The organism is Collinsella sp. AF33-16 (assembly GCF_003475325.1).
In the GTDB taxonomy this organism is placed as follows: domain Bacteria; phylum Actinomycetota; class Coriobacteriia; order Coriobacteriales; family Coriobacteriaceae; genus Collinsella.
Genome location: NZ_QRQC01000004.1, coordinates 1 through 102,468, shown reverse-complemented (window position 1 = coordinate 102,468; position 102,468 = coordinate 1). Strand labels below are relative to the sequence as shown.

At 59.8% G+C, this 102,468-nt stretch carries 85 protein-coding genes, 1 tRNA gene and 1 riboswitch; of the genes, 49 read left to right on the top strand and 37 right to left on the bottom strand.

Annotated elements, in window-relative coordinates; all coding sequences use genetic code 11:
• The 4 genes from DWZ52_RS09920 to DWZ52_RS02710 form a co-directional block, all read left to right on the top strand.
• The coding region (locus tag DWZ52_RS09920; protein ID WP_158572400.1) for an FxLYD domain-containing protein at positions 1-1,011 on the top strand (1,011 nt) is incomplete at its 5' end.
• 144 nt (positions 1,012-1,155) lie between these two features.
• A complete protein-coding gene (locus DWZ52_RS02715; protein ID WP_117582855.1) occupies positions 1,156-1,800 on the top strand; it encodes a DUF4230 domain-containing protein in 645 nt (214 codons plus the stop codon).
• Positions 1,801-1,811: 11 nt separating this feature from the next.
• On the top strand, positions 1,812-1,943 hold the full coding sequence (locus DWZ52_RS10235) for a hypothetical protein (protein WP_255413187.1): 132 nt from the start codon (positions 1,812-1,814) through the stop codon (positions 1,941-1,943).
• 9 nt (positions 1,944-1,952) lie between these two features.
• Entirely contained in the window at positions 1,953-3,014 is a 1,062-nt protein-coding gene (locus DWZ52_RS02710; RefSeq protein ID WP_117582856.1) for a hypothetical protein, read from the top strand.
• A gap of 183 nt (positions 3,015-3,197) precedes the next feature.
• Here DWZ52_RS02710 and DWZ52_RS02705 read toward each other — a convergent pair whose 3' ends face one another.
• The 4 genes from DWZ52_RS02705 to DWZ52_RS02690 form a co-directional block, all read right to left on the bottom strand.
• Positions 3,198-3,797, bottom strand: a complete 600-nt coding sequence (locus tag DWZ52_RS02705; RefSeq protein ID WP_118384861.1) for a tRNA (cytidine(34)-2'-O)-methyltransferase — start codon at positions 3,795-3,797, stop codon at positions 3,198-3,200.
• 98 nt (positions 3,798-3,895) lie between these two features.
• Positions 3,896-5,026, bottom strand: coding sequence for a GTP-binding protein (locus DWZ52_RS02700; RefSeq protein WP_117640599.1), 1,131 nt, complete (start codon positions 5,024-5,026; stop codon positions 3,896-3,898).
• 86 nt (positions 5,027-5,112) lie between these two features.
• Entirely contained in the window at positions 5,113-5,376 is a 264-nt protein-coding gene (locus DWZ52_RS02695) for an arsenate reductase family protein (RefSeq protein ID WP_118384860.1), read from the bottom strand.
• A gap of 17 nt (positions 5,377-5,393) precedes the next feature.
• A complete protein-coding gene (locus DWZ52_RS02690; protein ID WP_117640601.1) occupies positions 5,394-6,017 on the bottom strand; it encodes a flavodoxin family protein in 624 nt (207 codons plus the stop codon).
• Between the two features lie 404 nt (positions 6,018-6,421).
• Between DWZ52_RS02690 and DWZ52_RS02685 the strand changes: the two genes are divergently transcribed.
• Complete coding sequence (locus tag DWZ52_RS02685; RefSeq protein WP_117635527.1) at positions 6,422-6,742, top strand: DUF3784 domain-containing protein; 321 nt, start codon at positions 6,422-6,424, stop codon at positions 6,740-6,742.
• A gap of 285 nt (positions 6,743-7,027) precedes the next feature.
• On the opposite strand, the gene DWZ52_RS02680 is transcribed toward DWZ52_RS02685, so the two are convergent.
• Both DWZ52_RS02680 and DWZ52_RS02675 read right to left on the bottom strand, forming a co-directional pair.
• A complete protein-coding gene (locus DWZ52_RS02680; protein WP_118384859.1) occupies positions 7,028-8,560 on the bottom strand; it encodes a diguanylate cyclase domain-containing protein in 1,533 nt (510 codons plus the stop codon).
• Between the two features lie 126 nt (positions 8,561-8,686).
• The gene (locus DWZ52_RS02675) at positions 8,687-11,404 is read right to left on the bottom strand and encodes an EAL domain-containing protein (RefSeq protein ID WP_118384858.1); all 2,718 of its coding nucleotides are present in this window, start codon (positions 11,402-11,404) and stop codon (positions 8,687-8,689) included.
• A gap of 319 nt (positions 11,405-11,723) precedes the next feature.
• Here DWZ52_RS02675 and DWZ52_RS02670 point away from each other — a divergent pair, with 319 nt between their 5' ends.
• Entirely contained in the window at positions 11,724-12,593 is an 870-nt protein-coding gene (locus DWZ52_RS02670) for a patatin family protein (RefSeq protein WP_199579089.1), read from the top strand.
• 223 nt (positions 12,594-12,816) lie between these two features.
• Here the strand turns inward: DWZ52_RS02670 and DWZ52_RS02665 are convergent, their stop codons facing one another.
• Genes DWZ52_RS02665 through thiM form a run of 3 tightly spaced genes read right to left on the bottom strand, consistent with a single transcriptional unit; the run spans position 12,817 to position 14,693 of the window.
• Entirely contained in the window at positions 12,817-13,512 is a 696-nt protein-coding gene (locus DWZ52_RS02665; RefSeq protein WP_118384857.1) for a thiamine phosphate synthase, read from the bottom strand.
• Complete coding sequence (locus DWZ52_RS02660; RefSeq protein WP_233540710.1) at positions 13,509-13,850, bottom strand: thiamine-binding protein; 342 nt, start codon at positions 13,848-13,850, stop codon at positions 13,509-13,511. Before DWZ52_RS02660 ends, DWZ52_RS02665 begins: the two co-directional genes overlap by 4 nt.
• Positions 13,851-13,853: 3 nt before the next feature.
• Positions 13,854-14,693: a hydroxyethylthiazole kinase gene (gene thiM / locus DWZ52_RS02655; RefSeq protein ID WP_118226477.1), complete on the bottom strand. Its 840-nt coding sequence runs from the start codon at positions 14,691-14,693 to the stop codon at positions 13,854-13,856.
• A gap of 51 nt (positions 14,694-14,744) precedes the next feature.
• Positions 14,745-14,855: riboswitch (TPP riboswitch) on the bottom strand.
• A 163-nt stretch (positions 14,856-15,018) separates the two neighbouring features.
• Here thiM and DWZ52_RS02650 point away from each other — a divergent pair.
• The 4 genes from DWZ52_RS02650 to DWZ52_RS02635 all read left to right on the top strand — a co-directional run bounded on the left by DWZ52_RS02650 (position 15,019) and on the right by DWZ52_RS02635 (position 19,580).
• Positions 15,019-15,927 carry an HAD-IIB family hydrolase gene (locus tag DWZ52_RS02650; RefSeq protein ID WP_118226475.1) on the top strand — a complete coding sequence of 303 codons (909 nt, stop codon included), beginning with the start codon at positions 15,019-15,021 and terminating at the stop codon, positions 15,925-15,927.
• Positions 15,928-15,937: 10 nt separating this feature from the next.
• The gene (locus DWZ52_RS02645) at positions 15,938-16,834 is read left to right on the top strand and encodes a LysR family transcriptional regulator (protein ID WP_118226473.1); all 897 of its coding nucleotides are present in this window, start codon (positions 15,938-15,940) and stop codon (positions 16,832-16,834) included.
• Positions 16,835-16,989: 155 nt separating this feature from the next.
• A complete protein-coding gene (locus tag DWZ52_RS02640; protein WP_233547246.1) occupies positions 16,990-18,123 on the top strand; it encodes a 5-methyltetrahydropteroyltriglutamate--homocysteine S-methyltransferase in 1,134 nt (377 codons plus the stop codon).
• 122 nt (positions 18,124-18,245) lie between these two features.
• The gene (locus DWZ52_RS02635; RefSeq protein WP_118384855.1) at positions 18,246-19,580 is read left to right on the top strand and encodes a uracil-xanthine permease family protein; all 1,335 of its coding nucleotides are present in this window, start codon (positions 18,246-18,248) and stop codon (positions 19,578-19,580) included.
• Between the two features lie 60 nt (positions 19,581-19,640).
• On the opposite strand, the gene DWZ52_RS02630 is transcribed toward DWZ52_RS02635, so the two are convergent.
• The 4 genes from DWZ52_RS02630 to DWZ52_RS02615 form a co-directional block, all read right to left on the bottom strand.
• The gene (locus DWZ52_RS02630) at positions 19,641-20,306 is read right to left on the bottom strand and encodes an alpha/beta hydrolase (protein ID WP_117776047.1); all 666 of its coding nucleotides are present in this window, start codon (positions 20,304-20,306) and stop codon (positions 19,641-19,643) included.
• 207 nt (positions 20,307-20,513) lie between these two features.
• On the bottom strand, positions 20,514-22,298 hold the full coding sequence (locus DWZ52_RS02625; protein WP_158572399.1) for a carbohydrate-binding domain-containing protein: 1,785 nt from the start codon (positions 22,296-22,298) through the stop codon (positions 20,514-20,516).
• Positions 22,299-22,606: 308 nt separating this feature from the next.
• Positions 22,607-24,394 (bottom strand): hypothetical protein, encoded by a 1,788-nt coding sequence (locus DWZ52_RS02620; RefSeq protein WP_117640609.1) that lies wholly within the window; start codon positions 24,392-24,394, stop codon positions 22,607-22,609.
• A gap of 207 nt (positions 24,395-24,601) precedes the next feature.
• Complete coding sequence (locus DWZ52_RS02615) at positions 24,602-25,915, bottom strand: NCS2 family permease (protein ID WP_117640610.1); 1,314 nt, start codon at positions 25,913-25,915, stop codon at positions 24,602-24,604.
• 193 nt (positions 25,916-26,108) lie between these two features.
• Between DWZ52_RS02615 and DWZ52_RS02610 the strand changes: the two genes are divergently transcribed.
• Positions 26,109-26,528, top strand: a complete 420-nt coding sequence (locus DWZ52_RS02610; RefSeq protein WP_117640611.1) for a peptide deformylase — start codon at positions 26,109-26,111, stop codon at positions 26,526-26,528.
• Between the two features lie 131 nt (positions 26,529-26,659).
• Positions 26,660-27,625, top strand: a complete 966-nt coding sequence (gene bsh, locus DWZ52_RS02605) for a choloylglycine hydrolase (protein WP_118384853.1) — start codon at positions 26,660-26,662, stop codon at positions 27,623-27,625.
• A 79-nt stretch (positions 27,626-27,704) separates the two neighbouring features.
• Here bsh and DWZ52_RS02600 read toward each other — a convergent pair whose 3' ends face one another.
• On the bottom strand, positions 27,705-29,954 hold the full coding sequence (locus tag DWZ52_RS02600; RefSeq protein WP_118384852.1) for a KUP/HAK/KT family potassium transporter: 2,250 nt from the start codon (positions 29,952-29,954) through the stop codon (positions 27,705-27,707).
• Positions 29,955-30,093: 139 nt separating this feature from the next.
• Positions 30,094-31,005: a DMT family transporter gene (locus DWZ52_RS02595; RefSeq protein WP_118384851.1), complete on the bottom strand. Its 912-nt coding sequence runs from the start codon at positions 31,003-31,005 to the stop codon at positions 30,094-30,096.
• Between the two features lie 118 nt (positions 31,006-31,123).
• Here DWZ52_RS02595 and DWZ52_RS02590 point away from each other — a divergent pair, with 118 nt between their 5' ends.
• Positions 31,124-31,981 carry a LysR family transcriptional regulator gene (locus tag DWZ52_RS02590; protein WP_233547245.1) on the top strand — a complete coding sequence of 286 codons (858 nt, stop codon included), beginning with the start codon at positions 31,124-31,126 and terminating at the stop codon, positions 31,979-31,981.
• A gap of 201 nt (positions 31,982-32,182) precedes the next feature.
• A complete protein-coding gene (locus DWZ52_RS02585) occupies positions 32,183-33,664 on the top strand; it encodes an aminotransferase class I/II-fold pyridoxal phosphate-dependent enzyme (RefSeq protein ID WP_118384866.1) in 1,482 nt (493 codons plus the stop codon).
• Positions 33,665-33,739: 75 nt separating this feature from the next.
• Here the strand turns inward: DWZ52_RS02585 and DWZ52_RS02580 are convergent, their stop codons facing one another.
• Positions 33,740-34,150, bottom strand: a complete 411-nt coding sequence (locus tag DWZ52_RS02580; RefSeq protein ID WP_118384849.1) for a peptide deformylase — start codon at positions 34,148-34,150, stop codon at positions 33,740-33,742.
• A 214-nt stretch (positions 34,151-34,364) separates the two neighbouring features.
• On the opposite strand from DWZ52_RS02580, the gene DWZ52_RS02575 reads away from it, so the two are divergent.
• Positions 34,365-35,276, top strand: coding sequence for a hypothetical protein (locus DWZ52_RS02575; RefSeq protein WP_118384848.1), 912 nt, complete (start codon positions 34,365-34,367; stop codon positions 35,274-35,276).
• Positions 35,277-35,623: 347 nt separating this feature from the next.
• On the opposite strand, the gene pdxT is transcribed toward DWZ52_RS02575, so the two are convergent.
• Positions 35,624-36,211 (bottom strand): pyridoxal 5'-phosphate synthase glutaminase subunit PdxT, encoded by a 588-nt coding sequence (gene pdxT, locus DWZ52_RS02570; protein ID WP_118384847.1) that lies wholly within the window; start codon positions 36,209-36,211, stop codon positions 35,624-35,626.
• A 20-nt stretch (positions 36,212-36,231) separates the two neighbouring features.
• Positions 36,232-37,122, bottom strand: coding sequence for a pyridoxal 5'-phosphate synthase lyase subunit PdxS (gene pdxS / locus DWZ52_RS02565; RefSeq protein ID WP_118384846.1), 891 nt, complete (start codon positions 37,120-37,122; stop codon positions 36,232-36,234).
• A gap of 145 nt (positions 37,123-37,267) precedes the next feature.
• Between pdxS and DWZ52_RS02560 the strand changes: the two genes are divergently transcribed.
• Both DWZ52_RS02560 and DWZ52_RS02555 read left to right on the top strand, forming a co-directional pair.
• Entirely contained in the window at positions 37,268-38,707 is a 1,440-nt protein-coding gene (locus DWZ52_RS02560; RefSeq protein WP_118384845.1) for a PLP-dependent aminotransferase family protein, read from the top strand.
• Positions 38,708-39,245: 538 nt separating this feature from the next.
• Positions 39,246-40,127, top strand: coding sequence for a hypothetical protein (locus DWZ52_RS02555; RefSeq protein ID WP_158572398.1), 882 nt, complete (start codon positions 39,246-39,248; stop codon positions 40,125-40,127).
• 242 nt (positions 40,128-40,369) lie between these two features.
• Here the strand turns inward: DWZ52_RS02555 and DWZ52_RS02550 are convergent, their stop codons facing one another.
• Positions 40,370-40,933 (bottom strand): ferritin family protein, encoded by a 564-nt coding sequence (locus DWZ52_RS02550; RefSeq protein WP_070097113.1) that lies wholly within the window; start codon positions 40,931-40,933, stop codon positions 40,370-40,372.
• 253 nt (positions 40,934-41,186) lie between these two features.
• Here DWZ52_RS02550 and DWZ52_RS02545 point away from each other — a divergent pair, with 253 nt between their 5' ends.
• The 6 genes from DWZ52_RS02545 to DWZ52_RS02520 all read left to right on the top strand — a co-directional run bounded on the left by DWZ52_RS02545 (position 41,187) and on the right by DWZ52_RS02520 (position 46,963).
• A complete protein-coding gene (locus DWZ52_RS02545) occupies positions 41,187-42,407 on the top strand; it encodes an iron-containing alcohol dehydrogenase (protein WP_117582882.1) in 1,221 nt (406 codons plus the stop codon).
• A gap of 8 nt (positions 42,408-42,415) precedes the next feature.
• Positions 42,416-43,795 carry an aldehyde dehydrogenase gene (locus tag DWZ52_RS02540; RefSeq protein WP_118384843.1) on the top strand — a complete coding sequence of 460 codons (1,380 nt, stop codon included), beginning with the start codon at positions 42,416-42,418 and terminating at the stop codon, positions 43,793-43,795.
• 123 nt (positions 43,796-43,918) lie between these two features.
• Entirely contained in the window at positions 43,919-44,245 is a 327-nt protein-coding gene (locus tag DWZ52_RS02535; RefSeq protein WP_118384842.1) for an HIRAN domain-containing protein, read from the top strand.
• An 18-nt stretch (positions 44,246-44,263) separates the two neighbouring features.
• On the top strand, positions 44,264-44,443 hold the full coding sequence (locus DWZ52_RS02530; protein ID WP_117817294.1) for a hypothetical protein: 180 nt from the start codon (positions 44,264-44,266) through the stop codon (positions 44,441-44,443).
• 66 nt (positions 44,444-44,509) lie between these two features.
• On the top strand, positions 44,510-45,055 hold the full coding sequence (locus tag DWZ52_RS02525) for a metallophosphoesterase (RefSeq protein WP_233539210.1): 546 nt from the start codon (positions 44,510-44,512) through the stop codon (positions 45,053-45,055).
• A gap of 150 nt (positions 45,056-45,205) precedes the next feature.
• A complete protein-coding gene (locus DWZ52_RS02520; RefSeq protein WP_117842924.1) occupies positions 45,206-46,963 on the top strand; it encodes a DUF2130 domain-containing protein in 1,758 nt (585 codons plus the stop codon).
• Positions 46,964-47,043: 80 nt separating this feature from the next.
• On the opposite strand, the gene DWZ52_RS02515 is transcribed toward DWZ52_RS02520, so the two are convergent.
• The 3 genes from DWZ52_RS02515 to DWZ52_RS02505 all read right to left on the bottom strand — a co-directional run bounded on the left by DWZ52_RS02515 (position 47,044) and on the right by DWZ52_RS02505 (position 51,913).
• Positions 47,044-49,725, bottom strand: coding sequence for an RNA helicase (locus DWZ52_RS02515; protein ID WP_118384841.1), 2,682 nt, complete (start codon positions 49,723-49,725; stop codon positions 47,044-47,046).
• Positions 49,726-50,034: 309 nt separating this feature from the next.
• Entirely contained in the window at positions 50,035-50,874 is an 840-nt protein-coding gene (locus tag DWZ52_RS02510) for a tRNA (guanosine(46)-N(7))-methyltransferase TrmB (protein ID WP_117647468.1), read from the bottom strand.
• A gap of 118 nt (positions 50,875-50,992) precedes the next feature.
• A complete protein-coding gene (locus DWZ52_RS02505; protein WP_199579087.1) occupies positions 50,993-51,913 on the bottom strand; it encodes a hypothetical protein in 921 nt (306 codons plus the stop codon).
• A 219-nt stretch (positions 51,914-52,132) separates the two neighbouring features.
• Between DWZ52_RS02505 and DWZ52_RS02500 the strand changes: the two genes are divergently transcribed.
• The 4 genes from DWZ52_RS02500 to DWZ52_RS02485 all read left to right on the top strand — a co-directional run bounded on the left by DWZ52_RS02500 (position 52,133) and on the right by DWZ52_RS02485 (position 56,635).
• Entirely contained in the window at positions 52,133-52,855 is a 723-nt protein-coding gene (locus DWZ52_RS02500; protein ID WP_117582890.1) for a helix-turn-helix domain-containing protein, read from the top strand.
• Positions 52,852-53,751, top strand: a complete 900-nt coding sequence (locus DWZ52_RS02495; protein ID WP_118384840.1) for a DUF4097 family beta strand repeat-containing protein — start codon at positions 52,852-52,854, stop codon at positions 53,749-53,751. Before DWZ52_RS02500 ends, DWZ52_RS02495 begins: the two co-directional genes overlap by 4 nt.
• Before the next feature lie 97 nt (positions 53,752-53,848).
• A complete protein-coding gene (locus DWZ52_RS02490; protein ID WP_118384839.1) occupies positions 53,849-55,756 on the top strand; it encodes an elongator complex protein 3 in 1,908 nt (635 codons plus the stop codon).
• Positions 55,757-56,635 (top strand): spermidine synthase, encoded by an 879-nt coding sequence (locus tag DWZ52_RS02485; protein ID WP_118384838.1) that lies wholly within the window; start codon positions 55,757-55,759, stop codon positions 56,633-56,635.
• Positions 56,636-56,662: 27 nt separating this feature from the next.
• On the opposite strand, the gene DWZ52_RS02480 is transcribed toward DWZ52_RS02485, so the two are convergent.
• The 9 genes from DWZ52_RS02480 to DWZ52_RS02440 all read right to left on the bottom strand — a co-directional run bounded on the left by DWZ52_RS02480 (position 56,663) and on the right by DWZ52_RS02440 (position 66,404).
• Positions 56,663-59,107 carry a DEAD/DEAH box helicase gene (locus DWZ52_RS02480; protein ID WP_118384837.1) on the bottom strand — a complete coding sequence of 815 codons (2,445 nt, stop codon included), beginning with the start codon at positions 59,105-59,107 and terminating at the stop codon, positions 56,663-56,665.
• A 116-nt stretch (positions 59,108-59,223) separates the two neighbouring features.
• Positions 59,224-60,528, bottom strand: coding sequence for an ATP-binding protein (locus DWZ52_RS02475; protein ID WP_118384836.1), 1,305 nt, complete (start codon positions 60,526-60,528; stop codon positions 59,224-59,226).
• Positions 60,521-62,275 (bottom strand): TerB N-terminal domain-containing protein, encoded by a 1,755-nt coding sequence (locus DWZ52_RS02470; protein WP_233547244.1) that lies wholly within the window; start codon positions 62,273-62,275, stop codon positions 60,521-60,523. The genes DWZ52_RS02475 and DWZ52_RS02470 overlap by 8 nt, the downstream gene beginning before the upstream one ends.
• A gap of 87 nt (positions 62,276-62,362) precedes the next feature.
• The gene (locus DWZ52_RS02465) at positions 62,363-63,079 is read right to left on the bottom strand and encodes a DUF554 domain-containing protein (protein ID WP_199579084.1); all 717 of its coding nucleotides are present in this window, start codon (positions 63,077-63,079) and stop codon (positions 62,363-62,365) included.
• 118 nt (positions 63,080-63,197) lie between these two features.
• Positions 63,198-64,628, bottom strand: coding sequence for a hypothetical protein (locus DWZ52_RS02460; protein ID WP_117563506.1), 1,431 nt, complete (start codon positions 64,626-64,628; stop codon positions 63,198-63,200).
• A gap of 18 nt (positions 64,629-64,646) precedes the next feature.
• Positions 64,647-64,928 carry a hypothetical protein gene (locus tag DWZ52_RS02455; RefSeq protein WP_118384834.1) on the bottom strand — a complete coding sequence of 94 codons (282 nt, stop codon included), beginning with the start codon at positions 64,926-64,928 and terminating at the stop codon, positions 64,647-64,649.
• Complete coding sequence (locus tag DWZ52_RS02450; protein WP_089573324.1) at positions 64,912-65,511, bottom strand: hypothetical protein; 600 nt, start codon at positions 65,509-65,511, stop codon at positions 64,912-64,914. Before DWZ52_RS02450 ends, DWZ52_RS02455 begins: the two co-directional genes overlap by 17 nt.
• Positions 65,512-65,601: 90 nt before the next feature.
• Entirely contained in the window at positions 65,602-66,111 is a 510-nt protein-coding gene (locus tag DWZ52_RS02445) for a hypothetical protein (RefSeq protein WP_118384833.1), read from the bottom strand.
• Positions 66,108-66,404 (bottom strand): hypothetical protein, encoded by a 297-nt coding sequence (locus DWZ52_RS02440; protein WP_089573322.1) that lies wholly within the window; start codon positions 66,402-66,404, stop codon positions 66,108-66,110. The genes DWZ52_RS02445 and DWZ52_RS02440 overlap by 4 nt, the downstream gene beginning before the upstream one ends.
• Positions 66,405-66,750: 346 nt before the next feature.
• Here DWZ52_RS02440 and DWZ52_RS02435 point away from each other — a divergent pair, with 346 nt between their 5' ends.
• The 3 genes from DWZ52_RS02435 to DWZ52_RS02425 are packed head-to-tail and all read left to right on the top strand — an operon-like array spanning position 66,751 to position 70,376.
• The gene (locus tag DWZ52_RS02435; RefSeq protein WP_118384832.1) at positions 66,751-68,352 is read left to right on the top strand and encodes an FAD-binding oxidoreductase; all 1,602 of its coding nucleotides are present in this window, start codon (positions 66,751-66,753) and stop codon (positions 68,350-68,352) included.
• 2 nt (positions 68,353-68,354) lie between these two features.
• Positions 68,355-69,170 carry an electron transfer flavoprotein subunit beta/FixA family protein gene (locus DWZ52_RS02430; RefSeq protein WP_118384863.1) on the top strand — a complete coding sequence of 272 codons (816 nt, stop codon included), beginning with the start codon at positions 68,355-68,357 and terminating at the stop codon, positions 69,168-69,170.
• Positions 69,171-70,376: an electron transfer flavoprotein subunit alpha gene (locus DWZ52_RS02425; RefSeq protein ID WP_118384831.1), complete on the top strand. Its 1,206-nt coding sequence runs from the start codon at positions 69,171-69,173 to the stop codon at positions 70,374-70,376.
• On the opposite strand, the gene DWZ52_RS02420 is transcribed toward DWZ52_RS02425, so the two are convergent.
• Entirely contained in the window at positions 70,373-71,185 is an 813-nt protein-coding gene (locus tag DWZ52_RS02420; protein WP_118384830.1) for an HD domain-containing protein, read from the bottom strand. The two genes, DWZ52_RS02425 and DWZ52_RS02420, sit on opposite strands and share 4 nt — an antisense overlap.
• A 102-nt stretch (positions 71,186-71,287) precedes the next feature.
• On the opposite strand from DWZ52_RS02420, the gene DWZ52_RS02415 reads away from it, so the two are divergent.
• The 4 genes from DWZ52_RS02415 (at position 71,288) to DWZ52_RS02400 (ending at position 74,151) form a co-directional block, all read left to right on the top strand.
• Complete coding sequence (locus DWZ52_RS02415) at positions 71,288-72,016, top strand: AzlC family ABC transporter permease (protein WP_118384829.1); 729 nt, start codon at positions 71,288-71,290, stop codon at positions 72,014-72,016.
• Positions 72,006-72,329, top strand: a complete 324-nt coding sequence (locus DWZ52_RS02410) for an AzlD domain-containing protein (RefSeq protein WP_118384828.1) — start codon at positions 72,006-72,008, stop codon at positions 72,327-72,329. The genes DWZ52_RS02415 and DWZ52_RS02410 overlap by 11 nt, the downstream gene beginning before the upstream one ends.
• Before the next feature lie 102 nt (positions 72,330-72,431).
• On the top strand, positions 72,432-72,830 hold the full coding sequence (locus tag DWZ52_RS02405) for a 2-keto-3-deoxygluconate permease (protein ID WP_233547243.1): 399 nt from the start codon (positions 72,432-72,434) through the stop codon (positions 72,828-72,830).
• Positions 72,831-73,017: 187 nt separating this feature from the next.
• On the top strand, positions 73,018-74,151 hold the full coding sequence (locus DWZ52_RS02400) for a GGDEF domain-containing protein (protein ID WP_118384827.1): 1,134 nt from the start codon (positions 73,018-73,020) through the stop codon (positions 74,149-74,151).
• A gap of 67 nt (positions 74,152-74,218) precedes the next feature.
• Here the strand turns inward: DWZ52_RS02400 and DWZ52_RS02395 are convergent, their stop codons facing one another.
• Both DWZ52_RS02395 and DWZ52_RS02390 read right to left on the bottom strand, forming a co-directional pair.
• Positions 74,219-75,154, bottom strand: a complete 936-nt coding sequence (locus tag DWZ52_RS02395; RefSeq protein WP_118384826.1) for a DMT family transporter — start codon at positions 75,152-75,154, stop codon at positions 74,219-74,221.
• Between the two features lie 99 nt (positions 75,155-75,253).
• Positions 75,254-79,000, bottom strand: a complete 3,747-nt coding sequence (locus DWZ52_RS02390; protein WP_118384825.1) for a phosphoribosylformylglycinamidine synthase — start codon at positions 78,998-79,000, stop codon at positions 75,254-75,256.
• Between the two features lie 184 nt (positions 79,001-79,184).
• Between DWZ52_RS02390 and DWZ52_RS02385 the strand changes: the two genes are divergently transcribed.
• Positions 79,185-80,747 carry a cation:proton antiporter gene (locus tag DWZ52_RS02385; RefSeq protein ID WP_118384824.1) on the top strand — a complete coding sequence of 521 codons (1,563 nt, stop codon included), beginning with the start codon at positions 79,185-79,187 and terminating at the stop codon, positions 80,745-80,747.
• 161 nt (positions 80,748-80,908) lie between these two features.
• On the opposite strand, the gene DWZ52_RS02380 is transcribed toward DWZ52_RS02385, so the two are convergent.
• Entirely contained in the window at positions 80,909-81,658 is a 750-nt protein-coding gene (locus DWZ52_RS02380; protein ID WP_118384823.1) for an SDR family NAD(P)-dependent oxidoreductase, read from the bottom strand.
• Between the two features lie 222 nt (positions 81,659-81,880).
• The gene (locus tag DWZ52_RS02375) at positions 81,881-83,224 is read right to left on the bottom strand and encodes a homoserine dehydrogenase (RefSeq protein WP_118376804.1); all 1,344 of its coding nucleotides are present in this window, start codon (positions 83,222-83,224) and stop codon (positions 81,881-81,883) included.
• 250 nt (positions 83,225-83,474) lie between these two features.
• On the opposite strand from DWZ52_RS02375, the gene DWZ52_RS02370 reads away from it, so the two are divergent.
• From DWZ52_RS02370 to DWZ52_RS02335, 8 genes are all read left to right on the top strand, one after another.
• Positions 83,475-84,641, top strand: coding sequence for an ABC transporter substrate-binding protein (locus DWZ52_RS02370; protein WP_118384822.1), 1,167 nt, complete (start codon positions 83,475-83,477; stop codon positions 84,639-84,641).
• A gap of 271 nt (positions 84,642-84,912) precedes the next feature.
• On the top strand, positions 84,913-86,100 hold the full coding sequence (locus DWZ52_RS02365) for an ABC transporter substrate-binding protein (RefSeq protein ID WP_117637819.1): 1,188 nt from the start codon (positions 84,913-84,915) through the stop codon (positions 86,098-86,100).
• Between the two features lie 139 nt (positions 86,101-86,239).
• On the top strand, positions 86,240-87,121 hold the full coding sequence (locus tag DWZ52_RS02360; RefSeq protein ID WP_099432746.1) for a branched-chain amino acid ABC transporter permease: 882 nt from the start codon (positions 86,240-86,242) through the stop codon (positions 87,119-87,121).
• 9 nt (positions 87,122-87,130) lie between these two features.
• A complete protein-coding gene (locus tag DWZ52_RS02355; RefSeq protein WP_117635469.1) occupies positions 87,131-88,210 on the top strand; it encodes a branched-chain amino acid ABC transporter permease in 1,080 nt (359 codons plus the stop codon).
• Entirely contained in the window at positions 88,200-89,060 is an 861-nt protein-coding gene (locus DWZ52_RS02350) for an ABC transporter ATP-binding protein (protein WP_006234439.1), read from the top strand. Before DWZ52_RS02355 ends, DWZ52_RS02350 begins: the two co-directional genes overlap by 11 nt.
• 12 nt (positions 89,061-89,072) lie before the next feature.
• A complete protein-coding gene (locus tag DWZ52_RS02345) occupies positions 89,073-89,774 on the top strand; it encodes an ABC transporter ATP-binding protein (protein ID WP_035137222.1) in 702 nt (233 codons plus the stop codon).
• 204 nt (positions 89,775-89,978) lie between these two features.
• The gene (locus DWZ52_RS02340) at positions 89,979-90,656 is read left to right on the top strand and encodes a copper homeostasis protein CutC (protein ID WP_118384821.1); all 678 of its coding nucleotides are present in this window, start codon (positions 89,979-89,981) and stop codon (positions 90,654-90,656) included.
• Between the two features lie 3 nt (positions 90,657-90,659).
• Entirely contained in the window at positions 90,660-91,457 is a 798-nt protein-coding gene (locus DWZ52_RS02335; protein WP_118384820.1) for a DUF4931 domain-containing protein, read from the top strand.
• A gap of 30 nt (positions 91,458-91,487) precedes the next feature.
• Here DWZ52_RS02335 and DWZ52_RS02330 read toward each other — a convergent pair whose 3' ends face one another.
• Positions 91,488-92,486, bottom strand: coding sequence for a bile acid:sodium symporter family protein (locus DWZ52_RS02330; RefSeq protein WP_118384819.1), 999 nt, complete (start codon positions 92,484-92,486; stop codon positions 91,488-91,490).
• Between the two features lie 276 nt (positions 92,487-92,762).
• On the opposite strand from DWZ52_RS02330, the gene recJ reads away from it, so the two are divergent.
• The 6 genes from recJ (at position 92,763) to DWZ52_RS02300 (ending at position 102,267) form a co-directional block, all read left to right on the top strand.
• On the top strand, positions 92,763-96,050 hold the full coding sequence (recJ, locus tag DWZ52_RS02325) for a single-stranded-DNA-specific exonuclease RecJ (RefSeq protein WP_118384818.1): 3,288 nt from the start codon (positions 92,763-92,765) through the stop codon (positions 96,048-96,050).
• Between the two features lie 15 nt (positions 96,051-96,065).
• A complete protein-coding gene (locus DWZ52_RS02320; protein ID WP_118377541.1) occupies positions 96,066-98,426 on the top strand; it encodes a bifunctional (p)ppGpp synthetase/guanosine-3',5'-bis(diphosphate) 3'-pyrophosphohydrolase in 2,361 nt (786 codons plus the stop codon).
• Between the two features lie 84 nt (positions 98,427-98,510).
• On the top strand, positions 98,511-99,194 hold the full coding sequence (locus DWZ52_RS02315) for an MBL fold metallo-hydrolase (protein WP_118377542.1): 684 nt from the start codon (positions 98,511-98,513) through the stop codon (positions 99,192-99,194).
• Between the two features lie 195 nt (positions 99,195-99,389).
• Positions 99,390-100,256, top strand: a complete 867-nt coding sequence (fba, locus tag DWZ52_RS02310; RefSeq protein ID WP_118377543.1) for a class II fructose-1,6-bisphosphate aldolase — start codon at positions 99,390-99,392, stop codon at positions 100,254-100,256.
• A gap of 451 nt (positions 100,257-100,707) precedes the next feature.
• A complete protein-coding gene (locus DWZ52_RS02305; RefSeq protein WP_118384862.1) occupies positions 100,708-102,141 on the top strand; it encodes a transglutaminase-like domain-containing protein in 1,434 nt (477 codons plus the stop codon).
• A 39-nt stretch (positions 102,142-102,180) separates the two neighbouring features.
• A tRNA-Leu gene (locus DWZ52_RS02300) sits at positions 102,181-102,267 on the top strand.
• The last annotated feature ends 201 nt before the right edge of the window (positions 102,268-102,468 follow it).

Sequence of the window (102,468 nt, the reverse complement as noted above, 5' to 3'; positions counted from 1 at the left end):
TTCGCAATATTCAGCGGTGCTCATGCGGGCAAATACTCAATTTTGACGAGGGGAGTTAATTACACAGAGCCCACTCCTTCCCTCGATGTTTATCCAGTTCACGCCCTTGAACCAAATAGTGCCACCGCGTTGCCAATTCGTCTGCTTTTTGACGAGGGCTATATATCGTGTTTTGTTTTGTATTTAAAGGAGGACGAAATGAAAAGGCGTTATGGAATGGCTCTGGTGACCGCGCTATTTGCGATGGTGTTTTGTGGGGCGCTTCTGCTGAGCGGCTGTTCGCAGTCTGAGAAGAAAAATGATGAACCTGATTATGCCGATGACCGTGCAATGGCTGTGATTGCTCAAGGTTATCAAAAGCGGTCGGATTATATCGAATCGCTTGGAGAAGATGCTGATCTAAGCTCGAATAAAGTGCGAAAAGAGATAATTAAAACCGAGATCGATAACGACAAAGAACTCAAAAAGGCGCCTTTTAAAGACGCTAAGATGCAGGAAGATGTCATCGCCTATCTCAACCTGCTTGACAATCAGCTTGATGTTACCAAGAAGTATGCGGAATCTGATCCTAAGTACTACGAGGAATGGGAAAAGGCCTACGACGCACGATCCGCACAGCTTAAGAAACTGGTCGATCGATATGACTTAACAGTCGATGACGAGTATCAAGATGAGTTTGACGAGCTAATTAAGAACGGTAGGACCGTAGAGGAGAAGACGCATAACGATGAGGTTATCAACGGTTTGCTCTCATCGGCGAATTTTGAGAAAAGTGATGATGGCTACGGTCTCTATACGTACACCGCAATCGTCGAAAATACCTCTGACATATCGTTCGAAAACGTTTATCTAAACGTTGCCCTTTACGATGCCGATGGTGTGAGGGCGGAAGAATGCTACGCAGATACATCTGCCTGGGCGCCTGGCGAGAAGGTGAAGTTTGAGGTAATGAGCGAGGTTGACGCCTCGAGGCTTGCGCCGACGGTGTCGGGTTACAGCGTCAAGGAATAGTTCGCGGGAATTGAAAAGAAAGCGCGGCCGTTTTCTTTGAACGGTCGCGCTTTGCATTGAGCCGTTGACGGAATGATTCGTGCCATCATGCTCGCGCTGGAAGATGATGGGAACGTCGGGGCAATAAAGGAAAGGTGAAACAGGATGGCAAAAACAAAATTTCTTACAACGATACCGCAAAAGGTTGCCTTTGGCGGGTTAGTCGTTGTTACGGTTCTAGCGGTTGCCTGGGGTATCTGGATGTCATTGACGCGTAATCCTACAACGATCAGCGATGATTCGATTCGCGAGGAGATCACGCCAGTCGTTAAGCTCGTGACGTACGAGTACAACTTCACCCAGCTGCTTTCAATTGATGAGGCGGGCAATCCGCTTGGGTGGGAAAACCCCTTTACGTCTAAGCGATATGTCGCAACGATTGACGGCAAAGCTGACATCGGGATCGATGCCGATAAGATGAAGGTTACAATCGTACGGGCTAATATGGCCGATAAGAATTCAGAGGTCAAGAGCGTAAAGGTTATACTGCCTCACTCGGAGATCACCTCGTTCTCGACAGACCCCAATACGCTTAAGAAATATGTTGAGGACAATGGCTTTCTTAACTGGAATCAAGTAAGCACGGATGATCTAAACACGTTATTGAAACAGGCAAAGAAAGAGCAGACCAAGAAGGTCAAGGAAAGCAATATGCTCCAAGAATCTGATGATAGAGCCTGCGCCCTTATCGAAAAACAGGTCAAAGCCTTATGCGGCGATGACGTCAATGTTGACGTTGCGTTTGAGTAGGGGTGAATAGCATGTTGGATAAACGGCAACAGATCGCTGGGGCCGGCTCGCTTCTGATCGGGCACTACACCACCTTTCTCGACACTACCTTCAACTCGGCATTTGGCGATGAATATACGGTTGATTTCGACTATCGGAAATAGGAGGTCACAATGGAGGATAAAGACGATCTGGCTGTTGTCGAAAGGGAGGAGCCGCCGCGACATAAGCAGAGTTTTGATATCCGTAAGGCCGCTGCCGGGTTGGTTGATGGCGCCGGAAGCGCGATGGCGGGCGCGGTTGCAACCGTACAGAAAGTTGCCGATGGTGCAATGCGTGCTGCAACTCCGCTGGTCGATGACGCCTTGGCAGCTATTGCTGATGCGGCCGATGGTGCGGCAGGTACTGCTGCGGATATCGGTGACGCGGTCAACGATTGGGCATACCAGCAGCAGCTTAATAGATACAGGCCGGTAACCAAGGAGACCTATCAGAGTCCTTCATTCCATTTGCCGAACATGATTCGAATTGTTGACGGAAATGAGCGCCGGGGCATCGACGCCTGTAGAGATGCTATTGGTTGGCTGGATACTGTTAAGGGCACGCAGATTTTCAATCTGTACCGCGAGGCAATCGGGGATAGCGAATTGTCTTTCTATCCTAAACCATCTCTTTACTCCACATATTACATAGATGCTTTTGATCGGTCTCGCTTTGTTGACCTTGACTCTTATTTTGCAACCATGCAACAAGACAAGATGGCCGAGTTGAGACGGATTGCGTTCATGCTTGGCGCGAAGCGCTGCAAGCTGGAGGTGACGGAGTACGAGGAAACTCGGCGAGGCCGCCAGGTTAAGGGAAATGCCAAGGCGGGAAAGAAGGGCTCGGTTCGAATCGACGGTTCCTTGAGCGATTCAACGAGAAGCGAGAAGAAAATTCTGTTTACACAGGAATTTGAGGGCGACATGGTTCCACAGCGCCCTGAGCTCCATTGGTATGCCCATGACTCAGATGTTCTCTTGTTAATTGAGACGAGATGTGGTGGAGAGGATAAAAACAAGGCGAAGAGCTATCGGGTCGAATTGAAAAGTGAAACGGCCATGACCATGTCTGTATCACTTGCTATGGCTATCGACGAGGCATGCAGCAAACTGAACATAAGGGCGAATTCGAGCCTGACAAGCCAAGCTAAGCGAGAACTCCGGCAATCGTTTGTATTTGAAGTTGAATTCTGATGTGTGGGGACCATTTGCTGCGGGGTTCCTGTCCTTTACGGGGTAGAAGCATAGAAACCCATACGGTGCAACTCAGTAAAAGTTAGTAATATACTGGCATCTTTTCTAGTTAAAAGCGTTTAAAACCGGTTAATTCCATTTAAATCAGTAGGTGCAATATGTGACAAAGGGACAGTCCCTTTGTCACATGCCGGGGAAGCCTGTCTGGCGGAGGGCCTCGTAGAGGACGATGGCGGCGCTGTTGGAGAGGTTGAGGGCGCTGATGCGGTAGTCGTCCGGGTCTACAAAGTTGCCGCAGATATCCTGCTGAAGGATGGCCTCGTGGCCGCTCTCGCTATGCCCGAGCGCCTCCTCGTGGGCTTCCCAGGCCTCGGCGTTATCGAGCGAGTCGCAGTCGCGCAGCATGGGGATGCGCTCGCAGCGCGCAGGCTCTGCGGCGAGCAGCTCTTCGGGAATCCCCGAGCTCTCGCTGCCAAAGACCAGATAGTCACCGTCGCGGTAGGTGCTTTGCGCATAGGTGCGGCGCGCCTTTTTGGTCAGCAGATGCAGGCGTTCATCGGCGGGGGAGAGGCCGTTGCACGTAAGGAAATCCTCCCAGCCGGCATAGGTCGTCACGTCCAAGTTTTGCCAGTAGCCCAGGCCGGCGCGACGCACCGTCTTGTCGTCGAGCGAAAAGCCCAGCGGCTCCACCAGGTGCAGGCGGGTACCGGTGACCACGCAGGTACGGCCGATATTGCCCGTATTGGCCGTAATCTCGGGCGCATACAGCACGATATTGAACATGAATCTCCTTGGCTCAGAACGAAAAACCACCACGAAGGGGACAGGCACCTTCGTGGTGGTTTGGCGGTTACGTGGCAGAAAATGCTCGCTTCGATAGCCTAGGCGCGGTGCCAGTCGGTCAGACAGGCATCGAGGGAGGCGATGAGCGCGTCCTTGTCCATGTGACGGCCGATGATGCACAGGCTCGTCATGCGGTCGCCCGTCTCGTCGTCCCAAATCTGCATGATCTCGGGGTTCTCGTCGATGATCTTCTGCTTCTCGCCCTCGGGCGCCGAATCGACAAACAGACCGTTCTCCATCAGGCGCATCTGGTGGCCGGCCTGCTCGAACATGTAGCACATGTCCGGATCGCCGGTCTGCCACAGCGGACCCTTGACGCGGATGACCTCGTCGGGCCACTCTTGCTCAACAAAATCGGTGAACTTCTGCAGGTCAAACGGCTTGCGGCGCGAGTACACAAAGGTCTCGATGTCGTACTCGAGCACCTCGGGGTCGTCGTGCTCCTCGGGATGCTCCATGGCCTCGATCCAGGCGGCGGAGTTGTAGGCGCGCATAAAGTCGAAGCGGCCGGTGTCGAGCAGCTCCTCCATGGGGACCTCGCCGTTTTGAGCCTCGACAATCACGGCGTCCTTCTGCAGGCTGCGCACGATGGCCTTAAGCTCTGCGATCTGCTCGGGGGTGACGGTGTCAGTCTTATTAAGAATCAGCGTGGAGCAAAACTCGATCTGCTGGATGAGCAGGCTCTCGATGTCGTCCTCGTCGATATCCTCGGCTAGCAGGTCGCGACCGCCGTTGAACTCGTCGTACATGCGGGCGCAGTCGACCACGGCCACGATGTTGTCGAGCGCGAGCTTGGGCTCGCCGCCCACCTTGGCCTCGTCGCAGAAGCTCGAGATGGTGTAGGCGATGGGGATGGGCTCGCAAATACCCGAGGCCTCGATGATGATGTAGTCGAACTTGCCCGAATCGGCGATGCCCTGCAGCTGGTTGGCCAGATCGTCCGAAAGCGTGCAGCAGATGCAGCCGTTGGTGAGCGGGATGAGGTCGTCGGTCTCGGAAAGGCCGCCGTCGGCGATAAGGCTGGCGTCGACGTTGATCTCGCCGATATCGTTGACGATCACGGCGGCGCGGATGCCGCCGTCGTTAGCGAGGATGTGGTTGAGCAGCGTGGTCTTGCCGGCACCGAGGTATCCGGTAAGCATGATGATCTTCACGGGTCTGTTGGGCATGTGCCCTCCTTTGTTAGACATGGCTTACAGTTAAATCTTATGCCAAACGCCTGCTCTTATACCCACGCGCCGGCAAATAACACAGGCTACTCCCAGGCTCCCCACACATCGGGGCAATAACCGACGGTGGCCTTCTTGCCGTTGCGCACGATGGGCTCGGCCAGAACCTGCTGGTTCTCGAGCAGCTTGTCGATGCCGCCGACCGCCTGCATCACGCTCGTGAGCTCGCCCTTGCTCATCTCCTTTTCCTTAAGGTCGATAAACTGCACCTTAATGCGTCGCTCCTTAAAATAGCGCTGGGCCTTCTTGGTATCGAAGGACTTCTTAGTCCCGAAAATTTGAATATTCATATCTATGTTCCGCCGTTCTACCTGATGAAGTTGGTCCTAGCGCGATCGGCCTGGGGGGCTTCGATGCCGGCGGCCTTTCCCGCCTCGATGCAACGTAGGAGCCAGGCCATGTTTTTGCCGATGTTTCGCATGGTGGCAAGGCCTTCGGCGTCCTGGGCGGCCTCGCCCGGCATGGCGCCAAAGACGTTGTTCCAGTAGGTGGATGCCACCACGGGCATCTGGTTGATGGTGAAGTATTTGTTGAGCACATCGAAGGTGGTCGACGTGCCACCGCGACGGGCAACGGCGACAGCGGCGCCCGGCTTGTGCGCAAAGGCCTTGCTGCCAGCATAGAATGCACGGTCGAGGGCAGAGAGGATGCGTCCGCTGGGATGCGCGTAGTAGACGGGCGAACCAAAGACAAAGCCGTCTGCCTGCTCGGCAGCGGCAATCAGCTCGTTGACCATATCGTCGTCAAAGGTGCAGCGGCAATCGAGCTTGCCGCACTGGCCGCACCCGATGCAATCGCGAATAGGCTTGGCGCCCAGCTGAAACACCTGCGTCTCAATGCCCTCTGCGTTGAGCTGCTCGGCAATCTCGGCGAGTGCGCGGTCGGTGTTGCCGTTTGCCTTGGGGCTGCCATTGACCAAAAGAACCTTCATCACAAACTCCCTCTGCTGTCGGTGACTTCTGCGGAGGATTATCGCACGAGCGGGCAGATGGCGTGGGGCGCGATTCCAGCGACCGCCCATCATGCGCCCCGTCTCGATCGGTAGCTTCATCCGAGTGTTTCTCGGGGCCGGGAAGCCGGCCCCGAGGGCCAACGGCGGGCTCGCTCACCAGGTACGAGAGGGACACGGTCCAGAGTATGTTGGAGCTCGGGGCCTCATGCAAGCCGATTGTGAGGAGTCTGGGCAGGTCGCCTTCGATGGCGAACTCTGAGGTCTTAGAAGGCGGGCTGCTGCGGCGGCTATGGTTTATACTAAGGCGGTTGCTATCGAGTAATTCATACTTGGTTTGATTCGATTGTGAATGCGTAACTAGGATGGAAAGCAAAGGAAACTCTATGGAAACAGAGGATGCTGTTTGCTTGATGACTTCGATTGCCTTGATTGTCCTTTCAATCCAATACCGAAGAGGAAGATGGCTCTGCTCAATTGCTGGATATGATGTCACAAAAAGGGAGAGCGAGATTGATATACGCCCCTACGCAAAGCTGATTTCTTCTGTGACGTTATGGATGGGGCTGCTGTTTTTCTTGTGGGCGGTAGAGGGCTGGGTACGCGATTGGAATACCAGCGTTTTTGAAGTTTTGGTTCTACTTCTGTTCAGCTTGGCCTCTTTGTCGTTCGTGCGGCTCGTTAGGTTTGTGTTTATGAGGCGATAGCCAGCGGAAGTGGCTGGACGACAAAATGGACCAATGCAGCCAATTGTCAATAGAATTTGATAGGCTTGGCTTAACAGATTTACTCGAGGGCATATCCGTGGCGGGGGATAGGTTCTATCTTGTTGAGCACTTATTTGCATCAGGCAAAGTAAACCAAGAGTATCGAAACGGTGCCCCCGGGCCCGCTAGGGACTGCGGGGGGGCGTTCGGCTAACTGCGGGTACGGCCTATTTGCCCAATGTGTTCGCCCGAGATCGGAAATTAACCATCATGCGCCCCATAACGCTAGTCCAGCTTGGTGCCCGGTACCTGTGGCGCCTCTTTAATCAGCGCATTAAGTTCGTTCAAAATGGAAACGGGCTGTCGGTCGACGGTGTCCAGATGAAGCGTGGCCACGCGAAGGGGCGGCTGATATTCAAATGAGCCCAAGAGCACGGGCGATCCCAAGAACCGTTCGATTTCGTCTGCAACCGCGTCGGTCTCTTCGGGATCAAGCTCGTCAAAGAGCGCCACGAACATCGGTCCGGTCGAGCGGAACAGACGACCCTTGCCGCGCGAGCAATCCATGAGGCAGGCGGCGCTTTCTGCCAAAACGCGGTCGCCTGCATCAAAGCCAAAGCGGGCATTGACCTGTGCGATTTCGTCGATTTTAATGGCGATCAAGCCCGCGTTTCGTGCCACGCGACGCATCTCGCCAATGGCGTTGACCAGGGCGTGGATATCGCCCAGGCCGGTCACGGAATCGGTCGTATCTGCCAAGCTTCGGTTGGTGACAATGCCCACATACATGTTGGGCTCGGTATCGGTGCCGTCCAGGCGGTAACCTGTGCAGTCGCAAAGCGCGTATTTTCCGGCGGTATTCATGACGCGATACTGCATGCAGTGGAAGTGCCACGTGCCGTTTACCACCATATCGAGCTCGGCACGTACGTTGTCGCGGTCCTCGGGGTGAACACGGGCAAGCCATATATCGAGCGAGTTGTAGGGATGCTGGGAGGGTAGGTCAAAATCGCGCACGGCATTAACCGACCATTGCGATTCGCCGGTGTCGAGGTTAATGATGAACGGATAGCGTGTCTCGGAGCTCATGGAGATCGCTTGAAACACTCGGTCGTTGCAGGGGGGGGGTTGTTCGGTGATCGGGCGTTGCAGCGCATCGCCTTCTTCCGGTTGTTGCACACGGTACATGAGCTTGTAGCGATACATTTTGCGGTCGGCGTCCTTTGTCATCTGGCGACGCGTATCGCCTGCAAGCGGGTCGACGCGCGAGCAGCCAAAGCTAAAGCTGGCGATCATGGGCGCCTTGCCGTCCGATGTTGCCTCGATAAGATTGGCACGCGTCCACTCCAGGCGCTGCTCGAGCTCGGCTTCGTTTGTCGTGGGGGATATAAGTACAAATTCGTCTCCACCGATACGGAACAGCAACTCATCGTGCTCCATTGTCTCGGTGAGTGCGCGGCAGATGCTCAGAATGTAGCGATTGCCCTCGGCGTGGCCAAACTTATCGTTGCAATGCTTGAGGCGATCGATGTCAATATAGGCACAGGTGAAGGGGGTGCCTTTGCGCCAGAGCTGATCGACATGGCGGTCGAGTCCGCCACGGTTGCCAAGATTGGTGAGCGAGTCGATATAGGCGCCGTGCTCAAGCAACTCACGTTCTTGTTGCAGGATGGCGAGCGTTTTCTGCAGTTGCTCACCGATGGCACGCAGCTCCGGGGGCAGCGCGGCAACATCGAGCTCGGTGGTTGAGGCCCCGTTCGCAAGTCGCTGAAGATGAGCGATGATTGATTGCTCGCCCAGGCGATACGACTCGTTCATGATGGATTGCCTCCTTGGATGGAACAATGGTTTGTATCTTACTCCCAATTCGGTTTAGATTGGAGTATTAGTTAGCTCATGGGAACAAACGCTCCCCTCGACGGTGGCGTTTTGCGTGCGAGCGTATTAGTTGTCGTTGCCACCATCGAGCAATGCCTCAAAATCCTCCGCCTGCATGGGGCGGTAGTAGAGGAATCCCTGAGCGTAGCGGGCGCCCATGTGGCGCAGCATGTTTGCCTGCTTGTCCGTCTCGACGCCTTCGATCACAACGGGCAGATGGAGTGACTGCGCCATCTCGAGCATTGATGAGATGATTTGCACGCTGCGGCCCTCATCGCCGTTATCGGGCACAAACGTGCGATCGAGCTTGATGACGTCGACGTTGACGTTCTTGAGCATCGCGAGCGTGGACTGGCCGGTGCCAAAATCGTCCATATAGGTCGAGAAGCCGCGGGTGTGCAGGTCGGCCGTTAGTTTATCCACGGCCTCGGACTCTCCCGTATAAGCTGTCTCGGTGATCTCGATGCGCATGAGCTCGGGCGGCAGGTTGTATTGGGCGGCGAGCGCTCCCATATGCTCGGCAACGTTGCAGGCGAGGATATCCACGCGCGACACATTAAGCGAGATCGGAACCACGCGAAGCCCCCGATTGATGCGCTCGCGCAGCCACAAGGCAACGCCCTGCCAAACGTATTTGTCGAGCGTCACCACAAAACCGCTTTCTTCGAGAGCGGGGATAAAGGTGGCGGGCGAAATGAGGGAGCCATCCTTGTCGATCCAGCGCGTGAGCGCTTCGGCGCCAATGATCTCGCCGGTTTCCATGTCGACCTGGGGCTGCAGGTAGTAGGTAATACGGCCGTTGGAGAGCGCGTACTGGAATTCGGTCAGCGTGCGGTGGAACGCGATTTCGCGCTCGTACTCCTCGGGGCGGAAAATGGCAATGCGCTCCTTAAAGTCGTTTTTTGCGCGCCGATTGGTAAACATGGCCTTGGCCTGCGCATCGATGGTGATTTTCTCGTTGGAGTCGATGGGGTAGACGCCCATGGACGGCCAGAATCCCACGCCGTCATCATACTTGGCCACGGCCTGGCGAACGCGGCTATAGATCTGATGGACGGTGTCGTGTTCAAAGGGGATGAGTATGCAAAAGTCGTCTTGGCCCCAGTACCCTGCGACGCCCATGGCGGCATTCTCGATGTCCTTGAGGACCGTGCCCACATCGGCGAGCATGCGGTCGCCCTCGGCCTGTCCGTGCCATTCGTTGAACAGTCGCATGTGTCCCATATCGACGGTGGCGATACACCAGGCGCCGTTGCGCCTTGTCTCGAGAAATTCGTTGGCGCGGCGCATAAACTCGCTGGGTCGATAGAGACCCGTGAGCGAATCGATGCGTTCGGCGATGGCGCTTTTGCGCTCCACCTCGGGTATGGGGAGGCTGTCGTTGGGAACAAGCCCGCCGGCCGTGCGAATGCGACGGTCGAGTTCGCCTAAAACGGCGGCCGTTTGATTGGTCAGGTGCTCGTAAAAGGCCGGAACGACAAGACAGACGGGGGTAATGGTGTCGTCCGCGATTCGAACGGGAGCGAAAACGGCCTCTTTGAGATGTTGGATCAGTTGCTCGAATGCTTCGTGATCCAAATTGTTGCTAAGCACGACGAACTGGGCGTTGCGTGAGCGGAAGACGCGACTCCTGCCGCGAGTAATCGACAGCATGCGGCCTGCGTATTCGGCGAGCATGTTGTCGACGGCCTCGGCCCCGTAGAGCTCGTTGAGCTTTGCCGTGCCGCGAACGCGCACTGCTATAAGCCCCGTCTTGCAATGGTCGCGACGGCAGGCATCGATAGCGTTGATCAGCGTGCGCTGCATTCCGAGGCCCGTGGCGGCGTCGACGGTCTCGGCAAGCGAGTGGTTGACGAGCTCGCCGACATAGAGCGAGGGGACATTTCCGTCGCCGTCGATACGAAACCCGCGAGCACGGCCGAGGATGTAGTCGCCGGCGGCATTGCGCACGCGGTACTGCATGACGTGGCGATGTTTGGAGCCGTCATAGATTTGGTCGATGTCGTTGGTATAGGCCTCAAGGTCATCGGGATGGACACGCGTTTTCCAGTAATCGTGGCAGTTGTCTATATGCTCCGAAGGAAGACCAAGATCGCGCAAGGCGCCTTGTGACCAAAGGGTTCGATGTTTGTCCAAGTTCTCGATAAAGAAATATCGGCCTTCGTTGAGCATCGAAAGGGCGTCGAAAATGCGATCGCTTATTTCGAAGTCGTCGGTGTGGGCTTGTGCGATATTGCGTCGATCAAGGTGCACGGCATGACGTAGCTTGTAGTCGTACATGCGATGGTCGGCATCGTTCGTCAAGCGATTGGGGGCTTCGCCCAGGGCGGGGTCGGCGTGTGCCACTCCGTAGCTAAACGAGTGAGGCATCTTGGAAGCGTTGTTTTCGAGCAGTACCGTTCGGCAGTGTTCCAGACGTTCGGCAAGGTCGTCCTCGGTCGCAATCGTAGATAGGATGGCGAACTCGTCGCCCCCCAGACGAAATGCCGCCTCGTCCACCTTCATATACAGTTTGAGATAGAGGCTCACCTGCAAGATATAGCGGTTGCCCTCGTCATGTCCAAAGATGTCGTTGCAGTGCTTAAGGTTATCGATGTCGATAAACGCCATGGTCACGGGCAGTTCCTGCTCCCAGAGTTCCTCTAAGGAACGGGTAAAGCCGCCGCGGTTGCCAAGTCCGGTGAGCTCGTCGGTAAAGGCGGTCCTGATCAGATCGTCCTGACGCTCCAGAAGGTCACGGATGGTCTTTTCGAGCGTTTCGGTATTATTGCTGGCGTTATCCATACTGTAAGCGGCTTTCTGAGGTCGGGGCGGATTGCGTCGGGCGAGCTCGTTGTGCACATGCGTTGCTGCTCAACGCCTTGCGTGTTTCCAAGCCCCCGCCTTGCTGCGTCGTTGGGTTTATTTGTCGGTTCGTGCTCTCGGCTGATAACTACTGAGTAGTATAAACAAGTGTATGGAATTATGTAGGGGTGCCCATGTTGCGGGCGGCCATTATTCGCCAAACGGTAACGCGACGATGTTCGATGAAAATGCGACTGAGACGATATTTGTTGATGGGTATACTTGTTCCGTTTTAAAACGCAGGAACGGAGATGGTCGCATGGCACAGTCAAATATGACGAGCACGGTGGGGCTGGCGCTCGAGGGAGGCGGCTACCGCGGTATGTATACGGCGGGCGTGCTCGACGTTTGGATGGAGCACGGTTTGACCTGCGACCATATGGTGGGCGTCTCGGCGGGCGCGGCATTTGGCTACAACTTTAAATCGCGCCAGATCGGCCGCGCCATTCGCTATAACAAGGTCTATTGCACCGACAAACGCTATGCGAGCGTGACCAGCTGGCTGCGAACCGGCGATATGTTCAATGCCGATTTTGCCTATCACGAGGTGCCCATCGAGCGCGATCCCATCGACCTGGAGGCGTATCGCGCCTGCCCCATGCGGTTTACGTGCGTGTGTACCGATATCGAGACGGGCAAGGCCGTCTACCACGACCTGCCCTATGGCGACGAGCGGGATATCGAGTGGATCCGGGCATCGTCGGCGATTCCCGTGGCGACGCGTCCCGTTGCTATTGACGGGCATAAGTATCTGGATGGTGGCGTGGCCGATTCCATTCCCAGTGCATGGCTGTTTGCGCAGGGGTATGACCGCAATATCGTGGTGCTCACGCAGCCGGCGGGCTTTGTAAAGCAGCCCAATAGCGTGATGCCTATGCTGCGTCGCGTGTATCGTCACTATCCGGAGTTTGTTGCGGCGCTTGAGCACCGGCACGAGGTATATAACGCCACGCTCGACGACCTGGCGCGTCGCGAGGCCGCTGGCGAGATCTTTGTGGTGCGGCCGAGCGAATCGGTGAAGGTGCCGTCGCTGTGCCGCGAGCCCGAGGAACTCGAACGCATCTATCAGATCGGCCGTCGCGATGCGGAGGCGACGTTGCCCGCGCTGGAAGCGTATCTGGCGGGGTAAGGGCTGCTACGGAAAGCGCATCCCGGAATATGCGCTCAGACTGGGATGCGGTTTCCGCGAGGGGGCGGTCGCGGAAACCGCATCCCAAAATTTGCGCTTGGAATGGGATGCGTTTTCCGCTGGCCCTCTATATGGAAAGCGCATCCCAGAATGGACGTCCAAACTGGGATGCGCTTTCCGCTGTCGAAGGTATGAGGCTGCGGAGCAGCTGCTCGGCATAGGCCTATGCCTGCTGCCAGGTGTCGACGAGTTCCTTGGCAGCGGCGTAGGGGTCGTCGGCGCTGCAGACGGCGCTCACCACAAAGAAGCCGTCGACGCCGGTGGACTTGAGTTGCGGCAGATCGGCCGTCTTGACGCCGCCGCCCACCACAATGGGGACGGGGCTTGCCGCATGGAGGGCGGCCAGGTCCTCAAAGCTCTTGGTGATGATGGAGCCGTCGGCCGCACGTCCGCAGTCGCGCTTGGTTTCGGTCTCGTGGAGCGGGCCGATGCCAAGGTAGTCGACCAAACTCATGTCGGCGGTCTTGACGTACTCGAGCATCTCCTCGCAGCGGGCCGAAAGACCCACGATGGCATCGGGGCCCAGCAGCTTGCGGCAGACCTCGACGGGAATATCGCTCTGGCCAACATGCACGCCGTCGACGGCAATACCCTGCTCGCGTGCGGCAAGTACGCAGTCAAGGCGGTCGTCGATCAGCAGCGCGACCTGCCCGGTTTTGCCGGCCTGAGCGATGGCCTGCGCGGTATCGCCCGTCAGTGCGATGATCTCGCGGGCGCTTGCCACCTTGGAACGCACCTGAATGCAGGTAAAGCCGGCGTCGAGCGCCTGGGCCACCACATCGCCCACGGGGCGTCCGAGGGTGTTTTCGGGGCCGAGTACCAGATAGGCCGAGATATCAAGGTTGTCGCGGATGCTCACTGTGCTTCCTCCTGCTTTTTGATCTGCGCTTCCATGCGCTCGAGCTTGCCAGTCATGGTGTCGGTAAATCCGGGTCGAATATCGGCCTTGAGCACGACTTCGGTGCGGATGCCCTTGCTCGCCAACACAAAGGTTGCGTCGCGCACGACCTGCATGACTTCGTCCCAGTCACCCTCGATCTCGGTGAACATCGAGGTGGTGCGGTTGGGAAGGCCGCTCTCGCGAATGACGCGTACGACCTCGGCGACCTCGGCGGACAGCTCGTCGCCGGTGCCGCACGGGGCGATGGCTACGGCGACGAGCGTGTTCATACCGGCATTGGTTGCGGGCTCGGACATGCCTTATGCCTCCTCGAGCTCGAGTTGGTTATCGGCGATGTCCTGGGCGGTTGCGCGATAGAGCTCGTCGATAAAGGCGACCTTAAAGCTTGCCGGGGCATCGGCGACAGCGGCGGCACGCGTGCCGGCAACGTTGTAGACGGCGGTGCCACAGATGGCTGCCGTAAACGGATCGGCAGCGCAGGCGTACACAGCCAGCACACCGCCCTGCGAGCAACCGCAGCCGGTGATTTTGGACATGAGTGGGCTGCCGCCGTGGGACTTGGCCACGGTCGTGCCGTCGGTAATCAGGTCGACTTCGCCCGAGACCACAACGGCGCCGCCGGTGTAGCGGGCGAGCGCCACGGCGGCGCCGCGGGCGGCGTCTACCGTGTCGGTGGTATCGACACCGCGCACGCGACTCAGATCGGCCGCTTCGCCCTCAAGGCCCCACAGGCCGGCGAGCGCGATAATCTCGGAGGCATTGCCGCGCACGATGGCGGGTTTGTACTGCTTGAGTTCGTTTACCAGTTGGGTGCGCAGGCTGCCGATGCCCAGGCCCACCGGATCGAGCACCCAGGGCTTGCCGGCGTCGTGTGCCGCCTTGGCCGCGCGGGGAATCGTCTGCTCGTAGATGGGGAAGAGTGTGCCCATATTGAGATAGATGGCGCCGCCGCCGGCAACGAGCGCCTCGCCCTCGTCGGGCAGATAGACCATGGCGGCCGATCCGCCCACGGCGAGCTGCGCGTTGGCGACAAAGTCAATCGTCACCGTGTTGGTGATGGAGCCCGCCATGGGATTGGTGGCGCGAATCTTCTCCACGGCCTTGACCACATTTTGCTTAAGCTGTTCCGAATCGATCACTGCACATGCCTCCTTGGCATAGAAAAGGGGCGCTGTGCATAGACAGCGCCCCTGTAAAGGCGGCATGCTCCCTACGCCAGCATTAACTGACAGGTTCAAAGGATTGGGCCCTATGCCCTCTCAGCCTTGTGGTTTGCACCGCCGGCACTCCCGCATCGAATCTGTTGTTCCCTATACTAGCGCACCTGCCAATAAGGGACAGGTTTATTTTGGCAGGTAACAACTGGGGCTTTGCGTTTTCCCAGATAAAACCTGCCAATATAAACCTGTCTCTTTTTGGCAGGTCGGTACAATAGACGGGATTAAGAATGACCGAGGGGGCCTTATGATTAAACTTGTGCTGACCGATATGGACGATACGCTGATTCCAGCCGGGCATGACGGCGCCAGCGACTACGCCATCGAGGGCATTCATGCCATGCAGGCGGCGGGTCTGCACTTTGGCCCGGTTTCGGGTCGCCAGCCCTCCGCGATGGGCTGGATGTTCCGCAATCGCGCCGAGTGCTTCTCGACCGGCGCGTTCTGCAACGGCCAGGTCATGTTTGTGGACGGCGAGGTGGTAGCCTCGCATGCGACCGATAGCGACGCACTCATGCGTTTGGCCGCCTATCTGGAAGAAGAAACCGACGATACCTATCTGAAGGTCTACAGCTTAGGCGATGACTTTTGGAATAACGATGCCTATTGTGTGACGAGCGACCCCGAGCGTGTGCGCCGCGCCATGGAGTCGGGCGGCAACGCATGGCTCAAGGGCGAAGAGGCCCCGTGCCGTCCTGTCGTCGATGACGCGTCGGTGTTCAAGGCGAATATCTGGAGTGCTCGTTCGCGTGAGGAGCTCGCGGAGCTCCGCGAGCGCGTTGCCGCTGAGGTGCCGGAACTCTCGCTTGTGTTTCCCAACAATCGTGTGCGCCTGTTCGACATTCTTCCAGCAGGTTGGGACAAGGGTTGCGCTGCGCTGGAGCTGGCGCGCGCTTTGGACCTGACGTCCGACGAGGTGGCCGTATTTGGCGATTCCGATAACGACCTGCCCATGATCGGTGCCGTCCCCAACTCCGTTGCAGTCGCCAATGCCAACGAGGCCGTCACGGCTGCCGCGCGCTGGCATATCGGCGCTGCGGCAGACGATGCGGTTGCCGGGGCTCTGCATCAGATTGCCGCCTGCGCCGCGACGGGGGAGATGCCGTCGTTTATGCGTCAGGCAGATGCGGCGGGTTCGGGTTTCGCGGACGTCTAGGGAGGCCATCATGAAGCTTCAACAGCTCAGGTATGTCGTCAAAGTTGCCGAATGCGGCAGCATCACCGAGGCCTCGCGCCGGCTCTTTGTGTCGCAGCCTTCGATTACCGCGTCGATCCGCGATCTCGAAAACGAGATGGGTGTGCACATCTTTGAGCGCACCAACAAGGGTGTCATTGTGTCCGAGGAGGGCGAGACCTTCTTGGGCTACGCGCGCCAGGTGCTCGATCAGGCGGATCTGCTCGAAGGCAAGTACAAGGGCGCGTCCGAGCAGGTGCCGCACTTTAGTGTGAGCTGCCAGCATTATTCCTTTGCCGTCAACGCGTTTGTCGATGTGATCCGTGAGTTCGATGCCGCGCGCTATGACTTTACCCTACGCGAGGAGCAGACCCACGAGATTATCGAGGATGTCGCGCACATGAAAAGCGAGCTGGGCATCCTGTATCTGTCCGAGCACAACCGCGAGGTTATCGAGCGCATGCTGGCGGCCAACGAGCTCGTGTTCGAAGGGCTCTTCTGTGCCACGCCGCATATCTTCGTCTGTGCCGACCATCCGCTGGCGGACCGCTCCAGCGTGACGCTCGAGGATCTGGAAGACTACCCGTTCCTGTCCTACGAGCAGGGCAGCTACAACTCGTTTTACTATTCCGAGGAGCTGACCTCGACGTTTGAGCGTCGCAAGAATATCCGCGTGCGCGACCGTGCGACGTTGTTCAATTTGGCCATGGGCCTCAACGGCTACACGGTGTGCTCGGGCGTGATTAGCCACGAACTCAACGGCCCCGGCATTATCTCGATTCCGCTCGATGTGGATGAGTACATGGAGATCGGCATCATCACGCGCAAGAACACGACGCTTACGCGCTACGGTCAAGCCTATATCGACGCGATCCGTCAGCATATCTAGACTGCTGCGTCCTGTACAGGTCAAATCTCTTCATGGCAGTCCCAACTGATATAGGAAGCATCTATATCAAACTGTTATAAACGTATATTTTACGATGGCTATATGAGCGCTCATACTCTGTCCCAGTAAAGCAACCAATGCAAAGGGAGATATCTATGAGCACTTCGATTCAACCGAACGCGCCGTTTCGTGCCGATATCGTCGGCAGTTTTCTTCGTCCGCAGGCCGTAAAGGATGCCCGCGCTGCCTATGCGGCAGGCACGCTTGATGCCGAGGGGCTTAAGGCCGTCGAGGATGAGGCTATTCGCGACCTGGTGGACAAGCAAAAGGCCGCTGGCCTGCAGGTGATTACCGATGGCGAGTTTCGTCGCAGTTACTGGCACCTCGACTTTATGTGGGGGCTCAACGGCATTGAACGCCGCACCTCGCGTACGGGCTATATGTTCCACGACGAGGAGACCACGGCTGACACCGCCGTGGTGACCGGCCCCATTGGCGGCAAGAATCATCCGTTCGTCGAGCATTTTAAGTTCGTCAAGGCGCTTGAGGGGGAGGGCCAGGTCGCGCGTCAGACCATTCCGGCGCCGATCCAGACGTTCTCGGAGGTTACGCTCGACCGCTGCGATGGCCAGCAGGAGAGTCTGCACGCCGTCTACAAGACCGACGAAGAGCTCGTCGATGCCATTGCCGCAGCATACCGCACCGTGATTGCTGACCTGTATGCCGCGGGCTGCCGCAACATCCAGTTTGATGACTGCACCTGGGGCATCTACTGCGATACCGATTTTGTTGCCAAAACCGGCATGAGCCCGGTCGACCTGCAAAAGGTAAGCGAGCTGGGCGTGGCGCTCAACAATGCCGCCATCGAGGGCAAGCCCGACGATCTGGTTATCAACACGCATGTATGCCGCGGCAACTACCACTCCACCTACGCTTTTGAGGGCGGCTACGACCCCATCGCGCCGTACCTGTTTGCGCATGAGGACGTTGACGCGTTCTATCTGGAGTTCGACACGCCCCGCGCCGGTGGTTTTGAGCCGCTCAAGTACGTTGCTCCCGGCAAGAAGGTCGTGCTGGGCTTGGTGACCACCAAGGCGGCAGAGCTCGAGAACGAGGATGCTATCGTCGAGCGCATCCGCGAGGCGGCAAAGTACGTGCCGCTCGAGAACCTGTATCTGTCTCCGCAGTGTGGCTTTGCCAGCTGCGAGATTGGCAATAAGCTGACCGAGGACGAGCAGTGGGCAAAGATTGCGCTGGTCAGGCGTATTGCCGAGCGCGTTTGGAAATAGCGCTAGCGTTTGCAGGTGGCGGCGCGTGCGAGGTACTGCATATCGCGTACAATGGTTCGGATCGTATCGTTCGGGCAGGTTATCCGATATGCCTGATCGCCCTTCCATTCGAAAGGACTTCCATGTCCCAGTCTTCGACGCCCGCCGTCACCGATGCCATCTACGATGCATCGTCGCTCGGCCGCCCGCGCATGTTTGTGTTGGGTTTGCAACACATGTTTGCGATGTTCGGAGCCACGGTGCTCGTGCCCGTGCTCACCGGCCTTTCCGTTTCGGCGACGCTTCTGTTCGCCGGCATCGGCACGCTGCTGTTTCATTTTCTATCGCGCGGTAAGGTGCCCGCGTTCCTGGGCTCCTCGTTTGCCTTTATCGCGGGTTATGCCGCCATTGCGCCCAACGGCGAGGCTGAGCTTTTGCCCTACGCTTGCCTGGGCGTAGCTTGTGCCGGCCTGCTCTATCCGGTGCTTGCGGCCCTGTTCCGCGCCTTTGGCGCCAAGCGTGTCATGCGTTTCTTCCCGCCGGTGGTGACTGGCCCCATCGTCATTTCCATCGGCTTGATCCTGGCAAGCTCTGCCATTGCTAACTGCCAGACCAGCTGGTTTGTTGCTGCTATTGCCGTTGCCGTGATCATCATCTGCAACATTTGGGGCCGCGGCATGGTCAAGATCGTGCCGATTCTGCTGGGCGTTGTGGTGAGCTATGCCGTTGCGGCCGCGCTGGGCGAGGTCGACTTCTCTGGCGTCGCAGCCGCCCCCTGGGTTGGCTTGCCCGTCGTGTGGGACAACACCGTGTTTGCGCTCTTTGGACCGCAGTTCGATAGCAGTCTTGCCACGACGGCCATTATCACCATCATGCCACTGGCCTTTGCGACCATGATCGAGCATATCGGTGATATCTCGGCTATCGGCTCCACCTGCGAGCGTAACTACATCGCCGATCCTGGCCTGCATCGCACGCTGCTTGGCGACGGCCTGGCGACCATTCTCGCATCGCTCTTTGGCGCTCCGGCTAACACCACCTATGGCGAGAACACCGGCGTGCTTGCCTTGACGCGTGTGTTCGACCCGCGTGTGATTCGCATTGCCGCCTGCTGCGCCATCGTGCTTTCGTTCTGCCCCAAGTTTGCTGCGGTGATTGCCGCCATGCCGGCATGCGTTATCGGCGGTGTGTCGCTCGTGCTCTACGGCATGATCAGCGCCGTTGGTGTACGTAACCTCATCGAGAACCAGGTTGATTTCCAGAACAACCGCAACGTGCTGGTGGCGGCTCTGGTGCTCGTGCTTTCGCTCGGCATTGCCTACAGTACCGCCGGTGCCATCGTGCTGGAGCTGGGCGGCGTGACGATTTCGCTTTCGGGCCTTGCCGTGGGCTCGCTGGTGGGCATTGTGCTCAACGCCATCCTGCCCGGTAACGACTTTGAGTTCGATACTTCCGAGCTTGAGGAGACTGCTGAATAGCAGCTGCGTTCAGCCAAATTAAAAATGGCGTCCATGCGTATGTACGCGTGGATGCCATTTTTAATGCGTCAGTATCCAGTGGATGCCGCGTGCCATGCGCAGGTCAGTTTGGGTAAAGTGATTGCCGGGGTTGAGCTCCAGCGTTGTTGGAATGTCACGCTCGATAAACAGCTCTTCCATCGCGCGCGTATCGTCGAGTACGTGCCGCATCATGCGGTTGGGCGTCTTGGTTTCCTTTTTGCCGAGTGACAGATAGACGGCGTCGGGCGTAGCTGTCATCGTGCGCTCGCGCGCGTAGTCGATAAAGCCGGGGAACCACAGCGACCCCGATGCACTCGCCGCGCGCTCAAAGACATCTGTTTGCCAAAGTGCCCACAGTGCAAAAAGACCCGCCAACGAGTAGCCGGCAACGCCGCGCCAGGTGGGCGGTTGCGGGAGCGATGATTCGGCCTCTGGGATTATCTGCTTCAACAACTCGTCAAGAAAACCAGCGGCCTGTCCACCAAAGGGCTCGGCATCGCGCACGGTACCGTCGCATACCCAGGGGCTCAGCTCGCGATTCCAGTTGAGGCTGCCAATGCCGACAAGCGTGAAGGGCGGGCAGTTGAGCTCTCGGCAGCGTTCATAAACCTCCGTGCCGTCGCCCATGACCACGGGAAGATAGATGACTGGTGCGCTTTCGGCATGCTGTGCATGAACGGTTATCTGCTTTTGATGCGCTTCCATGACGGGCTTCTCTCGGCGTTGTGATATCGACGGCCCCCATTGTCGCACGCCGGCTCATGCAGGTTGGGCTAGACCAAAGACAATCTCGTGCATACCCTGCGGACGCATATGGAAAACGCCACCGCCGGAGGGGAGCTCGGCGGTGGCGTTGTTAAACGGTGCTGGGACTCGGGGCCTTCGCGGGAGCTGCCATGTGCGCAGAGGCGTCTAAGAGCGCTTGCGGCTCGCCATGGTGCCTGCGGCGATAGCGGCTGTTCCCGCAAGGACGGTTGCCACGATGGCCGCACCCGAGGTGTCGCCGGTTGCCGCGAGCACGCCGGTAGTCTTGGCTTTCGTGATTGAAGCCGCAACGGCCTTGGTCGGCTTTGAGCACTCAGGCTTGGGGTTCTGCTTGGACTCCGCGGGCTTGCTTTCTGCGGGCTTGGTCTCGTCGGGCTTGGGGTCTTCCGGCTTGGCTACCTCGGGAGGTGCGATGACCATGCTCTTGGCGACAGCTTCGTTATAGGGGGAGTCGATCACAGCGTCGCCCGTGCCGATGGCTTGGCCTGCCTCGTAGATGCCGTCACGGAGCTTGCGATAGTCAATGACCTTGCCGCCTTCGGGCGTCTGGATGGCGGCGTTCTCAATCTTGATGGTGCCGATTGTCTTGCCGTCAGCGCTCATGGCACGGGCAAAGATTGCCGCTGTATCTCCTTCGGCCGTTACCTTGCTGCGGATGATCGAGATGACTGCGGGTGTGACGCCCTCGCTGGTCTGGGCGATGATGCCGATGTTCTCGCCTTGGGGCTCGGGGCTCGTCTCGCCATCTTGGTTTTCGCTGTAGGGGATGGGGCCGTCGCCGTTCTCGACATAGCGGGCTATGGCCTTGACAACGGAGTCGCTGATGTAGATGTGGCCACCCTCCTCGTTGGGTCGATCGCTTCTGGTGGAGAATGCAGCCGAAACCTCGCCTTCCGCAAACGCGTCCACGGTGGAGCCGTTCTTGACGACGATGTCGTCCTGGTAGGTGAAGAGGGCGTTGGCGCCACCGTATCTGCCTTTACTTGCACGGACCGTCACGTTTGCATGATCGAGGGTGATGCCCTTGTGGGCATAGACGCCATATTCAACACCGTTTACGTTGAGGGAGGCGTTTGTGGCTGCGAGGCTGCCCTTGGCCTCGACGGCAGCGTCTTTCTCGGAGCTTGCCTTGACCTGGCTGCCGTCCGAGATGTTGATATTGCCGCCGCTCCAAAGGGCCTCACCATCGGCTGAGCTTGCCTCGACCGTCCCGCCACCCTTGATGGTGAGGTTCTTGTCGGCTCCAATACCCTTGTCCTTGGTAGCCCTGGCGGCGACGACTCCGCTGTCGTCAATCGTGATATTGCCGTTTGCCCTGATGCCATCCGATGCACCCGTGGCGTTGACGTTGCCCGAACCTTTGATAGCGAGATCACCTCCGGCATTGATGGCATCAAACCCAGTGCTCGTGGCGTTGACGGATCCGGCTCCGTCGATGTTGATATTACCCGTGGAGAGGATAGCGTCCTCAGTAGATGTCACGCTGAACGTGCCGCCCTCGTCGCCTTGGATATTGAGCTCGGCATTCTCGTTAGTGCCATGAGAAACGTTGATGCTTTCGATCCATTCGGCAGTGACGATGTTGGTTCCCGAGTAATTCACGTTGAGCTTGCCTGCGGCCTGGATCTCGCCGCCGTTATAGTTGTTGAGCTTCAAGTCGTCGGCGCCGTCCCACGACCAGGTACCGGCCTCGTCGCTCGCCGCGGTGTTGTACTTGTTGCCGCCGACCTTGACCCATTCCGCCGCGAGCGAGACGCTCGGCATGAGCAGCGAGCTCACCGTGAGCGCGCACACGGCGCCTACGACGATGCGGCGCGTCACGCGGCGCCAGCTGCCGTGCGCGAGTCCTATGCGACGGCGAACGTCGGGTTCGGCAACATGGGTTCCGGCGGTAGTGTCATTGCGTTTGGGGGTCGTGAACAAGGCTGCCATGGTTGCTCCCGTTCTCATAGGGCCTATACGGCTAGATTCAGCGTATCTGCTGGATGTTGCCGGCGGTAGTGCCGTTTGGAGGGCAAAATGTCCAAAATCCGGAAGAGGAATAAGCTGCGCACCTACGCGTTGTCGGGCATTAATCACAAAGCGCGGAGCCGCTTGTTGCGACTCCGCTCGCGTGTGCGCCATACGAGTGCAAACAGGAAACGCCACCGCCGGAGGGGAGCTTGGCGGTGGCGTTGCTAAACGGCGTGCGGACTAGGCGTATTCGGGGGTGCCGCCCCGTGCGTTAAAGATCGAGGCGTCTATGCACGCTTGCGACTCACCGCGGCGCCGGCGGCGATGGCGGCTGTTCCCGCAAGGGCGGCTGCCACGATGGCTACGCTCGAGGCGTCGCCGGTTGCCGCGAGCTTGCCGGTGGTCTTGGCTCCCGTGGCTGCAACTGCAACGGTCTTGGTTGTCTTCGTGCCCTCGGACTTGGAACCCTCGGGCTTGGTCTCGCCTGGCTTCTCCTCGGGTTTGATCTCCTCGGGAGGCACGATGACCGTGCTCTTGGCGACAGCTTCGTTATAGGGGGAGTCGATCACAGCGTCGCCCGTGCCGATGGTTTGACCCGCTTCGTAGATGTCGCCGTTGCTGAGCTCTTCTTTGTTGCGATAGTCAATGACCTTGCCGCCTTCAGGCGTCAGGATGGTGGAGCCTTCGATTTCGATGGTGCCGATTGCCTTGCCGTCCGCGCTCATGGCAAGGGCGAAGATCGCCGCCGTGTCTCCTTCGGCAGTGACCTTGCTGCGGACGATCGAAATAGTCGCGGGCGTGATGCCCTCGCTGGTCTGGGCGAAGATACCGATGTTCAGACCCCTAGGCTCAGGGATGACCTCGCCGCTTTGGTCGTTGCTGTAGTGGTCAGGGCCGTCGCTACCGGACTCGACATAGCGGGCTATAGCCTTAACAACGGAGTCGCTGATGTAGATGTGTCCGCCCGCGTCGTTGAGCTGGTGGTTTCTGGTAGAGATTGCAACCGAGAATTCGCCTTCCGCGAACGCGTCCACGATGGAACCATTCTTGATGACGATGTCGTCCCCGTCAGTGATGAGGGCGATGGCCTGGCCGCCGCTCGCGCTTGTGCGGACCGTTACGGTCGCGTGATCGAGTATAGCGCCCTTGCAAGCATAGACGCCATATTTAACACCACTTGCGTCAAGGGAGGCGTTCGTGACCGCGAGACTGCCCTCAGCGTTGACGGCAAGATCTCCCTCGGAGTTCGCCTTGACCTGGCTGCCGCCCGAGATGTCGATGTTGTCGTCAGCCCAAATCGCCGCTTCTTCTATCGAGCTTGCTTCTACCTTGCCACCGCCTTTGATGATCAGGTCACTGCCCGCGGCGACGCCGTAACCTTCGCCTCCTTTAGCGATCACTGTACCAGAGGAATCGATGGTGGTCTTGCCCTTGGATTGGATGCCTTCGGTACCGCCCGTTGCATTCACGGTGCCCGAGCCTGTGATAGAGAGATCGCCCTTTGCCTCAATTCCGTCGGAATTAGTGCTTGTGGTGTTCACAGTGCCTGGGCCAGAAATGGAAAGGTCACCTGTTGATTTAATTGCATCGGCCTCGGCTGTCACATTGAGCTCATCCGTGCTATTCGAGCTCGTTATGTTCAACTCTGCTTTCTGGCTAGTGCAATCCTGCGCCTTGATGGCGGCCCCGGTGTAATCGGGCTCGGTTTTCACGGTGTTCTTGCCCTCGTAGGCAATGTTGAGCTTGCCCGCAGCCTTGATCGCACCGCCGTCATAGCCGTTGAGCTTCATATCGTCGGCGCCGTCCCAGCTCCAGGTGCCGGCGGCGTCTCCCGTGGGCCCCGCGGCCGCTTCATGGCGGACGCCGCCAACGTCCACCCACTCCGCCGCGAGCGAGACGCTCGGCATGAGCAGCGAACTTACCGTGAGCGCGCAGGCCAGGCCGCAGACGATGCGGCGCGTCACGCGGCGCCAGCTGCCGTGCGCGAGCAGCGTGCGACGGTGCACGTCGGGCTCGACAAAATGGGCTCCTGAGGTTTTATCATTGCGCTTGGGGGTCGTGAACAAGGTGGCCATGGTTACTCCCATCCTCATAGGGCCTATGCGATTACGCCCAGCATATCTGCAGGATGTAGCCGGCGGTAGTGCCGTTTGGAGGGCAAAATGTCCAAAACTTGGGAGGCAATACATCGCGCGTCCGTGCGGTGCCTGGCTTTAAAAGAAAAGCGCGGAGCCGCTCGATGCGACTCCGCGCTTTGGTGTTCTGCTTTGGCAGCTTTGCCGTTACGCTACAAAGAAGTAGACGAGGAAGGCAAGGGCTGCGATCCACATGAGCGGCTTGATCTTGGATGCCTCGCCCTTAAAGAGCGCGACGACCACGTAGGCGATAAAGCCCAGACCAATGCCGGCAGAGATGGAGTAGGTGAAGGGCACGCCGGCGACAATCATGAACGCCGGGAAGCCCTGCGACACGTCGGACCAGTCGATCTCGGAGGCCTCGCTCATCATGAGGTAGCCGACGTAGACCAGAGCACCGCAGGTGGCGGCGCTGGAAACGATGGTGACGATGGGGGAGAAGAACGCGGCGAGAATGAACAGCACGCCGGTGGTGACGGAGGTGAGGCCCGTGCGGCCACCGTCGGCAGCGCCAGAGGTGGACTCGACGAAGGTGGTGATGGAGGAGACGCCCATAAAGCCACCGGCAGCAGCGGCCACGGAGTCGACGACCAGGATGGGACGGATGTCCTCGACATTGCCGTCCTCGGTCAAGAACTCGCCCTGCTTGGCGACGGCCATCGCGGTGCCCATGGTGTCGAAGAAGTCGCTCATGAGCAGCGAGAAGGCAACGACGAGCAGCATCGGGTCGGTCAGGACCTTCACGATGGCAAGGTTGCCGTCGGCAGTGCTGGCAAACGGGGCGCCGAAGGTCGAGAAGTCGAGCGGTGCGATGAGGCCCTCGGGCGCATGGGTGACGCCCAGCGGGATTCCGGCGATAACGGCGACGATGATGCCGATGAGCAGCGAGCCCGGCACGTTGCGGGAAGCCAGGGCAACCGTCACGACGATGGAGATGATGCCGACGATAAAGGTGGGGGAGGCGATGTCGCCCAGGCCGACGAGCGTACCGGCGCCAGCGGTGATGATGCCGGCGTCGCACAGGCCGATCATGGCGATAAACAGGCCCAGACCCACCGAGATGGCGTGGCGCAGGACCACGGGGATGGCGTCCATGATGGCCTCGCGCAGGCCGCAAAGGACGAGCAGCAAGATGACGATACCCTCGAGGAAGATAACGCTCATGGCGACGTGCCAGTCACCGCCGCACATGGTGGTGGTGATGCCCGCGATCATGGCGTTGATGCCCAGGCCTGAAGCGCAGGCGAGCGGGCGGTTTGCGAAGATGCCCATGCAGATGGTCATGATGCCGGCGCCCAGGCAGGTGGCGCAGGCGAGCGCTCCCGCATCAATGCCAGCGCCCGAGAGCACTGCGGGGTTGACGGCGATGATGTAGGCCATCGCCAGGAATGTTGTCAGTCCAGCGCGAAGTTCGGTCCCGATTGTGGACTTGCGCTCACTGACGTGAAAAAGTTCGTCCATGCATACCCTTTCCTTGTTCGGCCCCGAGTTTAGGCCGATTGACACGAACTCACTTACTATATCGTCTTTACAACCTTGCTGTTCCTCGCATGTTGATGTTCGGCGCTTTGTAACAGACGGACGGTATTTATCGCATGAAAATGTGTGGGTACCGTATACTTAAGCGGTTACAACAACCCCTATGGAGGAACGTATGATTAAAGAGCTTTGCCACGACGAGGCTATCCTGTCCCAGCGTTGCGAGGTTGCGACCGTCGAGGACGAGTCGGTTGCTCAGGACCTGATCGATACCATCAAGTCGCTCGACGATGCCGGCTGCCTTGCCGCTAACCAGATTGGCGTTACCAAGAAGGTCTGCGTCTACCTGGACGACGCCGGCGAGCCCCACGTGCTCTACAACCCCCGTCTGGTGTTTGGCCTGGGCGCCAGCAAGATGGAGGAGAGCTGCCTGACGCACGAGGGGGTCACCAAGTCCACGCGCTATATCAAGTGCAAGGTTGCCTTTGACCAGATCGTCGATGGCAAGATGCGCGAGCGCAAGCAGGACTTTGTGGGCTTCGAGGCGCAGATGATCCAGCATATGATCGATCACTGTCTTGGCAAGCTTGTCTAGGGCGACCACAGCACCGCACTTCGTCGTTTTTGTCCCGGGCGTGACATTGTTGTCATGTCCGGGCTTTTGTGTTTAGCGCCTTTTTGTTTGGTGACAATAACCTTAGCAGGAACGTAAAACTAGGAGGCGCTATGTGTACGAGCATTCGATTTACCGATAATTCCGGCCACATGTATCTAGGCCGCAACCTCGACTGGAGCTTTGACTACGGCCAACAGGTTCGTGTGATGCCGCGCGGATTTCACATTCCGTATTCGTTTATCGACGACGCAACAGCGGCACACGCGGTGATCGGTATGTGCATCGATTACAAGAACTACCCTATGTTCTTCGACTGTGGCAACGATGCGGGCCTCGCCGTGGCGGGACTCAACTTTCCCGGCTATGCCGAGTATGCCGAGGGTCCGGTTGACGGCAAGACCAATATCGCGGCCTATGAGTTTCCCCTGTGGGTGGCAGCGACGTTCTCGACGGTCGACGAGGTCGAGGCTGCGCTGCGCGATACGGTGATTGTCGCCAAATCTGCAGGAGAGGGGCTGGGCGTGTCGCTGCTCCATTGGATTATCGGCGACAGCCAGCGTAGCATCGTGGTCGAGATGATGGCTGACGGCCTGCATGTATACGACGATCCGGTCGACACCCTTGCCAATCAGCCCACCTTCCCGTGGCACATGGAAAACCTGCGCACCTATATCACGGCCACAAGCGATTTTCCGCAGACGGCGACATGGCGTGGCGCCGAGCTTAAGCCCTATGGAGCCGGTGCCGGCATGCGCGGCATTCCGGGCGATTGCTATTCGCCGAGCCGTTTTGTAAAGGCGGCGTACCTCAATGCCAATTATCCGCAAAAGGAGAGCGAGGTCGAAAACGTCGTCCGCATGTTCCGCTCGCTCGAGGGCGTGGTGATGATTGAGGGGGCGTCCAGGATGGGCGATGGCAAGTTCGAGAAGACTATCTACACCGGATGCTTTAGCGCGCGCACGGGCAATTATTACTACGCGATGTATGGGGATCCGTCGATTCGCTACGTGAGCCTGATGGATGCCGAGGGCGCGAGCCCCGATAGGCTCGTGGTTCCCGAGCCGCGCCGTTCGTAGCCGCTAGCTTTACTGCAATACAAGACGGCCCTGCACCTCTCGCGAGGTGCAGGGCCGCTGTCGTTGATTTGTGACGTCACTAGAAGTTGGCGTCGTTGAGTTGTTCGTTCTCGAGGCCGTCGAGCTGTTGCTGTTCGGGCGTATCGGCGACGCTCTCGAGCAACTCGGTGGGATCGACGTTCATGTCCTTACCGGCTTCGTTGCCGTTGACCAAGTCGTCCGAGAAGATGTCGACTTCCATTTCCTCGGCCTCTTCGATCTGAACCTCGAGCGGCACCTGGGTGCGCACGAGCTTAACGGCCGGCCGCATGCGGGCAAACAGCGGTACGTACTCAATGATGATGGCCGAGTTCTCAAGACCGTACCAGCGTGCCGGGCTTCCGCAGGCGCGGCGGACGGCGTACTTGATGGCCATCACGCGGTGGTCATTGCGGTTGATGTCCGTTTCGGGGGCAAGCATCTTGCGCAGCATGCAAAAGCGGAAGTCACCCACGTTGCCGCGCGTCTCGTAGATGGAGTAGGTGTGATGTTGCGGCGGCAGCTCGCCCGATGCCATCAAGTCGCCGACGATCTGACGCAGATAGGCGTTGACGCGCTGGTTGACCTTAAAGCCCAGGTCCAGGCGCACGCGGAAGAGGAAGTCCGTGCCAAAGGTCTCGACGGAATACTCGTGCGTATAGGGTTCGTCGGTAACGTGCACGTTAATGAACCAATATGCCTTGGCGCGCTTGGGGTGCTTGTCCAGGATGGAATAGAGCACGTCGCGGTCGAGCGTGAGCGGATCGGGGCTGTTGGTGAGGAACACCAGGTTGTCGGCGAGCACGGGGTAGGTCTCGTCGTTGCGCAGGCGGTTGAGCTGATCGATGTACTTGGAGACGGGCAGCAGGATCGTCTGCGTGCGCTCGATGGCGGTGCCGCGGCGCCACACGTACATAAGGCCAAACAGCAGTGCGGCCAAGAAGATCATCACATAGCCGCCGTCAAAGAACATGGTGAGGCACGAGGCGAAGAAGCACAGCTCGATGGCACCAAAGAGCAGGGCGAAGACGCAGGCACCCAGCCTGTGCTTGAGGATGCCGGCGATGTAGCTCGTCAAAAGCGTCGTGGTCATGAGCATGGTCACGGTAATGGCGAGGCCGTAGGCGCTCTCCATGCGCTCGGAGTTTTGGAACAGCAGCACGATGAAGATGCAGCCGACCCACATGATGTTGTTGACGAGCGGAATATAGAGCTGCCCCTTGGTGTCGCTGGGGTAGTGGATGCGCAGGTGCGGCATAAGGTTGAGACGGGTTGCCTCGGATACCAGCGAGAACGAGCCGGTGATGAGCGCCTGCGAGGCGATGATGGCCGCTACGGCCGAAAGCACGATGGCAAAGGGGCGCAGGGGCTCGGGAAGCATCATATAGAACGGGTTGACGATATCCATCGCGAGCATTTGGGGATTGGAGTTGTTGGCGAGCAGCCAAGCGCCCTGACCCAGATAGTTAAGGATGAGGGCCGCCTTTACGAACGGCCAGGATGCGCAAATGTTGGCCTTGCCCACGTGACCCATGTCCGAATAGAGCGCCTCGGCGCCGGTCGTCGACAGGAAGACGAAGCCGAGCACCATGATGCCCGAGTGGTTGATGGGCGAGAACAGGAACATGACGCCGCGGATGGGGTTGAGTGCGCGCAGGATGGACAGGTTGCCGAGCATGTTGAACAGGCCGGCGCCCGCCAGAAACAGGAACCATAGCGTCATAAGCGGGCCGAAGAGCTTGCCGATTGACGAGGTGCCGGCGCGCTGCATGGCAAACAGCCCGCAGATAATGATGATGGTGATGATGATGACGTTGGTCTGGCCGTCGCCCAGCAGCGCATGGCCCCATTCGATGGTGCGCAGACCCTCGATGGCTGTGGTGACCGTGACGGCGGGGGTGAGGATGCCGTCGGCAAGCAGTGCCGCACCGCCGATCATGGCGGGCAGAATCAGCCATGGTGCCACCTTGCGTACGAGGCTGAACAGGGCGAAGATGCCGCCTTCGTTGTGGTTGTCGGCCTTCATGGCGATTACCACGTACTTGACCGTGGTCACGAGCGTCATGGTCCAGATGACGAGCGAAAGCGCGCCCAGGATCATGTCCTCGCTGACGGTACCGATGCCGCCGTTGTTGGCGACGATTGATTTCATGGTGTACATGGGGCTCGTGCCGATGTCGCCATAGACGACGCCGAGCGTTACGAGCAGCATGCCAGCGGAGAGGGGGATGGCTCCGTGCCCGCCTTGCCCGCGCTGGTCTTGGAGGTTTGCCTCCAGTTTATTGTGTGCCACGAGGACTCCCTTAGACATCCGGTTATCTGTCTAGGACAAAAAACTTTATGCCGTCTTTATACATACAAGAGCAGTTTGGCACATCGGGTTATTTTAGACAATAATCCTCAGCTGGGGATTATTTATCTACGCAGGTAGCATTTCAAAGCAGAGACTTTTAAGCACGTACTGTCTGGGCGATGCCAGCCTTGGCGTTTGCGCGTTTGCCGGCGAGTTCGCAAAAAATCGCGCCGCCGATGATAAGCGCGGCGCCCATCAGGCGGACCGGTGTTATGGCTTCGCCCAAAAGGACGGCCGAGAACACGACCGCCGAAAGCGGCTCGAGGTAGCCGACGACGGCGACGGTCTGGACGGGCAGCTTGGCGACGGCGCTAAAGTAGAGCAGGCAACCAATGCCGGTGTTGACGACGCCGAGCATAGCGACGGCGCGCCAATCAATACTGGCGGCGACGCCGGCGGACAGGAACGAGGGAGCGCCCTGCGTGATGAGCGTGAGGACCAACGCGGTCACAAAGGCGGCGCTCACCTGGAGCGCGGAGTTCTCGAGACCTTCGATGTGTGGCGCACCCTTGCTAGCGATGACCATCAGCGCATAGCAAAATGCCGAGGCGATGCCGCAGGCGATACCCGCAATGGGCATATTGCCGCCTAGACCTTGCGCTGCAATGAGAAAAGCGCCGCAGGCGACGGCGATAAACCCGGCGATTTTGCCGCCGGTCAGCTTTTCGCCAAAGATGAGCGGGGAGAGCGCCATGACAATGATGGGGCCGCAGTAGTACAGCAGCGAGGATACGCCGACGCCGATTGTCTGATAAGCGCGGAACAGAAAAATCCAGCTGGCGCCCAGCGCGGCTCCCGAAAGGAGGAGGGCTGCGGCTTCACGGGGGCGAGATGGCGCCTGCAACTTATGGTGTTGGGTAGTGGCGAGGATGGTTACAAGCGAGAGGGCTCCCAGAAACGTGCGCAGGAGCACGATATCGGAGCTGGGCAGCGCGATGGCAGCGGCGATGATGCCGTTGGAGCCAAACAATAGCAATGCTGCTAAGTACGTAAACAGTCCGTTGTTCATGCGCTGACATCCCCTCTATATCCGAGCATGTTCACTATGGGTGAACTGGCTTTAGAAGAAAAGCGAATATAATGCATGGATAACATGACAAAAACTCATGCAAAGGTGGGGACGTGCCGTGGAGACCAATATTCAAAAGATGCAGGTGCTGCTCGAGACCGTGCGCGCCGGCAGTTTTACGCGCGCCGCCGAGCGGTTGAGCTATTCGCAGTCGGGCGTGAGCCGTATGGTGGGCGACCTTGAGGCAGACTGGGGTTTTAAGGTGCTTGATCGCAGCCGCGAGGGCGTGGTGCTTTCTGCCGACGGGCGGCAGGTCATGCCGGCAGTCGAGGCGTTATGCGAGGAATTCACTCGCTTGCAGCGACGGGTGGATGAGATGCGTGGGCTTATGCGCGGCAAAATCTGCATCGGTACGTTTTCGAGCGTGGCGACCCACGTGCTGCCGCCGGTGATCGCGCGCTTTCGCGCCGATCACCCGGACGTCGATTATGAGCTGCTGATGGGTGATTACTCAGAGATTGAGCAATGGGTGGCGGAAGGCCGCTGCGACCTGGGCTTTATTCCGCGCGAGCCACGCGACGCCGGCGTGGCGTCGCGGCCGTTGGTGCGCGACGAGTTGATGGCGGTAGTGCCGGCAGGCTCTTTGCTTGCCACGGCGAAGGTCGTTTCTCTTGCCGATTTAGCCAACGAGCAGTTTATTCTGCTAGAACGCGGTACCGATGACGAGATTACGCCGCTGTTCCGTCGGGCGGGGCTGACGGTGTGCTCCAAGCTGTCGACCTGGGATGATTATGCGATTATGGCCATGGTCGAGGACGGTCTGGGCGTGAGCATTCTTCCGGCGCTCATCTTGCGCCGCTGCCAGTTCGATGTTGTCGTGCGCCCGCTCGAGGGACATCCTCATCGGCAGATCAATGCCATATACCGCACCGCTGACGTTTCGCTTGCGGCGGCTCGTTTCCTCGAATATCTCTAAAAGCGCGTACCCGTTGCCTACTTTGGGACAATTCTCGAGGCTCGGTACATTTTCTTGTGAAATTGAACTTTCGGATAATGTGCCGCGTTATACTGCTTGCTAAATTGAACCATGGTTCAATTCGTGTTCTATAAATTGAACTTTGCCAGCAAGGAGGTTCTAGTGGCCCAAGAGACGTTTAGCGATCGCCTGCGACAGGCTATGTCCGATCGCGACGTTCGCCAGTCGGACGTGATCCGCGCATCGGAGATGCTCGGCAAAAAACTCGGCAAGAGTCAGATGAGCCAATATGTGAGCGGCAAGACGATCCCGCGGCGCGATGTGGCTGAGCTGCTCGCCCGTATTTTGGAGGTCGATGTTACCTGGCTGCTTGCCGGCGACGCCGATCAAGGCGAGGCATCATCACCCCGCAACGATTCCAAGCCCGAACCCCATCCCTCAGCTCAAATTGCAAGGAGCGCCACCATGCGTACTTTTTCTAAATCCACCAAGCTCGATAACGTCCTGTATGACGTGCGCGGTCCCGTCGTCGACGAGGCTGCCCGTATGGAGGACGAGGGCGAGCGCATCCTCAAGCTCAATATCGGCAACCCGGCGCCCTTCGGTTTCCGCACGCCCGATGAGGTCATCAAGGACATGCGCCAGCAGCTGCCCGACTGCGAAGGCTATTCCAACTCGCGTGGCCTGTTCTCCGCGCGCAAGGCGATCATGCAGTATTCGCAGATCAAGGGCCTGCCCAACGTTCAGATGGAGCATATCTACACGGGCAACGGCGTGTCCGAGCTCATTCAGCTTTCGATGAACGCGCTGCTCGACAATGGCGACGAGATTCTGATCCCCAGCCCCGACTATCCGCTCTGGACGGCGTGCGCAACCCTTGCCGGCGGTCATCCCGTGCACTATCTGTGCGATGAGCAGGCGGATTGGTATCCCGACCTGGAGGATATGGAGTCCAAGATCACGAGCGCGACCAAGGCTCTCGTCATCATCAACCCCAACAACCCCACGGGTTCCGTCTATCCGCGCGAGGTGCTCGAGGGCATCGTTGAGGTTGCGCGCAGGCACCAGCTCATGATCTTTGCCGATGAGATCTACGACCGCCTATGCATGGACGGCTACGAGCACGTCTCGATTGCCTCGCTCGCTCCCGATCTGCCCTGCGTCACCTTTAGCGGTCTTTCCAAGTCGCACATGATCGCGGGCTATCGTATTGGCTGGATGGTGCTTTCGGGCAACCAGCGCTGCATGAGCGACTTCATCATGGGCATCAACATGCTCTCCAACATGCGCCTGTGCTCTAACGTGCCGGCTCAGTCGATCGTTCAGACGGCACTCGGTGGCCATCAGTCCGTTAACGACTACATCCGTCCCGGCGGCCGTGTCTACGAGCAGCGCAACTTTGTGTATGAGGCGCTCAACAAGATTGACGGCATCTCGGTGGTTAAGCCGCGCGCGGCGTTCTACATCTTCCCCAAGATGGATGTGAAGAAGTTCAACATCACCGATGACGAGCAGTTCGCCCTCGACCTGCTGCACGAGAAGAAGATCCTGATCACGCGCGGCGGCGGCTTCAACTGGGCTGAGCCCGACCACTTCCGCATCGTGTACCTGCCGCGCATGGAAGTACTCAAAGAGTCCCTCGAAGACCTCGCCGACTTCTTTGACCATTACCGCCAGAGCTAGTGGGATAGAAGTTCCGCACTATGAAAAGCTCCCTGCAGTTGTTTTGCTGCAGGGAGCTTTTTTGAATCGGCGGAACTAGATCACGATCCCGTTGCAGTGGTCGATTTCGTGTTGGATGATCTCGGCGGTGTAGCCCGAGAAGTTCTTGATGCGGTGGACAAAGCTCTCGTCCAGATATTCCACCTTAATGCGGCGATAACGAGTGCAGGGACGCTCGCCGACGAGCGAAAGACATCCTTCGCTCGTCTGATAGGCATTGACCTGCTCAAGAATTTGAGGGTTGTACATCAGGAGTGTCCTGTTGCCGTCCTTTACGCAGATGATGCGTTTGCGCACGCCGATCATGTTGGCGGCGAGGCCCACGCACTCGCGCTCATGCTCGTGGAGCGTATCCAGGAGATCCTGCCCGGTCGCGGCGTCTTCGGGGCCGGCGTCTTCGGAGGGCAGGCGTAAAAAGAACTCGGACTTCATGATGGGTTTAATCATGGCGGGCTCCTTAAGGTGGACATGTTTGGTTCAGGCCATGATACCGCGACATGTTGCATTAATGTGTGCACATAGATTCTGCAGCTAGATTGGAAGGCGACACCATAAACTAATGGGCGTTTTGCCGAGAGGCATGAATGTTTAAAGCGCAAAGAGTGCGCGACGGGCCCCGCGAATGGGGCGATGATGCCCGAGAGGGCCAAGAAGGAGTCTCATGTCTGAGAACGAAGAGATTATGAACGAGACCGAGAACGAGACCATGGCTGCCGAGGTCGAGGCAGTCGAGATCGTGGAGACCGAAGCTGCCGAGGTTGAGGCTGCTGACGAGGTTTCCGCCGAGGAGGAGGCCGAGGTTGTCGAGGCCGCCGTTGATTACGATGACGAAGAGCTGATGGACAAGATGCAGAAGGCCGCCCGCCTGCTGCGTAGCCGTCGCTTTGCTATTTCCAAAGAGGAGGAGGCCAAGGCCGAGCGCATGGCGAACATCGAGCGCGCCATCAAGCTCCTTGACCTCAAGCCCAAGATGGAGCAGAAGGAAATGTCCGACCTGTTGGGCATGCGCCTTCGTGAGCTCGATGGCCTGATGGCCGAGGCCGAGGCTGCCGATCTGGTTGGCCGCATCGACGACGCCGAGGGCGATATGCGCAAGATCGTTGTCTTCGCTGCCGAGGATGCCGCTGAGGGCCTGGTCGAGCTTGCCAACAAGAAGGAGAAGCTCCTGCCCGAGCTTTCTTACGAGGAGGCCACCGAGCTGATGGCCGCTCTCGATAAGGTCATCGCTCCGCTCGTCGCCATGGGCCTGGACGAGGACCGCGGTCCTCGCGGCGGTCGTGACGATCGCGGTGGCCGTGGCGGCGATCGCGGTGGCCGCGGTGGCTTTGGCGATCGCGGTGGCCGCGGTGGCGACCGTGGCGGTCGCGGTGGCGATCGTGGCGGCCGTGGCGGATTTGGTGACCGTGGCGGCGACCGTGGCGGTCGCGGCGGCTTTGGCGGCAACCGTGGTGGCTATGGCGACCGCGGTGGCAACCGTGGCGGCTTCGGCGGCAACCGTGGTAACGACCGCGGCGGTCGCGGTGGCGATCGTGGCGGCCGCAACGGCGGCGGCTTCCGCGGCAACCGCTTCTAATTGGGTTACGCGGTTTTACCAAACCGCGTAACTAGTTGACGCTGCGCGACGCCCAGGGCGACAATTTGTCATTCAAAAGGCAAGGCATGACCAGAAGGTCTATGCCTTGCCTTTTTCATGCCAACTTGTTCGCCCTGGGCGTCGCTCGCTGGCGTTGCCAAAACATCGGCGTAATTTCTGTTGCCAAAAATGATTCGTTGCAAGTAGTCATTGGAGACGTTCTTAAATGACTACATAGCATGAGAGTGGATAATCTCCCGGTTTGAGCCTGCATTCAAGCTCAGAGTGGGAGATTATCCACTCTCATTTGTTATGTGTCCGAAAATCCACGCTCGCTTCTGCTCTTCCTACATCTGAAGGAAGAGTTCGTGGAGGCGGGTATCGTCGTCGAGCTCGGGGTGGAAGGTTACGCCGAGCTGGTTGCCTTGGCGGGCGGCGACGATACGGCCGTCGACTTTCGCTAAGGCCTTGGCGTCGCCGTGGACCTCGACGATGCGGGGTGCACGGATAAATGTTAATGGCACTTCACCGTCGATGCCGGACACCTGGCCCTTGGTGCGAAAACTGCCGAGCTGTCTGCCATAAGCGTTGCGCTCAACGAGTACGTTCATGGTTGCTAGGCGCGGCGTTCCCTTATCGTCGTGTGCGGCAAGATCGCGCGCCAATAGAATCAAGCCGGCGCAGGTGCCAAGGACGGGCATGCCTTCAACAATGTGGGTGCGAAGCTCCTCGAGCATGCCCAGCTCATCAAGCAGCTTCCCTTGAACGGTAGACTCGCCGCCGGGAAGTACCAGACGGTCAAAGTCCTGCTTCAAATCAGCCACCTGCCTCAGCTCAATACAACGTGCGCCCAGCTCGGACAGTCTTGCCTCGTGCTCGGCAAAAGCACCTTGGACCGCCAGCACGGCGACCGTCTGGTCTGCGTAATCGCTCATGTGCGATCCTTTCCACCGGACTAGCGTCCGCGCTCCTCCATGATGATCTCGATCTCGTCGGCGTTGATGCCGACCATGGCCTCGCCAAGATCCTCCGAAAGCTCAGCGATGAGCTTGGCGTCGGTGAAGTTGGCCACGGCCTTGACGATGGCGGCGGCGCGCTTGGCCGGGTCGCCGCTCTTAAAGATGCCCGATCCGACAAAGACGCCTTCGGCGCCCAACTGCATCATCAGCGCGGCGTCGGCGGGGGTCGCGACGCCGCCGGCAGCAAAGTTCACGACGGGGAGCTTGCCCGTCGCATGGACCTCGCGCACCAGCTCGACCGGAACCTGCAGCTGCTTAGCGGCCTCAAAGAGCTCATCGTCGCGCAGGGCAACAACGTCGCGGATCTGCTTTTGGATCTTGCGCATGTGACGCACGGCCTGGACCACGTCGCCCGTGCCCGGCTCGCCCTTGGTGCGGATTATCGTGGCGCCCTCGGCAACACGGCGCAGCGCCTCGCCCAGATCGCGGGCGCCGCAGACAAACGGCACGTCAAACTGGGTCTTGTCGATGTGGTAGACATCGTCGGCGGGGGAGAGAACCTCGGACTCATCGATGTAATCGATCTCGATGGCCTGAAGGACCTGCGCCTCGACGATGTGACCGATGCGGCACTTTGCCATGACGGGGATGGAGACGGCCTCCTGAATGCCCTTGATCATCTTGGGGTCACTCATGCGCGACACGCCGCCGGCGGCGCGGATGTCGGCCGGGATGCGCTCGAGAGCCATGACGGCGCAGGCGCCTGCCTCCTCGGCGATGCGTGCCTGCTCGGGCGTGGTGACGTCCATGATGACGCCGCCCTTGAGCATCTGCGCGAGCTCGCGGTTGAGTTTGACGCGATCGGCCTTGCTGGTCTGTTCTGCCATGGTTGCTCCCTTGGCTGGCATGTGCATTGCTTGACGGAACATCCTATCGGGGAGCTGGGTATGGCGAAATACTCAGTTTTCGAGATAATAACAAGGTCAGACTAATACCAGATTGAATGACTCGATAAGGTCAGGTGACAAACTCATGCTCGACTACAATTTGGAACAACGCGGCGAAGCATCGCTCTATGAGTATGTTTACCAGCAAATTCGAGATGATATCGTTGCTGGACGCATTGCGGCGGGAGAGCATCTGCCGTCTAAGCGCGCCTTTGCCAGCCATCTGGGAATCAGTGTCATTACCATCGAGAATGCATATAGTCAGCTGCTCGCCGAGGGTTATATTTGCTCAAAGCCGCGTCGCGGCTACTATGCGTGTGAGCTTCCGGATGCACCGGTTTTGGCTTTGGTTACAGGGGATATCGACCGGGATACTGTCTCTATGGACCCCGGGGCGCATGACGTCGATGGACAGATCGAGCGATTCGATGCGCTTTCTCCTTCCGCTTTGGAGGCGGCTAGGCTTTGGCAAGGCGCGCTACGGGCAACGCTGACATCCGAAGACGAACGCGAGATATTTTCGCCCGCACCAGCGCAGGGCACCGCTCGGCTACGACGCGCAATCGCTCGCCATCTGCGCGGGACACGGGGCATGAATGTTAATCCCGACAACATTGTTATCGGTGCGGGCGCCCAGCTGCTCGATACCATGTTGGTTCAGTTGCTTGGCGCGGACAAGGTGTATGCCGTCGAGGATCCGGGCTATTTGCGCCTGACGCGCATTTATCAGGCTATGGGTTGCGAAGTTCGCCATATCCCGCTGGATGGTGAGGGCGTGGACTTGAGCGCTTTGCAGAAAACCGGAACAGATGTCCTTCACCTGATGCCGTCCCATCAATATCCGACCGGCCTTGTGACGAGCATTGCGCGGCGCTATGCGCTTCTGAGCTGGGCCGCCGAGCGACCAGGTCGGTATCTCATCGAAGATGACTTTGATTGTGAGTTTCGCCTTGCCGGGAAGCCGATTCCCGCGCTCGCGTCGATCGATGCCGCCCAGTCGGTTATCTACACCAACACGTTTTCGAAGAGCCTTTCATCGGCGTTGCGTTTGGCGTACATGGTGTTGCCCGATGAGCTAATGGAGCGGTTTAGGCGCAACCTTGGTTTCTACGCCTCGTCGGTGAGCTCTGTTGACCAGGTCGCTTTGGCGCGTTTGCTGGAATCGGGTGATTACGAGCGACATGTGAACCGCGTGCGCGTTCGTGCTCGCGAGGCGCGTGATGGCCTGATGGCGCTTGTGCGGAAGGTATTTCCGGCAGGAGAGGTCTCGATTGAGCATGCGGATGCGGGTCTTTACTGCATCGTGGTTGCGGAGCGTGGCGCGGGCGGAAGCTCTTTTACGCTGGCCCTCACGCGCTCGAGTATCCCTTTTATCGATATCAGTGACTGCTTTTGGTGTGCCGATGGCGCGTCTGCCCCGGAAGACTCAACTAAAATTCTTGTCCAGTATGACGATCTGAGTCCAAAAGTGCTTAACACCCTGGAATTGCGGCTAATGGGGCCACTTTGTAATCTAAGTGAGTAGACTTTTAGCACTTTGGCGACCAGGCAGTTTTGTAACAAGCTATCTACCTGCGGTTTTGAAAAGCAGGATGACTGGCCTGATCGGGATGTTCAAAAAAGTCTACTCACTTGCCGCGCAAAGCTCCTGCATGAGAAAAAAATGGGGTTTTCAACAGGGCTTCGTCCAGCTCTTGGCAAGCTTTTGGCCAGTTGGGGAGGGCTGTTGAAAACTCGGCAGTCCGTTCGGCGCCATTTTTGGTGCGTTCGCGCCAATGCGTGACTGACTGGGTTGAAATTCGTGTTTTCCTGTGCCTATGAAAGATCTACTTTGTGATATATCGGCTTTTAGGTACTGGCGTTTGCCTCCTCAAGTCCGCGCTTTGTGTCCGCCTCTTCCACGACCGGAAGAAGACCGGCAGCGATATGATCTCGCCCGCAACCCGACGGCTAAGGTTGCGCTCGGCTTTCCGTTGTATACGTTGGTTCGAACGAGAAACAAGCGGACTTGCCCTGCCGGCATGAGGCAGCGGCTGTTTCTTGGTGAGCTTCCCGGGGAATCCGTGCTGGAAACGGAGCATGGGTTTTTGGTTACGTCTCCTCTACTGACGGCATTCATTATGTCGCGGCATCTGACGGATCTTCAGCTTCTTTTGGTATTGGCGGAGATGTGTGGCTCGTTTGCGGTGTGCGCTCTGCCGGCGGCACTTGAGGCGGAGCTTACGCGTGCAATTGATTCGGGCGCGATTTCGACAACGTTCGGTTGGGTGCGATGTCCGTCCGAGGACGGTACCGCTTCGAATTTATGGCGTCGAGATGCTTTGGTTTTGGGCAGAGACCTTGACCGTTTTTGTTCAGATGTTTGCGGGATGCGTTATGGCAATAGATTTATGGCGGTATCGCAACTCGTTCCATTGGGTGCCGCGTCGCCTTTTGAGGTCGAGGCGTATTTGTTGCTTGGGCTGCCGCGAGCCCTGGGAGGCGAAGGGTTTTGTGGCATAGAGCTCAATGTCGAAGTGACGCTAAGCACAAGTGCTCGAGCGATTGTGGGAAAGTCCCGTGTATATATCGACCTACTTCTGTCTTCGCCGGACGGCAGGCGACAGGTGGCCATTGAATGTCAGGGAAAGGCCTCGCACGGACGCGCAGGGGATGGCTTGCGTGACGCTGACCGCATGACGGCCCTTCAGGCCATGGGCTACGATGTGCTTCTCCTGACACACAGACAGATATCCGATGAGGGTAGATTCCACGCGATCGTTAAGGCCGTATGCAGGATGCTCGATGCTGAATATCGTGATAAAAGCTCAGATGAGCAAAGGGCTGAGACATTACTCCGGTCTGAACTATTCGTTGACTGGTCAAAACTGGGAGAAATCGACAAAAAGATGCCCGTTAGACACAAAAAGGCCCGATCATGGACGGTTGCAAATCTAAGTGAGTAGACTTTTAGCGTGATGGCGACCAGATTGTTTTGCGGCAAGCTATCTACCTGCGGTTTTATAAAGCAATACGGGTGGTCTGCTCGACAAGTTCCCAAAAGGCTACTCACTTAGTTTTTGACGCGAAGCCGATGTCAAAGGTGGTCCTATTTTTGGGGCGTTAACTGGTTTGCAAGACACGAAAAAGGCCCGAACCATGCGGTCCGGGCCTTATAAAGCTAGAGAATGTCTCTCAGGCGTTTGGCTTAGCCGAAGTAGCGCTTTAGCAGGCCGGCGAAAGCCTTGCCGTGGCGAGCCTCGTCGCGAGCCATCTCGTGCACGGTGTCGTGGATGGCATCGAGACCAGCGGCCTTGGCGCGCTTGGCAAGATCGGTCTTGCCGGCGGTGGCGCCATTCTCGGCCTCAACGCGCATCTCGAGGTTCTTCTTGGTGGAGTCGGTCACGACCTCGCCCAGGAGCTCGGCGAACTTGGCGGCGTGCTCGGCCTCCTCGTGGGCAGCCTTCTCCCAGTACAGGCCGATCTCGGGATAACCCTCGCGATGAGCAACGCGAGCCATGGCCAGGTACATACCGACCTCGGAGCACTCGCCCTCAAAGTTGGCGCGCAGGTCAGCAACGATGTCCTCGGAGACGCCCTCCATCTTGGCGACGCCCACAACGTGCTCGGCAGCCCACTCGAGCTGGCCCTCCTCCTGCTTTAGGAAGCGAGAGCCGGGAACGCCGCACTGGGGGCACTTGAAATCCTCGGGCAGCTGGTCGCCGTCGAACTCTTCCACATAACCGCAAACGGGGCAAACAAACTTCATAATTCGATCCTTTCGATCGATGGCGATGGCGCGCTCGTCCGGTCCCGTAAGGGCCCTCTCCGGACGTGCGTCTTGACGAGTTCTATTATCCATAAATGCAACCGAATGTGAAGCCTATTAGGAATGATTTTTAATAAAAAATTTTAGGCATGTGAAGATGTTGATTGATTAACGATTTGCAAGCCATATGCGGACGCCGATGAGTACAATCGGTCGAACAAATGTTGACCTATCAACAAATGAAGGAGTTTCCTTTATGCATCTAGCCCGCCGCGCCTGGTGCCGAACATATCAGACGGTTTTTCGCATCGCATTGCCGATCCTGCCCTATACCGAGCCGCGCATTTTGGAGCATGCCGAGGATGTGCCCGCAGTGCTTCAAAAGCGCTCGATCCAGAAGGTCCTTATCGTGACAGACCCTGGTATTGCTCGTTTGGGACTCACGGCATCACTCGAGCGTGCGCTTACGGCTCAGGGGATTGGCGTTACGGTCTATGCCGAAACGCGTGCGAATCCCACGGTCTCAAACGTGGAGGAAGCGGCGTCCCTGTATCGCGAGAGCGCCTGCCAGGCCATTATCGGCTTTGGTGGCGGTTCGGCCATGGACTGCGCCAAGGGTGTGGGCGCACGCATCGCACAGCCAAATAAGCCCATCAACAAGATGCGTGGCCTGTTGCGCGTCCACCGTCTCCTGCCGCTGCTTATTGCGGTTCCCACTACCGCCGGTACGGGAAGCGAAGTCACACTCGCGGCGGTTATCACCGATGACGAGACGCACTACAAGTACCCCATTAACGACTTTGTGCTGATCCCGCGCTTTGCGGTGCACGACCCCGAGTTTACGCGCGGCCTGCCCGCCTCCATTACGGGGCAAACGGGCATGGACGCCCTGACGCATGCCGTCGAGGCCTTTATCGGGCGCAGCACCACGCCCTATACGCGCAAGATGGCGCGCCAGGCGGTGCAGCTCATCCACGACAATTTGCTCGAGGCCTATGAGTGCGGTGGCAACATGTGTGCGCGCCGCAATATGCTTTCGGCGGCGTATAAAGCGGGCGTTGCCTTTACGCGCTCTTATGTTGGATACGTCCATGCCATCGCGCACAGCCTGGGCGGGCGTTACGGGATTCCCCACGGCTTGGCCAACGCCATCATCCTGCCGCACATGCTTCGCGCCTATGGCGAAGCTGCTGCTCCCAAGCTCGCCGATCTCGCCCGCATGGCCGGCATTGCGCCGGCTAATGCGCTGGACAACGTGGCTGCTGAGGCCTTTATCGATTGGGTCGACCGCATGAATGCCGCCTTGGGCATTCCCAAATATGTGACGGGCATTCGCCGCTCCGATATTCCGCAAATGGCGGCCCATGCCGATGCCGAGGCCAATCCGCTATACCCCGTTCCACTTTTGATGGACCGTTTGGAGCTCGAGCGTATGTACGAGGTCGTCGCGGGTGGTATGTTTGAGGATGAGAACTAGGAGGGCCCATGAACACCGGGGAAATCGCGCGCATTGTCGGCGAACAGCGCGCCTACTTTAAGACGCGCGCCACGTTTGATGTCGATGCTCGACGTCGCGCCCTCGTGCGCCTGCGCGAGGCGGTGCGGGCACACGAGACCGATATTGCCCATGCGCTCAAGACCGATTTGGGAAAGTCGCATGACGAGGCCTATATGTGTGAGATCGGCACCTCGCTTTCCGAGATTCGTCATCAGATTGCGCGTGTGGCTCGATGGAGCCGTCCGCGCCTGCGTCCGTGTGACCTCGCCAACGCCGTGAGTGTGTGCAAAACGCAAGCCGTGCCCTATGGCGTCACGCTCATTATGGCGCCCTGGAACTACCCGTTTTTGCTAACGCTCGAGCCGCTTGCCGGCGCCCTTGCCGCGGGCAATACCGTGGTCATCAAGCCGAGTGCCTATGCTCCGGCATCGAGCGCGGTGCTCAGGCAGATTTGCGAGGAAGCATTTGATCCGCGCCTGGTGACGGTCGTCGAAGGCGGGCGTGCCGAGAATGAGGCGCTGCTCGACGAGAGCTGGGACAAGATTTTCTTTACCGGTAGCGTTCCGGTCGGCAAGCTCGTCATGGAGCGCGCAAGTAAAAACCTGACGCCCGTGACGCTTGAGCTGGGCGGAAAGAGCCCCTGCATTGTGGATGCCACGGCAAACTTAAAAGTCGCGGCACGGCGCATCGCCTTTGGTAAATGGCTCAACGTGGGGCAGACCTGCGTGGCGCCCGACTACCTGCTGGTCGATACGCGCGTACACGATGAGCTGTTGGGCCTCATCAGGGAGGAGACCCGTCGCATGTTTGGCGAGCATCCGCTCGACAACGAGGATTACGGTCATATCGTCAACGCCAAGCATTTTGCGCGCGTGCGCGGACTGATCGATCCCGGTAAGGTCGTGCTTGGAGGCGCCGCGCGCGAGGCTTCTCTCAAGATTGAGCCGACGATTTTGGACGGCGTGGCGCCCGATGATGCCGTGATGCAGGAGGAGATTTTCGGCCCCATCCTGCCGGTGCTGACGTATGAGAGCTTAGACAGGGTCGAGACGTTTATTACCGATCGCCCGACGCCGCTGGCCCTGTATATCTTTAGCCAGGACCGCGCGGTTCAGCAGCGCTTTGTGCGTTATGTGCCCTTTGGCGGCGGCTGCGTCAACGACACGATTATGCACTTGGCTACGAGCCATATGGGCTTTGGTGGCATGGGCGCGAGCGGTATGGGGCAATACCATGGACGCGAGAGCTTCGATACGTTTAGCCACAAGAAGAGCATCGTGAACAAGGCAACGTGGCTGGACGTGCCATTCCGCTATGCTCCGTATGAAAGCTGGAGGCACAAGTTCGTGCGCATGTTTGTGCATTAAAATCAGATGGTGTAGCGACAAACGGTCGAAAAGGCGCGGGTGGGGCGAATTTGTGTCCGCACGGACCCGTAGACTTCTCAATAAGGTTAAACGCCGGTTTATCCGGCCGTTAGGGGAGTTGCTATGTACGAGCCTTCACGTGTTCTTCTGTCGTTTCACATCGCAGGATTTCAATATGCCGACGGCGCTTTGGTCCTAGGCGATCTTAAAGCGGGCGATAAACTGACGCTGTGTGCCGAGCGCGATAATCCCCATGACCCCGAGGCGGTTGCGATCTATTACGGCAACACCAAGCTTGGCTATGTTCCGGGAAACGAGGTCGGCCCGCTGTCCTTGATGATGTATTACGGCCACGAAGACGTATTTGAGGCCCTCGTGCAACAGGTTGCCCCCGAGCGCAGCCCGTGGCATCAGCTGCGCGTTGGGCTCTATGTGGTGGATGCTCGCTAGTCGGCGATGGAGGCGGTCATGTTTGATGACGATGACCTGTTAGATCTGACAGATGATCCGTTTGAGTGGGATATGCTGCTCGATGACGATGAGTTGGAGCAGGACCGCAAGAAACGGCAGGGTAAGAAAACTCAGGGCGACGCTTCGAAAAAGCAAGACAAGCGCCGACGCGGTCTGTTCGGCGGGCTCTTTGGCTAACCGCCGCATCGCTGTGTCTGTATACTTAGCACGAGTTTGATGCGTTGCGAAATGAGGACAGAGACGATGATGTGGTTTACCGCCGACCTGCACTTGGGCGATACGAATATCTTGCACGACATGGACCGGCCGTTTGGCTCGGTCGAGGAGATGAATCGCAAGGTCATCGATGCCATCAATGAGTGCGTGGCTGCGGATGATCGCCTCCATATTCTGGGTGACTTTACCTATCGTTTGCCCCTGGCGGATGCTGTGCGCCTGCGCGAGCGTATCGAATGCAAGAATGTGACGCTTATCCGTGGCAACCATGACGGCGACTGGGAAGATCCCGACGCACCGCAGATTTGGGAAGACGTGCGCGATTACCTGGAGATTGCTCCCGGCTATGCCAAGGGTCATCGCCTGGTGATGAGCCATTACCCCATGCTCAGTTGGAATGGCAAGGCGCGCGGCGCCATCATGCTGCACGGGCATATCCACAGCAGAGGAGACCGCACCAACGCGCGCAATCGCGACCGCGAGCGCCCCATCTTTCGTTACGATGTCGGCCTCGACGCCAACGATTACAAGCCCGTAAGCCGTGACCAGATTCTCGGTTTTTTTGGACTGTAATTCTCGAACCACCGCACAAACCACCACAAAGGTGCCTGTCCCCTTTGTGGTGGTTCTGGCGCCGTTGCCATTATGGCGGCGGCGTCTTTTTTGTCCGTGCGGCGCGGTAGAGTGTAGGCGGTTGAAATTTGCGTCCATCGAGGAGCTGCCATGAACGAGATCAAGTGCCCGCATTGCGGCGAAGTTTTTAAGGTCGATGCGTCCGGTTATGCGGATATCGTCAAGCAGGTGCGCGATGCCGAGTTCTCGCGCGACCTGGATGAGCGCGTGAAGGCGGTCCAGCGCGAGGGCGAGCAGGCACTGGAGCTTGAGCGCTCGCGCTCGACGGCTGCTTTGCAAAAGGCAGAGTCTCAGCGCGACGCTCAGCTTGTCGAGCAGAAGAATGCTGCAGCTCAGCAGCTGGCGCAAGAGGTTGCCAAGCGCGACGCTGAGCTTGCCGAGCTGCGCGCCAAGCTCGAAGGCGCTGCCGCAGAGCGCGAGAGTGCAAGTCAGCGCGCGGCGGTTGAGGCCCGTTCCGATGCTCAAAAGGAGAATGCCGAGCTTCAGCGCGAGATCGACAATTTACGTGCGCAGTTGGAGCGCAAAGATGATGAAGCCAGGCTTGCCGAGGCGGCGGCACGCAATGCTGCTCAAAACGACCTGTCCGCGCGCGACGCTCAGATTGCCGAGCTGCAGGCCAGGCTCGCCGCGGCGGACAAGGCCCAGGAGATGGCGCTTGCCGCTGCCGCGGCAGAGTCGCAGCGTGAGCTCGATGCCGCTCGCAGCGAGGCCGAGCGCGCGCTTACTGACTATCGCGCGAAGGTGCAAGAGAAGTTTTCCGCCGCAAGGGCTCAGTCTGAGCAGGAGGCCGAGGGTCTGCGTGCGAAGCTGCGCGAGCAGGAGCTGATGGCAAAAATGAGCCTGTCTGAGGCGGTCGCCGCGGCGGAGCGTGAGCGTGATGAGGCGCGTGCCAAACTGACGAGCGAGCTGGCAGTGCGCGATTCGCGCGAGGAACAGGCCAAGGCGGCACACGAGCTCGAGCTTGCGCAGGCCAAACGTGCGAGCGATGATCTGATTCGCTACAAGGATGAAGAGATCGAGCGCCTTAAGGATATGAAGGTTCGCCTGTCCACCAAGATGGTGGGCGAGTCGCTCGAGCAGCACTGCGAGACCGAGTTCAACCGTCTGCGCATGACGGCGTTTCCCAATGCGTACTTCGAGAAAGATAACGATGCGTCCGAGGGCACCAAGGGCGACTTTATCTTCCGCGAGTGCGACGCGAGCGGCAACGAGGTCATCTCAATTATGTTCGAGATGAAAAACGAGAATGACGAGACCGCGACCAAGCATAAAAACGAGGACTTCTTTAAGAAACTCGATCACGATCGTCGCCAGAAAAGCTGTGAGTACGCGGTGCTCTGCACGCTGCTCGAGCCCGAGAGCGAGCTCTATAACGCGGGAATCGTGGACGTGAGCTATCGCTACGAGAAGATGTATGTGATTCGCCCGCAGTTCTTCATTCCCATCATTACGCTGCTGCGCAATGCCGCCATGGGTTCGCTTCGCTATAAGCAGGAGCTGGCGGAGTACAAGCAGCAGAATATCGATGTCACGAACTTCGAAGCCAAGATGGAGAAGTTCAAGAACGATTTCGGCCGCAACTACGAGATCGCGAGCCGCAAGTTCCAAACGGCAATCGATGAGATCGACAAGACGATTAGCCATCTGCAGAAAACCAAGGAGGCGTTGCTGTCCTCCGAGAACAATCTGCGCCTTGCCAACAAGAAAGCCGACGATCTTACCATTCGCAAGCTCACGTGGGGCAACAAGACCATGAAAGCAGCGTTTGACGAGGCACGCGGGGCTGCGGCAGAGACAAACGATGAGCCAGCCGAGGCGGATTCGTATGAGGTCGAGGATGCCGAGTAGGGGATAGCGTATCGCGCAAAAAGCGGGGCCGCTGGCGATGTTGCCAGCGGCCCCGCTTTGTTTCGTCCCATTGCGCCCGGCTAGTCCTCGAGCAGGTCCTCGATAAAGCCGACACGGTAGTTCTTGAAGATTACCTCGCCGCCGTCTTGCGTGGCGTCCAGATCGACATCGCCCATGATGCCAAAATCGTGGTCGCCATCCTCGTCAGCAAAGATCTGGTGCACGTGCCATACGTGCGCGGTCTTCTCGTCGGACTCGTCGATGGAAAACATCGCGGCGCTGCGGGCATCTCCGTCGGTGAGGATTTCCTCGTGCTGCTCGTGGTAAGCGTCGAGTGCTTTTTGCCAGCGGATCTCGCTCATGCCCCAGTCGTCGTCGAGCTCGCCCAGGTCGCGAACGTGCTCGCGGGCGGCAAGGGTCACGCGGCGGAAGAGCGCGTTGCGCACCAACAGCGTGCAGCCGCGGCGGTCCGCCACGACCTCGTCGATGCCCTGCGGCGGCGCAGCATCGAGGGCTGCCGGGTTGCCGGCGTTCTCCCACTCGTCCACCAGGCTCGAGTCCACCGAGCGCACCACAAAGCCGAGCCACGAGATAATGTCGCGCAGACGCTCGTCGCGCTTCTCGATGGGCACGGTGCGGTCGAGCGAACGGTAGGCCTCTGCCAGGTAACGCAGCAAAATGCCCTCGGAGCGGGCGATGCCGAGCTTTTGAATGTAACCCTTAAAATCGCTCGCGCTTTCCAGCATATCGCGCAGGACGCTTTTAGGAGAGAGCTGGTAGTCGTTTGCCCAGGGCACTTCCTGGCAGTACTTGTCGAAGGCGGCGTCGAGCAAGTCCTCGAGCGGTTTTTCGTAGGTGACATCCTGGATGCGCTCCAGGCGTTCCTCATATTCGACGCCGTCAGCCTTCATTTCGGCCATCGCGCGGTCGCGCGCTGCGCGCTCCTGAGCGCGCAGCACCTGCTTGGGATCCTCGAGCGTTGCCTCGACCATCGAGATCAGGTCCATGGTATAGGTCTCGCTCTCGGGATCGAGCAGCTCCAACGCGGCAAGCAAAAACGGCGAGAGCGGCTGGTCGAGCGCAAAGTCCTCGGGCAGGTCGACCGTCAGTGCGTAGTCGATGTCCGGTGCGGCGTCAGCCGGAGCGTCGGGTGCGGGCGGCACCTCGGTGCGCACGACGACGCCGGAATCGATGAGCGTGGCGAAGATCTCGTCGGCACGAACCTCGAGCTTCGCCTTTTCCTCGGGCGTTTGCAGGCTTGTCTCTATGAGGTCGTGCACGCGGGCGCGAGCGTCGCCACCCTGCTCGACCACGCTAATCACCATGGAGTGCGTGATGCACAGGCGCGGCTTGAGTGTCTCGGGCTGCGTCTCGATCAGGCGCTCGAACGTCTGCTTGTTCCAGGTGACAAAGCCCTCGGGGGCCTTCTTCTTTTTAATCTTGCGGAGCTTTTTGGGGTCGTCGCCCGCCTTGGCCATAAGCTTGGCATTCTCGATCTCGTGCTCGGGTGCCTCAGCGATGACCATGCCCTCGGTATCGAAGCCCGAGCGGCCGGCACGACCGGCAATCTGATGGAACTCGCGGGCGCGCAGACGACGCATCTTATAGCCATCGAACTTGGTGAGCGCGGTGAGCACCACGGTGTGGATGGGCACGTTGATACCGACGCCGAGCGTATCGGTGCCGCAGATGACGGGTAGCAGGCCCTGCTGCGCCAAGCGCTCGACCAGCAGGCGGTAGCGCGGCAACATGCCAGCATGGTGCACGCCGACGCCGCATCCGAGCAAGCGCTTGAGGATTTTGCCGAAGGCCGTCGAGAAGCTCGTGCCCTTGGCCGCCTCCTTGATGGCCTCGCGCTGCTCCTTGTTGGCAATGCCAAAATTGGCGAGCGACTGTGCCGTCGCAAGGGCGGCATCCTGGCTAAAGTGCACGATATAGAGTGGGGCCTCGTCGCGGCGCATGGCGAGCTCGACCGTGCCCTCGAGGGAGGTCGTCACATAGTCGTAACTCAGCGGAACAGGACGCGGGGCGTCGACGACCAGGTCGCAGGCAGCGCCGGTGTGCTCCTCGAGTGAGGCGGCGATGGCGGTGACATCGCCGAGCGTGGCGCTCATGAGCATAAACTGCGTATGGGGCAGAGTGAGCAGCGGCACCTGCCAGGCCCAGCCGCGGTCGGGGTCTGCAAAGTAGTGGAACTCGTCCATGGCGACGCAGCCAACATCGGCGTCCTCGCCCTCGCGCAGTGCGTCGTTGGCAAGAATCTCGGCCGTGCAGCAGATGACGGGTGCCTTGGTGTTCATATGCGTGTCGCCGGTGATCATGCCGACGTTATCGCGGCCGAGCACCTGCACCAAGTCGAAAAACTTTTCGCTGACCAAGGCCTTGATGGGGGCCGTGTAATAGCAGCGCTTGCCCTGCGCCATGCCCATAAAGAGCATGCCCAGTGCGACGAGCGATTTGCCCGATCCGGTCGGCGTGCCCAGAATGACGTGATCGCCGGCTGCCAGGTCCATGAGGGCCTCTTCCTGGTGGTCCCACAGTTCAATGCCGCGGTCGCTCGTCCATTCAAAGAAGCGCTCGAAGGCCTGGTCGGGCGTGAGCCACGGTTCGGGCTCGCTGCCGTCCTCGGGCTCCCACCAGGTGGGGGAGAGCGCACCGAGCGAGCCGAATTCGGCTTCGGTTCCCGTGCCGCCCGAGAATGAACTGGCGGCTCCGGCACCGGAGACGGTGCTGGCGGCGATATCTGTCGTGGTCTGTGCCATGTGTTTGCTTTCTCTCGCGATTGTCCGCCAACTATTATGGCGTAGCGTCGCATCGATGCGTTCGCAGGCAAGAAAATGCAGGAAATGGGCGTTCTGCCCAGCCGTTTAGTGTAGTCGCTAGCCAAGTGAGTAGACTTTTTGCGATATTGCGAGCACATGACTTTTGCGCAAGGGTTCTACCTGCGGTTTTATGTTTCGCTATGCGGGCTGTGCCTGGCTATTGCAAAAAAGTCTACTCACTTAGGTTTGAGGGCCGTTCGCTGGCGCCAATTTGCGCTTGTTTGCCGACGCCGCGACCATCAGAAGCCCCTAGGACTCTTGCGGCAGGCGCTTCTTGCCTTTGCGGGCGCGGTTTCTAAAGTTCTCGACGGCCTCTTCCATGCCCAGAGGTACATAGGTGAGCTCATCGAGGTTTTCGGGCAGGTAGCAGGCAAGGCTTTGCTCCTGCGCGCGGCCCGCCGCGAGCTGTTCATTGCTGGGCTGCGCGCCGGGTGTGGCGCAAATGCCATAGACGACGGCACCCATCTCGCGCGTGCGGCATTCGTACTCGGTCTCGGGATGCTCGGGATGGTCGCGGCGGACGTCGTCGCTTACCCAAAGCGTGTCGTAGCCGGCCGCGGCAAACTGCCCCAGGGCGTAGTCGCGCAATGGCTTACTGTCGGTTCGCAGTGTGACGGTGGCGCCGGCTGAAAAGAGCGGGCGGTAGAGCATCAGATGGTCGACATGGACGAGTCGTTTTTTGGCGTACTTGGCCTTGGGCTGCGGCGTGGGAAAGTTAATGGTAATGGCATCGAGCTCGCCTGCGGCAAACAGCTGCGGCAGCGATGCGGCGCCTCGGGGCAGGACGAGTGCGTTGGACAGCTCCTGCTCGCAGATTTTCTGTGCGGCATAGGCGATGCAGATGGGCTCCTGGTCCATACCGATAAAGAGGGTGTTTGGCTCGTGGGCCGCGCGCTCTACAAGGTACGTTCCCTTGCCACAGCCAAGATCCAGGTGAAGGTGTTCGAAGGGCTTGCTGCCAACTGGCGCGCAAGCCTCGCGCCAATCTCCGGCATAGGCCTCGGGGTTCGTCTCAATCGCATCGGCGTAGCGCTCCAGGCGCTCTTCGAGCACAAAGTTCTTAGGCGTGCGAACGTGGACGGCTCCCATGAGGCTCCTTGATCATGAGTATGGAACGCATGGCAGCACGTTCCATCAATGGGTTGAAAAGGGTGGGGCATAGCTTGCCCGAAAGTTGCGGTGCGGCTCGGCGGCAAGTCGCCGATGCCTACAGGCGCTTGAGAATCACGTAACGGTTGAGCTCGCCGCTGCGACCGTCGGCATGGAAGCGCTCAAGCTCGCGCACGGGGACCTCGCCGCTCTTGTAGAATGTGCGCACGCCGCGCACCAGGTCGGTGATCTGCTGATCGTCAAAGTGATGGCAATAGCGGTAGGCGTGGCGGTCGTTTTGCCAGCCAATGAGGTGGTCGCCGGCTTCAAACTGCGCGGAATCGTAACTTTCAAACGGCGGGGTGAGCTCGGCGCGGGCTTCGGCGCGAACGGCCTTGCGCGCCATGCGCTCGTCGTTCATAAACTCCCAAAAGCTGATGGCGATGATGCCGCCTGGGCGCGTCTGGCGCACCAGGGCGTCGAGCACGCGTACGCGGTACTCGCATGACGGCACGTGGTGCATAAAGCCAAAGCAGACCGAGATGTCGGCGAGCGGGGCGTCGAAAAGCACGTCGGGTGTCTCGGCGGGGTTGAGCTTCATGAGGGCATCGAGTACGTCGAGTTCCTGGAAGTGCAGGTTGGGAATGCGCAGGGCGTGACCGTGCGCATCGATAGCCAAATCCTGACACGAGTCAACACCATAGAACTCAAACGGGCAACTGGCATCTGCCGAGGGGTTTGCGCCGTCGACGCCCTTGGCGGCAAGTGCGCCGCCGGCGGCAAAGTTCTCGAATCGCATGTTGCCGCAGGCAAGATCGAAGACGCGGACGGGATGCTCGATCGTGGCGACGTCGAGCTGCTCGAGCGCTATGTCCATGGTGCGTACCCAGCCGGGCCACGGTGCCTGGCGCGTATCGGAGAAGGAGGCGGAGTGCTCGCGATAGAACGTATTGTTGAGCTGAATGAGCGATGAGGCGAAATCGCGGTTCACGGCGCGGAACTCCCTCCGTTGGCGGTGCGGAATAAACAGTACGACCATACTACCGTTAACGCCGCAACGGGGACAACCGAGCTGCGGGTCATTGCTTTGTTTGGACACATTTCCGCAGCTCATATATGCCCGCAACCGCCGGTTGTCAAAAATCTCACTAGAATAGGTGGCATGCTTTTGGCGGTGGCGGATAGATTTTTAACTGTGCAAGGCGCCTTAAGAACAAAAACGGTCCGGCGGCACGGCTGGCATCGCATAGGAGGAACCATGAATGTAGAAACTGCGCAGCGGCTCGCCGACCTTCGTCGCAGCAAGGGTTTTAGCCAAGAAGGGCTTGCACGAAAGCTGGGACTGTCGCGCCAGGCGGTCAGTAAATGGGAGCGCGCGGAGAGCTCGCCCGATACCGAGAACCTGATCTCGCTCGCCAAGCTCTACGGTGTGAGTCTGGACGAGCTGCTCAATCCGAGCGATGAGATCGAGGACGATATCGAGTTTGAGAACGAGGACCGCGCCCGTCAGCGCGAGGCCGAGGCGGCAGAGCGCGCCCGCACCCATGAGGCCGCGGCACGCGCCACCGAGGCGGCAACGCAGGCAAGTGACGCGGCAGCCAAGGCGGCGCAGGCGGCAAGCTGGAGTGCACAGGCCGCCAATGCCGCTACGGCGCAGGTGACGGGTGCCGGTGCGGCCGGCCCGACTCCAGTGAAGGGTCCGTTCCAGTCGTTCCCGTACTGGGCCGTGTGCTGGCTGCTGTTCTTTTTGCTGATGTTCCTGTTTGGCGCCGGCCCCTTTGCCGCGCTGATTTTCTTTACGATCCCCATCTATCACTGGGTGGCACGTGCGCTCGATGGCGATTGGGCGCGCGGGGATATTCAGGTTGGTCCGGCGCCGGCGGTCGCTAGGACTAAGGGGGAGGACGTTTCCACAGCGGTTGACGCTGACATGGCTGCCGCGACCACCGCTGAGTCGAGTGCCAAAGAAGGTGATGAATGATGAAGCTCTCGCATGAGTCTAAGAGGCGCTTGGGCATTGGCATCGGAGCGTTTGTGCTCATCATCGGGCTTGTCTTTGGCATTTCGCGGACTTTGATTCATTTTGATGGACCGTGGGATTTCGACGATGTTGTATCCGGCTTGTCTGGTATGGGCGATGCGTTTGACGAGGACGATTCCTTGAATAGCGGTAACTATTCCGCTCGGCCTCAACAGCTTTCGAGTGAAACGTTTGATGCCGACGCGTTCACATCGCTTGACTTGGACGTGACGTCGGGCACGGTCGAGGTCAAACACGTCTCCGGCGGGCCGGTGCGCGTAATTGAAAGCGGTCGCGTGGCAACGGGGACCGTCGCCTTCGATGCGGCAACCCAAAATCTGGCCGAGGTTAAGGGTTCTACGCTCAAGATTCGCCAGTTCGATTGCGATGACGAGCGCGCCATTGACCGCACGGTTACCGTCGAACTGCCGCGCGAAGTTGCCGATAACATGGTGGGCATTACAGCGAATGTAGGAGCGGGCGATCTGACGGTCACGGACATTGCGTGTCATGACCTCAACCTGACGTTGGACTCGGGAGACGTTGAGTTTGCGGGCACTGTAACCGACACCCTGAATGCCAAGGTCGGTTCGGGTGATGTGACGTTCGAGCTCTACCAGGCCCCCGCGAGGTCGATGGACGTAAGCGTGGACTCGGGCGATGTGGAGATAGCGGTTCCGAATTCTGCGGGCTTTAAGGCGAGTCTCACTGTGGGCAGCGGTGACTTCGAGAGCGATTTCCTTCCGCTTGGCTACGATGGCGAGACCATATTGAATCTTGAATTCGACAACGGTGATAAGTCTGCCACGTATCGTTTTAAGGTCGGTTCGGGTGACATGTCGTTTGATCCGGAGTGACATGCGGTTTTCGGAGATCGGTACATATAGGCATGCTCTTTGATGGAGGCGCCGGGGCCGTGACTGGCTCCGGCGCCTTTGCCTTTACAATGGGGGCATGGAACAGATTATCTTGAACATACTCGAGGCTCTGCGTCGCGGCGAGACCGTGGACGACAAGGCACTCGTCAAACTGATACATGCCGAGGCGCGCCGTGAGGGTGCCGACAAACGCGATTTGGCCAAGCGCCGTCTGCTGCCGTTCTACCAACGGGTTAAACGTGAGGAGCCGGCTCGGTGGGCTGCGTGGAATGTCGATGCCGAGTTGGAGCGTCAACTGCTGCAAGTGCTGCGCATGAAGCCTCGTCGCACGGCCTCGGGCGTGGCGACCATTACCGTCATCACCAAGCCCTGGCCATGCTCGGGCGATTGCCTGTTTTGCCCCAACGATCTGCGCATGCCCAAAAGCTATCTGCATGCCGAGCCGGCGTGCGCCCGTGCGGAGCAAAATTGCTTTGACCCGTATCTGCAGGTGAGTGCCCGTTTGACGGCGCTTTCGCAAATGGGGCATGCGACCGATAAGATTGAGCTCATTGTGCTCGGCGGTACCTGGAGCGACTATCCGCAAGGGTATCAGACGTGGTTTATGTCGGAGCTCTTCCGCGCGCTCAATGACGATGCCGTGGCTGGTGTGGCGGCTAACCCCATGTTGGCGCGTCCGGGCATCAGTCGTGCCGAGGCGGGGCGTCTGCTCGATGACGCTCCCGCCGATGCCCTGCCGCCTGTGGTAGCAGAGCGCCGCGAGCGCTATCGGGCCGCCGGCATTGCGACAGACGAGGTCGAGCTTGCTGCCGGCGTTGCCGACGAGCAGGGGCGTGTGGATGCTGCCGTGGGCGGCTATAACCGTGCGGTGCGTTGTCTGTACGGCCCCGGCACGCCGTGGGGCGAGGTCACTGAGTGGCAGACGGCAACGATGGAGGAGCTCGAGCGCCAGCAGCGCATCAACGAGACGGCGAAGCATCGCGTGGTGGGACTCGTTATCGAGACGCGCCCCGATGCTGTAACGCCGCAGGCGCTTACGCTCATCCGCCGCCTGGGCTGCACCAAGATCCAGATGGGTATCCAGAGCCTCGACCAGCACCTACTCGATATCAACGAGCGTCGCATTTCGGTGGCGCAGATCGAGCGGGCGTTTTCGCTTGCGCGCCTGTTTGGCTTTAAGATCCACGCGCATTTTATGCTTAACTTGCTGGGCGCCACGCCCGAGGGGGACAAGCGCGACTACGAACGCTTTATGACCGAAGGGGCCTTTATGCCTGACGAGGTCAAGGTCTACCCGTGTGCGCTCATCGAGGGCTCGCGTCTGGTGGGCTGTTACGAGCGTGGCGAGTGGCGCCCCTATACCGAGGACGAGTTGCTCGATGTGCTTGCCGACGACATCGTGGTGACGCCGGCGTTCTGCCGCATCAGCCGCATGATTCGCGACTTTAGCTCTGACGACATCATGGTGGGCAACAAGAAGCCCAACCTGCGTCAACTCGTCGAAAACCGCTTGGCGGCTCGTGGGGAAGGCGCGACGGTGCGCGAGATCCGCTATCGCGAGATCAGCACGGCGGGTGCCGACCTGAACGAGTTGGCCCTTGACGAGGACGTGACGTACGAGACGCCGGTGACGCGTGAGCGCTTTTTGCAGTGGGTGACGCCGCAGGGCAAGATCGCAGGCTTTTTGCGGTTGTCGCTGCCCGATCGCGCCTTTGTCACCGCACATGCGGACGAGTTGCCGACCAGGCCGGAGGAAGCGATGATTCGCGAGGTGCACGTCTATGGTATGGCGGCGCGTGTGGGCGATCAGGGCCAGGCGGCTCAGCATCACGGTCTGGGGCGTCTGCTCGTGGAGCGTGCGTGTCAGATAGCTCGGGATGCCGGCTATGCGCGCATCAACGTGATCAGCGCGATTGGCACGCGCGAGTACTATCGCCATCTTGGATTTTATGACCATGGCCTTTATCTGCAAAAGGAGCTCTAGATGAACAAGCCGAGTGTTTCTGCCGGCGTCGTCGCCGGCGTTGCCCTGGGAGCTGCGGCGCTCGGTGCGGCCGCCGTCGCTGTTCGCGCTGCCTGTCTGCAGGTCGCGAGGACCCGCAATGGGTTGGCGCGCGTGAAGCGCGTGCACGATGAGGGCGGCGACGAAGTTCGCGTGTTGGTGCAAGGCGGCGTCTACCAGAGCGCGACCTACGTTGGCGAGCGTTGGGCGGAGCCCGTCTTTGCATACTATCGTGCGTTTGACGACGCATTTGAGGCCGAGGATGCGATGCGCGACGTTTATGGTCACGGCGTCGACCGCATGCTTATGCTGGGCGGCGGTGGGTTTGCCTATCCCAAATTTGCGCTGATGTCGCACGAGAGTTTGCGCATGGACGTCATTGAGTACGATGCCGAGATTACGCGTCTGGCGCGTCGTTGGTTCTATCTGGACGAGCTGGAGCGCACGGTGGGTGACCGCTTGCGGGTGATTACCGCTGAGGCTCGCTCGTATCTGGGCGTGACGAGCGTTGGGCATCGTCGCTACGATGTCGTCGTGAGCGATTGCTTTGGCGGTGCCGAGCCCGTGCGCGAGCTGGCGACGATTGAGGCGCTGCGCTTGGTGCGGGGCAGCCTGAACCCCGGCGGTATCTATGCCGCCAATATCGTGAGTGCAAACGAGGGGAGCGATGTGACGTTCCTGCGCGATTGCGTTACCACGGCGCTCGAGGTGTTTGCGCATGCCTGGGTGGTTCCCTGCGGCGACGCGGAATTTGGCGGCGAAGAGAACTACCTGCTCATCGCCAGCGACGGTGACTACACCTTTGCCGAAGCCGTGCCCTTCGACGCTGACTTCCTCGGCACCGTCCTTCACGACAAGTAAGTCTCCCCGTCCCAAAAAAGACTGGTCTTAGGCGTGGTCGCGCCAGCTGAGGACGCGCTGCTTCATACCCTCGATGTCGAGCACGCCTTCGGCAAAGCCCTTGCGCACGAGCTCTTCGGGAACGAACTCATCGTAACGATCAAAGTAAGGCACCTCGCCGGGATAGACGAGCTCGATGGGATCGAAGTCCTTCTCGGCCTCGGCGGCGAGCACCTCAAAGAACGTCTCCTCGTCGGCCTTCATCTTAAACTGCATAAAGTACGGACGTGACGGGTCGAGTCCGCGAAGGCCCAGCTCCGCGGCACACTTAATCTTGAGGATGCGCTCGAGTGCCAAAAAGGCGTAGCTGCCCAACCAGGGGAAGAGCACCCAGGTGTCGCCACCCAGGTTGATGAGCGGCTTAGTTCCCGCACCCGAAATCTCGGCGGTATGACGAGCCTGTGCAAGACGTGCCCGTGCGTTGCCCATGAGATACGGATATGCCGCATGCTCGTTGAGCGCCTTGCGCATGCGTTCGAGTACGTGTGTATTGATGTCACCGGGGCAGTCGCCAAAGTAGGCCGGCGCACGGCCCTTGACCTGCGTGGCAAAGACGGTATGACGCTTCCAGTCCACTTCCTCGACAATCCAGCAATGGCCTGCGATGGCGATGCGCTCACCGGGCGGTGGGGGATTGACGATCGTGCCCAACTCGGCCGACTCGCTGCGAACGGTGAACTCCTCGTTTTCCTGGAATACGGCGTAGAACTTAAAGTTGTTAATGATGCGCTCACCCGCGAGACCCACGATGAGCCCACCGCCCTCGGTGACTTGGATATGGTCGATCTTAATGAGGTGACGCAGCAGTACGCGATAGTCATCGGCCGAGATGCGATGGAAATAGCTGAGCGTGAGCACGCGCTGGGCAAGCTCTGCCGGCGTGAGCTCGCCGGTGCTGGTAAGCGTCGACATAGTCTGGTGGTAGAGCAGGCTGTAGGGGAGTCGATCGAGCTCGGGCGGCTCGACCCACTTTTCCTCGCGATAGAGTTGTACGAGCGCGATTCCCTGCAGGAGCTTCCACGGAATGGTCTCGGGCATCATCGTGCGCGGCTCGGGCTCTTCCTCGCGCATGACAAACCACATCTCGGGCGGAAGGTCGCGGCGTCCCGTGCGGCCCATTCGCTGCAAAAAGGAACTGACGGTAAATGGCGCATCGATCTGAAACGCACGCTCCAGACGGCCGATATCGATACCGAGCTCCAGCGTAGAGGTGGTGACGGTCGTTTGTGCCTGCTCCTCATCGCGCATGAGTTCCTCGGCCGTCTCGCGCAACGATGCCGAAAGATTGCCATGATGGATGAGGAAACGGTCGGGCTCGTGTCGACTCTCGCAGTAGCTGCGCAGCATGGAGCATACGGCCTCTGCCTCCTCGCGCGAGTTGGCAAAGACCAGGCACTTGCGGCCGCGCGTATGCTCAAAGATATAGCCCATACCGGGGTCGGCGTTGTCGGGCGCCGTGTCGGTGGGGTTGAGGAGCGCCTGCTCGGTGGCCTGGGGGATATCGACTTCGCCCTCGGGGACCGAAGAAGTGCGACGGTCTTTGGGAGCGGCCTTGCCCCGCGCCTGCTCGCGACGTTGACGGCGCTCCTCTTGTGTGAGCTGTCCGCTGTGACGCATGTCTTGGGCGCCGGCGGGCAGTGCCGCGGGTGCCGCCGTCTCAATGCGCTCGCATGCAAGCACTTCGGCCTCTTGAGGACTTGTGCCCACGAATCCCCGCTGCTGTGCCTGGGGGCCCGAGTTGTAGAAGTGCTCCATGGAGATACGCCACACGCGGCGCGGTTCCTCAAAGCGGGGGATAACGCAGTCGCGCCCCGTTCCCTGTGAGAGAAAGGCGCCCGTGCGCTCGGGGTCGCCGATGGTGGCAGAAAGGCCGATGCGGCGGGGCTGCACGCCTGCCATGCGCGAGAGGCGCTCGATAAGGCACAGCGTCTGACCGCCGCGGTCGCCGCGCATGAGCGAGTGGACCTCATCGATGACCACATAGCGCAGGTCGCAAAACATGCGCGGGGTCGCCATGTGCTTATGGATTAAGAGCGCTTCGAGTGACTCAGGCGTAATCTGCAAGATGCCGCTTGGTTTTTTGATGAGCTTAGCCTTGTGCGACTGCGAGACATCGCCATGCCAGTGCCAGACAGGGATATCGGCCTCTTCGCAGAGGTCGTTGAGGCGGACGAACTGATCATTGATGAGCGCTTTGAGGGGGCCGATGTAGAGGGCGCCCACGCTTGCGGGCGGGTTCTCCCAAAACTCGGTCAGGATGGGAAAGAAGGCTGCCTCGGTTTTGCCGGAAGCCGTGGACGCCGTCAAGAGCACATTATCTTGCATGTTAAAGATGGCATCTGCCGCCGCAACCTGGATAGAGCGCAGGCTCTCCCAATCGTGGGAATAGATGAAGTCTTGGATAAACGGGGCGTAGCGGTCAAAGGCGTTCACGGGGCCTCCTCTCAAAAACGAATCTCTCAACGCGGCTGGCAATGGTTTGCTGCATTGCTGTCTCAACGTTTGTGCAGATAAAACCTGCCAAAATAAACCTGTCCCTTTTTGACAGGTTAGATGGTGAATTCGGCGAAGTTGCGGTCGCCGTCTGCGGTGCCGGTGTCGCCTGTTACGGCTGCCGGCACCAGCGTGTCGTCGCCGACGCTTTGCAGCAACTCAGCCACGTTTGCATCGGGATTCTGGCATAGGATATCGAGCAGCTCGATAAAGTCACGGATGACCTCACGCGGCGTCAGATGCGTGTCTGCTCCCACACGACCGAACTCGATCTTGAGGAAGTCTACCAAGTCGTTCTCGGTAAGCGTGGGCGTCCAGCCAAAGTAGCCAGCATGGATCTGCATGAGTTTTTCGATCAGCACCAGCAACTCCTCGTAGGTGAGTGGCTGCAGGCGGATGATGGGCGCGAGCATGTCCTTAAGATCCTCGCGTGCAAAGCGGCCTTGAGCGAGTCGGCTGCGCAGGGCCTCGTAGGAGAACACGCCACGGCGGCGGTCTTCGATGGAGGTTGGCGTGCCGCCCATGATCATGCCCAAGTACTGCGCCTTGCCCTGGAGCGTGTCGTTGTACATGGTCAGGATCTTCTCGTAGTTGTATTGGCGTGTGATGGCGTTGGGAATCTTATACAGATTCACGAGCTCGTCGATGAGCACCAGCATGCCCTTGTAGCCGCTGCAGACCAAAAAGCGCGCAATGAGTTTGACGTAGTCGTACCAGTCATCGTCGCTGATGATGGTTGAGGACCCCAGCTCGGCGCGAGCCTCGCTCTTGGTGCGGTATTCGCCGCGGATCCATTTGGTCACGCGGCTCATAGCTTCTTCGTCGCCCTCGGATACGGCCGCGCGGTAGCGGCGGAGCATGCGGGTGAAGTCAAAGCCGTGGACCATTTCCTCGAGCGGCGCCAGTTGGGCATTGACGGCAGGCTCGTCGGCATCGGCACACGAGGCGACCCAGCGATCCAGGATAAGGTTGAGCGCACCGCCCTCGGGGCGCGTCTTGGTCGATATATTGCGGATGAGCTCGCGGTAGGTGGCAAGGCCCTGTCCCTGACCGCCCTGCAGGCGGCGCTCGGGCGACAGGTCGGCATCAGCGACGACGAATCCCTCGCCCATGGCGTGCGTGCGGATGGTCTGGAGCAAAAAGCTCTTGCCGGCGCCGTAACGACCGACCAGAAAGCGGAAGCTCGCGCCACCGTCGGCGATGAGACTCAGATCGGTGAGCAGGGCGCGGATCTCGACCTCGCGCCCTACGGTGATGTAAGGAAGGCCGATGCGCGGGACCACGCCGCCCTTGAGCGAGTTGAGAATGACGGCAGCGACGCGCTTGGGCACGCGGGGTGCTGCGGATGCGGTATCACTCATGGTCTAGGTATCCTCTCACGTCTGCTTCGTAGTCCTCGATAATCTGCGGCCCTGTCGCGCCGAATTCGATAACGGTGTCTCCCACCAGGTCAAAGAGCGCCTCGTTGATGGTATCGACAAGCATGTCCTCACTCTGCCCCGAGTGCGCCACTGCCGATGTCACTTGCGCTACGTTTTGCTCGAGCAGTGCGCGAAGGAAGGCATCTGCGGCGGGCGCGAGTTTGTTCGCAGCTTCGATGGGCGCGGACGTTACGGGTGCGGGCGCAGACACGAGGAGCGGTGCCACGACGCCAAACTCTTCGGTGGAGACGGTCGGCTCGTCGGGTTCGTCTTGCCGTATGGTCATCTCGCCAGGTTCGGCAGTCATGTCGGGCGCAGACTCGGTGTTCGGTTGCTCGATAAGCGTCGCCTCGACTTCCACAGGCGCGCCGTCCTCGCGTTCCTCGTCAATCAAAAGCGCCTCGCGCGTTTGTGCGGCGGCGCTCCGAATATGCCCCAGCTGACTCAGATCGATATCGATCTTGACGGGCTGGTGTGCGGCGTCCCACGAAAGCCATGCCACAATCTCGTCATCGATAATCTTGGCCAGATATTTGGGGACCTTTTCTTCCTTAAGGGGATGGGCAGGGTCCAGCGCCAGGCGCAGGCGTTGGTCGCAGGCGCGCATCATTTCACCGAGCTTGCTGCTCTTTTGCCTACTACCGTGGATACGCATGCATTCCCAAAAGCCGTTTTGGCAACGGTAGATATGGATGGGGTCCAGACGGTATTCGCAGTCCTCGTGGCGCTCGGGCGCAAAGAATACGGCCGAGGCAAACATGGTGTAGGGCATGGCCGTCTCCTCCCCAAATAAACTTGCCACGATGCCGGTCTTTCGGTGCGTGTCATAGTAGCGCACCATGCGGACATACACGGCGCACGCCACGTGGCGCAGATCACGGTGGTGGCTGCGGTCGAGCCGCGAGCTACTTAGGTTGTACGTGGAGAGGGCGTTGATGGCGGCCATGAGTCGCTCCTCGCGCACCTCATCGGGCGGAAGGGGGAGCGTGGGCTCGGAGGTTTTGCGACGCTTAGGGGTCTGGCCGGACGGTGCCGGTACAAGGTCTCGTGCCGCGCGCCGCAGTTCGATAAGGGCGTTATCGAACATGACGGTTTTAGAGTCGCGAAGCAGCTTGGGGTCGAGCCCGTGGAACACGGCGTAATCTTGCAGCCACACGCGCGCAAACCGGTCGATGCCGGGCTCGAAGGCGCGATAGACATCCCAAAAAGCCTTGATCTTGTTAAAACCATCGAGTGGATTATCTACGCCAATGCCGCAGATCAGCTCATAGAGATACAGAAAGGCAAAGGACGTAGACGTTTCCTCGACGGTTCCGCGGCGCACTTGGGCACGCCAGGTAAAGTAGCCGCGCAGTTGCCGGTCGCTCATGGCGTTGTAGGTGGGAAAGTACGACTTAAAGGTGCCGTTGTAGGGACAGTCGTCCTCAAAGCCGGCCATCAGCAGGCCCTGGCGGTAAAAAAGCTCGGCTTCCGAAAGCCAGCGGCCCGCACCGCCCTTGGGGTCATCCTGCCAGCGCGATATCTCGCGCATTTTACGGTACTGGTCGGGGAGGAAATTCTGCATCTGTCGGCCGGTTTTGAGAATCGGCTCGTCTGCGTAGGTTTCGTTTGAGAAGCGGGCGGACTGATGGGTCCGGGCCTCGGCCATAATGCGCTCGATGAGCATCTTGATGTCCTGGTCGGCCACCGCTCCTCCTCTCGAACGCAGCTACGGTGACCTCATATCATAGCACAGCATCAAACAGATGTTCGAGATACCGCTGCGTTGATAGATTTAGAACAGGAGGGCGTATATGACGGCGATGACGACGGAGGGAAGCATATTGGCCGTGCGGAAGGTCTGAGGACGGATGAGGTTGACGCCGACGCAGAAGATGAGCATGGAGCCTACGAGCGAAAGGCTGTTGAGGGCTGCTGTGGTCATGATGGGGGAGAGCGCGCCGGCAAACAACGTGATCGTCCCCTGGAACACGGCGACGGGCAGGGCGGAGAAGATGCAGCCGCGGCCAAGCGAGGCCGTCATGGTGCAGACGATGATGCAGTCCAGTGCGCCCTTGAGGGCAAGCGTTGACCAGTCGCCGAGCAGGCCGTCCTGGATCGATCCCACAATGGCCATGGCGCCGATGCACACGGTGAGTGAAGTCGAGACAAAAGCGTTGGTGAACTCGTTATCGCCCTCACTGCCAGTCTTGCGCTTGAGCCATTCGCCAAGGTTCTCGATGGAGGCCTCCAAGTTGATGGCCTCGCCGATGAGCGAACCGAGCGCAAATGAGACGATGAGCATGGTGGTACCGGTGGTCGCTAGCGCCTTTCCATCGATGATGAGCATCTTTTGCATGGTGCCGCCCAGGCCGATAAACAGGACGCACAGCCCCGATGCTTTCACGAGCGTGTCTTGGATGCGCGGTGTAATGAAGCGGCCGCCCGCTAATCCCAAAAGACCGCCCGCAACTAAAAGCGCAACGTTGATGATTGTTCCCAAGCCCGGCATGAGCCCTCCTGTATTGATGCCAACGTGGCAATCGTAGCAGAACGAAATGCGAGGCACATCGCGACTCATCTAATACGTTATATAAGTGGTATTAGGAATGATGCGCAGCATTTAAGCCTCAGGTGGTTGTCGGGACATAGGGGTAGTAGTCAAAGCGCAGTGTCATAAGCCGCTGCGGGGATTCAATAGCCGCGGCGATGATATTGGCATCGCGGGCACGATCAAACCCTTCGAGTTCGATCTGATACGAGACGTCTTGCATAATGTCCAGACGTCGCCAGGCTAGAAGTGTGTCGCCATCGAATTCCAAGGTCTTGCCTCCGTCTGGGGCAACGGCGTATAGACGCAGTTTAGCGGTGGTTGCAGGGTCGACAACCGTGACCTTTTTAATTTCGTTTCGAGTATTCTTGGCGCCCAACAAGGTGAGCAGTGTTGGGGCCACGACCTCGCCCGATGGCAAAAAGACGACTTCGATGGATTCGGGAAATGCGATGATGGCCGACTTGCGGACGGGCTGATTGGCGGCGGCAACTTCGATGTTTGCAGCATCGATGACCTCTGTGTGGTCGAGGGCGGCAAGCACGCAGCAGTTACCTTCATCGATCTCCTGAGGATCAGCAAGCCCCAGACTGTCCGCGAGCTCGGGATCGTTTGGACCGGTAGCGGGCTCATTCGGTGCTTCGAAAGAAGCTGGGACGCTGTTTGTCGGCGACGGCGTGTCGCCCGCACCTGCTTCTTTGTCCGTGCTCTCTTCTTGTATGGTTGCGTTGATGGGTTCGTCGTTTGAGGGGAGCGTCTTGGCGTCAAGCGCGGAGGGGACAATCCCGACGGCTCCGGATCCGTTCCACTCCATCTCGAGAAGCGCCGGGTCGGCAAGAATGCGTTGCCTGCCTAGCGTGTGGGTATCGATCGCAATAGGGCCTGCCTCCGTCCCGCGCGTAAGGCTGAGCGATCCGGCCGGCTTCTCGAAATGAATGTCTGTGTCTTCGGTGCTGGCGGCGTAGAACAGCAGGGATGCTTCTCCCGCCGCGATGGCATCGGTGCCCGCCTTGGTCAGCCGCAGCGATGCCGTGAATGAGAGGGTGGGCTGCACATCGTCTGCATTCGCGGCGGCGCAGCCCAGACATATACCGCCTCCTTTCTCGAAAAACGCACCGTCGAAGGCGACCTTCGCTCCGTTCGCCGAGTCATCGACCGAAGCGATATCGATGCGCAACCCCAAATCGCACGGATCGCCATCTGCATCGAGCACAATCGAGCGCCACGTGCAGACGGCGCACCCCGCCTGGGAGCCGTTTGCCTTGTTCGAACGATTGATATCCACGACTATCGAGCCGTCCGTATTACGACGAAGGCATCCCGAGGTTGAGATTGCGGCCTGTGCGAACGAAAAACGCTTGCACGCAATGGCGCTCGACGGATTTGGTGCGGAGCTTAGGGCTGCTGGTAAGGAGTCTGCCATGACGGGAGTCGCCCAAGCGGCGACAGGCGTTCCGGTTGCGAGCGCGCCGCAGAGTGCGACGACGGGCAAAAGGTTCTTCGATGCCATGGGGTCTCCTTAGCTAATTTAGTGCGGCCTGTCCGTGTTTCGTTTCTGGCTGCGTTTGATGTGCAGACCGAGGCCGGCGGTTCCCGCGCCTGCTGCCGTGGCGCCTGCTGCCAAGAGCCATCGTCTGTCGTCTGTCTGTGCCAACGGTTCCTTGCAGTTGCCGCGGTCGAGCTCCGAGAGGTCGACCGTCACCTGCGTGGCGGCCTGCGCCTGTTCTTGCTGGGCAAAGGCCATGGCTGGCCCAAACGCTAGGATACTGACGGCGGTGGCCAGGGCGACGGCCTTATGCCGTGTGCGCACCGGGCTCGACCGTCCAGGTGATCGTTGCAACTTGATCGCCTTCGCCGGTTACGCGGAAGATGTCGCGCGTGACGCGGGCGACGTTTCCGCTTGTCTTGAGCTTAATTTTGTCCGTGCCGCCGGCAATGCCCTGGTAGCCCATGTCGAAGGCTGCATTCTTGGAAAGATCGAGGCCCGTCTCCTGCATTGCGGCGCTGGCGTTCTGGAGTGCGCCGTCGGGGCCGACCTTAAAGTCGATGGAATTCTGCGCGGTTCCGGCCTTGGCGTCGGCGGCAATGGTCCAGGTGTTCATGGCGTCGATCTTCATGTTGGTGACATGGATGCCGTAGGCCGAATGATTGTCGATGGTGGTCGCGTCTTCTGAGGGGCCCTGAAGCGTGCCGTCGGCCTTGGCGACGAAGGGAATAACCGTCGGAACTTTGAACTCTACGTTGTCGATCTCGGTCCTGACCATTACTTTCGTGGTTCCAACGCGCCCGGCTGCCAGAGCTGGCGTCGGGGCGGCGCCCATTGCGAGCGCGAGCGCGAGCCCTGCGCCCACGACGAGCGCTCTGGCTCCGTTCATGTTCCTGGTGATGTCCATGGTCGTTCCTTTCTATTCGCCGCGGGCCGTCCCCGCGATGATTGGACGAATGCTGGTGAATTGCGTGCGGTGCCGCGTCGGCCGAAAAAGCTAGTTCTCGGCTTGCTCAACCCGTACCTTGACACGTGTCGGATTGCCGTGGCTGTCGAGGGTCTTGGCATCGAGTGCCTGGATCTCGATGTATGCCTCGCCTTCTTTGATGTCGCCGGCGGGGCACGTCTCGATTGTCTTGCCGGTCTCGACCACACCGGATTCGTACATGGTCTCGTCGTTTTGGATGACGCGGAATCGCTGGGGAAATTTATTGTCTTGGACGTTTTGCACGTTGACGCGCAGCTTGCCGTCCTCCTGTAGCTGAGCGACCGGCGCGACCGAAATCGTCATCATGTTGTCGCGGACGATGGCATCGAGCTCATCTTGGATTTCTTGTCGCGATTTACCCTCTGCCGTCGTGACTGAGGCGCCCGCTTCGGGCACGGGCTGCGACTGCCAGGCGTATAGCCCTACGGCGATGAGGGCGCAGACGATAGTCAGACAGACAACGACGAGTTTCTTGCGACGCCCCAGTCCTGCGAGGCGGGGCGGCTTCTTCGCACTCATGCGGCGTCCTTGGTGGTGTAGACACGTGCGAACGTGGACGGGTCCGCTCCAAAGAGCATGTGAAGCATCAGGCGGCGCGAGTAGATGAGCTCGTCAAAGTCGTGAGGGAGCTCGATGTCGTGGATACGCGCGATGTGGTGGGCGAGCGCCGAGAACGACTCGGGGTCGCAGATAACATCGGTGGTGACGTGGTAGACCGCCGTATCGGGGAACGCCTCTTCGTCGAAAGGCAGGAGATAGGGATCGTCGTCGACCTCGATGGCGACGCCGTACTGGGGCCAGTAATATGCCATGGGAACCTCCCTGCTTCTGGGGCCAAAACTTCTATCGGTTTTGGCTGTCGACGCCGACCGTATCAGCCGCTACTTGACCAATTTCTGACCAAATGCTTGACGGATCGACATCTCCGCAGGTAAAAGGTGGAAAAAATTACTTCAACTTTTTTCGAGCGACAATCGAGCGGTCGGCGACGGCGGGGCGATATGTGTCAAAAGCATCGTCTGCCGAGGAAGCCTTGCCGTTCGCCGAATTGCACAAACGTAAAAATCGCCAATTATGGAGACGGTCTCGAACACGTCGACGAAACGATGCGGTAACATCTCCCTGCAAACACTGTAGTTAGCTAAAGGGGGAGTTCGCGTGTCTGCAACCATTAAACCCTTCACCGATGAGTTCGAAGAGTATGGCCGCGATGAATCTCGTGCATCGGGCGAAGCATCGAGCATCTCGTTTCCGACAACGGAAGACGAGGTCCGTGCCATTTTGGAAACGCTCCATGCCGAGCGTGTCCCGGTAACGGTTCAGGGCGCCCGAACCGGCCTTGCCGCCGGTGCCGTGCCCCACGGTGGGCATATCCTCAATACTTCCCGTATGAATCGCTACTTGGGCCTTCGCCGCGATGAACAAGGCCAATTTCTGCTGCGCGTGGAGCCGGGCGTTGTGCTCTCGGAGCTGCGTAAGCAGCTGAGCAAGAAGGTACTGCCGACCGCTGGTTGGGACCAGGCATCGCTTGAGGCCTACGAGGAGTTCCAAGAGTCCCCCGAGCAGTTCTTTCCCACCGATCCCACTGAGGCATCTGCCTGTCTGGGCGGCATGGCGGCATGCAACGCCTCCGGCGCCCGCAGCTACGCTTACGGCCCCATGCGCCCGCATATCACGGGACTCCACGTCGCGCTGGCTGATGGCGATTTGCTTGAGCTTCAGCGCGGCGAGGCTTTTGCCCAGGGCCGCCACCTGTCGCTCGTGACGGCAGAGGGTCATACATTCGAGCTTGTTCTTCCTGACTACACCATGCCCAAGACCAAAAATGCCTCGGGGTATTTTGTTGCGGACGATATGGACGCCATCGATCTTTTTATCGGTGCGTGCGGCACGCTCGGCGTCATTACCGAGCTCGAGATCGCCCTGCAGGCGGCACCTTCGGTCGTATGGGGTGTGAGTTGCTTTTTCGATAGCGAAGACAAGGCCGTGTCCTTTACCGATTCCGTGCGTCCCGTGCTGTCCCATGCCGCCGCTATTGAGTATTTCGATGCTGGCGCCCTGGATATCCTGCGTCGCCAGCGCGAGCAGTCGACAGCGTTTGCCTCGCTGCCGGCGCTCGACGACGAGGCAAAGGTCTGTGTCTACGTGGAGCTCGACTGCGATGACGAGGCGCAGGCGACCGAGGAGCTGTACCACCTGGGATGGGTGCTGGAGTTTGCGGGCGGCCGCGACGATGCGACATGGGTCGCCCGCACCGAAGTCGATCGCGAGTGCCAGCGGTTCTTCCGCCACGCGGTGCCCGAGAGCGTCAACATGCTCATTGACGAGCGTCGCCGCACCGACCCCACCATTACCAAGCTGGGATCGGATATGTCGGTGCCCAATGCACGCCTTGCCGATGTCGTGGCCCTCTATCGCCGCACGCTGGCCGAAAGCGGGCTTGAGTCTGCTGCCTGGGGACACATCGGGAACAACCATCTGCATGTGAACATCCTGCCGCGCGATGCGCAAGACTACCGTCGTGGTGGAGAGCTCTTTGCCCAGTGGGCTTCCGAGGTCACGGCCATGGGCGGTGCCGTTTCTGCCGAACACGGCGTCGGCAAGATCAAGGCGGGCTTCTTGGAGACGATGTACGGCCACGAGGCCATGGTCGAGTCGGCGCGCCTCAAACTCCAGCTCGATCCTGCCGGCCAGCTGGGTCGCGGCAACCTGTTTACGGAGAAGCTCTTGGATGAACTCGTCCAGAAAGGGGGCGCGTGAAGATGAGTGATTTCCATATGGTGGTGTGCGTCAAGGCGGTGCCCGGAAGCACCGAGGTCAAGATGGACCCCAAGACCAATACTATCGTGCGTGATGGCAAGCAGGCGGTCATTAATCCCTTCGATGCAAGTGCCCTCGAATGTGCGCTAGCGCTGAAGGACGACTTTATCGGCTTTGGCATGGACGTGCGTGTGACGGTGGTGTCGATGGGCATCCCCGCGACCGAATCGCTGCTGCGCGACTGCATCGCCCGCGGTGCCGACGACGCGCTGCTGCTGACCGATCGCGCCTTTGCGGGTGCCGATACCCTAGCCACCACCTATGCCCTCAAATGCGGCATCGAGGCACTCGATGAGGACTTTGACCTGCTCATCTGCGGCAAGATGGCAGTGGACGGCGATACGGCCCAGATCGGCCCCGAGCTGGCCGGCGCCTTTGGGGTCCCCTGCGTGACCGACGTGAGCTGTGTGCAGAGCGCGGGATTTACGACGTGTGGCTCGCTGGCGCTCGTTCACGGCTGCGATGCCGGCGAGGAGACGGTGTACCTGGAGATGCCGTGTGCGATGACGACTGCCAAGGAGATTGGCCAGCTGCGCATGCCGAGTATTGCCGGTATTCGCGCGGCCGAGGATGCAGGCGTGCGCGTGGCCAGCGCTGCCGACGTAAACGCCGACCCCTCGCGTTGCGGCCTTGCCGGATCACCGACGCAGGTCGTGCGCTCGTTTGTGCCCGACCGTGACCAAACGTGCGAGGCCGTCGAGGGAACGGCGTCCGAGCAGGCGGTAAAACTCGCCAAGATTATCGAGGAGATGGCATAGATGAGCGGACTGATGATCGATAGCGAAGCCTGCATTGGCTGCGGTCGCTGCGTTCGCACCTGCGCCTCGGGCGGTATTGTGGTGGAGGGCGAGCGCCCCAATCGCTGTGCCCGCGTAACCGACGGCTGCATCCTGTGCGGCGGGTGCATCGACGCCTGCCCCGTCAACGCCATCTCGATCGAGCGCGATGAGGCCACCGGTGCGGTAGACCTTGACGCATATCGAGACATTTGGGTCTTCGTGCAAACTGACGAGCACGATGCCGTGGCATCCGTGGCCTTCGAGCTCATGGGCAAGGGCCGCGAGCTTGCCGATGCACGCGGCTGTCGCCTAGTGGCGCTGGTCGGCATGGGCCCCGAGGGTTCGCTCGGGGCCCTGGAACATCTGGTTTGCGCCGGTGCGGATGAAGTTCTGGTCTGTCGTGACGAGCGCCTGCGTCAGAACGACGCGGAGGTCTATGCTCGCCTCATCTGCGATTTGGTAGCCGAGCGCAAGCCCGAAGCCATTCTGTACGGCGCGACCGCCTTTGGCCGCGAGCTGGCGCCTGGCGTTGCCGTGCGCCTGCAGACGGGCCTTACGGCCGACTGCACCGTGCTTTCGATGGATACGGAAACGGGCCTGCTGCAGCAGACGCGCCCGGCGTTTGGCGGCAACTTGATGGCCACCATCATTTGCCCCAACCACCGTCCTCAGATGGCAACGGTGCGCCCCGGCATCTTTAAGGCGCCTGACTTCGACTATAGCCGCTCCGGAACGATTACACAGGTATTCCTTGCGGAAGACGCCAAGGCTCGTGTCGAGATTTCGATTCCCGCCGAGGAATGGGGCCAGCAGGCTTCGATTGCCGATGCCAAGCGTCTAGTTGTTGTAGGTCGCGGTATTGGCTCCAAGAAAAACCTGCCCTTGATGCGAAAGCTCGCCGAGGCCCTGGGTGCCGAGCTCGGCTGCACGCGACCCGTCGTGGAGGCGGGCTGGCTCGAGTATCGCCACCAGATTGGCCAGACGGGCGTGTCGGTCTCACCCAAGCTCCTCGTGAGCATTGGCGTCTCGGGTGCCATCCAGCATCTTGCCGGCATCGGTGGGGCGGAGTGCATTGTCGCCATCAATGAGGACCCGGATGCCCCCATCTTTGCCGCCGCCCAGTACAAGGTCGTCGGCGACGCCGTCGAGGTCGTTGAGGAGCTGCTGGCCCAACTTGGGCACTAGGCGCTTGCCAGCCAGCTGCGCAGCTCGTCCTTAAGGCGACTCCAGGTCGCTTGCGTGGCGGGATCGGTAAAGGGGCGCGTAATGCCAAAGGGCGCGTCGAGCAGGCGGTAGATATCGCCCTGCTTGCGCGCCAGCGCGCGGCTTGCCGGATAGACGAGCTCAAACATAAAGCAGATAAGCCCCACCAAGTAGTCGGCCGGCTCATCGCGCTCGTCGCGTGCAACGCAGCGGCGTTCGTCAAAGGCGGTGAGCGCCGGTGTCGAGAACCGGCTGGCAAGAAACGCGTTCTCATCCATTTTGAGGATGGTATCGACGGTGCTGTCGGCGATGGTGCGCATAATGTCGATCTTGTCGCCATCGCGCACGATATCGCAGAAGCGCCGCGTGCGGGTGTCGAGTTCCGCGGGCAGGCGAAAATCGCTGTGGTGGGCGATGCTTGCACGGATGAGCTCGTCTTCTACCGGATCGTCGATAAAGTCGCGGATACTTGTTGTCGCGGGCGCGTCTGCAGGGTTTTCGCCAAAGAGAACCTCGACGCCCAACGCCGCATGGCTCATGCTCTCGGCATCCTTAAACGTGTCCCAGCGTCGCAGCTGTTCAAAGCGACCCATATCGTGCAGCAGGCCGCAAAGCCACGCTAGGTCAATGTCCTGAGGTGACCAGCCCTGTTCGCGTGCCACGGCATCGCATGCCTCGGCAACGTGGTACGTATGCTCGATTTTAAGCGCGATACGCGGATTGACGGCATCGTAGGCATCGGTGTAGGCCTTGAAGGCCGCGGCAGCCCGCGTTCGATCGATAGCTGTCATAATGACTTCCTAAAAAGTTGTGTCTTTCTGTGTCTTTCGATCCGGGGGGCAATTGTAGGTGAACTCGGTTGCCATCGGGCGATGATTCTGCCGCGTCGTTGAATGTGGCTCGGAAATCTTGTCGGGACGAGGAACACTATGGTGCTCAAAATCGTTAAAACCGTCTGGCCGGTGATGCTTACCTATGTTGCGATAGGCGCGCCGTGCGGAATGATTATGGCGCAGACGGGGATGGAACCCTGGATGGTTTTTGCCTTGAGCAGCACGTTCGTGACGGGCAGCGGGCAGTTTATGATCTGCAATCTGTGGCTGGCAGGTGTGCCTGCAGCATCGATCGTTGCGAGCGTCGCCGCAATCTCCTCGCGCTTTGCGCTTTACTCGGCATCAATCGCACCGCATTTGAGGGGTGCCTCGAAGCGCCAGACGCTGGCTGTTGCCGCGACACTTACCGAGGAGGCATACGGCATCTCGCTTGCCAAGTTGGTTAAAGGGGAGGATTGGGGCCCGCTCGAGTCCTTTGTGCTCAACGCGATCCTCATTGCAACATGGGGCGTTTCGTGTACGACGGGCGCCATCGTCGGCGCCGTTGTCGATGTTCCCACCGCTATTGCGGGCTTTGTCTGCACCTCGCTTTTTATCTGCCTACTCTTTTCGCAGCGATTGTCGCGAGGCAATATCGTTGCTGCCGTTTTGGCCGCGGTGTCCGTCGCCATATGCAAGTTCTTGGGGTGGACGAATATCGCCGTGCCGGCAAGCGTGCTCGTCGGCGTTGTCGCGGCGCTTGCGTGCGATGCTCTCGCCGAAGGAAGGGGTGATCGCGATGCCCGTTAATGAGTTTTTGGTCCTGTGGCTGTCGTCGTGGGCAGCCATCGCGTTTTTCCGCATTGCCCCGGCGTTTGCCTTGCGCGGGAGAACACTGTCGCCCCGCGTTACCGAGGCCTTGGGCTATATTCCGCCCGCCGCCTTCGCGGCACTGGTCGCCAACGATTTGATAAGCCCTGGCGCTTTTGACGCCGGCTTGTGGCAGGGCTTGATGCCCTGGATTGCGGCTGCCGGTGTCGCGGCGGTGGCAATCAAGACAAAGTCGATGCTATGGTGCTGTGTCTCGGGCATCGTGCTCTATATCGTTTTGAGCCTCGTATAAGAGCAGGACGCGTTATCATCCCGGCCAACGAATCGAATTTCTCACCGAGCTGGTCTGCCTCTTCTGGTACCATGGTCAAACTTTACTGTAGCAAAGCGTGACGTGGGCATCCTGTTCTTTACGGCCGGCCCCGCCGTCACCATGATCATCCTGGGCGTCTCGGGCCTTGCTAACATCCCGCTGGGCACTATCGTCGGCCCCATCACCTTTGCGTTCGAGCGCCTGTGCGGTGGTAACGGCAAGGCTGCCGTGGCTTGTTCCACCATCGCCGGCACGGCTATGACCACGCCGGTTGCCCTTGCCGAGGTCGCGCCGCGCTACGCCGAGCTTGCACCCACTGCGTACGCTCAGATCGCCACCGCCGTTATCATCACGGCGATCAAGGCTCCGATTCTGACCGGCTGGGTCGACAAGAAGTTCTGCCGGGGCAAGGAAGACCTGTCGGTTGCGGGTGTTGAGGCTATCGAGGAGGCCGTCGCAACCGATATAGACGGAGAGTAACGACCGTTACCGATACATGATTCCGGCGTGCAATTCGCGCCGTCCGAGCGCCCGATCGGAAGCTGTCTTGCAGCAACGTTCGGGCGCTCTGCTATTATTCCCTTTACCCCCGTGGAGTAAGGGGTGTTTATTGCCCAGATCCTAATTGGCGATTCTGACCACTTGGATATTGAAGGGATGGCGTCTAGTGGTTAAGGCACTCAAGATCGAGATATTCCTGCTATGCATGATTGTTCTTATCGGGCTTGCCGCGCGAAGTCGCCACTCCTTGTTCTCGAGTACCCAGCAGTTATTGTTTAGTACGCTCGGCTACACCTCTGCCGCGTACATGTTATTCGATATAATCTGGACGCTTTCGGACGGTGTGGGCGGCACGCTGGGCATTGCTGCCAACTGGATTTCCAACGCGGTTTCGTTTTCGCTCTTTGCCGCCGCGTGCCTTATTTGGTTTATCTATTCCGAGACGGTGCAGGGTTCTCGCCTTTTGACCGCGCGTTATAGGGTGGCGCTCGTAACGTTGCCTGCGGCGCTGGTGGTCGTACTGGCGTTTACTAGCTACTGGACGCATGCCCTGTTCTATATCGATGCGCAGGGCGCGTATCGTCGCGGTTTTGTCTATATGATCCAGCCCATCGTCAGCTACTGCTACGTTATATATACGTCCCTGCATGCGTTTATACAATCTTGCAAGGTCGAGAGCCTACAAAAGAAGGCCATCTATCAAACCTTGGCATTTTTCGCCATTCCGGCCTTGGTGGCCGGTGTCTTTCAGGTCTTTTATTCGGGTCCCTGCCTTAGTGTCGGCATCATGTTAAGTATGTTGCAGCTTTACATTGTTTGTCAGGAGCAGCTGATCTCGACCGACCCGTTGACCGGTCTCAACAATCGCAACCGCTTTGAGACCTATATGCTGTCGCTCTTTTCAAATGTGGATCAGGCCGAAGATGTATATCTGCTTATGATGGATGCCGACGGCTTTAAGCAGATTAACGACCGGTATGGACATGTTGAGGGCGACCATGCTCTTCAGGTCATCTCCGCTGCGCTCAAAGAAGTCTGTTCGGCGTCTGGTGGCTTTATCGCACGCTATGGCGGCGATGAGTTTGTAGTGCTCCAAAAGGCGACTACGGAGCAGGACATCATATGTCTGTGTGCGGCAATCAACGACGAGCTCGTGCGCGCCGAGGTGCCGTATCTGTTGCGGATGTCCATCGGCTATGCGCGGGTTGGTGATGGTGTCGATACCTGGCAAGACTTGCTTCGCGCTGCCGATGCGGAACTCTACCGCGTAAAGAACGAGAAGAAGAAAGCCGGCGCTTAGATACGCTAGAAAAAAGCGACCACGCGAACGTCCGCTGCAAGTGCGGCATACGCAAGGGTCTGGTTTGTTAGGCCTTTTTAGGTTTGTTGACAATGATGATGCCGCCGCAGACCAACAGCAGGGCAACGATGACGGTAACGGGGCTCGTGCCAGCGCCCTCGCCGAGCAGCAGCGCGCTCAGCAGCACACCAAAGACGGGGTTCATAAATCCAAAGACCGAGACGCGGCTGACGGGGTTGACGGCAAGCAGGCGCGACCACAGCGAGTAGGCGACCGCGGAGATAAGCGCCATGTAGATGATGAGCACGATGGCGGGGGCAATCGCCGTGGGCGAGAGCGCACCGCCCATCAAAAAGCCGATGGCGGTGAGGACCAGGCCGCCGACCAAGAACTGCCACCCGGCAAGCAGAACGCCGTCATGCTCGCGCGAGAAGATGCCAATGAGGCAGGTTGACAGGGCGCCCGCAACAGTGGAGGCCAAGATAAGGCCCTCGCCGTCGAGCGTAAAGCCAAAGGTGCCGTCCGCGCCCGAAAGGTTGACGAGCGCGACACCGGCAAAGCCCAGTACGCAGCCGAGCACCTTGGCCGCATCGAGCTTTTCGGTGCGAAACGCCAGGGCGGCAAAGAGGATAGCTAGGAAGTTTGCGCTGGCCTCGATGATGGAGCTCGACATAGCGCTTGCACGGGAGAGACCAAGGTAGAAAAAGAAGTACTGCCCGATCGTCTGGAAAAGCGACAAGACAAAGATGGGTTTGATATCGCGTGCCTGTGGGACGAGCGGACGGCGCTGGGCCACGCTCATGCCAACAATGACCAGCATGCCGGCAAGGGTGAAGCGCAGACCCGCGAAGAGCAGCTGCGAGGCACTATCGTGTGCGGGGATGCCAAAGAGCTCGTAACCGATCTTGATGCAGGGGAAAGCCGATCCCCAGAGCGCGCAGCAAACGAGACAGCCCAGGATGAGTCCGGGCAGGGTGGCGAGATACGGCTTGCGGCTTTCCATGATGTCCTTCCTACATGCGCGAAGCAAAAAAGAACCCGCCACCGGATGTGTCGGTGGCGGGTGTTGTTACCCGAGGGGATTGTACCCGATGGGAAAGGTTTAGGCGAAGTAGGCTACGCCGCTCTCAAAGATCGGCATGAACTTGTCGCCGGGGACATGCTCGGGCACGTTGCGGTACAGGTTGTCGCCGCGGCGCTCGGCATGGCCCATCTTGCCCAGGACGCGGCCGTCGGGGCTCGTGATGCCCTCGATGGCAAGTGCGGAGCCGTTGGGGTTGACGGAAAGGTCCATGCTGGGCTTGCCGTCCTCGCCCACGTACTGCGTGGCGACCTGGCCGTTGGCGATTAGCTGGGCGAGCACCTCGTCGTTGGCGACAAAGCGGCCCTCGCCGTGGCTGATGGCGACGGTGTAGGGGTCGTCGAGGTTGCACTGCGACAGCCACGGGGACAGATTGGACGAGATGCGAGTGCGCACCAGACGGCTCTGGTGACGACCGATGGTGTTAAAAGTCAGCGTGGGCGCATCGGGCGTGGCGTCGACGATGTCGCCGTAGGGCACCAGACCGAGCTTGATCAGGGCCTGGAAGCCGTTGCAGATGCCAAGCATCAGGCCGTCGCGGGCCTTGAGCAGGTCGCGGACTGCCTCGGTGACCTCGGGAGCGCGGAAGAACGCCGTGATGAACTTGGCGGAGCCGTCGGGCTCGTCGCCGCCCGAGAAGCCGCCGGGGATCATGACGATCTGGCTCTCGCGGATGCGGCGGGCAAGCTCGTGGGTGCTCTCGGCGACGGCCTCGGGCGTGAGATTGTTGATCACGAAGGTGTCGGCCTCGGCGCCGGCTGCGCGGAAGGCACGGGCGCTATCGTACTCGCAGTTGTTGCCGGGGAACACGGGGATGATCACGCGCGGGCGGGCGATCTTGGCGCCGCCGTACACGTGGATGTCCTTGGCGCGGAAGTCGATGGTCTCGACCTCGGGGGTCTCGCCGGCGCTGCGGTAGGCGAAGACGCCCTCGATGCCGCTCTCCCAGGCCTCCTGGAGCTCGGAGAGCTCGATGACCTCGGAGCCGGTGTCGATGACATAGCCCTCGACGGTGGTACCCAGAGGCTCGACGACAACGCCGTCGGCGACCTCGGGCAGCTCGGCGTCCTCGGCGAGCTCGACGATAAAACTGCCGTAGAGCGGGGTGAAGAGGCTCTCCACGTCCACGTCCTCGGCAAGCTCGATGCCGATCTGGTTGCCGACGCACATCTTAAAGAGGCTCTCGGCGCCGCAGCCGTAGCCGGGCGTAGAGACGGCCAGGGCGTCACCGGTGGCGGTGAGCGCCTCGACGGCGTCAAACGCGGCGAGCAGCTGCTGGGCGTCGGGGCGGTAGTCCTCGCCATAGGTGGCGGGGGCGATGCGCACGACGCGGTGCGTCAGGCCCTTGAACTCGGGGGAGACGGCGCGGGCGGCGCGGCCCACGGCCACGGCGAAGCTGATCAGGGTCGGCGGAACGTTGAGCTCGCCGGCCTCGTCCTCAAACGAGCCGCTCATGGAGTCCTTGCCGCCGATGGCGCCGGCACCCAGGTCTACCTGGGCCATAAGGGCGCCCAGGACGGCTGCCATGGGCTTGCCCCAACGCTCGGCCTCGGTGCGCAGGCGCTCGAAGTACTCCTGGAAGGAGAGGTAGGCGCGCTTGTGCTCAAAGCCGGCGGCCACGAGCTTGGCGATGGATTCGACCACGGACAGGTAGGCGCCCGCAAACTGGTCGGCCTCCATCAGGTAGGGGTTGAAGCCCCATGCCATAGCGCTTGCCGTGGTGGTCTCGCCGTCCACGGGGAACTTGGCGACCATAGCCGAGCTGGGGGTGAGTTGCGTCTTGCCGCCAAAGGGCATGAGCACGGTCGCGGCGCCGATGGTGGAGTCGAAGCGCTCGGAAAGGCCCTTGTTGGAGGCGACGTTGAGGTCGGTGACCAGCGAGGTCATGCGCTCGGCAAGCGTGGCGCCGGCCCAGCTGGGCTGCCACACGCTGCGGGCGCAGACGTGGGCGACCTGGTGCTTGGGCGCACCGTTGGAGTTGAGGAACTCGCGGGATAGATCGACGATGGCGACGCCGTTCCATGCCATGCGCATGCGCGGCTCGGCGGTAACCTCGGCGATAACGGTTGCCTCCAGGTTCTCCTCGGCGGCGTAGCCCATGAACTCCTCGACGTCACTGTCGGCGACGGCGCAGGCCATACGCTCCTGGGACTCGGAGATAGCGAGTTCGGTGCCGTCAAGACCGTCGTACTTCTTGGTCACGGTGTCCAGGTCCACGTACAGGCCGTCGGCAAGCTCGCCCACGGCGACCGAGACGCCGCCAGCGCCAAAGTCGTTGCAGCGCTTGATCAGACGACAGGCGTCGCCGCGGCGGAACAGACGCTGCAGCTTGCGCTCGACCGGGGCGTTGCCCTTCTGGACCTCGGCGCCCGAGGTCTCGATGGACTCGGTGTTCTGGGTCTTGGAGGAGCCGGTGGCACCACCGATGCCGTCACGGCCGGTGCGGCCGCCCAGCAGGATGATCTTGTCGGTGGGGGCGGGGCACTCGCGGCGCACGTGGTTTGCCGGGGTAGCGCCCACGACGGCGCCGACCTCCATGCGCTTGGCCACGTAGCCGGGGTGATAGAGCTCGTTGACCTGGCCGGTGGCAAGGCCGATCTGGTTGCCGTAGCTGGAGTAGCCGGCGGCAGCGGTGGTTACGAGCTTGCGCTGCGGCAGCTTGCCCTCGAGCGTCTCGGAAACCGGGACGGTGGGGTCGCCGGCGCCGGTGACACGCATGGCCTGGTACACGTAGCTGCGGCCCGAGAGCGGGTCGCGGATGGCGCCGCCCACGCAGGTGGCGGCACCGCCAAAGGGCTCGATCTCGGTTGGGTGGTTGTGGGTCTCGTTTTTAAACAGGAACAGCCAGTCCTGGTCCTCGCCGTCGACATCGACCTTCACCTTGACGGTGCAGGCGTTGATCTCCTCGGACGTGTCGACATCGGTCATGACGCCGGTCTTCTTAAGGTACTTGGCGCCGATGGTGCCCATGTCCATGAGGCAGACGGGCTTGGCGTCGCGACCGAGTTCGTGGCGCATCTCCATGTAGCGGTCGAAGGCCTGCTGCACCACGGCGTCGTCGATCGTCACGTCGTCCAGGACGGTGCCGAAGGTGGTGTGGCGGCAGTGGTCGGACCAGTACGTGTCGATCACGCGGATCTCGGTGATGGTGGGGTCGCGATCCTCATCGCGGAAGTACTGCTGGCAGAAAGCGATGTCCGCCTCGTCCATGGCAAGACCGCGTTCGGAAATAAAGGCGGCAAGGCCTGCCTCGTCAAGCTCGCGGAAGCCGTCGAGCACCTCGACGGGTTGGGGCTCGGGGGTCTCCACATGTAGCGTCTCGGGCAGGTCGAGCGAGGAGATGCGCGCCTCGACGGGGTTCACCACGTAGTGCTTGATGGCCTCGATGGCGGCTTCGTCCAGGGCGCCCGAGATCATATAGACCTTGGCGGAGCGCACGGCGGGGCGCTCGCCCTGGCTGATGAGCTGCACGCACTCGCTGGCGGAGTCGGCGCGCTGGTCAAACTGGCCAGGCAGGAATTCGACGGCAAAGACGGCGCCATCGCTTGCGGGGAGCTCGTCGTAGGTCACATCGACCTGGGGCTCGCTAAAGACGGTCGGCACGCAGGAGCGGAAAAGCTCCTCGTCGATGCCCTCGACGTCGTAGCGGTTGATGATCCTCAGGGCCTCGATGCCCTTGATGCCGAGAATCTCGGTCAGCTCGCCCTTGAGCTGCTGAGCCTCGACGTCGAACCCGGGTTTCTTCTCCACGTAGATACGAGAGACCATTGGTTCCTGCCTTCCTGATCGGTTGGGCGTACGGTACGGTATGCGGCAGCGGTCGGTTTGCGGGGCGGGCCTCGCGGTCGCCTTGAGCCACATGTTTGTAAACCTCACTATGATACGACAGCTCGCGGCGCGTTGAGGACGGCGAGGGTGCTACAGTGAAGTGCAAACAAGAGAAAGGCATCACATGGCATTCGTTTCGCTCGCCATCATTGCACTCGTGGCCTTTGCAAGCCCCTTCATCGCCTCGGCGATTCCCGGAAAACCCGTTCCCGAGACGGTCTTTTTGCTCGTGTTCGGCGCGGTGTTGGGACCTCATATGCTCGGCATTATCCATGTAGATGCCGAGGTCTCGCTGGTGTCCGAGCTCGGCCTGGCCTTTTTGTTCCTGCTTGCCGGCTTTGAGATCGATCCCAAGAACATCACGGGCATCGAGGGGCGTTACGGCATGGCGACGTGGGTCGTCACGTTTGGCATCGCCTGGCTTGCCGTGCGCTTTACCCCGTGGTTTTCGGTCAGTCATTTTGATGGCATCGCCGTGACGCTGGCGTTGACCTCGACGGCGCTTGGGGCGCTCATGCCCATCTTGCGTGAGCGGTCGCTTGCGGGTACGCGCGTGGGAGATTCCATCCTTGCCTACGGTACGTGGGGCGAGCTTGGCCCCGTGCTCGCCATGTCGGTGCTGCTGTCTGCCCGTACGGGTATCGAGACGCTGCTGATCTTGGGACTGTTCGCCGCGGTGTGCGTGCTGCTTGCCGTGGTCCCCAGCCGCTCCAAGCGTATCGGTAGCCGCTTCTTTGCGTTTATTCAGGAGCGTGCCGACACGACCTCTCAGACGTTCGTGCGTCTCACGGTGCTCATCCTGGTCACGCTCGTGGCATTTTCCGCCATCTTTAGCCTCGATATCGTGCTGGGAGCTTTTGCCGCGGGCTTTGTCCTGCGCTATATCATTCCCGAGGGCAACCATACGCTCGAGCTTAAACTCGATGGCCTTGCCTATGGCTTTTTGATTCCGGTGTTCTTTACTGTTTCGGGCGCCAAGATCGACCTGACAGCCGTGGCGTCGCGCCCTGGCCTGCTCGTGGGCTTTATCGTGGCGTTGCTGGTTATCCGCGCCGTGCCCATTGTCGTCTCCATGAGCATCTGCCCTAAGACGCGCGATGTTTCTGCCCACGGCCGCATTACCGTAGCGCTCTACTGCACCACGGCGCTGCCGATTATCGTCGCCGTGACGAGCGTCGCTGTCAACGCCGGCGCATTATCGCAGGGCGTCGCTTCGGTTATGGTGGCAGCCGGCGCCATCACGGTGTTCCTGATGCCACTGCTCGCGCAGCTCTTCTACCGCGTGGTCGATGCCGCGCCGGTCGCCGCCGTGGCGGAGGTTGCCGAGCATCCTGCCGAGGCACTCGATATCCTGCGTGCCCATCACGATTTGGCGAGTCTGCTCGCACGAGAGCACGAGCTGCTGACCTCGCATGGCCATGGTCGCTCGCTCGACGGTATGCCCACGATTGATTCCATTGCTGACCGCCTTTCGGCCGAAGCGGCGAGCGAACGCATCGATGCCCGTATTGTCGATGCCGCCCATTTGCTGGCCGAGAAAACCTATGGCGATGAGATCGACCCGTCCAAGCTGACTGCGCGCGAGCGTCGCCGCCTAGAGCGCGCCAAGCTCGCCGTTCATGAGTACCGCCGTCGCATGCTGGAGCTTTATGCGCATGAAGAAGCCGACGAGGACGACGGCAAATAGCCGACGCTGGTGCGGAGGTGACATTCCCGTTTGAGGACGGACGCGAAACGGGACGCAGTTTCCCTTCAAACAGAAGAAGACGCGCTGCCCGCAGTTGATGCGGGCAGCGCGCCTTTTTTGGTTGAGCTACGTTGGGGCCAGGGGCCAAAGCTTGTGGCCTCTTAGGAGCGGGCGGCTCCGTCGACGGGGAGCACGGCACCCGTAACATAGGAGGACATGTCGCTCGCCAGGAAAACAAAGGCGTTGGCGACATCCTCGGGCTCGCCCATGCGACCCAGCGGAATGGTGGCGATGATGGGCTTGATGACCTCTTCGGGCAGGTTGGCGACCATATCGGTCTTGGTCACACCGGGCGCGACGGCGTTGACGCGAATACCCATGGGGGCGAGCTCGCGTGAAAGCGACTGGACCATGCCGTTGACGGCAAACTTGGACGTGGGATAGCCGACGCCGGAGGGCTGGCCATACTTGGCGACCATCGAGCTCGTGGTGGTGATGGTGCCGCCGTGGCCGGCCTCGGTCATGATCTTGGCGGCAGCCTGGTGGCCGTTAAAGACGGCGACGACGTTGAGGTCCATGACCTTTGCAAACTCCTCGGCCGTGTAGTCCAAAAGGGGAGAGCGCTGGGAGATGCCGGCATTGTTGACGACCGTGTCCAGGCCGCCCATATCGGCGGCAGCCTGGGTAAAGGCCTCGGTTACGGCCTCGAGCGAGGTGAGGTCGCAGGAGCGGCCCCAGACCTTGGCCTCGGGATAAGCGGCCGCCAGCTTCTCAACGGCAGCGTCGGCAGTCTCCTGGCGCGAGCCAAAGACGGTGACGGCAGCACCTTCCTCGATAAAACGGCAGGCGATGGCATAGCCGATACCGCGCGTGCCTCCGGTGATGATTGCTTTCTTGCCCTCGAGCAACATGGTGTTTCCTCTCTTTGCGGGCGGATATACGCAGCACAGCATAGCGGCGGTCATAATCGGTTTCGGTTACACGTCGGCGAACGGTACCCCCGGCTGTCAGGAGCGGCCAAGTCGTTCAAATGCGGATTGCGCCAATACGCCCCGTGTGCGCAAGCAAAGGGGCTCTCGTCCACTGCCGGACGAGAGCCCCTCACACATATATGTCGTATGGCGAAGATCGAGTTAGTTGGCCATGACGCCTTCGGTCCAGGCCTCGACGTCCTCGATGCGCAGGACGTTGGCGACCTCGGCCACGCAGTCGACGCTGGCAAGCTCGGCGGCGGCAGCCTGGACGTCCTTCTCGAGCGCGCGGTGCGTCAGGAAGATGACCGAGCAGGCATCGCTGACGCCCGACTTGCCGTCCTCGACCTGGTTGATGAGCGAGATCGAGATGTTGTGCTTGGCAAAGATGTCGACCGTCTCGGACAGGGCGCCCACGCGGTCGGCGACCTTCAGGCGCACATAGTACTTGGTCTGGAGCTCGTCCATGGGCTTAAAGGCGAGGTTGTGGCCATAGGGCTCAATCTCGGGCAGCGGAGCCACGCCGCGGCTGATCTGCTCGGAGAGCGACAGGATATCGCCCACGACGGCGCTCGCGGTGGGGAAGGAGCCTGCGCCGGCACCGTAGAACATGGTCTCGCCCACGGCGTCGCCTACCACGTAGACGGCGTTCATGGCGCCGTTGACCTTGGCAAGCATGTGGTCGGCGGGGATCAGCGTGGGATGCACGCGGACGTCGACGCCGGCGTCGGTGTTGCGGGCGATGCCCAGCAGCTTAATGGTGTAGCCGAGCTCGCGGGCCTGAGTGATGTCCTCGGCGCCGATGGTGCGGATACCCTGCTGGTACACATCGTCGGTGGTCACGCGGGTGCCAAAGCCGATGGAGGCAAGGATGGCCGTCTTGCTGGCGGCGTCGAAGCCGTCGACGTCTGCGGACGGGTCGGCCTCGGCATAGCCCTTGGCCTGCGCGTCGGCAAGCACGTCGGCGTAATCGGCGCCCTCGGCGTCCATGCGCGACAGGATATAGTTGGTGGTGCCGTTGAGGATGCCGGCGATGGTCAGGATCTTGTTGCCCACTAGGTCGTGCTCGAGCGTGCTGACAATGGGGATGCCACCGCCGCAGCTGGCCTCGCACTTAATCTGCACGCCGCACGCGCGCGCCTTTTCGGCGAGCGTCTCGACGTGACGGCCCAGCAGGGCCTTGTTGGCAGAGACGACGTGCTTGCCGTTCTCGAAGGCGGTGGTGAAGATCTCGGTTGCGGGATGCTCGCCGCCGATCAGCTCGACGACGATGTCGACGGCGGGGTCGGTGACGACGTCGTGCCAGTCACTCGTGAAGGCCTCGCGCTCAATGCCTGCCGCCTCGGCCTGCTCCCAGGCAAGCGCGCAGGCGCGGGTCAGCTTAAGGTCGATGCCGTAGGCTGCCAGGTACTCATCGTGGTGGCTCTTGATCAGACGGGCCACGCCGCCGCCGACGGTTCCCAGGCCGATCAGACCGACGTTCACGGTGCGCAGGGGTTCGCTCATAGATAGCTCCTTCGTGCATCTTATGGATGGATTAACCGCTTAAAGGTTGAGTGCATTCTAGCGTGAACCGAGGGCGCATGCTCGCCAGGCAACAGGAGTCGCACAAAACGGCACCCCCGAAACGCTGCGGAAACATTGGAAACATGCTCGCTACAAATGAACTTCCGTAACAAACTGTCAACGTTTGCGCCATAAGGTTTGCCCCGTACCGCAAAACAGCCGCACCGCGGCCAGCGAAAAGGGGGACACCATGTTTAGTATCAACAACGCACTGAGCCGTAGGAGTTTCTTGGCAGGAGCCGCGGCGCTCGGCAGCACCGCCGCGCTCGCTGGCTGCTCTTCGAGTGGCTCTGACGGCGGCTCCGCCGATGACGGTAAGACCTTCAAGATCGGTGTTATCGGCCCTCTGACCGGCGCCGCGGCAACCTATGGCGTTTCGGCCGAGAAGGGTGCCAAGCTCGCCGCCGAGGATTTCTCGACCAAGGACCTCAAACTCTCGCTTAAGTCCGAGGACGACGTCACCGACGGCGAGAAGGCCATCAACGCCTTCAATACCTTGTGCGACTGGGGCATGCAGGCGCTTGTCGGCCCCGTTACCACCGGCGCCGCCGTCGCCGTCTCGGGCGAGATCGCCGACGATATGCTCATGGTCACGCCTTCGGCCTCGTCGCTCGATGTCACCAAGGGAAAGACCACGGTCTTTCAGGTTTGCTTCACCGACCCCACCATGGGCGCCAGCGCCGCGAAGTTCTTGGCCGAGAAGTACGCGGACGCCAAGATCGCCCTGTTCTACAACTCCGGCGATACGTACAGCTCGGGCGTTGCCGACGCCTTTGCCGAGCAGGCCAAGGCATCCAAGCTCGATGTCGTCGATACCGAGACCTTTAAGGACGACTCTTCCACGAGCTTTACCAACCAGCTCACCAAGGCCAAGGAGGCCGGCGCCACGCTTATCTTTGCTCCGATCTATTACACGCCGGCGTCCGTCCTGCTCAAGAACGCCAAGGACATGGGATACGACATGACGCTTATGGGCACCGACGGCATGGACGGCCTGCTCTCCGTTGAGGGCTTCGATACCTCTCTTGCCGAGGGCGTGCTGCTCATGACCCCGTTCTCTACTGACGATGAGAAGAACGCCGACTTCGTCAAGGCCTATAAGGACGCCTACGACGAGACGCCCAATCAGTTTGCCGCCGATGCCTATGACTGCGTCCATGCGATTGCCGAGGCTATCGATAAAGCGGGCATCGACATTACGGCTGACGGTGCCGACATTGCCGACGACCTTGCCCGCGCCATGCGCAAGATCAAGATCGAGGGCCTGACGGGCGAGCTGACGTGGAATGACGAGGGCCAGGTCGAAAAGCCCGCTACGGCCTATGTGATCCAGGACGGCAAGTACATCGCCGCCTAAGTGCGCATAAAAGGCTACCGGTGAGGCTGTTTTATTCAGGGCGGGGACGCCTGTAACAGAATGGAAACATTACTTTTACACAATAAAGTGGCATTACTGCATAAAATAATAGAAATACGCAGAAATATGGATAAAAGAACAAATCCAAAGAAAAGTTGAAATAATCGCCACTTTTCCTAACTAAAGCGTCTACTATTTTGCGAACGCCGAACACGGCGAAGGATGGCCTGTCGGGCAACCAAAACCCGACGAGATTTGAGAGGAGAGCCGCATGTCGAGCCTCACCGGTAAGTCATTGAACCCTGTTATGAATCGCAGGAGCGTTATCGCGAGCGCAGCAGGTCTGGGGGCGATGTCCATTCTAGCTGGCTGCTCCTCCAACGGCGGCGACAGCGGTTCCGCGTCGGGCGACGCTTCGTTTAAGATCGGCACCATCGGCCCGCTGACCGGCGCCAACGCGTCCTACGGCAAGTCCGTTACACAGGCTGTCGAGCTTGGCTGCAAGGATTTCTCGACCAAGGAGCTGCCGCTTGTCAGCAAGGCCGAGGACGACCAGGCTGACGGCGAGAAGGCCGTCAACGCCTTCAACACCCTGCTCGACTGGGGCATGCAGGCCCTCGTCGGTCCGACCACCACGGGTGCGTCGGTCGCCGTTGCCGCCGAGTGCGGCAACGACCCCGAGACGTTCATGATCACCCCGTCCGCGTCCTCCGAGGACGTTACCAAGGGCAAGGATTGCGTCTTCCAGGTTTGCTTTACCGACCCCAACCAAGGTGTCAACGCTGCCAAGTTCCTGGCAGAGAAGTATGCGAACGAGAAGTTCGTGCTGTTCTATAACTCCGGCGATGCCTATTCTTCGGGCATCGCAGATTCCTTTAAGGCCCAGGCCGCTAAGTCTAAGCTTGAGATTGTCGACGAGGAGACCTTTAAGGACGACTCCGCCACGAGCTTTACCAACCAGCTGACCAAGGCCAAGCAGGCAGGCGCCACCATGATCTTTGCGCCGATCTACTACACGCCGGCGTCCGTCCTGCTCAAGAACGCCAAGGACATGGGCTACGACGTCAAGATGATGGGCTGCGACGGCATGGACGGCATTCTGGGCGTTGAGGGCTTCGACACCTCTCTTGCCGAGGGTCTGCTGCTCATGACCCCGTTCTCCGCCGACGACGAGAAGAACGCCGACTTCGTCAACGCTTACAAGGATAAGTACGGCGATACCCCCGACCAGTTTGCCGCCGACGCCTACGACGGCGTGCATGCTGTGGTCGAGGCTCTCAAGGAGGCCGGCCTGGGCGTCGACGCCGACCCCACCGAGGTTGCCGAGAAGCTTCCCGAGGCTATGCTCAAGATTACTGTTGACGGCCTGACTGGCAAGCTCTCCTGGAACGACAAGGGTCAGGTCCAGAAGGACCCGACGGCGTACGTCATTACCGACGGCAAGTACGTACAGGCCTAATAGGCCGCCTTACATAGAGCGGTTTTGATCCCAAGCAGGGGAGGTTTTGGCCTTCCCTGCTTGCTTGGTATCTAGGGACAACGTAACGTCCCTGTTTCATACATCAACTGGAAACCTATTCGAAAGGGGGATGTGGAACATGACGGTCTTTATCCAATACCTGGTCAACGGCCTGTCCATGGGCAGCGTCTACGCCATCATCGCGTTGGGCTACACCATGGTCTACGGTATCGCCAAGATGCTCAACTTCGCTCACGGCGACGTCATCATGGTCGGTGCCTATGTCTCGTTCTGCGCCACATCGTATCTCGGCCTCCCGGGCTGGGCATCTGTAGTTCTCTCTTGTGTGGTCTGCACGGTTCTCGGTGTTCTCATCGAGGGTCTGGCATACAAGCCGCTGCGCCAGGCGGGCCCTCTGGCCGTTCTGATCACGGCCATCGGCGTGTCTTACTTCCTGCAGAACGCCGCGCAGCTTCTGTGGGGCGCCACGCCCAAGAACTTCACTTCGCTCGTCACCTTCCAGGTGCCGGAGTTCTTGGCCAAGTTCAACGTAAGCGCCGTCTCGCTCGTCACCATCGTCGCCTGCCTGGTTATCATGGCCGGTCTGATGTTCTTTACAGGTAAGACCAAGATGGGCAAAGCCATGCGCGCCGTGTCCGAGGACAAGGCCGCCGCTCAGCTCATGGGCATCAACGTCAACCGCACCATCTCGATGACGTTTGCCATCGGCTCTGCGCTTGCCGCCATCGCCGGCGTGCTCCTGTGCTCCTACTCGCCGGTGCTGCAGCCCACGACGGGTGCCATGCCTGGCATCAAGGCCTTCGACGCCGCCGTCTTCGGCGGCATCGGCTCCATCCCCGGTGCCTTTGTCGGCGGCATTCTCATCGGCATCATCGAGGCGATGGCTCAGGCCTACATTTCCACGAGCCTTGCCAACTCCATCGTCTTTGGTGTTCTGATTATCGTCCTGCTCGTCAAGCCTGCCGGCCTCTTGGGCAAGTACGTCCCCGAGAAGGTGTAGGTGAGCGCTATGAAGTTCCTTAAAGACAAGCAGACGCGTCACGACTTTGTCACGTACGCCATGTGCATCGTGGCATTCGCCATCGTGTTCTTTATGCAGTCCAACCATATGATCCCGCGCATGATCGCCGGTCAGCTGGTTCCCATCACGGCTTACATCGTTATGGCCATCTCGCTCAACCTCGTTGTCGGCATCGCGGGCGACTTGTCGCTGGGTCACGCGGGCTTTATGAGTGTCGGCGCCTATACGGGCATCGTTACCGCGGTTGCCCTCGAGAGCGCCGTTCCATCCGACCCCATTCGTCTTGTCATCAGCATTGTGGTCGGCGCTATCGCTGCTGCCATCTTGGGCTTCCTGATTGGCATCCCGGTTCTGCGCCTGAGCGGTGACTACCTGGCCATCGTGACCCTGGCTTTTGGCGAGATCATCAAAGAGATCGTCACCTGCCTTATCGTGGGCGTCGACTCCCGCGGCCTGCATGTTATCTTTAACATCACGGGTAACTCCACGATCGACGACCTGCACCTGCTCGAGGACGGCACCGCCATCATCAAGGGTGCCCAGGGCGCATCGGGCGTGTCGACCTATTCGACCTTCCTTGCCGGCGCCATCCTGGTTATGGTCGCGCTCGTGATTGTACTCAACCTGGTTCGCAGCCGTACCGGCCGTGCCATCATGGCCGTGCGCGATAACAAGATTGCAGCCGAGTCCGTAGGCATCTCCGTCACCGAGTACCGCATGATCGCCTTCGTGGTTTCCGCTGCCCTCGCCGGTGCTGCCGGAGCTCTCTTCGGCGGTAACTTCTCGCAGCTCTCCGCCACCAAGTTCGACTTCAACACGTCGATCCTCATCCTGGTGTTCGTGGTCCTGGGCGGTCTGGGCAACATGCGCGGTTCCGTCATCGCGGCCGCACTGCTTACGGTGCTCCCCGAGCTGCTCCGTCAGTTCTCGGACTACCGCATGCTCATCTACGCCATCGTGCTGATCCTGGTCATGATCTTTACTAACAACCCGCAGCTTAAGGCGTTCTTCGGTCGCGTCAAGGACCGTTTTGCTTCCAAGAAGGAGGTGGCAGCCGATGCCCAGTAAATTTGAGTTCAACAAGGGCAAGATGGTCCCGTATCCTTCTGGCGCCATCGTTCCCGATCGCGATCTGGGCCAGCGCCCGGCGCTCGAGTGCATCCACCTGGGCATTGAGTTCGGTGGTCTTAAGGCAGTCGACGACTTTAGCCTGACTATCGGCAAGACCGAGATCGCCGGCCTGATTGGCCCCAATGGTGCCGGTAAGACCACGGTCTTCAACCTGCTTACCAAGGTGTACCAGCCCACGCACGGCACCATCCTGCTCGACGGTGAGGACACCTCGGGCAAGTCGGTCTATCAGGTCAACCGCATGGGCATCGCCCGTACTTTCCAAAACATCCGCCTGTTCAACACTATGACGGTGGAGGACAACGTTAAGGTCGGTCTGCACAACCAGGAGCGCTACTCCGGTTTTGAGGGCGTGCTGCGTCTGCCGACGTATTGGAAGCACGAGAAGGCCGCCCATGAGCGCGCCATGGAGCTGCTCTCCATCTTTGATATGGAGCATCTGGCAAATGAGCAGGCCGGTTCGCTGCCTTATGGCGCCCAGCGTCGTCTGGAGATTGTTCGTGCGCTTGCCACCAACCCTAAGTTGCTGCTGCTTGACGAGCCTGCCGCCGGCATGAATCCGTCCGAGACCGCGGAGCTCATGGCGAACATCGTAAAGATTCGCGACACCTTTGGCATTGCCATCATGCTTATCGAGCACGACATGTCGCTCGTCATGAACATCTGCGAGGGCATCTGCGTGCTCAACTTTGGTAAGGTCATCGCCAAGGGCACGGCAGAGGAAATCCAGAACAACGACGCTGTTATCGAGGCATATCTGGGCAAGCAGGATAAGGGGGAGAACTAAATGGCAGAGCCGATGCTTTCCGTCTACAACATCAACGTCTGGTACGGCGCCATACACGCCATCAAGGACATCTCCTTTAACGTCAACGAGGGTGAGATCGTGGCCTTGATCGGCGCGAACGGTGCCGGCAAGTCTACAACGCTTAAGACTGTCTCGGGCCTGCTGCGTTCCAAGACCGGCTCCATCAAGTTTATGGGTGAGGACATTACCCATACGCCTGCCGACAAGCTGGTTGGCAAGGGCCTGGCCCAGGTGCCCGAGGGTCGTCGCGCCTTTTTGCAGATGACGGTCGAGGAGAACCTGGAGATGGGCGCCTACACGCAGCCCAAGTCCACGGTTGCTCCGGGCCTTGAGCGCGTCTACGAGCAGTTCCCTCGCCTTAAGGAGCGCCGTCGCCAGGTCGCCGGCACCCTTTCGGGCGGCGAGCAGCAGATGCTCGTTATGGGGCGCGCCCTTATGAGTAACCCCAAGCTGCTCATGCTCGACGAGCCTTCCATGGGCCTGGCGCCGATTCTGATTGAGCAGATCTTCCAGATCGTCGAGGACCTGCATAAAGCCGGTACCACGGTGCTCCTGGTCGAGCAGAACGCGCAGATGGCGCTCTCGATCGCCACGCGCGGCTACGTGCTCGAGACCGGCAAGATCACCATGACCGGCACCGGCCAAGAGCTGCTCCACGACGATAACGTGCGTAAAGCCTACCTGGGCGGTTAATTTTTCCAGCAAAGGGGCGCTGACTATCCCGGTCAGCGCCCCTTTTTAAATGATCCCTTGGGGACGGAGGAAAACGGATCGCCAGGTCAAATCGACTCACTGGGTGATCCGTTTTCCTCCGTCCCCAAGGGATCATTGTGCGGGTTGGTATTTAAAGTGCGACAATGCCGTGTGGAAATAGAAGCATCATCTGGGGGTCTATCTATGCTGTACGAGTTTTGTGCCGAGAACTTTGAGCGGGTGCCGGCGGCCATTAAGGCTGGTGCGAGTCGTATTGAGCTGTGCGACAACCTTGCCGTTGGCGGTACCACGCCTTCCGCCGGCGTTATCAGCGCCACGGTCAACTACGTTCACGGGCACGATGCGCGAGTGATGTGCATGATTCGTCCGCGTGGTGGCGACTTTCATTACAACCAGGACGAGCTACGCATGATGGAGATGGACCTGGGCCTTGCCGTAAGTGCCGGCGTCGACGGTCTGGTCTTTGGCTGCTGCAAGCCCTGTGCCGGCGGCTGGGCGCTCGACGAACTCACCCTCGGCGCCCTCGTTATGGCTGCGGGCTGCGCGACCGAGGAATGCAAGCGTGAGTCCATCGACATCACCTTCCATATGGCATTTGACCAGCTCTCGCCCGAGGCTCAGCTCGATGCGATTGATACACTTGCCGACTGCGGCGTTACGCGCATCCTCACGCATGGTGGCGCTGCCGGAACGCCGATCGAGGACAACCTGGAGCACCTATCGCGTCTTGTCGAGTATGCGGGCGACCGCCTGGCCATCCTTCCCGGCGGCGGCATTTCCACGGCCAACCGCGATACCGTGGCTGCGGCACTGGGCGTCTCCGAGCTCCATGGCACCAAGATCGTGCCGCTGGAGGTATAACTCGTGGCGCTGGTGTTTGACGTTCAGCAGGCGAACGGTAAGCCCGACGACAACCGTCGTCCCGGCACCGCGTGTCCCTTTTGCAGTACCGAGGAACTCGCCAATATCATCCGGCGCGACGGCGACTGCATCTGGCTCGAGAACAAGTTCAAAACCCTGCGCGCCACCCGTCAAACCGTGCTGATCGAGTCGGCCGACCACGACGCAGACCTGGTGACCTATGAGTCGGATGAACTCCACCATGTAATGAGGTTTGCCCTGGGTTGCTGGCAGCAGATGATCGATTCACAGCAGTATCGAAGCGTGCTGATGTACAAGAACAAAGGTCCGCTCTCGGGCGGTAGTCTCGTTCATCCGCACATGCAGATTGTGGGTCTAGAGCAGGAGGACGGTTATGCTTCGCTGACTTCCGCCAATTTCGAAGGCATCAATGTCTGGCAACAGGGGAGAATCGCGGTCAACATCTCAATCGAACCGATCATGGGGTTCTTTGAGATTAACGTTTCAGCCCCGCAGGGAATCGCCGCCAGCAATGACACTAGAGACCAAGCCGAGGCGGATCTTTTCGCCGATGCGATCCAGGTAGCTCTGCGCTATATCCTGAACGAGCACCACGGTGGTCGCGCAGAGTCGTACAACTTGTTCTTCTATCACCTGGGCGGTCGGACCATTGCCAAGGCGCTGCCGCGTTGGGTGGTTTCGCCCTACTTTGTCGGCTATCGTTTGGCCCAGGTCAATGCCGAGACAACGCTCGATATCGATGCCGAGCGCCTGCGTGCATATCTGGAAACGCTCGTATAGCAAGACTAACACCCGCGTAATGCGGACAGCCTAGCGTGCCATGGCGTCGCGGCCGGCCTCGACCTGCTTGCGCTGGGCGGCGCGCTCCTCGCCGGTCAGACGCTCAAAGAGATGCCCGATAAGCGAGGCGAGTATCTGCTGAAACAGCGTTCCGCACATGACGGGAAACACGACCTCGCCGGGAAAATACTGTGTAGCGATGACGGCGCCCGAAGAGATGCTACGCATGCCGCAGGTAAAGCACATGGTAGTCGTCTCGCTATATGGCAGATGCAGCGCACGGGCGACCAGAAAACCGACGATAAAGCCGCTGATGGCGAAGGTCAAAATAAAGAGGGCGACTTCCAGGCGCATCGCGTTCATGTGCAGAACGTACTCGCTCATGGCGGTGGAGTTGGAGGCGATAACGCCCATCATCATGAACTTGCAGGCGGGCGAGAGCGCGGGAGAGAGTTTCTCGTGGCCCCAGCCGCGCGTGAGTTCATTGATGACAATACCGAGCACAGCGGGGATGGCGATCATAAAGGCCATGTTCTGCATCATGCTCGGCACGTCGATCGAGACGGTGGCGCCCAGCAGGAGCTTGAGCGTAAGCGGAATCGTCACAGGTGAGATGACCGAGGACGTCAGGATGATGGTGAGCGCGAGCGGGCCGTTGCCGCCGAACATGCTGATCCACATAAAAGCGGTGACGGCCACGGGCACGCTGTATTCGAGCACAATGCCGCAGACAAGGTTGGGGTTGGAGCCAAAGAAGAGTGACCCCATGGCATACGCCGCGATGGGAATAAGCACCGCCGAGACGAGCAGCGCCAAGACTAGGTGCAACGGACGGCGGAACACCTCGGTTACCTGGTGAAAGGTGTTGCTGAGCGCACCCTGAAACGTCATAAAGGCAAACAAGGTGGGAACGATGGGCTTGAGTACGCCAATCTGTTGGGGAAAGAGCACGCCGAGTGCCACGCAAATCGGAACGATGACCTGCATGTGCCCCGCGAGAAACTTGCCCAGTCCAACCCATTGCTTCATATGCGCTTGTGACTCCCTTTGCCCGTGAACCCGTTTTGAATGGATATGCTAGACGCTCGCATGCGTCCGTGCGTCAGAAACGCTCGAATATTTCGGGGCTATTACCGGCATCGTTTACCGAAACCGCGGCGTGCTGCGGCGATTTGCGTCTGCTCTGCACGGTATAATAAATCCGTTCAACAGATCTGCCTGCCGAAGCGGGCATACACAGAGGACTCATCGCTATGAACCGTGAGAGGTATCGCGGCGACCTGCCCCTATCGGGGGTGGGCGCCTATGTCATCGCTTAAGACGACGCATCGCTGGGCGGTCGCTCAGCAAAACCCCGAGCTCGAAAAGGAGCTTTCGGCTGGCCTGGGCATTCCCGGGCTGGTGGCGCGTATTATGGTCGCGCACGGCATTACATCCATCGAAGAAGGTCAGCTGTTTTTGACGCCTTCGCTCGATCGCGACTGGGCCGAGCCACTCATTATCCCGGGCATGTCGGTCGTTGCCGACCGCGTCGAGTGTGCTATTTGCAACCACGAGCACATTGCGGTCTTTGGCGATTTTGACGTTGACGGTATTACGTCGACCTGCCTGTTGACCGAGGCACTACGCACGTTTGGCGCCGATGTCACGCCGTTTATTCCGCATCGCTTTGACGAGGGCTACGGTCTTTCGCGCGCGGCGCTCGACCGCGTTAACGAGCTCGCTCGCCCCCAGCTGATCGTGACCGTCGATAACGGTATCGCGGCCAAGGAAGAGGTTTCCTATCTGGAGAGCCTGGGGATCGATTTGGTGGTCACGGACCATCACGAGCCCTCCGATCAGGTGCCGCAGGGTGTGCCCCTTACCGACCCCAAGCTCGAGGACGAGGGCCCCTCGCGCGAGCTTGCCGGTGCTGGTGTGGCGCTCAAGCTGGTGCAAGTCCTGGGTGAGCGCTTGGGCAAGCCGTCGTATTGGCGTTCGCTAATCGAGGTCGCGGCGCTGGGCACCGTGTCCGACATGATGCCGCTCACGCCCGAGAACCGCGCGCTGGTTGCCGAGGGCATCCAGCAGATGCGCGTAACCGCTCGTCCCGGCTATATCGCGCTTGCCGCGCTCGCCAAGGCGGACCTTTCGAGCATTACGGCGGATGGCCTATCGTTCTCGCTCATTCCCCGCTTAAACGCTGCCGGTCGCATGGCCGATCCCAAGCTGGCGCTCGACCTGCTGCTTGCCCGCGATCCCATCGAAGCAAGTGCACTGGCGGCTGAGCTCGAGGAAATCAACCGCCAGCGCCGTGAGATCGAGGCGGAGCTCACGCGCGATGCCATGGCAAAGGTCGAGAAGACCTATGACGGCGGACGCGCAATCGTCGTGGGTGGCGAGGGCTGGCACGAGGGCGTCAAGGGCATCGTGGCAAGCCGTCTGACCAACCGCTATCACGTGCCGGCGCTGCTGTTCTCGATCGAGGACGGTATCGCGCGCGGCTCTGGTCGCTCGGTGGGCAAAGTTAACCTGTTTGACGCCGTCGAGCGCTGTTCCGACCTGCTGATTCGTCGCGGCGGACATGCCGGTGCGGTGGGTGTGACCATCGAGGCATCCAAGCTCGATGAGTTCCGCCGCCGCCTTTCCGCCGTGCTATCGGAGCTTCCCGCCGAGGACTTTGAAGACACCGACGAGGTCGCCGCCACCGTCGACCTTTCCGAGCTGAATATCGAGACCATCGAGCAGATCTCCCGTCTTGAGCCGTTTGGCCAGGGCAACAAGGTGCCGCTGCTGGCTGCCGAGGGCGTGACGATGTGCGACCGCGCCGTGGTGGGCAAAACCGGCGAGCACATGCGCTTTGTGGCGACCGATGGCGCCGCGAGTGTGCCGGCCATTATGTTCCGCGTGCCGCAAATCGATAAGCTCATCAACTGCGATAGCGCTGTCGACTTGGTGTTCGAGGCCGTTGCCGAGCATTGGCAGGGGCGTGTGAAGCCCAAGCTCATGATCAAGGATGTCTTGGTCCGCGATACCACGCTGCCCAGCGTCGACGATCCGGCATGCGAGCTTCGTCGTGGCGTGCAGCCGGCGGATTCCGGCCTGCGCCTGGAGTCGCGTAAGCGCGAGACGCTCGCCCAGCTTTCCTATACCGAGCTCACGCGCTCGCTTATCCATAGCTTTATCGGATCGAACCAGCCGCACCGCGCGCAGGTTGAGGCGCTCGATGCCTTGGCCGACCACCAGAGCGTCTTGGCCGTTATGGGAACGGGCCGCGGCAAGTCTCTCATCTTCCATGTACATGCTGCGCGCGAGGCTGTCCTTCGCGGACGTGCGAGCATCTTTGTCTATCCGCTGCGTGCGCTTGTTGCCGACCAGGCCTATCACCTCTCGTCGACGATGGCAGCGCTTGGCATTGGCGTTGGCGTGCTGACCGGCGAGACCGTGGAGGCCGCACGCGATGATGTGTTCGCCGGCCTAGCTTCGGGCCGCACCGGTATCGTGCTCACGACGCCCGAGTTCCTATCTATCCACCGTGACCGCTTCGCGCGTTCGGGCCGCATCGGCTTTGTCGTTATCGATGAGGCGCACCACGCCGGCCTTGCCAAGGGCGGCGACCGCAGCGCCTATCTCGACATGCCCGATATCCTCAAAGCCCTGGGCGACCCGGTTGTTATGGCTGCGACGGCCACCGCGACGGCTCCGGTCGTGGCCGAGCTTGCCCGCATGCTGCCGATTACTCGCACGGTGGTCGACGAGACGGTGCGCGAGAACCTGCAGCTCGAGGACGACCGCGACCTTGCGAGCCGCGAGAACCGTTTGGTGTCGATCGTGGCGACGGGGGAGAAGACCGTCATTTACGTCAATTCGCGCGACCAGTCCGTGGCGCTCGCCAAGACGTTGCGCAAGCGTGTGCCCGATTGCGCAACCCATATCGCGTTCTATAACGCGGGGCTTGCGCGCTCCGATCGCCGCCGCGTGGAGGAAGCATTCCGAGACGGAAGCCTCAGCTGCATCGTTTCGACCTCCGCCTTTGGCGAGGGTGTCAATCTGCCCGATATCCGCCATGTCGTGCTGTACCACATGCCGTTTGGCGCCATTGAGTTCAACCAGATGAGCGGGCGTGCCGGTCGTGACGGACAGCCCGCCGTGATCCACCTGCTCTATTCGTCGCGCGACGCCCGCATTAACGAGCGCCTACTCGACTGCTATGCGCCCGAGCGCGACGAGCTCGTCACGCTCTATCGCGCGCTGCAAACCATGTGGCGCTCCAACCGCGGCAAGACCGGGGACGATTCCTTTAGCGCGAGCGATATCGACATCGCGCAGATGTGCCTTGCCATCGATGCTCGCACGCCGGTCGACGAGCGCTCGGTGGAGAGTGGCCTGGGAATCTTCGAAGAGCTTGGTTTCTGTCGCGTTTCGGGGTTTGACGACACCCGTCGCATCGCGATGGCCGAAAACCCCGGCCGTGTGCAATTGAGCAGGTCAATTCGCTATTTGGAGGGGTTGCGTTCGCGCATGGAGTTCTCGGCTTTCCGGAGTTGGGCGCTCGATTCGTGCGCTTCTGATATGCTAGCCAAAGTTAACCGCCCGATCGTACCGCGGGCCTAGGGGAAGGGGACCTCGATGGATGCCGCAGCCCGTACCGCCCATGATTCCACCCTCCAGCCGTTCTCGGAGATGGAGCACTATAAGCATGCCGATGAGCTGCCGCCCGAGATTATGGCGGACAGCTACGACAAGCTGGAGCGCCTGTGCCTCAAATATATGAATGAGGACGACTTTTCTAAGGTGGAGCAGGCCTATTGCTTTGCTGCCGAGAAGCACTGCAACCAAAAGCGCCGCTCGGGTGAGATGTACATCAACCATCCCGTCGAGGTGGCCATCATTTTGGCCGATCTCAAGATGGACTGCGATGTGGTGTGCGCCGCGCTGCTGCACGATACCGTCGAGGATACCGAGACCTCGCTTGCTGATGTTTCCGGCCTGTTTGGCGATACGGTGGCCGAGCTCGTCGATGGCGTGACCAAGCTCACCAACATCGAAGTCGACAGCATGGACGAGAAACAGGCGCTCACGCTGCGCAAGATGTTCCTCGCCATGTCCAAGGACATCCGCGTTATCATCGTCAAACTCGCCGACCGCCTGCATAATATGCGCACGCTCGCCGCCCTGCGCGAGGACCGTCGCCTGTTTAAGGCACGCGAGACTATGGACGTGTACGCGCCCCTGGCCGACCGTCTGGGCATGAGCTCCATTAAATGGGAACTCGAGGACCTGTCCTTCTTCTACCTTGAACCCGACGCCTACCAGCGCATCGCACGCATGGTGGCGGAGTCGCGCGAGGTCCGTGAGCGCTATCTGGCCGAGACCATCAAGACGCTCACCGACGAGCTCAACCGCATTGGCCTGGAGGACTTCCAGATCAACGGCCGTTCCAAGCACTATTGGTCCATCTACCAAAAGATGAAGCGCAAGGGCAAGGAATTCTCCGAGATCTACGACCTGGTGGCACTGCGCGTCATCACGCATTCGGTGCGCGATTGCTACTCCACGCTCGGCGCGGTGCATACGCTGTGGCACCCCATGCCCGGGCGCTTTAAAGACTATATTGCCATGCCCAAGGTCAATAACTACCAGTCGCTCCATACGACGGTTATCGGCCCCACGGCTCGTCCGCTCGAGATTCAGATTCGTACCTACGAGATGCACGAGCAGGCCGAGTACGGTATTGCCGCCCACTGGCTCTATAAGAAGTCGGGCGGATCGTCTGCGTCTAAGACTAATGATGCCCAGCGTCTGGACGACCAGATTAACTGGCTCAAGCATTCGCTCGATTGGGCGGCGTCTGACGAAATCACCGATGCCAAGGAATACCTGCACTCGCTGAAGGTCGACTTGTTTGACCAGGAGATTTTTGTCTTTACGCCCAAGGGCGAGGTCATGGCGCTTCGTGCCGGCTCTACACCGCTCGACTTTGCCTACGCCGTCCATACCGAGGTCGGCAACCACTGCGTCGGTGCCAAGATCAACGGTGCGGTGGCGCCGCTTACGCACGAGATCAAGACGGGTGACCGTGTCGAGATTTTGACCAACAAGAGCTCTAAGCCGTCGCGCGATTGGCTCAAGATCGTCAAGACACCTTCGGCCAAGTCAAAGATTCGCCGTTACTTCGCCGCCGCGACCAAAGACGATGACGCTGCTGCCGGCCGCGATATACTGGCCAAGGACCTGCGCAAGCGCGGGTATGGCATCTCTACGCCGCGCTCGACGCGTGCGCTCAACGCCGTGGCGGAGCAGTTTAACTACAAGCAGCTCGAGGACCTGTTTGCCGCCGTTGGTGCGGGTAAAGTCGCCCCGCGTGCCGTGGGCAACAAAGTCGAGCAGATTTTGGACCCCAAGCCTGAGGAGCAGCTCACCAAGGCCGAGGCCATTGCCGAGGTCGTGAAGCAGCCTGCGCGCGGATCAAACCGCAAGCCGCAAAAGCGCGGCAAGAGCGCCAGCAACGGTATCATCGTCAAAGGCGAGAGCAACAGCGGCCTGCTGGTCCGTCTGGCGCATTGCTGCAATCCGGTGACGGGCGACGACATCGTCGGTTTCATCACGCGCGGTCGCGGCGTTTCGGTTCATCGCGCCAACTGCCCCAACGTCAAGGGTCTTATGGAGCATCCCGAGCGCATGATCGAAGTGGAGTGGGACGGCGCTGCCGACACCCTCTTCCAGGTCGAGATCGTGGTCGAGTGCCTGGATCGTATGGGCTTGCTCAAGGACGTCACCATCGCCATTGGCGATGCGGGCGGCAATATCCTTTCTGCCGCCACGTCGACCAACCGCGAGGGTATTGCAACCCTGCGCTTTATGGTCGAGATTTCGGACGCGAGTGGTCTGGATCCGCTGCTGGCCTCCATCAGCAGCGTTGACTCGGTCTACGACGCGCGCCGCCTGATGCCCGGCGAGGGTGGAGCCCAGCTTAAGCGCCGCGTTTAGTCGCGACGAACGTGCCACATTATCGATATTCGCTACACTCGAGGTATCGTTTGATGCCTCGAGTTCTATAGAGAGGAGGGGGACATGAGTGCTGTGTCCTTGGATTTAACTCCCAAGGGATCGGTCGAGATTGAGACGCTCGTAAACGGTCCCATTCAGACCAATAGCTATGCTGTTATTTCGGACAATGAGTGCGTGATTATCGACCCTGCGTGGGAAGGCGAGCGCCTGGTGGAGCATATTCGAGCCGAGCATCCCGGCGTACGCGTGCTTGGCGCCGTATGCACTCATGGCCATGCCGATCATGTTGGTGGTGTTGCCGGCGTGCGAACCACCGTTGGCGAGGGCTGCCGGTATGAGCTGTGCGCTAAGGATGTGGCGGTGCCGCATGCGAACATCGAGGAACAGCGAGCTATGTGGGGCATTGAGACGCCCGACCCCGGGGAGCCGACGCGCCTGCTCGCCGAGGGCGATGCTATCGAGGTGGGCGATATCTGCCTGCAGGTGATCGAGACACCAGGGCATACGCCGGGCGGGATCGTCTTGTTCGCCGCCACCGAGCAGGGGAACATTGCCTTTGTGGGCGACACGCTATTCCCGGGCAGCCACGGCCGCACCGATCTTGCCGGTGGCGACGAGGCGGCGATTCTGCGCTCGCTCTCCAAGCTCGCCCGGCTTCTCCCGCCCGATACCGTTTGCCTAACCGGCCATGGCGATTCGACCACCATGGCGCGCGAACTCATGCAGAACCCGTTCATGCAGGTATAGCTTGATAGTCGGCTTTTAAAGCACGAGAAGCGTCCAAACGTCAAGCTATTTTTCCCCAACGGGTCGATTCCGTAGGGCAAACGGTCAAAAAAAGTCTGTTTGGACGATATTCGTGAACAAACGAACGTTTATGCCCGGGTGCGCCGTGGTAAAATCTCAGGCGTTATCGGAGCAACCTTACAGGAGGTTTCTTTTATGCTCGTCAACGCAGCAGACATGCTCAAGAAGGCCGAGGCCGGCAAGTACGGTCTCGGTGCCTTCAACACTAACAACCTCGAGTGGACCCTGGCTATTCTCCAGGCCGCCGAGGAGGCCAAGTCTCCGCTGATCCTTCAGTGCACCGCTGGTGCCGCTAAGTGGATGGGCGGTTTCAAGGTCTGCGCCGACATGGTCAAGGCTGCCGTCGAGGCCACGGGCGTTACCGTTCCCGTCGCCCTTCACCTCGATCACGGTTCTTACGAGGACTGCTTCAAGTGCATCGAGGCCGGCTTCACGTCCATCATGTATGACGGCTCTCACGAGGAGACCTTCCAGCTTAACCTCGACCGCACCAAGGAGCTCGTTGAGCTTGCCCACTCCAAGGGCATGTCCATCGAGGCCGAGGTCGGCGGCATCGGCGGCACCGAGGACGGCGTGACCTCCAGCGGCGAGCTCGCTGATCCTGCTGAGTGCAAGCAGATCGCTGACCTGGGCGTCGACTTCCTCGCCTGCGGCATCGGCAACATCCACGGCGTGTATCCCGCCGACTGGGCTGGCCTTTCCTTCGAGCGCCTGGGCGAGATCAAGGCCCAGACCGGCGATCTGCCCCTCGTCCTGCACGGTGGCACCGGCATCCCCGAGGATCAGATCACGAAGGCCATTTCCCTGGGCATCTCCAAGATCAACGTCAACACCGACCTGCAGCTCGTCTTCGCCAAGGGCGTCCGCGAGTACATCGAGGCTGGCAAGGATCAGCAGGGCAAGGGCTTTGATCCCCGCAAGCTCCTCAAGCCTGGTCGCGACAACATCGTTGCCCGCACCAAGGAGCTCATGGAGGAGTTTGGCTCCGTCAACAAGGCGTAAGTAGCGGTTTAACTTTCCCGCCGGAGGCCCCGTTTCCCCTACGCTGTTTCCCTCGCGCTCACCTGGCTTCGCCAGAAGTCGCGCGACGGAATCAGCTCCGGGGAAACGGGGCCTCCTTTGTTAACTCGCTACAGGGTTACTGGGCTGAATTAAAATGGCTACTGGCTTCGCCAGAAGTCGCGCCAAGGAAACAGTTCCGGGGGACGGGGCTTCCTTCGTTTAACGCCGCAGGGTTACGAGTCTGAATTAAGATGGCTACTGGCTTTGCCAGAAGTCGCGCAATGGGAAAAGCTTCGGGTGAACGGGGCCTCCTTCGTTAACTCGCTGCAGGGTTACTGGGCTGAATTCATTTTTTGACTACCGCTCGGCGGTGTTGATGGCTCCCTTGTTGGGGCTTTCTTTTTATCTCGCTACAATGTGCTTCAAGGGTTCTAATGACTTGGAGTTTGGTATGGCTGTTATTAATGTGCTGCCTTCGGATGGGAAGGTTATTGACGAGGGGCCTGTTGGTTGCTCTGTTGATGTTTGCTGTGATGACTTTCGTCATCTCGATGTTGGACTGCCGCCCGAGATTCTTCGTCTTAAGGATGCCGGGTATTTGACGCAGGCTGTTGCTGCCTGCGATCGCCTTTTGGAGCAGAACCCTGAGCCTTCGCTGGCTGCTTGTGTTCGTGCAGAGCGGTATCGCATGCTCGAGACGCCGCTTCATTTTTCGGTGTCGCGTGATCGGGCCATTGCGATGAATCGCGAGGAGTGGCCTGAGTTTACCGAGGAGCAGTTTGACGATCTGATTGACCGTAAGCGTATTGACTGGCGCTTTATCGATGGCGAGCTGTTCGTTCTCGACAACTTCCTCGATTCGCTTCGCGTATATCCCAAAGAGGTCCCCGGCATGCGTCCCGATCCTACGGACGGAATTGCACTGCGCAACGAGATGCTCAAGGAGATGGAGTCGCAAAACGGATTGGCTCGCGTCATTACGCTTAAAGCGTCTGTGTCTGTCCCCGGCGCTCTAGAGGGGGAGACCGTTCGCGCTTGGCTTCCCGTTGCCGCCACCTGCCGCCAGCAGTCTCGGGTCGAGATTCTCGACATGACGCCGGAGGGTGCTGTTGCTCCCGCGAACGCTTCGGCACGTACCGCCTCGTGGTCTTCTTCGAGTGAACGCTCATTCTCGGTGACCTATCGTTATCACATCGATGCTGCTTATTTTGATGTCTACGGTGGCACACTTCCGGTTCATCCGCGTATGGACGCGCCTCTGCCCGAGGATATTTCCGAGGACCGTCCGCACATTGCATTCACGCCGTATCTGCTGCAGCTGACGGCCGGTGTTGTTGACGGACTCGAGGATCCGCTCGATCGCGCCCGTGCTATCTATGATTACCTGACGCAGCATATCGACTATCGCTATCAGCCGCCGTACTTGCTTTTGGGATCTATTGCCGATGACTGCGCGCATTCGCTCCGCGGCGATTGCGGCGTTATGGCGCTCACGTTTATCACCATGTGCCGTATCGCGGGCGTGCCCGCCCGTTGGCAGAGCGGCCTGTACGTTGCGCCCGATTCGGTGGGGTCGCACGACTGGGCAGAGTTCTATACGCCGCAGACCGGTTGGCTCAACGCCGATGTGTCATTTGGATCTTCTGCTCGCAGGATGGGGGAGGAGTGGCGCCGCCGTCACTACTTTGGCAATCTCGACCCGTGGCGTATGGTGGCCAACAATCGATTCCAGGCAGAGTTTGAGCCCTCTTTCGACGGCATGCGCGAGGACCCTTACGATAACCAGATGGGTGAGGCTTCGGTCGGCGGTCGCGGATGCCGTCAGCGTGAGATGCTCCGCACGGTCGAACTCATCGAAATGCTCGAAGTTCCATTTTCGGACTAATCGGTAGAAAGCTGTGATAAACTAACTCACGCATTACGTGCCCGAGTGGCGGAATTGGCAGACGCAGTGGACTCAAAATCCACCGTTGGCAACAACGTGCGAGTTCGAGTCTCGCCTCGGGCACCATACATGCAAGTGAGCGTTCGAGGGGGTCAAGGCCCCTTTTTCGTGCCGAACTCGCGTGAGCGCGCGGAGCGTTAGGCAAACAGGCCTGTGGCCTGTTTGTAGCGGAGCGGGGCGAGGGCGCCGTGCGCCCGAAGCCCGGGGCTTCGCGAAGCGAAGGCCCTTCGAGTCTCGCCTCGGGCACCATACATGCAAGTGAGCGTT

What these genes read in the sequence shown, in the direction of transcription:
- DWZ52_RS02340 (WP_118384821.1), top strand. Translation starts at nt 89,979, where the DNA reads ATGCTGTACGAGTTTTGTGCCGAGAACTTTGAGCGGGTGCCGGCGGCC.
- DWZ52_RS02545 (WP_117582882.1), top strand. Translation starts at nt 41,187, where the DNA reads ATGCATCTAGCCCGCCGCGCCTGGTGCCGAACATATCAGACGGTTTTT.
- DWZ52_RS02440 (WP_089573322.1), bottom strand. Translation starts at nt 66,404, where the DNA reads ATGGCATATTACTGGCCCCAGTACGGCGTCGCCATCGAGGTCGACGAC.
- DWZ52_RS02510 (WP_117647468.1), bottom strand. Translation starts at nt 50,874, where the DNA reads ATGGGAGCCGTCCACGTTCGCACGCCTAAGAACTTTGTGCTCGAAGAG.
- DWZ52_RS02680 (WP_118384859.1), bottom strand. Translation starts at nt 8,560, where the DNA reads ATGAACGAGTCGTATCGCCTGGGCGAGCAATCAATCATCGCTCATCTT.
- DWZ52_RS02380 (WP_118384823.1), bottom strand. Translation starts at nt 81,658, where the DNA reads ATGTTGCTCGAGGGCAAGAAAGCAATCATCACCGGAGGCACGCGCGGT.
- DWZ52_RS02675 (WP_118384858.1), bottom strand. Translation starts at nt 11,404, where the DNA reads ATGGATAACGCCAGCAATAATACCGAAACGCTCGAAAAGACCATCCGT.
- DWZ52_RS02585 (WP_118384866.1), top strand. Translation starts at nt 32,183, where the DNA reads ATGTCCGATCGCGACGTTCGCCAGTCGGACGTGATCCGCGCATCGGAG.
- DWZ52_RS02350 (WP_006234439.1), top strand. Translation starts at nt 88,200, where the DNA reads ATGCCCAGTAAATTTGAGTTCAACAAGGGCAAGATGGTCCCGTATCCT.
- DWZ52_RS02635 (WP_118384855.1), top strand. Translation starts at nt 18,246, where the DNA reads ATGTCCCAGTCTTCGACGCCCGCCGTCACCGATGCCATCTACGATGCA.
- DWZ52_RS02355 (WP_117635469.1), top strand. Translation starts at nt 87,131, where the DNA reads ATGAAGTTCCTTAAAGACAAGCAGACGCGTCACGACTTTGTCACGTAC.
- DWZ52_RS02615 (WP_117640610.1), bottom strand. Translation starts at nt 25,915, where the DNA reads ATGGACGAACTTTTTCACGTCAGTGAGCGCAAGTCCACAATCGGGACC.
- DWZ52_RS02625 (WP_158572399.1), bottom strand. Translation starts at nt 22,298, where the DNA reads ATGGCAGCCTTGTTCACGACCCCCAAACGCAATGACACTACCGCCGGA.
- DWZ52_RS02420 (WP_118384830.1), bottom strand. Translation starts at nt 71,185, where the DNA reads ATGACAGCTATCGATCGAACGCGGGCTGCCGCGGCCTTCAAGGCCTAC.
- DWZ52_RS02525 (WP_233539210.1), top strand. Translation starts at nt 44,510, where the DNA reads ATGATGTGGTTTACCGCCGACCTGCACTTGGGCGATACGAATATCTTG.
- DWZ52_RS02320 (WP_118377541.1), top strand. Translation starts at nt 96,066, where the DNA reads ATGGATGCCGCAGCCCGTACCGCCCATGATTCCACCCTCCAGCCGTTC.
- DWZ52_RS02385 (WP_118384824.1), top strand. Translation starts at nt 79,185, where the DNA reads ATGGCATTCGTTTCGCTCGCCATCATTGCACTCGTGGCCTTTGCAAGC.
- DWZ52_RS02640 (WP_233547246.1), top strand. Translation starts at nt 16,990, where the DNA reads ATGAGCACTTCGATTCAACCGAACGCGCCGTTTCGTGCCGATATCGTC.
- DWZ52_RS02445 (WP_118384833.1), bottom strand. Translation starts at nt 66,111, where the DNA reads ATGAGTGCGAAGAAGCCGCCCCGCCTCGCAGGACTGGGGCGTCGCAAG.
- DWZ52_RS02345 (WP_035137222.1), top strand. Translation starts at nt 89,073, where the DNA reads ATGCTTTCCGTCTACAACATCAACGTCTGGTACGGCGCCATACACGCC.
- DWZ52_RS02705 (WP_118384861.1), bottom strand. Translation starts at nt 3,797, where the DNA reads ATGTTCAATATCGTGCTGTATGCGCCCGAGATTACGGCCAATACGGGC.
- DWZ52_RS02430 (WP_118384863.1), top strand. Translation starts at nt 68,355, where the DNA reads ATGAGTGATTTCCATATGGTGGTGTGCGTCAAGGCGGTGCCCGGAAGC.
- DWZ52_RS02460 (WP_117563506.1), bottom strand. Translation starts at nt 64,628, where the DNA reads ATGGCATCGAAGAACCTTTTGCCCGTCGTCGCACTCTGCGGCGCGCTC.
- bsh (WP_118384853.1), top strand. Translation starts at nt 26,660, where the DNA reads ATGTGTACGAGCATTCGATTTACCGATAATTCCGGCCACATGTATCTA.
- DWZ52_RS02630 (WP_117776047.1), bottom strand. Translation starts at nt 20,306, where the DNA reads ATGGAAGCGCATCAAAAGCAGATAACCGTTCATGCACAGCATGCCGAA.
- DWZ52_RS02580 (WP_118384849.1), bottom strand. Translation starts at nt 34,150, where the DNA reads ATGATTAAACCCATCATGAAGTCCGAGTTCTTTTTACGCCTGCCCTCC.
- DWZ52_RS02305 (WP_118384862.1), top strand. Translation starts at nt 100,708, where the DNA reads ATGGCTGTTATTAATGTGCTGCCTTCGGATGGGAAGGTTATTGACGAG.
- DWZ52_RS02530 (WP_117817294.1), top strand. Translation starts at nt 44,264, where the DNA reads ATGTTTGATGACGATGACCTGTTAGATCTGACAGATGATCCGTTTGAG.
- DWZ52_RS02695 (WP_118384860.1), bottom strand. Translation starts at nt 5,376, where the DNA reads ATGAATATTCAAATTTTCGGGACTAAGAAGTCCTTCGATACCAAGAAG.
- DWZ52_RS02520 (WP_117842924.1), top strand. Translation starts at nt 45,206, where the DNA reads ATGAACGAGATCAAGTGCCCGCATTGCGGCGAAGTTTTTAAGGTCGAT.
- DWZ52_RS02515 (WP_118384841.1), bottom strand. Translation starts at nt 49,725, where the DNA reads ATGGCACAGACCACGACAGATATCGCCGCCAGCACCGTCTCCGGTGCC.
- DWZ52_RS02650 (WP_118226475.1), top strand. Translation starts at nt 15,019, where the DNA reads ATGATTAAACTTGTGCTGACCGATATGGACGATACGCTGATTCCAGCC.
- DWZ52_RS02425 (WP_118384831.1), top strand. Translation starts at nt 69,171, where the DNA reads ATGAGCGGACTGATGATCGATAGCGAAGCCTGCATTGGCTGCGGTCGC.
- DWZ52_RS02485 (WP_118384838.1), top strand. Translation starts at nt 55,757, where the DNA reads ATGAACAAGCCGAGTGTTTCTGCCGGCGTCGTCGCCGGCGTTGCCCTG.
- DWZ52_RS02495 (WP_118384840.1), top strand. Translation starts at nt 52,852, where the DNA reads ATGATGAAGCTCTCGCATGAGTCTAAGAGGCGCTTGGGCATTGGCATC.
- DWZ52_RS02375 (WP_118376804.1), bottom strand. Translation starts at nt 83,224, where the DNA reads ATGAGCGAACCCCTGCGCACCGTGAACGTCGGTCTGATCGGCCTGGGA.
- pdxT (WP_118384847.1), bottom strand. Translation starts at nt 36,211, where the DNA reads ATGAGCGATTACGCAGACCAGACGGTCGCCGTGCTGGCGGTCCAAGGT.
- DWZ52_RS02670 (WP_199579089.1), top strand. Translation starts at nt 11,724, where the DNA reads ATGGCACAGTCAAATATGACGAGCACGGTGGGGCTGGCGCTCGAGGGA.
- DWZ52_RS02465 (WP_199579084.1), bottom strand. Translation starts at nt 63,079, where the DNA reads ATGCCGGGCTTGGGAACAATCATCAACGTTGCGCTTTTAGTTGCGGGC.
- DWZ52_RS02710 (WP_117582856.1), top strand. Translation starts at nt 1,953, where the DNA reads ATGGAGGATAAAGACGATCTGGCTGTTGTCGAAAGGGAGGAGCCGCCG.
- DWZ52_RS02365 (WP_117637819.1), top strand. Translation starts at nt 84,913, where the DNA reads ATGTCGAGCCTCACCGGTAAGTCATTGAACCCTGTTATGAATCGCAGG.
- recJ (WP_118384818.1), top strand. Translation starts at nt 92,763, where the DNA reads ATGTCATCGCTTAAGACGACGCATCGCTGGGCGGTCGCTCAGCAAAAC.
- DWZ52_RS02450 (WP_089573324.1), bottom strand. Translation starts at nt 65,511, where the DNA reads ATGGACATCACCAGGAACATGAACGGAGCCAGAGCGCTCGTCGTGGGC.
- DWZ52_RS02700 (WP_117640599.1), bottom strand. Translation starts at nt 5,026, where the DNA reads ATGCCCAACAGACCCGTGAAGATCATCATGCTTACCGGATACCTCGGT.
- DWZ52_RS02475 (WP_118384836.1), bottom strand. Translation starts at nt 60,528, where the DNA reads ATGAGTGATACCGCATCCGCAGCACCCCGCGTGCCCAAGCGCGTCGCT.
- DWZ52_RS02560 (WP_118384845.1), top strand. Translation starts at nt 37,268, where the DNA reads ATGCTCGACTACAATTTGGAACAACGCGGCGAAGCATCGCTCTATGAG.
- DWZ52_RS02395 (WP_118384826.1), bottom strand. Translation starts at nt 75,154, where the DNA reads ATGGAAAGCCGCAAGCCGTATCTCGCCACCCTGCCCGGACTCATCCTG.
- DWZ52_RS02645 (WP_118226473.1), top strand. Translation starts at nt 15,938, where the DNA reads ATGAAGCTTCAACAGCTCAGGTATGTCGTCAAAGTTGCCGAATGCGGC.
- DWZ52_RS02685 (WP_117635527.1), top strand. Translation starts at nt 6,422, where the DNA reads ATGGAAACAGAGGATGCTGTTTGCTTGATGACTTCGATTGCCTTGATT.
- fba (WP_118377543.1), top strand. Translation starts at nt 99,390, where the DNA reads ATGCTCGTCAACGCAGCAGACATGCTCAAGAAGGCCGAGGCCGGCAAG.
- DWZ52_RS02715 (WP_117582855.1), top strand. Translation starts at nt 1,156, where the DNA reads ATGGCAAAAACAAAATTTCTTACAACGATACCGCAAAAGGTTGCCTTT.
- pdxS (WP_118384846.1), bottom strand. Translation starts at nt 37,122, where the DNA reads ATGGCAGAACAGACCAGCAAGGCCGATCGCGTCAAACTCAACCGCGAG.
- DWZ52_RS10235 (WP_255413187.1), top strand. Translation starts at nt 1,812, where the DNA reads ATGTTGGATAAACGGCAACAGATCGCTGGGGCCGGCTCGCTTCTGATC.
- DWZ52_RS02505 (WP_199579087.1), bottom strand. Translation starts at nt 51,913, where the DNA reads ATGGTCGTACTGTTTATTCCGCACCGCCAACGGAGGGAGTTCCGCGCC.
- DWZ52_RS02315 (WP_118377542.1), top strand. Translation starts at nt 98,511, where the DNA reads ATGAGTGCTGTGTCCTTGGATTTAACTCCCAAGGGATCGGTCGAGATT.
- DWZ52_RS02595 (WP_118384851.1), bottom strand. Translation starts at nt 31,005, where the DNA reads ATGAACAACGGACTGTTTACGTACTTAGCAGCATTGCTATTGTTTGGC.
- DWZ52_RS02490 (WP_118384839.1), top strand. Translation starts at nt 53,849, where the DNA reads ATGGAACAGATTATCTTGAACATACTCGAGGCTCTGCGTCGCGGCGAG.
- DWZ52_RS02370 (WP_118384822.1), top strand. Translation starts at nt 83,475, where the DNA reads ATGTTTAGTATCAACAACGCACTGAGCCGTAGGAGTTTCTTGGCAGGA.
- DWZ52_RS02500 (WP_117582890.1), top strand. Translation starts at nt 52,133, where the DNA reads ATGAATGTAGAAACTGCGCAGCGGCTCGCCGACCTTCGTCGCAGCAAG.
- DWZ52_RS02540 (WP_118384843.1), top strand. Translation starts at nt 42,416, where the DNA reads ATGAACACCGGGGAAATCGCGCGCATTGTCGGCGAACAGCGCGCCTAC.
- DWZ52_RS02390 (WP_118384825.1), bottom strand. Translation starts at nt 79,000, where the DNA reads ATGGTCTCTCGTATCTACGTGGAGAAGAAACCCGGGTTCGACGTCGAG.
- DWZ52_RS02600 (WP_118384852.1), bottom strand. Translation starts at nt 29,954, where the DNA reads ATGTCTAAGGGAGTCCTCGTGGCACACAATAAACTGGAGGCAAACCTC.
- DWZ52_RS02330 (WP_118384819.1), bottom strand. Translation starts at nt 92,486, where the DNA reads ATGAAGCAATGGGTTGGACTGGGCAAGTTTCTCGCGGGGCACATGCAG.
- DWZ52_RS02610 (WP_117640611.1), top strand. Translation starts at nt 26,109, where the DNA reads ATGATTAAAGAGCTTTGCCACGACGAGGCTATCCTGTCCCAGCGTTGC.
- DWZ52_RS02415 (WP_118384829.1), top strand. Translation starts at nt 71,288, where the DNA reads ATGTGGCTCGGAAATCTTGTCGGGACGAGGAACACTATGGTGCTCAAA.
- DWZ52_RS02535 (WP_118384842.1), top strand. Translation starts at nt 43,919, where the DNA reads ATGTACGAGCCTTCACGTGTTCTTCTGTCGTTTCACATCGCAGGATTT.
- DWZ52_RS02620 (WP_117640609.1), bottom strand. Translation starts at nt 24,394, where the DNA reads ATGGCCACCTTGTTCACGACCCCCAAGCGCAATGATAAAACCTCAGGA.
- DWZ52_RS02660 (WP_233540710.1), bottom strand. Translation starts at nt 13,850, where the DNA reads ATGTCCGAGCCCGCAACCAATGCCGGTATGAACACGCTCGTCGCCGTA.
- DWZ52_RS02410 (WP_118384828.1), top strand. Translation starts at nt 72,006, where the DNA reads ATGCCCGTTAATGAGTTTTTGGTCCTGTGGCTGTCGTCGTGGGCAGCC.
- DWZ52_RS02575 (WP_118384848.1), top strand. Translation starts at nt 34,365, where the DNA reads ATGTCTGAGAACGAAGAGATTATGAACGAGACCGAGAACGAGACCATG.
- DWZ52_RS02690 (WP_117640601.1), bottom strand. Translation starts at nt 6,017, where the DNA reads ATGAAGGTTCTTTTGGTCAATGGCAGCCCCAAGGCAAACGGCAACACC.
- DWZ52_RS02360 (WP_099432746.1), top strand. Translation starts at nt 86,240, where the DNA reads ATGACGGTCTTTATCCAATACCTGGTCAACGGCCTGTCCATGGGCAGC.